At 54.7% G+C, this 110,927-nt stretch carries 118 protein-coding genes, 5 tRNA genes and 1 pseudogene (2 of these 124 cut by a window edge); 70 read left to right on the top strand and 54 right to left on the bottom strand.

Going from position 1 to position 110,927, the window contains the following annotated elements; translation table 11 throughout:
- Positions 1-464: the final stretch of a DNA helicase IV gene (gene helD / locus EPE01S_RS06720; RefSeq protein ID WP_062743831.1), read on the top strand. 1,591 nt of this gene lie to the left of the window's left edge; the window shows 464 of its 2,055 coding nt (coding positions 1,592-2,055); its start codon lies beyond the left edge, outside the window; it ends in the stop codon at positions 462-464.
- Between the two features lie 20 nt (positions 465-484).
- Here the strand turns inward: helD and EPE01S_RS06715 are convergent, their stop codons facing one another.
- Positions 485-943: a methylglyoxal synthase gene (locus EPE01S_RS06715; RefSeq protein ID WP_062743830.1), complete on the bottom strand. Its 459-nt coding sequence runs from the start codon at positions 941-943 to the stop codon at positions 485-487.
- A gap of 79 nt (positions 944-1,022) precedes the next feature.
- Positions 1,023-1,664, bottom strand: coding sequence for a DUF2057 family protein (locus EPE01S_RS06710; RefSeq protein WP_062743829.1), 642 nt, complete (start codon positions 1,662-1,664; stop codon positions 1,023-1,025).
- A gap of 187 nt (positions 1,665-1,851) precedes the next feature.
- Here EPE01S_RS06710 and EPE01S_RS06705 point away from each other — a divergent pair, with 187 nt between their 5' ends.
- Entirely contained in the window at positions 1,852-2,268 is a 417-nt protein-coding gene (locus EPE01S_RS06705) for a CoA-binding protein (protein WP_062743828.1), read from the top strand.
- Between the two features lie 25 nt (positions 2,269-2,293).
- Here the strand turns inward: EPE01S_RS06705 and hspQ are convergent, their stop codons facing one another.
- On the bottom strand, positions 2,294-2,611 hold the full coding sequence (gene hspQ, locus EPE01S_RS06700) for a heat shock protein HspQ (protein WP_062743827.1): 318 nt from the start codon (positions 2,609-2,611) through the stop codon (positions 2,294-2,296).
- Positions 2,612-2,672: 61 nt separating this feature from the next.
- Complete coding sequence (gene rlmI, locus EPE01S_RS06695) at positions 2,673-3,863, bottom strand: 23S rRNA (cytosine(1962)-C(5))-methyltransferase RlmI (RefSeq protein WP_062743826.1); 1,191 nt, start codon at positions 3,861-3,863, stop codon at positions 2,673-2,675.
- 88 nt (positions 3,864-3,951) lie between these two features.
- On the opposite strand from rlmI, the gene yccX reads away from it, so the two are divergent.
- Positions 3,952-4,230 carry an acylphosphatase gene (yccX, locus tag EPE01S_RS06690; protein ID WP_062743825.1) on the top strand — a complete coding sequence of 93 codons (279 nt, stop codon included), beginning with the start codon at positions 3,952-3,954 and terminating at the stop codon, positions 4,228-4,230.
- Between the two features lie 2 nt (positions 4,231-4,232).
- Here the strand turns inward: yccX and tusE are convergent, their stop codons facing one another.
- Both tusE and yccA read right to left on the bottom strand, forming a co-directional pair.
- Positions 4,233-4,559 (bottom strand): sulfurtransferase TusE, encoded by a 327-nt coding sequence (gene tusE, locus EPE01S_RS06685; protein WP_062743824.1) that lies wholly within the window; start codon positions 4,557-4,559, stop codon positions 4,233-4,235.
- Between the two features lie 103 nt (positions 4,560-4,662).
- Entirely contained in the window at positions 4,663-5,319 is a 657-nt protein-coding gene (gene yccA / locus EPE01S_RS06680; RefSeq protein ID WP_062743823.1) for an FtsH protease modulator YccA, read from the bottom strand.
- 228 nt (positions 5,320-5,547) lie between these two features.
- Between yccA and EPE01S_RS06675 the strand changes: the two genes are divergently transcribed.
- Positions 5,548-5,635, top strand: a tRNA-Ser gene (locus EPE01S_RS06675).
- 256 nt (positions 5,636-5,891) lie between these two features.
- Positions 5,892-5,979, top strand: a tRNA-Ser gene (locus tag EPE01S_RS06670).
- 42 nt (positions 5,980-6,021) lie between these two features.
- On the opposite strand, the gene EPE01S_RS06665 is transcribed toward EPE01S_RS06670, so the two are convergent.
- The gene (locus EPE01S_RS06665; protein ID WP_062743822.1) at positions 6,022-6,873 is read right to left on the bottom strand and encodes a hypothetical protein; all 852 of its coding nucleotides are present in this window, start codon (positions 6,871-6,873) and stop codon (positions 6,022-6,024) included.
- 400 nt (positions 6,874-7,273) lie between these two features.
- Between EPE01S_RS06665 and EPE01S_RS06660 the strand changes: the two genes are divergently transcribed.
- The 7 genes from EPE01S_RS06660 (at position 7,274) to agp (ending at position 15,166) form a co-directional block, all read left to right on the top strand.
- Positions 7,274-7,801: a fimbrial protein gene (locus EPE01S_RS06660; RefSeq protein WP_062743821.1), complete on the top strand. Its 528-nt coding sequence runs from the start codon at positions 7,274-7,276 to the stop codon at positions 7,799-7,801.
- An 87-nt stretch (positions 7,802-7,888) separates the two neighbouring features.
- A complete protein-coding gene (locus EPE01S_RS06655) occupies positions 7,889-10,414 on the top strand; it encodes an outer membrane usher protein (RefSeq protein ID WP_062743820.1) in 2,526 nt (841 codons plus the stop codon).
- A 16-nt stretch (positions 10,415-10,430) separates the two neighbouring features.
- Entirely contained in the window at positions 10,431-11,183 is a 753-nt protein-coding gene (locus EPE01S_RS06650; protein WP_157075997.1) for a fimbria/pilus periplasmic chaperone, read from the top strand.
- Positions 11,180-12,115, top strand: coding sequence for a fimbrial protein (locus tag EPE01S_RS06645; protein WP_062743819.1), 936 nt, complete (start codon positions 11,180-11,182; stop codon positions 12,113-12,115). Before EPE01S_RS06650 ends, EPE01S_RS06645 begins: the two co-directional genes overlap by 4 nt.
- A gap of 34 nt (positions 12,116-12,149) precedes the next feature.
- On the top strand, positions 12,150-12,755 hold the full coding sequence (locus EPE01S_RS06640; RefSeq protein ID WP_062743818.1) for a helix-turn-helix transcriptional regulator: 606 nt from the start codon (positions 12,150-12,152) through the stop codon (positions 12,753-12,755).
- Entirely contained in the window at positions 12,752-13,255 is a 504-nt protein-coding gene (locus tag EPE01S_RS06635; RefSeq protein WP_062743817.1) for a fimbrial protein, read from the top strand. The genes EPE01S_RS06640 and EPE01S_RS06635 overlap by 4 nt, the downstream gene beginning before the upstream one ends.
- A gap of 315 nt (positions 13,256-13,570) precedes the next feature.
- On the top strand, positions 13,571-15,166 hold the full coding sequence (gene agp / locus EPE01S_RS06630; RefSeq protein WP_062743816.1) for a bifunctional glucose-1-phosphatase/inositol phosphatase: 1,596 nt from the start codon (positions 13,571-13,573) through the stop codon (positions 15,164-15,166).
- A 129-nt stretch (positions 15,167-15,295) separates the two neighbouring features.
- On the opposite strand, the gene EPE01S_RS06625 is transcribed toward agp, so the two are convergent.
- Together EPE01S_RS06625 and EPE01S_RS06620 are read right to left on the bottom strand one after the other, a co-directional pair.
- Positions 15,296-16,669 carry an NAD-dependent succinate-semialdehyde dehydrogenase gene (locus tag EPE01S_RS06625; protein ID WP_062743815.1) on the bottom strand — a complete coding sequence of 458 codons (1,374 nt, stop codon included), beginning with the start codon at positions 16,667-16,669 and terminating at the stop codon, positions 15,296-15,298.
- 156 nt (positions 16,670-16,825) lie between these two features.
- Entirely contained in the window at positions 16,826-17,056 is a 231-nt protein-coding gene (locus tag EPE01S_RS06620) for a YccJ family protein (RefSeq protein WP_062743814.1), read from the bottom strand.
- A gap of 332 nt (positions 17,057-17,388) precedes the next feature.
- Between EPE01S_RS06620 and EPE01S_RS06615 the strand changes: the two genes are divergently transcribed.
- Both EPE01S_RS06615 and EPE01S_RS06610 read left to right on the top strand, forming a co-directional pair.
- Entirely contained in the window at positions 17,389-17,577 is a 189-nt protein-coding gene (locus EPE01S_RS06615; RefSeq protein ID WP_062743813.1) for a con-10 family general stress protein, read from the top strand.
- Positions 17,578-17,694: 117 nt separating this feature from the next.
- The gene (locus EPE01S_RS06610) at positions 17,695-18,606 is read left to right on the top strand and encodes a DMT family transporter (protein ID WP_062743812.1); all 912 of its coding nucleotides are present in this window, start codon (positions 17,695-17,697) and stop codon (positions 18,604-18,606) included.
- 36 nt (positions 18,607-18,642) lie between these two features.
- On the opposite strand, the gene rutG is transcribed toward EPE01S_RS06610, so the two are convergent.
- The 7 genes from rutG to rutA are packed head-to-tail and all read right to left on the bottom strand — an operon-like array spanning position 18,643 to position 24,201.
- Positions 18,643-19,971: a pyrimidine utilization transport protein G gene (gene rutG / locus EPE01S_RS06605; RefSeq protein ID WP_062743811.1), complete on the bottom strand. Its 1,329-nt coding sequence runs from the start codon at positions 19,969-19,971 to the stop codon at positions 18,643-18,645.
- A 34-nt stretch (positions 19,972-20,005) separates the two neighbouring features.
- Positions 20,006-20,530 carry an NADH-dependent FMN reductase RutF gene (gene rutF, locus EPE01S_RS06600; protein ID WP_062743810.1) on the bottom strand — a complete coding sequence of 175 codons (525 nt, stop codon included), beginning with the start codon at positions 20,528-20,530 and terminating at the stop codon, positions 20,006-20,008.
- Positions 20,531-20,539: 9 nt separating this feature from the next.
- Positions 20,540-21,130, bottom strand: coding sequence for a malonic semialdehyde reductase (locus EPE01S_RS06595; RefSeq protein WP_062743809.1), 591 nt, complete (start codon positions 21,128-21,130; stop codon positions 20,540-20,542).
- Entirely contained in the window at positions 21,115-21,939 is an 825-nt protein-coding gene (gene rutD, locus EPE01S_RS06590) for a pyrimidine utilization protein D (protein ID WP_062743808.1), read from the bottom strand. Before rutD ends, EPE01S_RS06595 begins: the two co-directional genes overlap by 16 nt.
- A 10-nt stretch (positions 21,940-21,949) precedes the next feature.
- Positions 21,950-22,336, bottom strand: a complete 387-nt coding sequence (gene rutC / locus EPE01S_RS06585) for a pyrimidine utilization protein C (protein WP_062743807.1) — start codon at positions 22,334-22,336, stop codon at positions 21,950-21,952.
- Between the two features lie 27 nt (positions 22,337-22,363).
- Positions 22,364-23,110 (bottom strand): pyrimidine utilization protein B, encoded by a 747-nt coding sequence (gene rutB / locus EPE01S_RS06580; protein WP_062743806.1) that lies wholly within the window; start codon positions 23,108-23,110, stop codon positions 22,364-22,366.
- A complete protein-coding gene (gene rutA / locus EPE01S_RS06575; RefSeq protein ID WP_062743805.1) occupies positions 23,110-24,201 on the bottom strand; it encodes a pyrimidine utilization protein A in 1,092 nt (363 codons plus the stop codon). The genes rutB and rutA overlap by 1 nt, the downstream gene beginning before the upstream one ends.
- A gap of 286 nt (positions 24,202-24,487) precedes the next feature.
- Between rutA and rutR the strand changes: the two genes are divergently transcribed.
- Both rutR and EPE01S_RS06565 read left to right on the top strand, forming a co-directional pair.
- Entirely contained in the window at positions 24,488-25,153 is a 666-nt protein-coding gene (gene rutR, locus EPE01S_RS06570) for an HTH-type transcriptional regulator RutR (protein WP_062743804.1), read from the top strand.
- Between the two features lie 25 nt (positions 25,154-25,178).
- Positions 25,179-26,159: a metal-dependent hydrolase gene (locus tag EPE01S_RS06565; RefSeq protein WP_062743803.1), complete on the top strand. Its 981-nt coding sequence runs from the start codon at positions 25,179-25,181 to the stop codon at positions 26,157-26,159.
- Positions 26,160-26,198: 39 nt separating this feature from the next.
- Here the strand turns inward: EPE01S_RS06565 and cycA are convergent, their stop codons facing one another.
- On the bottom strand, positions 26,199-27,593 hold the full coding sequence (gene cycA / locus EPE01S_RS06560; protein WP_062743802.1) for a D-serine/D-alanine/glycine transporter: 1,395 nt from the start codon (positions 27,591-27,593) through the stop codon (positions 26,199-26,201).
- 199 nt (positions 27,594-27,792) lie between these two features.
- On the opposite strand from cycA, the gene EPE01S_RS06555 reads away from it, so the two are divergent.
- The 3 genes from EPE01S_RS06555 (at position 27,793) to EPE01S_RS06545 (ending at position 30,890) form a co-directional block, all read left to right on the top strand.
- Positions 27,793-28,491, top strand: a complete 699-nt coding sequence (locus EPE01S_RS06555; protein WP_062743801.1) for an extensin-like domain-containing protein — start codon at positions 27,793-27,795, stop codon at positions 28,489-28,491.
- A 920-nt stretch (positions 28,492-29,411) separates the two neighbouring features.
- Positions 29,412-30,134: an autoinducer binding domain-containing protein gene (locus EPE01S_RS06550; RefSeq protein ID WP_062743800.1), complete on the top strand. Its 723-nt coding sequence runs from the start codon at positions 29,412-29,414 to the stop codon at positions 30,132-30,134.
- Between the two features lie 129 nt (positions 30,135-30,263).
- Positions 30,264-30,890 carry an acyl-homoserine-lactone synthase gene (locus tag EPE01S_RS06545; RefSeq protein ID WP_062743799.1) on the top strand — a complete coding sequence of 209 codons (627 nt, stop codon included), beginning with the start codon at positions 30,264-30,266 and terminating at the stop codon, positions 30,888-30,890.
- Here EPE01S_RS06545 and EPE01S_RS06540 read toward each other — a convergent pair.
- Together EPE01S_RS06540 and EPE01S_RS06535 are read right to left on the bottom strand one after the other, a co-directional pair.
- Positions 30,887-31,225 (bottom strand): GlpM family protein, encoded by a 339-nt coding sequence (locus tag EPE01S_RS06540; RefSeq protein ID WP_062743798.1) that lies wholly within the window; start codon positions 31,223-31,225, stop codon positions 30,887-30,889. The two genes, EPE01S_RS06545 and EPE01S_RS06540, sit on opposite strands and share 4 nt — an antisense overlap.
- A gap of 95 nt (positions 31,226-31,320) precedes the next feature.
- Entirely contained in the window at positions 31,321-31,545 is a 225-nt protein-coding gene (locus EPE01S_RS06535; RefSeq protein WP_062743797.1) for a DUF2594 family protein, read from the bottom strand.
- Positions 31,546-32,037: 492 nt separating this feature from the next.
- Between EPE01S_RS06535 and uvrY the strand changes: the two genes are divergently transcribed.
- From uvrY to EPE01S_RS06505, 6 genes are all read left to right on the top strand, one after another.
- Complete coding sequence (gene uvrY, locus EPE01S_RS06530) at positions 32,038-32,697, top strand: UvrY/SirA/GacA family response regulator transcription factor (protein ID WP_062743796.1); 660 nt, start codon at positions 32,038-32,040, stop codon at positions 32,695-32,697.
- Positions 32,690-34,522 carry an excinuclease ABC subunit UvrC gene (uvrC, locus tag EPE01S_RS06525; protein ID WP_062743795.1) on the top strand — a complete coding sequence of 611 codons (1,833 nt, stop codon included), beginning with the start codon at positions 32,690-32,692 and terminating at the stop codon, positions 34,520-34,522. Before uvrY ends, uvrC begins: the two co-directional genes overlap by 8 nt.
- Positions 34,523-34,593: 71 nt before the next feature.
- On the top strand, positions 34,594-35,142 hold the full coding sequence (pgsA, locus tag EPE01S_RS06520; RefSeq protein WP_062743794.1) for a CDP-diacylglycerol--glycerol-3-phosphate 3-phosphatidyltransferase: 549 nt from the start codon (positions 34,594-34,596) through the stop codon (positions 35,140-35,142).
- 174 nt (positions 35,143-35,316) lie between these two features.
- Positions 35,317-35,392: transfer RNA gene (locus EPE01S_RS06515), tRNA-Gly, on the top strand.
- Between the two features lie 46 nt (positions 35,393-35,438).
- A tRNA-Cys gene (locus EPE01S_RS06510) sits at positions 35,439-35,512 on the top strand.
- 12 nt (positions 35,513-35,524) lie between these two features.
- A tRNA-Leu gene (locus EPE01S_RS06505) sits at positions 35,525-35,610 on the top strand.
- A gap of 127 nt (positions 35,611-35,737) precedes the next feature.
- Here the strand turns inward: EPE01S_RS06505 and EPE01S_RS06500 are convergent.
- The 8 genes from EPE01S_RS06500 to EPE01S_RS06465 all read right to left on the bottom strand — a co-directional run bounded on the left by EPE01S_RS06500 (position 35,738) and on the right by EPE01S_RS06465 (position 41,428).
- On the bottom strand, positions 35,738-36,700 hold the full coding sequence (locus EPE01S_RS06500; protein WP_062743793.1) for a KpsF/GutQ family sugar-phosphate isomerase: 963 nt from the start codon (positions 36,698-36,700) through the stop codon (positions 35,738-35,740).
- 4 nt (positions 36,701-36,704) lie between these two features.
- A complete protein-coding gene (gene srlR / locus EPE01S_RS06495; protein WP_062743792.1) occupies positions 36,705-37,472 on the bottom strand; it encodes a glucitol operon DNA-binding transcriptional repressor SrlR in 768 nt (255 codons plus the stop codon).
- A gap of 90 nt (positions 37,473-37,562) precedes the next feature.
- Complete coding sequence (locus tag EPE01S_RS06490; protein WP_062743791.1) at positions 37,563-37,925, bottom strand: transcriptional regulator GutM; 363 nt, start codon at positions 37,923-37,925, stop codon at positions 37,563-37,565.
- Positions 37,926-37,972: 47 nt separating this feature from the next.
- The gene (gene srlD / locus EPE01S_RS06485) at positions 37,973-38,752 is read right to left on the bottom strand and encodes a sorbitol-6-phosphate dehydrogenase (RefSeq protein WP_062743790.1); all 780 of its coding nucleotides are present in this window, start codon (positions 38,750-38,752) and stop codon (positions 37,973-37,975) included.
- Between the two features lie 12 nt (positions 38,753-38,764).
- A complete protein-coding gene (locus EPE01S_RS06480) occupies positions 38,765-39,133 on the bottom strand; it encodes a PTS glucitol/sorbitol transporter subunit IIA (protein ID WP_062743789.1) in 369 nt (122 codons plus the stop codon).
- A gap of 14 nt (positions 39,134-39,147) precedes the next feature.
- Positions 39,148-40,140, bottom strand: a complete 993-nt coding sequence (srlE, locus tag EPE01S_RS06475; RefSeq protein ID WP_062743788.1) for a PTS glucitol/sorbitol transporter subunit IIB — start codon at positions 40,138-40,140, stop codon at positions 39,148-39,150.
- Positions 40,141-40,154: 14 nt separating this feature from the next.
- Positions 40,155-40,703 carry a PTS glucitol/sorbitol transporter subunit IIC gene (gene srlA / locus EPE01S_RS06470; RefSeq protein WP_062743787.1) on the bottom strand — a complete coding sequence of 183 codons (549 nt, stop codon included), beginning with the start codon at positions 40,701-40,703 and terminating at the stop codon, positions 40,155-40,157.
- 251 nt (positions 40,704-40,954) lie between these two features.
- Positions 40,955-41,428 (bottom strand): GNAT family N-acetyltransferase, encoded by a 474-nt coding sequence (locus EPE01S_RS06465; protein ID WP_062743786.1) that lies wholly within the window; start codon positions 41,426-41,428, stop codon positions 40,955-40,957.
- 146 nt (positions 41,429-41,574) lie between these two features.
- On the opposite strand from EPE01S_RS06465, the gene EPE01S_RS06460 reads away from it, so the two are divergent.
- From EPE01S_RS06460 to EPE01S_RS06445, 4 genes are all read left to right on the top strand, one after another.
- Positions 41,575-42,006 (top strand): MarR family winged helix-turn-helix transcriptional regulator, encoded by a 432-nt coding sequence (locus tag EPE01S_RS06460; protein WP_062743785.1) that lies wholly within the window; start codon positions 41,575-41,577, stop codon positions 42,004-42,006.
- Positions 42,007-42,067: 61 nt separating this feature from the next.
- Positions 42,068-43,699 (top strand): MFS transporter, encoded by a 1,632-nt coding sequence (locus EPE01S_RS06455; RefSeq protein WP_199771393.1) that lies wholly within the window; start codon positions 42,068-42,070, stop codon positions 43,697-43,699.
- 59 nt (positions 43,700-43,758) lie between these two features.
- Positions 43,759-44,850, top strand: a complete 1,092-nt coding sequence (locus tag EPE01S_RS06450) for an HlyD family secretion protein (RefSeq protein WP_062743783.1) — start codon at positions 43,759-43,761, stop codon at positions 44,848-44,850.
- Entirely contained in the window at positions 44,847-46,229 is a 1,383-nt protein-coding gene (locus EPE01S_RS06445; RefSeq protein WP_062743782.1) for an efflux transporter outer membrane subunit, read from the top strand. The genes EPE01S_RS06450 and EPE01S_RS06445 overlap by 4 nt, the downstream gene beginning before the upstream one ends.
- A 26-nt stretch (positions 46,230-46,255) precedes the next feature.
- Here the strand turns inward: EPE01S_RS06445 and EPE01S_RS06440 are convergent, their stop codons facing one another.
- Complete coding sequence (locus EPE01S_RS06440) at positions 46,256-46,663, bottom strand: DUF2000 domain-containing protein (RefSeq protein WP_062743781.1); 408 nt, start codon at positions 46,661-46,663, stop codon at positions 46,256-46,258.
- 51 nt (positions 46,664-46,714) lie between these two features.
- Positions 46,715-47,551 carry an AraC family transcriptional regulator gene (locus tag EPE01S_RS06435; RefSeq protein WP_062743780.1) on the bottom strand — a complete coding sequence of 279 codons (837 nt, stop codon included), beginning with the start codon at positions 47,549-47,551 and terminating at the stop codon, positions 46,715-46,717.
- A gap of 422 nt (positions 47,552-47,973) precedes the next feature.
- Between EPE01S_RS06435 and EPE01S_RS23605 the strand changes: the two genes are divergently transcribed.
- Entirely contained in the window at positions 47,974-48,114 is a 141-nt protein-coding gene (locus EPE01S_RS23605; RefSeq protein WP_162900974.1) for a hypothetical protein, read from the top strand.
- On the opposite strand, the gene EPE01S_RS06430 is transcribed toward EPE01S_RS23605, so the two are convergent.
- Positions 48,095-49,267 (bottom strand): beta-glucosidase, encoded by a 1,173-nt coding sequence (locus EPE01S_RS06430; RefSeq protein WP_373279664.1) that lies wholly within the window; start codon positions 49,265-49,267, stop codon positions 48,095-48,097. The genes EPE01S_RS23605 and EPE01S_RS06430 overlap by 20 nt on opposite strands.
- A gap of 126 nt (positions 49,268-49,393) precedes the next feature.
- Here EPE01S_RS06430 and EPE01S_RS06425 point away from each other — a divergent pair, with 126 nt between their 5' ends.
- On the top strand, positions 49,394-50,863 hold the full coding sequence (locus EPE01S_RS06425; RefSeq protein WP_062743778.1) for a phospholipase D family protein: 1,470 nt from the start codon (positions 49,394-49,396) through the stop codon (positions 50,861-50,863).
- Between the two features lie 32 nt (positions 50,864-50,895).
- Here the strand turns inward: EPE01S_RS06425 and mdoC are convergent, their stop codons facing one another.
- Positions 50,896-52,023, bottom strand: a complete 1,128-nt coding sequence (gene mdoC, locus EPE01S_RS06420) for a glucans biosynthesis protein MdoC (RefSeq protein ID WP_062743777.1) — start codon at positions 52,021-52,023, stop codon at positions 50,896-50,898.
- Positions 52,024-52,293: 270 nt separating this feature from the next.
- Here mdoC and EPE01S_RS06415 point away from each other — a divergent pair, with 270 nt between their 5' ends.
- From EPE01S_RS06415 to EPE01S_RS06405, 3 genes are all read left to right on the top strand, one after another.
- Positions 52,294-53,829, top strand: coding sequence for a glucan biosynthesis protein G (locus EPE01S_RS06415; protein ID WP_174522412.1), 1,536 nt, complete (start codon positions 52,294-52,296; stop codon positions 53,827-53,829).
- Positions 53,822-56,401 (top strand): glucans biosynthesis glucosyltransferase MdoH, encoded by a 2,580-nt coding sequence (gene mdoH, locus EPE01S_RS06410; RefSeq protein WP_062743776.1) that lies wholly within the window; start codon positions 53,822-53,824, stop codon positions 56,399-56,401. Before EPE01S_RS06415 ends, mdoH begins: the two co-directional genes overlap by 8 nt.
- 199 nt (positions 56,402-56,600) lie before the next feature.
- Complete coding sequence (locus EPE01S_RS06405; RefSeq protein ID WP_062743893.1) at positions 56,601-56,834, top strand: YceK/YidQ family lipoprotein; 234 nt, start codon at positions 56,601-56,603, stop codon at positions 56,832-56,834.
- 19 nt (positions 56,835-56,853) lie between these two features.
- Here the strand turns inward: EPE01S_RS06405 and EPE01S_RS06400 are convergent, their stop codons facing one another.
- Positions 56,854-57,252 (bottom strand): MysB family protein, encoded by a 399-nt coding sequence (locus EPE01S_RS06400; RefSeq protein ID WP_062743775.1) that lies wholly within the window; start codon positions 57,250-57,252, stop codon positions 56,854-56,856.
- Positions 57,253-57,610: 358 nt separating this feature from the next.
- On the opposite strand from EPE01S_RS06400, the gene EPE01S_RS23895 reads away from it, so the two are divergent.
- Both EPE01S_RS23895 and EPE01S_RS23890 read left to right on the top strand, forming a co-directional pair.
- Positions 57,611-57,742: a hypothetical protein gene (locus EPE01S_RS23895; RefSeq protein WP_255210135.1), complete on the top strand. Its 132-nt coding sequence runs from the start codon at positions 57,611-57,613 to the stop codon at positions 57,740-57,742.
- Positions 57,743-57,748: 6 nt separating this feature from the next.
- Positions 57,749-57,877 (top strand): annotated as a pseudogene (locus EPE01S_RS23890) (YrhB domain-containing protein); the annotation flags it as partial.
- A gap of 434 nt (positions 57,878-58,311) precedes the next feature.
- Here EPE01S_RS23890 and EPE01S_RS06385 read toward each other — a convergent pair.
- Positions 58,312-58,854 carry an RNA 2'-phosphotransferase gene (locus tag EPE01S_RS06385; protein WP_062743772.1) on the bottom strand — a complete coding sequence of 181 codons (543 nt, stop codon included), beginning with the start codon at positions 58,852-58,854 and terminating at the stop codon, positions 58,312-58,314.
- Positions 58,855-59,222: 368 nt separating this feature from the next.
- Between EPE01S_RS06385 and EPE01S_RS06380 the strand changes: the two genes are divergently transcribed.
- Entirely contained in the window at positions 59,223-60,554 is a 1,332-nt protein-coding gene (locus EPE01S_RS06380) for a carbohydrate porin (RefSeq protein ID WP_062743771.1), read from the top strand.
- 30 nt (positions 60,555-60,584) lie between these two features.
- On the opposite strand, the gene EPE01S_RS06375 is transcribed toward EPE01S_RS06380, so the two are convergent.
- Together EPE01S_RS06375 and EPE01S_RS06370 are read right to left on the bottom strand one after the other, a co-directional pair.
- Positions 60,585-60,947, bottom strand: a complete 363-nt coding sequence (locus EPE01S_RS06375) for an NUDIX hydrolase (RefSeq protein WP_062743770.1) — start codon at positions 60,945-60,947, stop codon at positions 60,585-60,587.
- Positions 60,944-61,540 (bottom strand): NUDIX hydrolase, encoded by a 597-nt coding sequence (locus EPE01S_RS06370; RefSeq protein WP_062743769.1) that lies wholly within the window; start codon positions 61,538-61,540, stop codon positions 60,944-60,946. Before EPE01S_RS06370 ends, EPE01S_RS06375 begins: the two co-directional genes overlap by 4 nt.
- Positions 61,541-61,623: 83 nt before the next feature.
- Here EPE01S_RS06370 and EPE01S_RS06365 point away from each other — a divergent pair, with 83 nt between their 5' ends.
- Positions 61,624-62,373 carry a DeoR/GlpR family DNA-binding transcription regulator gene (locus EPE01S_RS06365; protein ID WP_062743768.1) on the top strand — a complete coding sequence of 250 codons (750 nt, stop codon included), beginning with the start codon at positions 61,624-61,626 and terminating at the stop codon, positions 62,371-62,373.
- 5 nt (positions 62,374-62,378) lie between these two features.
- On the opposite strand, the gene mdtG is transcribed toward EPE01S_RS06365, so the two are convergent.
- Complete coding sequence (mdtG, locus tag EPE01S_RS06360; protein ID WP_062743767.1) at positions 62,379-63,614, bottom strand: multidrug efflux MFS transporter MdtG; 1,236 nt, start codon at positions 63,612-63,614, stop codon at positions 62,379-62,381.
- Between the two features lie 136 nt (positions 63,615-63,750).
- The gene (locus tag EPE01S_RS06355) at positions 63,751-64,671 is read right to left on the bottom strand and encodes a Kdo(2)-lipid IV(A) acyltransferase (RefSeq protein ID WP_062743766.1); all 921 of its coding nucleotides are present in this window, start codon (positions 64,669-64,671) and stop codon (positions 63,751-63,753) included.
- A gap of 206 nt (positions 64,672-64,877) precedes the next feature.
- Between EPE01S_RS06355 and trhO the strand changes: the two genes are divergently transcribed.
- Positions 64,878-65,930 (top strand): oxygen-dependent tRNA uridine(34) hydroxylase TrhO, encoded by a 1,053-nt coding sequence (trhO, locus tag EPE01S_RS06350; RefSeq protein ID WP_062743765.1) that lies wholly within the window; start codon positions 64,878-64,880, stop codon positions 65,928-65,930.
- 45 nt (positions 65,931-65,975) lie between these two features.
- Here the strand turns inward: trhO and EPE01S_RS06345 are convergent, their stop codons facing one another.
- Both EPE01S_RS06345 and EPE01S_RS06340 read right to left on the bottom strand, forming a co-directional pair.
- Positions 65,976-66,551, bottom strand: a complete 576-nt coding sequence (locus tag EPE01S_RS06345; protein ID WP_062743892.1) for a YceI family protein — start codon at positions 66,549-66,551, stop codon at positions 65,976-65,978.
- A gap of 20 nt (positions 66,552-66,571) precedes the next feature.
- Positions 66,572-67,126 carry a cytochrome b gene (locus EPE01S_RS06340; RefSeq protein WP_062743764.1) on the bottom strand — a complete coding sequence of 185 codons (555 nt, stop codon included), beginning with the start codon at positions 67,124-67,126 and terminating at the stop codon, positions 66,572-66,574.
- Between the two features lie 598 nt (positions 67,127-67,724).
- On the opposite strand from EPE01S_RS06340, the gene proP reads away from it, so the two are divergent.
- Entirely contained in the window at positions 67,725-69,203 is a 1,479-nt protein-coding gene (proP, locus tag EPE01S_RS06335; protein WP_062743763.1) for a glycine betaine/L-proline transporter ProP, read from the top strand.
- Between the two features lie 60 nt (positions 69,204-69,263).
- On the opposite strand, the gene solA is transcribed toward proP, so the two are convergent.
- From solA to grxB, 7 genes are all read right to left on the bottom strand, one after another.
- Positions 69,264-70,379 (bottom strand): N-methyl-L-tryptophan oxidase, encoded by a 1,116-nt coding sequence (gene solA, locus EPE01S_RS06330; protein ID WP_062743762.1) that lies wholly within the window; start codon positions 70,377-70,379, stop codon positions 69,264-69,266.
- 107 nt (positions 70,380-70,486) lie between these two features.
- A complete protein-coding gene (gene bssS / locus EPE01S_RS06325) occupies positions 70,487-70,741 on the bottom strand; it encodes a biofilm formation regulator BssS (RefSeq protein ID WP_062743761.1) in 255 nt (84 codons plus the stop codon).
- Between the two features lie 231 nt (positions 70,742-70,972).
- Positions 70,973-71,260: a hypothetical protein gene (locus tag EPE01S_RS06320; RefSeq protein WP_062743760.1), complete on the bottom strand. Its 288-nt coding sequence runs from the start codon at positions 71,258-71,260 to the stop codon at positions 70,973-70,975.
- A gap of 197 nt (positions 71,261-71,457) precedes the next feature.
- A complete protein-coding gene (gene dinI / locus EPE01S_RS06315; RefSeq protein WP_062743759.1) occupies positions 71,458-71,700 on the bottom strand; it encodes a DNA damage-inducible protein I in 243 nt (80 codons plus the stop codon).
- Between the two features lie 128 nt (positions 71,701-71,828).
- Positions 71,829-72,881 carry a dihydroorotase gene (gene pyrC / locus EPE01S_RS06310; protein WP_062743758.1) on the bottom strand — a complete coding sequence of 351 codons (1,053 nt, stop codon included), beginning with the start codon at positions 72,879-72,881 and terminating at the stop codon, positions 71,829-71,831.
- Between the two features lie 136 nt (positions 72,882-73,017).
- Entirely contained in the window at positions 73,018-73,581 is a 564-nt protein-coding gene (locus EPE01S_RS06305; RefSeq protein WP_062743757.1) for a lipoprotein, read from the bottom strand.
- Between the two features lie 152 nt (positions 73,582-73,733).
- A complete protein-coding gene (gene grxB, locus EPE01S_RS06300) occupies positions 73,734-74,381 on the bottom strand; it encodes a glutaredoxin 2 (protein ID WP_062743756.1) in 648 nt (215 codons plus the stop codon).
- A gap of 262 nt (positions 74,382-74,643) precedes the next feature.
- Between grxB and rimJ the strand changes: the two genes are divergently transcribed.
- The 4 genes from rimJ to murJ all read left to right on the top strand — a co-directional run bounded on the left by rimJ (position 74,644) and on the right by murJ (position 78,619).
- Entirely contained in the window at positions 74,644-75,237 is a 594-nt protein-coding gene (gene rimJ / locus EPE01S_RS06295; RefSeq protein WP_062743755.1) for a ribosomal protein S5-alanine N-acetyltransferase, read from the top strand.
- Positions 75,238-75,245: 8 nt separating this feature from the next.
- Positions 75,246-75,896: a DUF480 domain-containing protein gene (locus EPE01S_RS06290; protein WP_174522411.1), complete on the top strand. Its 651-nt coding sequence runs from the start codon at positions 75,246-75,248 to the stop codon at positions 75,894-75,896.
- Complete coding sequence (locus tag EPE01S_RS06285) at positions 75,893-76,816, top strand: Gfo/Idh/MocA family protein (RefSeq protein ID WP_062743753.1); 924 nt, start codon at positions 75,893-75,895, stop codon at positions 76,814-76,816. The genes EPE01S_RS06290 and EPE01S_RS06285 overlap by 4 nt, the downstream gene beginning before the upstream one ends.
- 264 nt (positions 76,817-77,080) lie before the next feature.
- Positions 77,081-78,619, top strand: a complete 1,539-nt coding sequence (murJ, locus tag EPE01S_RS06280; RefSeq protein ID WP_062743752.1) for a murein biosynthesis integral membrane protein MurJ — start codon at positions 77,081-77,083, stop codon at positions 78,617-78,619.
- A gap of 61 nt (positions 78,620-78,680) precedes the next feature.
- On the opposite strand, the gene flgN is transcribed toward murJ, so the two are convergent.
- From flgN to flgA, 3 genes are all read right to left on the bottom strand, one after another.
- Complete coding sequence (gene flgN, locus EPE01S_RS06275; RefSeq protein ID WP_062743751.1) at positions 78,681-79,112, bottom strand: flagellar export chaperone FlgN; 432 nt, start codon at positions 79,110-79,112, stop codon at positions 78,681-78,683.
- Between the two features lie 3 nt (positions 79,113-79,115).
- Entirely contained in the window at positions 79,116-79,418 is a 303-nt protein-coding gene (gene flgM, locus EPE01S_RS06270; RefSeq protein ID WP_062743750.1) for a flagellar biosynthesis anti-sigma factor FlgM, read from the bottom strand.
- Between the two features lie 104 nt (positions 79,419-79,522).
- Positions 79,523-80,191 (bottom strand): flagellar basal body P-ring formation chaperone FlgA, encoded by a 669-nt coding sequence (flgA, locus tag EPE01S_RS06265; protein ID WP_062743749.1) that lies wholly within the window; start codon positions 80,189-80,191, stop codon positions 79,523-79,525.
- A 156-nt stretch (positions 80,192-80,347) separates the two neighbouring features.
- On the opposite strand from flgA, the gene flgB reads away from it, so the two are divergent.
- The 11 genes from flgB to flgL all read left to right on the top strand — a co-directional run bounded on the left by flgB (position 80,348) and on the right by flgL (position 90,275).
- Positions 80,348-80,761 carry a flagellar basal body rod protein FlgB gene (flgB, locus tag EPE01S_RS06260; protein WP_062743748.1) on the top strand — a complete coding sequence of 138 codons (414 nt, stop codon included), beginning with the start codon at positions 80,348-80,350 and terminating at the stop codon, positions 80,759-80,761.
- A 3-nt stretch (positions 80,762-80,764) separates the two neighbouring features.
- On the top strand, positions 80,765-81,169 hold the full coding sequence (gene flgC / locus EPE01S_RS06255) for a flagellar basal body rod protein FlgC (protein ID WP_062743747.1): 405 nt from the start codon (positions 80,765-80,767) through the stop codon (positions 81,167-81,169).
- A gap of 11 nt (positions 81,170-81,180) precedes the next feature.
- Positions 81,181-81,852 (top strand): flagellar hook assembly protein FlgD, encoded by a 672-nt coding sequence (gene flgD, locus EPE01S_RS06250; RefSeq protein WP_062743746.1) that lies wholly within the window; start codon positions 81,181-81,183, stop codon positions 81,850-81,852.
- Positions 81,853-81,882: 30 nt separating this feature from the next.
- On the top strand, positions 81,883-83,091 hold the full coding sequence (gene flgE / locus EPE01S_RS06245; RefSeq protein ID WP_062743745.1) for a flagellar hook protein FlgE: 1,209 nt from the start codon (positions 81,883-81,885) through the stop codon (positions 83,089-83,091).
- A gap of 21 nt (positions 83,092-83,112) precedes the next feature.
- Positions 83,113-83,868, top strand: coding sequence for a flagellar basal body rod protein FlgF (locus EPE01S_RS06240; RefSeq protein WP_062743744.1), 756 nt, complete (start codon positions 83,113-83,115; stop codon positions 83,866-83,868).
- A 15-nt stretch (positions 83,869-83,883) separates the two neighbouring features.
- Positions 83,884-84,666, top strand: coding sequence for a flagellar basal-body rod protein FlgG (flgG, locus tag EPE01S_RS06235; RefSeq protein WP_062743743.1), 783 nt, complete (start codon positions 83,884-83,886; stop codon positions 84,664-84,666).
- Between the two features lie 86 nt (positions 84,667-84,752).
- Positions 84,753-85,454: a flagellar basal body L-ring protein FlgH gene (locus tag EPE01S_RS06230; protein WP_062743742.1), complete on the top strand. Its 702-nt coding sequence runs from the start codon at positions 84,753-84,755 to the stop codon at positions 85,452-85,454.
- A gap of 9 nt (positions 85,455-85,463) precedes the next feature.
- Positions 85,464-86,570 (top strand): flagellar basal body P-ring protein FlgI, encoded by a 1,107-nt coding sequence (locus EPE01S_RS06225; RefSeq protein WP_062743741.1) that lies wholly within the window; start codon positions 85,464-85,466, stop codon positions 86,568-86,570.
- Positions 86,570-87,511 carry a flagellar assembly peptidoglycan hydrolase FlgJ gene (flgJ, locus tag EPE01S_RS06220; RefSeq protein ID WP_062743740.1) on the top strand — a complete coding sequence of 314 codons (942 nt, stop codon included), beginning with the start codon at positions 86,570-86,572 and terminating at the stop codon, positions 87,509-87,511. Before EPE01S_RS06225 ends, flgJ begins: the two co-directional genes overlap by 1 nt.
- 130 nt (positions 87,512-87,641) lie before the next feature.
- On the top strand, positions 87,642-89,285 hold the full coding sequence (flgK, locus tag EPE01S_RS06215) for a flagellar hook-associated protein FlgK (RefSeq protein ID WP_062743739.1): 1,644 nt from the start codon (positions 87,642-87,644) through the stop codon (positions 89,283-89,285).
- A 24-nt stretch (positions 89,286-89,309) separates the two neighbouring features.
- Positions 89,310-90,275, top strand: a complete 966-nt coding sequence (flgL, locus tag EPE01S_RS06210) for a flagellar hook-associated protein FlgL (protein WP_062743738.1) — start codon at positions 89,310-89,312, stop codon at positions 90,273-90,275.
- 97 nt (positions 90,276-90,372) lie between these two features.
- On the opposite strand, the gene EPE01S_RS06205 is transcribed toward flgL, so the two are convergent.
- Both EPE01S_RS06205 and rne read right to left on the bottom strand, forming a co-directional pair.
- Positions 90,373-91,122 (bottom strand): NAD-dependent epimerase/dehydratase family protein, encoded by a 750-nt coding sequence (locus EPE01S_RS06205; protein ID WP_062743737.1) that lies wholly within the window; start codon positions 91,120-91,122, stop codon positions 90,373-90,375.
- Positions 91,123-91,267: 145 nt separating this feature from the next.
- On the bottom strand, positions 91,268-94,855 hold the full coding sequence (gene rne, locus EPE01S_RS06200) for a ribonuclease E (protein ID WP_062743736.1): 3,588 nt from the start codon (positions 94,853-94,855) through the stop codon (positions 91,268-91,270).
- Positions 94,856-95,544: 689 nt separating this feature from the next.
- On the opposite strand from rne, the gene rluC reads away from it, so the two are divergent.
- Entirely contained in the window at positions 95,545-96,507 is a 963-nt protein-coding gene (rluC, locus tag EPE01S_RS06195; RefSeq protein WP_062743735.1) for a 23S rRNA pseudouridine(955/2504/2580) synthase RluC, read from the top strand.
- Between the two features lie 41 nt (positions 96,508-96,548).
- Here the strand turns inward: rluC and EPE01S_RS06190 are convergent, their stop codons facing one another.
- On the bottom strand, positions 96,549-97,136 hold the full coding sequence (locus tag EPE01S_RS06190) for a Maf family protein (RefSeq protein WP_084344167.1): 588 nt from the start codon (positions 97,134-97,136) through the stop codon (positions 96,549-96,551).
- Positions 97,137-97,278: 142 nt separating this feature from the next.
- Between EPE01S_RS06190 and yceD the strand changes: the two genes are divergently transcribed.
- The 14 genes from yceD to ptsG all read left to right on the top strand — a co-directional run bounded on the left by yceD (position 97,279) and on the right by ptsG (position 109,545).
- On the top strand, positions 97,279-97,800 hold the full coding sequence (yceD, locus tag EPE01S_RS06185) for a 23S rRNA accumulation protein YceD (protein WP_062743733.1): 522 nt from the start codon (positions 97,279-97,281) through the stop codon (positions 97,798-97,800).
- A 14-nt stretch (positions 97,801-97,814) separates the two neighbouring features.
- Positions 97,815-97,985, top strand: coding sequence for a 50S ribosomal protein L32 (gene rpmF, locus EPE01S_RS06180; protein WP_003849870.1), 171 nt, complete (start codon positions 97,815-97,817; stop codon positions 97,983-97,985).
- Positions 97,986-98,007: 22 nt separating this feature from the next.
- The gene (plsX, locus tag EPE01S_RS06175) at positions 98,008-99,042 is read left to right on the top strand and encodes a phosphate acyltransferase PlsX (protein ID WP_062743732.1); all 1,035 of its coding nucleotides are present in this window, start codon (positions 98,008-98,010) and stop codon (positions 99,040-99,042) included.
- Between the two features lie 6 nt (positions 99,043-99,048).
- The gene (locus tag EPE01S_RS06170) at positions 99,049-100,002 is read left to right on the top strand and encodes a beta-ketoacyl-ACP synthase III (protein WP_062743731.1); all 954 of its coding nucleotides are present in this window, start codon (positions 99,049-99,051) and stop codon (positions 100,000-100,002) included.
- 16 nt (positions 100,003-100,018) lie between these two features.
- The gene (fabD, locus tag EPE01S_RS06165) at positions 100,019-100,948 is read left to right on the top strand and encodes an ACP S-malonyltransferase (protein WP_062743730.1); all 930 of its coding nucleotides are present in this window, start codon (positions 100,019-100,021) and stop codon (positions 100,946-100,948) included.
- Between the two features lie 13 nt (positions 100,949-100,961).
- Positions 100,962-101,696, top strand: coding sequence for a 3-oxoacyl-ACP reductase FabG (fabG, locus tag EPE01S_RS06160; protein WP_062743729.1), 735 nt, complete (start codon positions 100,962-100,964; stop codon positions 101,694-101,696).
- A gap of 154 nt (positions 101,697-101,850) precedes the next feature.
- The gene (acpP, locus tag EPE01S_RS06155; protein ID WP_004157115.1) at positions 101,851-102,087 is read left to right on the top strand and encodes an acyl carrier protein; all 237 of its coding nucleotides are present in this window, start codon (positions 101,851-101,853) and stop codon (positions 102,085-102,087) included.
- Between the two features lie 88 nt (positions 102,088-102,175).
- The gene (gene fabF, locus EPE01S_RS06150; protein WP_062743728.1) at positions 102,176-103,417 is read left to right on the top strand and encodes a beta-ketoacyl-ACP synthase II; all 1,242 of its coding nucleotides are present in this window, start codon (positions 102,176-102,178) and stop codon (positions 103,415-103,417) included.
- 130 nt (positions 103,418-103,547) lie between these two features.
- Complete coding sequence (pabC, locus tag EPE01S_RS06145; RefSeq protein ID WP_062743727.1) at positions 103,548-104,366, top strand: aminodeoxychorismate lyase; 819 nt, start codon at positions 103,548-103,550, stop codon at positions 104,364-104,366.
- A complete protein-coding gene (gene yceG / locus EPE01S_RS06140; RefSeq protein WP_062743726.1) occupies positions 104,363-105,388 on the top strand; it encodes a cell division protein YceG in 1,026 nt (341 codons plus the stop codon). The genes pabC and yceG overlap by 4 nt, the downstream gene beginning before the upstream one ends.
- Positions 105,378-106,010, top strand: a complete 633-nt coding sequence (gene tmk, locus EPE01S_RS06135) for a dTMP kinase (RefSeq protein WP_062743725.1) — start codon at positions 105,378-105,380, stop codon at positions 106,008-106,010. Before yceG ends, tmk begins: the two co-directional genes overlap by 11 nt.
- A complete protein-coding gene (gene holB / locus EPE01S_RS06130) occupies positions 106,007-107,005 on the top strand; it encodes a DNA polymerase III subunit delta' (RefSeq protein ID WP_062743724.1) in 999 nt (332 codons plus the stop codon). The genes tmk and holB overlap by 4 nt, the downstream gene beginning before the upstream one ends.
- Before the next feature lie 10 nt (positions 107,006-107,015).
- Complete coding sequence (locus EPE01S_RS06125; protein WP_062743723.1) at positions 107,016-107,807, top strand: metal-dependent hydrolase; 792 nt, start codon at positions 107,016-107,018, stop codon at positions 107,805-107,807.
- A 304-nt stretch (positions 107,808-108,111) separates the two neighbouring features.
- Positions 108,112-109,545: a PTS glucose transporter subunit IIBC gene (gene ptsG, locus EPE01S_RS06120; RefSeq protein ID WP_062743722.1), complete on the top strand. Its 1,434-nt coding sequence runs from the start codon at positions 108,112-108,114 to the stop codon at positions 109,543-109,545.
- A 57-nt stretch (positions 109,546-109,602) separates the two neighbouring features.
- Here the strand turns inward: ptsG and bglB are convergent, their stop codons facing one another.
- Positions 109,603-110,742 carry a beta-galactosidase BglB gene (bglB, locus tag EPE01S_RS06115; protein ID WP_062743721.1) on the bottom strand — a complete coding sequence of 380 codons (1,140 nt, stop codon included), beginning with the start codon at positions 110,740-110,742 and terminating at the stop codon, positions 109,603-109,605.
- Positions 110,723-110,927, bottom strand: partial view of an MFS transporter gene (locus EPE01S_RS06110; RefSeq protein WP_062743720.1) — the 3' portion only. It continues 1,406 nt past the right edge of the window; 205 of the gene's 1,611 nt are visible here — the last part of the coding sequence; its start codon lies off the right edge, out of view — the gene reads right to left on this strand; it ends in the stop codon at positions 110,723-110,725. The genes bglB and EPE01S_RS06110 overlap by 20 nt, the downstream gene beginning before the upstream one ends.

Below are 110,927 nucleotides of genomic sequence, written 5' to 3'. Positions count from 1 at the left end.
GCAACGGGAATAAAAAATCGATCTCACTGCTGCCTGAAGATCAGCTCGAACCGCTCTTCAATAAACTCAGTGGTTATGTGGCGACCGGCGAACGGATTATGGTGCTGGCCAGGTATCATCATCTGCGTCCGGATGTGCTGGACAAAGCCGCAACGCGCTGGCCGAAGCTGAGTATTGATTTTATGACCATTCATGCCAGTAAAGGACAGCAGGCTGATTACGTGATCTTACTGGGCCTGGCCGAGGGAAAAGAGGGGTTCCCTGCCGCTGCCCGTGAGTCGGTCATGGAGGATGCGCTGTTACCTGTACCGGAAGATTTCCCGGATGCCGAGGAGCGAAGACTGGCTTATGTTGCCATGACGCGAGCAAAGCAGCAGGTGTGGCTGCTTTACGATCGTGCAAATCCATCGGTGTTTGTTGCGGAGTTCAGGCGTCAGGGCGTACCGGTATTACGTAAGCCCTGACCGGGCAACAGCAACTGAGGTTATTTCAGGCGTTGTTGCAGATAGCGTTCGTAATCGGGGATTTGAATCTCAACCTGATGATCGAACAACGGTGACTGGATGATAAAATCAGCGGTGGCGCGATTGGTGGCCACCGGGATATTCCATACAGTTGCCAGGCGTAGCAGGGCTTTCACGTCGGGATCGTGCGGCACGGCATTCAGGGGATCCCAGAAAAAAATCAGTACATCAATTTTCCCTTCCGAAATCAGCGCTCCGACCTGCTGATCACCGCCCATCGGGCCACTGAGCATGGCGGTGACGGGCAGGCCCGTGGCTCGCTGCACGAGGTTTCCGGTAGTGCCTGTCGCGTATAGCGTGTGATGCAGTAACTGCTCTTTATTAATTTCTACCCATTGCATTAACGCATTTTTGCAGTGGTCGTGAGCCACCAGGGCAATATGTTTCTGGGGTTTTATCGTACGGGTTGTCTGATCCATTCAGTATCCTGGTTTGTTAGGGCGGGCAAAATGAACAAGCAAACGGAGGAGTGAGTTTAGCGCCGGATCTCAGCCTGTATCAACTGGTATGCAGGGCGTTCATTAACATAACAAAGCGCTGGCGGGTGGCCGAATCAACTTGCAGATACCATAAGCGCAGCATGCGCTCCGCTGGATGCTGGCTGGTGGCCATATCCTGCAGAACGTTGCCCGCCTGGGCAGAGCGGCGCATCGGCTGCGCAAAACGCGGCACGGACGCTACTTTATTATCAAGATTATACTGCACCATCGCCTGCTCCAGATCGACCTGTGCCTGCGGACGGAGCGCATCACGTTTGCTGTCCACTTCCAAACCGCGCTCATCCACCAGGATGAACTGAGGGTTTTTATCGAAATGTTTGCCATCACGCAGCGTCTGTAACGCGGGGAGACGAATAACGACGGACTGAGTACGGGTAGAGAACGTGACGATCTGTGGCTGTGAAACCCAGTTTACAGCGGTCTGAGCATTGCGACTTACTGCCCGTTCCACGCGGAACAGCAGCTGATGTTCACCCTGTTCCAGCTCCAGACCATCGGCCCCTTTGAGCAGAGAGCCTGAAATTTTATGCCCGTCTAACACCAGCAGGTCAATGTCAGTAGAGAGTTTCAGCGTTGTCGCCTGCGCGAGGGTGGCAATCAGCATCACCAGCATCCCGGCGATGACCATACTCAGCTTCATTGTTTCTCCAGCAGGGCAAAGGGTAAAACGGATTGAATGTATCAAAGTCTTTCAGTATGGCAGCATATTAACATTTAAAAATACTTAATCGTGCTATATATCGAGAATCGCACAGGTTGAATTTTTTGATGCGTTAAACAAGCCACACTTAACGGCATAAGAGCCAGTAAGGCAAATGGAGGCAATCATGAATGATCAAACTATCGCGGATGTGTTGACGACCACAAAAACAATTGCGCTGGTCGGGGCCAGCGACAATCCGGCACGGCCGAGCTATGGTGTCATGGCTTATCTGCTTTCTCAGGGGTATCAGGTGACGCCGGTCAGCCCGAAACTGGCAGGACAGACGCTACTCGGACAGACGGTGTATGCCAGTCTGAGTGATATTCCCCATCCCATCGATATGGTGGATGTTTTTCGCAATGCAGATGCGGCCTGGGGCGTTGCGCAGGAAGCGATAGCGGTAGGAGCAAAAACGCTGTGGCTACAAATAGGGGTCATTAACGAGCAGGCCGCTGTTCTGGCGGCTGAAGCGGGGCTGAAAGTCGTTATGGATCGCTGTCCAAAAATTGAAATCCCCCGGCTTGGGCTGACGACGTCATAAAAAACCCCGCGAAAGCGGGGTTTTTTTAGTGTCTCAGACGGGGAGCCTGGAGCTGTTGCCGGATTGACGCTGCCAGCTCATCCAGTGAAGGCTGTTCGGGGTGTTCGCCGGGTAACTCCCACGCGATCTGGGCCTCTGCCAGATAAGTCTGGACGGTATGGCCGTCCTCATCTTCCATCACCACGTGGTACCATGGCGCGGCGCGCAGTGCTTCGCCCCCGTCGACCTCATCAATTGCCGGGTCAGTTAAAGAGTATTCCGGGTCAACATCTACAATAACGCCAAGAAAACCGAGAAGCTGATGGCGTACCTGTTGTCCGATTCCGTATTTGCTGGCAATCATCATAACCTCCTGAGAAACTTTGCCCTGTTCACTATATGGAGGCAGACATCCCTTTTTCAAGTCACAACACGCGGCAGGCAAACCCTTTCAGATACATTCCTTCCGGATAGCTGGCGATCACCGGGTGATCGGCTGCCTGACGGAACTGTTCAATAAACTGGACGTCACGCTGTGCATCAATAGCTGCGTCGGCAATGATTTTCTGGAACAGGTCGGTGGGCATCAGGCCGGAGCACGAGAAGGTCATTAGCATTCCGCCCGGATTGAGCAACTGCATGGCCAGCATATTGATATCTTTATAGCCGCGACAGGCTCCCATCAGCTGATTTTTATTTTCTACGAATTTCGGCGGATCCATAATTATCAGATCGAATTTTTCGCCCTCTTCACGATAGCGACGCAGTAGCTTGAAGACGTCATCGCGCAGGAATGTCGCTTTGCTGACATCAAGACCGTTCAGTTCCACATTCTGGCGAGCTACATCCAGCGCCGCCTGCGACGTGTCCACACTGACGACTTCAGTACAATTGCCCATCAGTGCCGATACCGCAAAGCCGCCAGTGTAGGAGAAGCAGTTCAGAACGCGACGACCTTCTGCATAGCGGCGGGTAGCCAGACGGCTGTCACGCTGATCCAGGTAGTAACCCGTTTTATGCCCTGTCTGAATATCCACCAGCAGTTTCATGCCGTGTTCGGTAATCGGCAGCAGCGCGGGTGGCGTTTCACCGAGCACCACGCCCTGGGTCAGTTCCAGACCCTCTTTTTTACGGACGCTCACATCAGAACGGTCATAAATAGCACAGTCAGGGTAGCAGATTTGCAGGGCGGTAATCAGCGGAGCACGCTGATACTCGGCACCGGCAGAAAGCAACTGTAAGACCAGAAAATTTCCGAACCGGTCAATAGTCACGCCAGGCAAACCGTCAGACTCACCAGCAATGATGCGGTAACTGTCAAGGTTATCGCGCTGAGCCAGCCAGTCGCGAAGCTGCTGGGCAGCGCGCAGGCGGCGAACGAAAAAGTCGATATCAATCGACTCATCCTGCTGCCAGCTCCACACGCGGGCACGGATTTGTGACTCAGGCGACCAGGCGGCACGCGCCAGCCACTTACCGTGGCTGTCACAGACATCAATAGTTTCACCCGACTGGGCTTTGCCTTCCATGCGGGCAACAGCCCCGGAAAACACCCACGGATGGCGACGAAGTAAGGACTTTTCACGTCCTTTGGCAAGAATCAATCGAACAGTCATATTTTGCTATGCTTACACTCAGAGAATCAGGCGATATTGTCCGGTGCGGACTGCGAAAATGCAAACGGTGTTAGTCTCAGGAGGAAAAATGGCCATCATCTGTATTCGTGCGTGGGTTCATGGGCTCGTTCAGGGCGTTGGCTTTCGCTTCAGTACGCAGCGCGAGGCGAGAGAATTGGGGATTAAGGGTTACGCCAAAAACCTTGAGGACGGTAGCGTGGAAGTACTGGCCTGTGGCGAGGCCCGGCAGGTGGAGGCGCTGCTGGCGTGGTTAAAAGCAGGAGGGCCACGTAGCGCCCGGGTCGATAAGGTGCTGGCGGAGCCCCATCACCCCGCTCATCTTCCACAGGGTTTCACTACGGTATAGCGTCAGAGGCACTTTGCCGGTTTGGGCAGACCGGCGATTTTCGTGGCCTGCTTGGCCGGGCCTTTCGGGAACAGCCGGAACAGATAGCGACTGTTGCCTTTCTCTTCACCGTATTTTTGTGCCATGGCTTTTACCAGCATCCTGACGGCAGGAGAGGTGTTGAACTCCAGATAAAATGCCCGCACAAAGTGAACAACCTCCCAGTGGGCTTCGCTCAGTACAATCTCTTCTTCTGCTGCCAGCAGCACGGCCAGCTCCTCACTCCACGCGGCAGGGGATTTCAGGTATCCCTGCGCATCGCGCGCAATCTCTTTGCCTTCAAACTGCACTTTATTGCCTCGTCATATCAAACCGGCAGCCAGTTTATCAAACTTTTGCGCCAGCAAAAATAAAGCCCCGCAGGGCGGGGCTTAGTTAATACCTACTGTGAGATTAATTGCTGCGGGACATGCCCAGCAGGCTCAACAGGCTGACAAAGATATTGTAGAGAGAAACATACAGGCTGACGGTGGCGCGGATGTAATTGGTTTCTCCGCCGTGGATGATGTTGCTGGTTTCCCACAGGATGGCCCCGGTAGAGAACAGCACAAACAGCACGCTAATCGCCATATGCAGGGCCGGGATGTTCAGGAAAATATTCGCCACCACGGCAATCAGCAGCACCACGAAGCCCGCCATCAGCATGCCTGACAGGAACGACATATCTTTACGGGTGGTCAGCACATACGCCGAACAGCAGAAGAACACCAGCGCGGTTCCACCCAGCGCCAGAGCAATGACATCACCCATACCGGCAGACATGAAGCTGTTAAGGATGGGCCCCAGGCAGTAACCGAGGAAGCCGGTAAAGGCAAACGCCGCCAGAATACCGGCCGGACTGTTAGCCAGGCGATAGGTCAGAAACATCAGACCATAAAAGCCGACCAGCATCAGAATCAGACCGGGCGCCGGCAGCGCGTACAGGGTGCTCAACGTGGCGGTCAGCGCAGAAAACGCCAGGGTCAGGCCCAGCAGGAAATAGGTATTACGCAATACCCGGTGTGTGCTCAGTAATGAGCTTTCGCGCGTGGATGAAACGATGCGATCCATAAATCACCTCTTTGGGTCATTAGAATAATAAGCAGTCTGCCACGGAGCATAGGCAGGGCAGCGCAACGGGGAAAGGCGTTTTACCCTTCTTTACGCGCTATTCCGCTGATTTCGTACGCGGGCTGGCGATAATATCGGCAGTCGCACGCCATTGGGCTCTTTTTTACCGACATAATACAAAACTCACTTTACAAGGCGTACGGGGATGTTTATAGTGCGCCCCATTGTGGAAGCGTGGCCGAGTGGCTGAAGGCACCGGTCTTGAAAACCGGCGACGGGAAACCGTTCTAGAGTTCGAATCTCTACGCTTCCACCATCAAATCCAACGGGTCAGCGTAAAGCTGGCCCGTTTTGCTTTGGGCCGAATACAGACACAATAAAAGCAAATCCCCTCTTGCAACGCTGTTCAGTTTCGTTTTTTCCTGTCCACTGCCTGTTTTTACAGCAATCGATCACAAATGCTCACAAAATCAACAAACTAGCGAAAAATCTTCTTGGCAAAGCAAAAAACATCTCCTATACTTCGCTCCATCAGTTAGCGCAAGTCTTCTTAAGCAAGCTGATAACCGTGTGGAAGCGTGGCCGAGTGGCTGAAGGCACCGGTCTTGAAAACCGGCGACGGGAAACCGTTCTAGAGTTCGAATCTCTACGCTTCCACCATCAATTCTGACCCCGGGCTTGTAAAAGCCCGGTGTTTTTTGTTTATTTTATGCCTGATAATCCATGAACCGTACTGGCCAGATAAAGGCAAAAATAGTCCTTAACCATGTCCAAAAATCCCTGACTCAGCGTCAGCTGGTGAAGCTCATCTTCAATGGTCAGCAGACCAATCTGCCCCGCAGCCTGCAGGCTGCGACGGATATGTGACCGCGATACCGCACAGCAAAACGCCGCTTTCAGAATATTGTATTTAATGACCCGCGATTTCTGTTTAATGCTCTCCAGGTAGAGATAAAACATAATCATGTGCCCCCCATCGCGGCTCAGAAATTCCCCGCTTCCCGGCACCATGTCATGCAGGAAAATGCGATTAAGAGTGACTTCCGAATAAGCCGTAAAAAACGCGGGCACAAAGTTTTTATGCGTCTGGTAAAACGTCAGATCAACATTATCCGACAGCATGGAGTAGGGGATCAGCATGGTATTAATCATGCGCCGCGTTTCTTCAAGTGCTTTGGGTGTCGGTTTATAGTTAAATTTTCGCTTATCCTGATGATCGCGATAGACTTCAAGTCGTCCCCCAACCCGTAAAAATAACAAAAATGAATCCAGCGAATTGCTACTGAACAAATCGTTACCGATACAGAATCGTTTAATGTCTTTAAAGGTGCTCCCTGGTCGTGTGTAGTAAATACCTAAAATCGCCGATCCAACAATAAAGCGGTTGGCTTTGAATAATGTTTTAAAATAAAGAGGATTGGTTAGATACTGTTTAAGTAGAAGGTCGTAATGGCATTTAATTGCCTCATCAATGTTCTCCTTTTCCCTGAAGTTCCTGGCGAGATCTCGTAGTTTTTTTTCGAGCGCTAACTTTTTCCTGCTAATGAAAGGCATAAGTCTATTTCTTTGTTTCTGAATTATATGTTGTTAGGAATTATCTTATTTACCGAAAGCAGTGATGTCAACACGCTGAGATATTCATTGTGTTATTTTCTTTAGATTGCGAGTTACGTTTTAAATAAAAATCATATTTTACATATATTTAGCAATTAAGAATTTATTTATAGCTTAATAATTGCCCGTGGCTGGTGTGTGGTTTTGTTTTAACTTTATGTTTTATAAGGTTTTTAAATTAACAACAAAAATGGACAGTGACTGAGATTTTAATCTCTTTAGGATGGCGTGGCTTCACTAAGGAATACCTGCAATGGGCCTGGCGATCGTTTGAAAAATGATTGGTGGGACGTCGTGGTAAACACGCATTCGGTAAAAAGATAAAATCAAGGACTTCTAAATGGAAATTAAAAAAATTGCTATTGTTTCACTTTTTGCTTTTTCTGCCTCCGGCGTAGCTAATGCCGCGGACGAAGGGAGCGGAAAAGTCACTTTTTATGGTTCCATCGTTAATGCCCCTTGTTCTATTGCACCTAACGTTGACGATCAAAAAATACCGCTGGGTCAGGTATCAAATACTCTGCTGGCCAACGGCGGAGAGCAAACAGCCGTTCCATTTACTATTGACTTACAGAACTGTGATAACAGTACGAAGAAAACGGTTACGGCGACATTTACCGGGAAAGCGGGTGTGGATGGTCGGCTGGGGATAACGGGAGAGGCAACCGGAGCCAGTATTTTGTTGCGGGATGGTAGCGGTAAAAAAATCGAGCTGGGTACGGCGACCGCCGCGCAAAATATCAATGCTGGCAGCAATACGCTGCAATTTACTGCGGCATTGAAAGGGGATGGTACGACCGATGATCCGGTTGCTGTGGGTACCGGTGCATTCACAGCGGTCACTAACTTTACCCTTGCCTATCCATAATGAGCGATCAGGCCGGGACGGTTGTCCCGGCCTGTATAAGGGCTTGATGCCTTCACGCCAAAACATACGTCGCTCCGGTAATGGATTATGGAAAAATTAACCTCAAAAATAAAATGGTCAGGGATAGTGGCCGTTTCCATTTTTCTTTCTCTGGATATGGCAGAACAGACAGCCCGGGCCGATCGCGTTCAGTTTAATACCGACCTGTTTGATGTCGATGACCGGCAGAATATCGATATCTCTCGTTTTACGCAGAAGGGTTACATCATGCCGGGCCGCTATCCGATGAACATCCGGCTGAATAATGAGCCGCTTTCCGCTCGCACGGTGGATTTTTTTGTACCGGAGGCACGGCCTGACAGCAGCGAACCCTGTCTCAACGCGCAGCTGGTCTCTGAGCTGGGCCTGCGACCGGCGCGGGCGGAGGATTTAAGGTGGTGGCATGACGGCCAGTGCCTCGATATTCGCAGTCTGAAAGGGATGCAGGCAAGCGGATCGCTATCGGACTCGACGCTGACGCTCAGCGTGCCACAGGCCTTTCTGGAGTACCAGTCAGCCACCTGGGATCCGCCGTCACGCTGGGATGAAGGGATCCCGGGCGTGTTATTTGATTACAATCTGACCAGTCAGGCGCGGTTTACCCAACAGGCAGGTGAACAGCGTAGTCTGAGCGGTACGGGGGTGACCGGAGCCAATCTGGGGCCATGGCGTCTGCGTGCCAGCTGGCAGGGGCGTCGTGACTCACTGGATGGCACCACCCGCAGTCGCTTTGACTGGACGCGTTATTACGCCGGGCGCGCGCTTCCTCATCTTGGTGCCCGGCTGGTGGTGGGTGAGGACTATCTGACCTCCGATATTTTTGACAGCTTCCGCTTTGCGGGGGCCAGCGTGATTACCGATGACAATATGCTGCCGCCTAATCTGCGAGGCTATGCGCCGGAAATTACCGGTGTGGCACGGACGAATGCCCGTGTGGTGGTAATGCACCAGGGACGGGTGCTTTATCAGACCCAGGTGGCTGCAGGGCCGTTTCGTATCCAGGACATCGATGACGCGGTACTGGGTGAACTCAACATTCGCGTGGAGGAGCAGGATGGAACCGTCCAGACCTTTACGCTGAATACCGCCTCGGTGCCTTATCTTACGCGTCCGGGCCAGGTGCGTTACAAAATGGCACTGGGGCGGCCTGTTAACTGGCAGCATCGTACCAACGGGCCCGAATTCATCAGCGGTGAATTTTCGTGGGGAGTCAATAACGGCTGGTCACTGTACGGCGGGGCTATCGCCAGTGAGCACTATCAGTCGTTGGCCAGTGGCGTGGGTCGAGACCTGTTGGTACTGGGGGCAATGTCATTCGACGTTACCCATTCCGTCGCCCGTTTACCCTGGGGAGAAAACCGGCAGGGGAATGCCTACCGGCTGAGTTATTCAAAACGCTTCGATGATTACGGAAGCCAGGTCACGTTTGCCGGTTACCGCTTCTCAGAGCGGCAGTTTATGACGATGGAAGAGTACCTTGACGCCGGAAACGCGGGTGACAGACAGAGCCACAGTAACAGTCGTGAAATGTACACCATCACGCTGGCACAGGATCTGCCGGCGCTGGCTGCCAGTGCGCAGTTCAGCTACAACCGACAGACTTACTGGGACAGGCCTGAAAGTGAACGCTATAGCCTGGCCCTGTCACGCTATCTCGATGTCATGCAGTGGAAAAATATCAGTCTCTCACTCTCAGGCTGGTCCAACCGTTATAACCAGGTCCGTGACCGGGGTGTGTATCTGTCTCTGTCTCTGCCGTTTGGCAATCGCAGTACGGTCAGCTATAGCGGGTCGGGCGGGCGAAACAATCGCAGTCAGCAGCTCAACTACTACCAGACGCTGGAGAATAACGACAGTTACAGCCTGAGCGCTGGAACCACAAATGACCATCAGGTTCTGTCGGGATATTACCTGCATGACGGCAATAGCGGGCAGCTCACCGGCAGCCTTAACGTTCAGCAGGATCATTATCAGGCGATTGGCGCAACGCTGAAGGGCGGAATAACGGCCACACGTAAAGGCATCGCGCTGCACCGGCAAAACACGCCGGGAGGAACACGCTTGCTTGTTGATACCGACGGCGTGGCGGGTATTCCCATCAGAGCCAGCGGGGGAGTGGTTTACAGCAATGGTCGTGGCACAGCGGTTATTTCCGATATCAGCAGTTATTACCGTAACCAGATCGGTATTGATATTAACCGACTTCCGGATAACGCCGAAGTGACCTCATCTATTGTCAGCGCCACGCTGACCGACGGGGCGATTGGCTATCGCCAGTTTTCCGTGGTGGCGGGCGTGAAAGCCATGGCGATGATCCGCCTTGAAAACGGCACCTCGCCGCCGTTCGGCGCACAGGTACTAAATGCGCGGCAGCAGGATGTCGGGTTGGTGGCCGACAACGGGGCTGTGTATCTGAGTGGGATGGCGTCAGGAGAATCGATGACGGTTCACTGGGGCGGAAAACCGCAGTGTCAGATTGTCATACCGGCGCTGAACGATCGTGCGTTGTCCGCTTTGCTGCTGCCCTGCGTGCGCCAGCCTGCACCGGCGGCAGAAGGCGTGTTACATCAATAATCAGAGAGTTAAAATCATGAAACTTATCTCCATCTCAGCGGCAGTGACGTTTTCCACGGCGGCCATTGTTGTCCTTTGCTCGTTATCCGCTACGGCGGCTGTTTCACTCGATCGTACGCGCATTATTGTGGAGGCGAAAACTCCGTCCGTCAGTCTGACGATAGCGAATGAAAGTCATCAACTGCCCTATCTGGCCCAGGGGTGGATTGAAGATCAACAGGGCAGAAAGATAAATTCCCCTTTCACTGTTTTGCCGCCGGTGCAGCGAATTGAAGCCGGTGACAAAAGTCAGATAAAAATTCAGTCCTTGCCGCCGGTGAATTTACTGGCTCAGGACAGAGAATCACTGTTTTATTTTAATCTGCGGGAAATTCCGCCGCGATCTGACCAGCCCAATACGCTGCAAATTGCGCTGCAGACCAAAATAAAATTATTTTACCGGCCTGCGACGTTACAGCGTTCATCCAATGAGCTCACGACCCTGATCCAGCAGCAGGTGACGCTGGCGCGGAAAGGCGACCACTACCAGGTGTACAACCCGACCGGCTACTTCATTACCCTTATTGATGCCCGACGGCATCAGGCAGAAGAGACGATAAGCGGTTTTGAGCCGGTGATGGTGGCACCATTCAGCAACGCCACGCTCGGGGGAAGTGCAGCCGCACTGGGGGATGAACCGATGCTGCAATATGTCAATGACTTCGGCGGACGCTCAACGCTGGCCTTCCACTGTCGGGGAGCGGTCTGTGCGGCCGCTGAACAGCCATGAGACGGCTGCTGTTCTGGCTGGTTGTCCTGCTGCTGCCCGCGAAAGCACTGGCTTTTTCCTGTATTGATAAGCGTGACGGTAAAGCCTTCGACGCCGTTGGTCAGCGCAATATTGACGTCACGGTCAATCTGTCACCGGAAATTATGATTGGCGACGTGGTGGTGTTCGACCTGGCGCAGTATTTCACCTGCCGGAATACGGACCCCTCCATTTACGTCGATTATATGCGGCTGAATGCGGGAACCTATAACACGGCGCTGGATGCCTCTTTTAACAGCGGTGTTGAGGTTAACGGCCAGCGCTACCTGAATCCGATCGGTCCGGCAATAACGGTGTATACGCTTCGCGATGGTGGCTGGCACGATCTACAACTGAAAGCCTTTTATCAGCTAAAAGATAACCCGGGGCGAGGCGTACTGATCAAGGCCGGCACGGTCGTGGCCAGTATGCAGCTATATAAATGGAGTACGCCAGCCGGGGGCGTTTTTACCGCAAACTGGCGCGTCATCGCTGCGAATGATGCGTACTACACGTCTGGCACCTGCGCGATTAATCAGGGGCAGGATATCAATGTGGACTTTGGTTATGTCGCACGCAATGAAATCGCCCAGAGTGCCAGCGTCACGCCGTTTCGCCGTGACGTGCATATTCCCTATCAGTGTAAAGACACCCGCAGTTGGGCAATAAAAATGACGCTCTCTGCAGAGGCCAGCTCTTTTTCCGCTAATGCCATTAAAACCACTAACCCTGACCTGGGGGTGGAAATTTACCATCAGGGAAAACGAATACGTCCCTTCGAGAGTATTAACAGCCAGATCATCAATGGGATCGGGGGGGACGATTTCACCTTCGCTCTGGTGAGGTCGAATCGCGAAGACGTCGCCACAGGGCCTTTCAGCGCCACAGCGGTGCTGGTTATGAGCCTGCTGTAAGCGCGTATCATTCTCCCGGATTAAGGAAAATACGATGTCTGATCCCCGCAGTCTGACGCTGATGATGTTTGACCACGACCGCTATTTTGCGGATGGCGTCCTGCGTTTTCTGCAATCTCACTATTCTCAGGTCATCATCAGGCTGTCTGTCCGACAGGTGAAAAAAATTGATCTTCTGATGACCGGAATGGACGCCGTCTCGCTTTGTGCCTCGCAACAGTATGCGCGGCGATTAACCACAAAAAGCCAGCTGCTGGTGGTTCATGACTCCGGTGAACGGGGCTTTCGAACGCTGCCAGAAAGTCTGCAGGGCTACCCGGTAACACATCTCCATCGGCGGCTGCCACTGGCACGCCTCGCCAGCGTGTTGCAGCAGTTGATCCCGGAGAAGGACAGTCTGATCACGGTTATCGATCCGCGATCACTCAAAGAAGACCGCCTGACACCGCAGGAAAAAACGTTTATCGCACATATGCGCGTTCACTTAACGCCGCATCAGATTGCCAGCAGTATGGCGCTGCACCCAAAAACCATCAGCACCTACAAACGTTCGGTCATGCTCAAGCTGGGAATGCAAAAGAATCTGGAGCTTTATCACTGGTTATTTTATTCGTCACCTTCGGACAGGGAGAGATCATGAAGTACGCGGCTATCTTCGCAGGGCTATTCGTGCTGGCGTTAAGCAGCCAGGCGGCAGAGAACGGTTACGGAAAAATAACCCTGTCCGGCGTGGTCGTGGATGCTCCCTGTTCTCTGGCGCCGGGTGCCGGGAGCATTGAGGTCAATTTCGGTGATATCAGTTCTGCGGCGTTGCAAAACGGCCATCCGTCACCAGTGAGGGAATTTTATCTGGCGCTGGCCCGGTGCCACACATTGCAGAAGAACCAGGTACGGGTGATTTTTCAGGGGACATCATATGCGGACGGGCTGTTTTCTGTGGGGGAGGGGAACACGACGGTGGGCATTGAACTGCGCGATCGAAACGGTCAACCGGTACGTAATAATCAGCCCGTGGCCTGGCAGCGGCTTAATGAAGGGGATAATCAGCTCCATTTTACGACGGTGCTGAAAGCACGTTCGCCGGTGGTCAGCACCGGGCGCTTTCAGGCGCAGGTGTTATTTACGGTGGAGTATTTATAACGCCGGTGAAAGGCAGGACGATTATCATTCTTATCCTTCAGTTTTCGCTCCTTTCCTGCTATTTTCTGGCAGAACGGGTGATTAGAGCATTCCTAAAAACATCTTGTTTCTTTTCAATCGCCTGAAGCCACTAAACCGTCGGGGTCAGAGTCTGCTATATTCTCATGAATGATTGACTGCCTGTTCTGACGTCAGGCAATGCGCTGACGTTGCACTCTGAGTGGGGTTGTGGTGAGTCAGCGTTGATGCACGGCACGCTCTTGCGCTGCATACTATGCCCGGTACGTTCACCCCTTGAATCAATGGAATATACATATGATCAAAAAGTTTAGTCTCTGTGCGCTGGCCGTTTGCTCCGCACTTTCCGGGGTTCCTGCCTGGGCCGCTGATGGTGATTATCAGCTTGAGCAAGTCCTGATGATGAGCCGCCATAACCTGCGTGCTCCGTTAGCTGACAATGGCAGCGTACTGGCACAGGCGACTAAAAAGGCCTGGCCTAAGTGGGACGTACCCGGCGGGCAGTTGACCACCAAAGGGGGCGTACTGGAAGTTTACATGGGCCGTTATACCCGTGAATGGCTGGCACAGCAGGGGCTGGTAAAAGACGGAGAGTGTCCGGCACCGGATGACATCTATGCCTACGCCAACAGCCTGCAACGGACGGTGGCGACCGCGCAGTTCTTTATCACGGGCGCATTCCCCGGCTGTGATATCGCCGTTTCTCACCAGGACGAGATGGGCACCATGGATCCGGTCTTTAATCCGGTGATCACCAACGACAGCGAAGACTTCAATAAACAGGCGCTGACCGCCATCAACGGCGAAGGCGAAAAGCTGGCGTTGAAACCGGCTTTCCAGCGTCTGGAAAAAATCATTGATTATAAAAATTCGCCAGCCTGTGATGGCAAAAAACAGTGTGACCTGAGCTCTAACCAGAACAAATTCAGTGCTGATAATGGCAAAGAGCCAAACGTCTCCGGCCCGTTAAAAGTCGGTAATTCGCTGGTCGATGCTTTTACGCTGCAGTATTACGAAGGGTTCCCGATGGAACAGGTCGCCTGGGGACAAATTAAAACCCCTGAACAGTGGAAAGAGCTGGCGGCGATTAAAAACGGTTATCAGGACACGCTGTTTACTTCTCCGGTCGTAGCCCGTGAGGTCGCGGCGCCATTGGTGGATTATATCCGAAGCCTGCTCGTCGATCAGGATAAAGCCAGCGCGCCGAAAGTGACACTGATGGTGGGGCATGATTCGAATATCGCTTCGCTGCTGACGGCGCTGGATTTCAAACCTTACGATCTGCCGGGACAAAATGAGCAGACGCCGATTGGCGGTATGATCCAGTTCCAGCGCTGGCACGACAAGAAAAACGATCGCGAACTGGTTAAGGTTGAATATGTCTATCAGACTTCAAGCCAGCTGCGTGATGCGGAAGTGCTGTCGCTGGACAACCCACCAAAGCGTGTAACGCTGCAAATGGCCGGCTGCCCGACCGATGCTAACGGTTTCTGTTCATGGGATCAGTTCACGCAGGTGCTGAATAAGTCCCTGCAGGGTACGCCACTGCAGGTGGCAGAGCAGGCACCAGCGGCCGCAGCCACACCGGCAGCGAAACCCGCTGACGAAAAAGCGGTTGTCAATAAAACGCTGGCTGATAAAGCCGCCGCAGACCAGGCCGCAGCGGACAAAGCCGCTCAGGCAAAAGCTTCTGCCGAGAAAGCCGCCGCCGATAAGGCTGCAGCCGATAAAGCAGCGAAGGATAAAGCGGCAGCGGATAAGGCCGCGGCTGAGCAGGAGGCAAAGGATAAAGCCGCCGCAGAGAAAGCCAGTGCAGAGAAAGCGAAGGCCGATAAGGCCGCCGCTGGCAGTGCGGCACCGGCCAAACCGGCGGCGCAGCCTGCGACAAACTAAGGGATCGGGGCCGCCGTTGATGGCGGTTCTGCATTCAAATCGAAAAAGGGGTGACCGGTTAACCGGTCACCCCTTTTTTTGTCAGCACGTTAAGCCACCGGGCGATCCCCGGGGCTACCCGCCATGCGCTTAATCCTTACTGACCACCACCAGCTTCTGGTTCACGAACTCTTTGATGCCCAGATCCGAAAGCTCACGGCCGTAGCCTGAACGTTTCACACCGCCGAACGGCAGTTCTGCGGCCGTATTGGTCGCGGAATTGATATACACCATTCCGGTTTCAATACGTGAAGCCAGGGCTTTACCGCGGTTGATATCACGAGTAAAGACCGCACCGCCCAGCCCATAGTGCGAATCGTTGGCCAGTTTCACCACTTCATCATCGTCTTTCACGATGTAGATCTGTGCAACGGGGCCAAAGAACTCCTCGAAGTAGGCAGGATTATCGCGCGTGATCCCGGTCAGGATGGTTGGCTGATAGAAACAGCCGTCGCCCGGAACCGGCGCGCCGCCCAACAGCACTTTCGCGCCTTTCTCCTTCGCCTGCTCAACCTGTTTGTGCAGGCTGTCACGTGCCTCTGCCGACGACAGCGGGCCAAGGGTGGTGCTGGCATCCAGCGGGTCACCGATTTTTGCGGCTTTGAACGTTTCGGTCATTTTTTCGATAAAGCGATCGGCCACTTTTTCGTGAACGAGGAAACGCTTGGCGGCCGTACAGACCTGACCGCAGTTACTCAGACGCGCCCCTGCACCTGCTTTAACGGCTTTATCCAGGTCGCAGTCGTCCAGCACCACAAACACGTCATTACCGCCCAGCTCAAGGGTGGTTTTTTTCAGGTATTTGCCCGCCTGCTGTGCAACGGCGCTGCCCGCACGTTCGGAGCCGGTCAATGCCGCCCCCTGCACACGGTCATCGGCAATCAGTGTGGCGACCTGATCATTACTGGCAAAGAGATTTGTCCATGCCCCCTGAGGAGCCCCGGCTTCCGTCACCAGTGATTCAAACAGGGTGGCGCAGTGCGGAACGTTCTGCGCATGCTTCGCCAGAACCGGATTACCGGCGGCGAGGTTCGGTGCCAGTACGCGCATCAGCTGGTAGAAAGGGAAATTCCACGGCTCAACGGCAACCAGTACACCAATGGGGTGATTCTCAACCCACGCCTCGCCCAGCTCTGTGGGGTAGGGGGTTGGTGCAAGAAAACGCTCTGCGTTTTCGGCATAGTAGCGGGCGATCTGAGCGCACAGCTGCACTTCACCCCGGCTCTGTTCAATGAGTTTGCCCATCTCAACGCTGGCGGCTTCAGCCAGTTCGTCAACACGGCTGTCAATCAGGTCTGCCAGCTTTTTCAGCACCTGCAGACGGGGCTGCATGGCCCCCTTTGACCACTCAGAGTGATACAGTGCGTCAGCCGTGGCCAGTGCCTGTTCAATCTGGCTGTCGCTGTGGTCTGGCCAGGATTTGATCAGCTTATTACTTGCGGGATTAATCGTCTGGTACGGCATGATGCCTCCTTTAGATAGTGTCAGTAATCAGCCGGGTTCTGGCTGTCATCTGTTAACCCGATACTAAGGGTAGTCGACAGAATGCGGGGCGTTTCGGTTCTCGGACGAGTCTCACCGGGCTGAATTACAGGGCGGGCCTTGCTGCCCGCCGTTGTGTCAGACGTTCTTACGTTCAACCACCTTATTGTCCCATGTCAGGACATCGGCATCGGTTTTTTCAAAGGCACGTAACAGCACCTCGTCACTCCCCTGCTGCACCCAGATCTCTTCAGCCAGTCGCTCGTCGTAGTCTGCGACCTCAAAAATGGCTTCGGCAATTTCGGGGGAGGTGTTGCGAAGACTGGCCCATTCGCCAACGTGATGCGCTTTCGATTGTTGTGTCGCCATAATGCTCTCCTGGGGTTGATGTCGTCCGTTATTTAAGTGATTTATCAGTATAGAAGAGTGGGAGGGAACTGTCCGTGGTGAGCGCGGCATTTGCCTGAGAAATCACCAGTTACCCCATTTTTTGCCACAATCCATTAATAAAAATTAAGCGGTAAAATCAGCATGTTCCTCTCTCCTCTGCACAGGGATCGGGCTGCAAGAGCACATCCCCTGCGGGATACACTACGCTTAATCAGGTGGCAGACGGCAGCGTGTGCTGCCATCGTGCCCGGTTCATCACCGCGTGAACGGGCACCATGCAGAATGATGTCTTAACTATTCGGAGGTAGGAAATGGCAGAACATCGTGGTGGATCTGGAAATTTCGCTGAAGACCGTCAAAGAGCATCAGAAGCGGGGCGCAAAGGCGGGAAGGTCAGCGGGGGGAATTTTAAAAATGACCCTAAGCGCGCCTCCGTCGCCGGGGAAAAAGGCGGCCGAAACAGTCGTGGCAGTAAAGGTAAAACGGAAGACGGGGAATAACCCGGCAGGCTGCCCACCGCCGGGTTTTCCGGCGGTGCAGACTGAACCCACTCACAGCGCTTGACCCTCCGCAGCTAACCCAGCACACTGACGCCAAATTTTCAGCAGAGTGCTCTGATGTCAGGTTTTTTCTCACGTTATAAGTTTGCAGTGAATCCCCAGGAGGGGGTGCTGATCTTCATTACGATGGTCTGGGGCGGGACCTTCCTGGCCGTCCATCATGCCATGACCGTCAGTGGGCCCTTCTTTTTTATCGGTGTACGCTTTGCCACCGCTGCGCTGCTGCTGGGCGTCATCTCCTGGCGCGTGTTGCGCGGCGTGACCTGGTACGAGATCAAAGCCGGTACGCTGATAGGGCTGGCGATTGGCCTCGGCTACGGGCTGCAGACCTACGGCATGCAAACCATTTCCAGCAGTAAATCGGCGTTTATTACGGCGCTGTATGTGCCGCTGGTGCCCATTTTACAGTGGGTTTTCCTTGGCCGGATGCCGGGTCTGATGTCATGGGTCGGGATCGTGCTGGCATTCGGCGGCCTGCTGCTGCTGGCTGGCCCGGAAAGTGGTGAGCTGGCGCTCAACGCAGGCGAAATCGCCACCCTGCTGAGCACGCTGGCGATTGCGGCGGAAATTATTCTGATTGGGGCCAGCGCCGGGAAAGTCAATGTCCAGCGTGTCACGGTGATCCAGCTGGCGGCGGCGTCAGTATTTGGTTTTATCATGATGGCCCCTAACGGTGAGACGGTGCCGTCGTTCAGCCCCTATCTGCTCTACAGCGCCGTGGGCCTCGGGATGGCCAGCGCACTCATTCAGGTGACAATGAACTGGGCGCAACGCAGCGTTTCACCGACGCGCGCAACGGTGATTTATGCGGGTGAACCCGTGTGGGCGGGTATCGTCGGCCGTATCGCCGGGGAAAGGCTGCCTGCTATCGCCCTGCTTGGCGGGGCGCTGATCGTCGTGGGGGTGCTGATCAGTGAAATGAAGCTGAAGCGGAAAAAAACGGCGGCGGAAAAGTCTTCTCAGGCCTAGATGCAGGGGCCTGGCCGGCCCCTGACACAAAACAGTTCAGCTATTCTCACGTACCGGGCTCTGTTCGGTTAATGGCCTGATGCGTTTATAGCTGAGCAGCATATTGAGTAAAATCGCGCCGAAGGTCGCCGTACCAATCCCGCCGAGGGTGAAGCTACCGATTTTCAGCGCAAAATCCCCTGCACCCAGCACCAGCGTAACGGCCACCATAATCAGGTTTCCATTCAGGCTAAGATCGACATGGTTCTGAACCCAGATGCGCGCCCCGGCGACTGCAATCAGGCCGAAAACGACAATCGAGGCCCCGCCAATGACCGGGCCGGGAATGGTGTGAATTAATGCACCAAACTTCGGCGAGAAGCCCAGCACCATGGCAATGACCGCCGCTGCGACAAACACCAGCGTAGAATAGACTTTGGTCACCGCCATCACGCCGATATTCTCCGCGTATGTGGTGACGCCGCTACCGCCTACGCTGCCGGAGAGCATGGTCGCCACTCCGTCACCGACAAACGCCCGGCCCATATACGGGTCGAGACTGCGCCCGGTCATACCGGCAACCGCTTTAATGTGCCCCAGATTTTCCGCGACCAGAATCACTGCGACCGGAGCAATCATCACCATCGCCTGGCTACTGAAGGTGGGGGAGGTGATTTGCGGCATACCCCACCAGGGGACGCTGGCCAGCAGGCTAAAATCAACGGGTTTACCCAGACCAAGGCCATTAGTCAGCAGGGCATAAATGGCCCAGGCGGCAATCAGCCCGACCAGGATCAGCAGGCGCTGCACCATGCCCCGGGTAAACACTGCCACAACGCCTATACACAGCACCGTCATCACTGCCATCCAGCTGTCGAACATGGAGGCGGAGACGCCACGAACGGCAATGGGGGCCAGATTGAGGCCAATGGCCATCACGACGGCACCGGTCACTACCGGCGGCATCAGCTTTTCAATCCAGCGCGTACCTGCTTTCATCACCACAAAACCGATCAGTGTGTAAACCAGGCCGCAGGCGATAATTCCGCCGAGGGCGACGCTGAGATGAGGGTTCAGACCCTGGCCGTTAAAACCGGTGACGGCAATCACCACCCCGACAAACGCTGCACTGGAGCCCAGATAGCTTGGCACGCGTCCTCCTGTGATCAGAAAGAACAGCAGCGTACCCACACCCGACATCAGGATCGACAGGTTCGGATCCAGGCCCATCAGCAGGGGCATCAGCACCGTAGCGCCAAACATTGCTACCGCATGCTGCAAGCCCATGACGATCGTTTGCCCTGCGGGCAGTGTTTCATCAGGTGCGACGATACCTGTTGCGGATGCCGTCGTTTTCGACCATTTCGGGAACCAGGACGTTGCCATCGATATCTCCAGAGTGTGAGCACTACATGAAAAATCAGAAACTGCGTTGGGTTAACGGATGGTAACTGCGATCGAACCAAATCAGACCATGACTGCTGTCGTTGAAAACCAGTGCCTGTGCTTCGCAGATCAGAATGTCGTGGGTGCCTACACTCATCACTTGAGTGACAACACAGTCAAATGACGCCAGCGCATCGCTTAATATCGGGGAACCGGTGGCCAGCGTTGACCAGCTGGCCGCGGCAAAACGTTGATCCATGGGGGTTTTACCCCCGAACAGTGTGGATAACGCTTCATGCCCGGCTGCCAGCGTATTCACACAGAGCTGCCTGTTTTCCAGGAAGATGTCATACACTGATGCAGAACGATTCAGGCACACCAGCAGGGTGGGAGGCGTGTCGGTCACACTGCATACCGCCGAGGCGGTAAACCCGGCCCGTCCGGCTGGGCCGTCAGTGGTGATGATATTGACGGCAGCCCCCAGGCGCGCCATGGCATCACGGAACAGCGGTTTCTCTACACCACTAACCGGAGTAGCAGGAGGGATGGCAAGTGTCATAGGTGCTCCTTATTCAATCACGCAGGCAGTGGAAAAATTAAGGCGTGGCAGGCGGGTATATACCTTCGTCCGGTCGCCGTAGCCGATGTTGACTAACAGATTGCTTTTCCAGCCGAGGCCGGCAAAAAAGGCAGCATCGACCGCTGACCGGTCAAAGCCAGACAGCGGGCCGGTATCGAGCCCGAGTGCGCGACAGGCCGCAATGAGATAAGCCGCCTGCATGGAACTGTTGCGAAAAGCGGTTTCTTCCGCCAGCGCAGGACTGCTGGTGAACCACGCGCGTGCATCGGCATGGGGGAACAGTTCTGGCAGCCTGTCGTAAAACTGCGGGTCCCAGGCAACGATCGCCGTTACCGGCGCCGTCATGGTTTTCTCAAGGTTTCCGCTGGAAAGCGTGGGCTTAAGACGGGCTTTGGCCTCTGCGCTGCGGACAAAAAAGAATCGTGCCGGGCTGCAGTTTGCTGATGTAGGTGCCATGCGCACCAGGTCATAAATCTCCTGCAGCTGCATGTCAGTCACGGTACGATCCTGCCAGCCGTTGTAAGTCCGCGCCTGAGTAAAGAGCGTGTCGAGGGCGGAAGTGTTCAGCGCGTCTGCCATAGTGGCTCCCTGTCAGTGGTGTGGGCGACGAGACGGCTGCCCTGCAGCCAGCTCATCAGTAGGGGGTTAAATGTGGCACTGTCGGTGACGCTCATGGCGTGCCCACCCCAGCTCATGCGGTGAAGGGTGGCATCAGGCAGCGCGGCCAGGAGCCGCTCAGAACAAGTCCAGGGCACCAGCAGGTCATCACCAGAACAGAGCAGCAGCACCGGCTGGGTGATGTGGCCGGCACGATCGCTGAAGTCACAGGCCATCAGCGCGTGGAGTCGCTTCAGGAGATTATCCATCCCCTGAAAGTGCGCGGCGTGCAGGGTGTCTTCCGCTTCAATGCGTGCCTGATTTTCTGACAGCCAGTCTGCAGGGTAGAGAAACAGAGGCTGGGCGCGGACAAATGCCTCAACCCCGACATTCATCAGCAGATCCTGCCGCACGCGAAAGCAACGACGTGTATGGGCATCCAGTTTTAGCCAGCTGTTCACCAGCACCAGTCGCGTTACGCGTTGCGGATAGTCCAGCGCCAGTTGCAGGGCAATCATGCCACCGAGCGCATGGCCAATAATATCGAACTGATGAATATGGTGCTGTTCCAGCAGTGAGGCCAGCTCAGCGGCCATGTCCCGCATACTGTAGCCTTCCGGCAGGACATCCGGGCTGCGGCCGGTGCCGCGTTGGTCATAAACCACCACGCGAAACGCCCGGCGCAGTTCATTCATCTGCGGCAGCCAGAAGCTTCCCAGTCCACCGAGTCCGGCAGCTAGCACGACGGTTCTTGCTCCGGGATCCTCCCGGCCTGACAGCTCAATATGCATAGTGAACGCCTTATTTTCCGATATGGGCTACGCTGGCAATTTCAATCAGCGCATCGGGTTTCACCAGACCGCACTGAATGCAGAAACGGGCCGGTTTTTCCCCCGGAAAATAGTCGGCATAGACCGCATTCACCGCTGCGTAGTGCTGCCAGTCGGTAATAAAAATGGAATTGAAGGTGACGTCTTCCATTTTGCCGCCTGCCGTTTCAATGACGCTTTTGATGGTTTCCAGCACGTGACGGGTCTGCGCGGCAGCATCGCCGACGTGAACCACGTTATTATCTTTATCGAATGGCAGGGTACCGGACACGTACACCACGCCGTCCGCCAGCGTGCCGGGAACAAAGGGGGCAATCGGGATGCCCGTGCCCGGCGGGGTGATAATGGTTTTTGGCATAACTGTTCTCCGTTAAATCAGCCAGGGTTAAGCTGTCTGGGGGATGGCTGCGTGTTCGGTTTGCAGTGCGTGACAGAAGCTAGCGACGTCAGAGACCCAGCCAAAGAAGGTTTCGATATTGAATATCGCTGCCTGCTGGACAAATTGCGGGCCAGCCTGGTAAGTCGCATCCTCCAGGACAATGCCGAAATACTCCAGGAAGAAGCCATCCCGCAGCGTTGATTCGACACAGACATTGGTCGCAATTCCGGTAAAGACCAGATGCCGGATGCCCCGGCTACGTAACATGCTGTCCAGCGCGGTATTGAAGAAGCCGCTATAGCGCGGTTTTGGCAGCACAATATCACCCGGCTGTGGCGTTAGCTGATCCACCAGTTCATAGTCCCAGCCGCCTTTTGCCAGCAGCGTGCCCTGAAGTTCCGGATTCTGGCGCATGGTTTTCAGGGCATTTGACTTATGCCAGTTCGGTGAGCCGGGGCCTCCCGCCTCAACGTACTGATCGTCCCAGCCATTCTGGAACCAGATCACCTGAATACCGGCGGCGCGTGCGGCGTTCACTGCCACGTTAATCCGATCGATCACCGGGCGGGTCGCCGACACGTCAAAGCCGGCCAGATCAAGGTAGCCACCGGGTGTGGCATAGGCGTTTTGCATGTCAACGACAATCAGGGCCGTCTGTTCCGGTGGGAAGACAATGGCCTCCGGACGAGCGGGCAGGGTGAGGGTGTGATGTGTTGAGGTGGTAGAGCAGACCACGGCCGGTTTATGAGTCATTACGCCACCTCCCGCGCAGCTTCAATAATTCCTGCGCGACACTGCATCAGCGGCTGAATGCGCTCACCAAAGTTTTCAATACCCTGCAGGAAGTCATCAAAGGTCAGCAGCACGCCCTGCGTCCCCTCCACCGTGGCCACGTCGTCCAGCATGCGCGCAACGTTCGCATAAGAACCGACAAGAGTGCCCATATTGATGTTGACGGCGGACGTCGGGTCGGCCATCTGGCGTACGTTGGTATCACTGCCGGAGCGTTTATCCTGTTGACTCTGTGTGGTCAGCCACGACAGAGCATCTTCATCGGCACCTGCCTTGTAGTGTTCCCATTTCGCCCGTGCGGCCTCGTCGGTTTCATCAGCGATGATCATAAACAGAACATAGGAACCGACATCGCGCCCCTGCGCATCTGCCGCAGTCTTCATGCGTGCCGCTGTCGGAGCGAATGCCGTCGGGGTATTCACGCCCTTGCCAAAGCAGAAGTTATAGTCGGCGTGTTTTGCTGAAAATTCCATGCCCGCGTCGCTCTGGCCGGCGCAGATCACCTTCATCGGCTTCTGTGGCTGCGGACTGAGGCGGCAGTCGTTCATGGTGAAGAATTCACCTTTGAGGTCGGATTTACCGTTGCCCCATAAATCGCGCAGTACGCTGACGTATTCAGTGAGGTAGTCGTAGCGACGCGAGAAATATTCATCGCCGGGCCACAGGCCCATCTGATCATATTCCGGTTTCTGCCAGCCAGTGACCAGGTTGACGCCGAAGCGGCCGCCGGAGATGGAATCGATGGTGGATGCCATGCGGGCTACAATCGCTGGCGGCAGCGTCAGGGTGGCGGCCGTCGCATAAATTTCAATGCGCGAGGTGACGGCGGCCAGCCCGGCCATCAGCGTGAAGGATTCCAGGTTATGATCCCAGAACTCCGTTTTGCCACCGAAGCCACGCAGCTTGATCATCGACAGCGCGAAGTCGAAATGATAGTGCTCGGCTTTCTGTACGATGGCTTTGTTGAGTTCAAAGGTCGGCATGTACTGCGGCGCATTGTTGGAGATCAGCCAGCCGTTGTTACCGATAGGGATAAAAACACCAATTTTCATAAGTCATCCTCTGCGTAAGTGAAAGTGCAAACCCCGGCGCTGCCGTGCTTCCCGCACTTTCCATTGAAGCGGCGCTACAGATTGGATTGCAAACGCTGTGCCACTTTAAAAAATGCAATAAATACAGTAGGTTGGTTTTTTATTATTGATTCAGGCTGGACTGAAGGGTCCATTTCAGACCAGTTGGTAAAAAAGGTGCACGGAAAGCAGGCAGGGATGGTCAATAAAAGTGCATGCGCGTGATTAGGTATGCGCCAGGTGATTTGTTATCATCCCCGCACCCCACATGGATCATGGAGTCACGGTGAAGTCAGCTGATAAATTACCGGCTAAAACCCCGACGCGGCGTTCGCGTGCGGTGGCAGCAAAGCGTTCCGCTATTCTTTCTGCGGCCCTGGAATATTTTTCGCAGTTTGGCATTCACGGCACCAGCCTGGATAAAGTGGCTGAGCGTGCTGATGTGTCCAAAACCAATCTGCTTTATTACTTCCCCTCAAAAGAAGAGCTCTATATCGCGGTACTGAAAGACCTGCTGGACGTCTGGCTGGCTCCGCTGCGCGCTCTGCGCCATGACCAGCATCCGCTTGAAGCGATACGTGACTATATCCGTCTGAAGCTGGAAGTGTCCCGCGATCATCCTCAGGCTTCACGCCTGTTTTGCATGGAGATGCTGCAGGGGGCTCCGTTGCTGAAAGCTGAACTTGCCGGCGATTTACGTCATCTGGTTGAAGATAAGGCGACGGTGATCGAAACCTGGGTGCAGGAGGGCAAACTGGCCGCTGTGCAGCCGAACCATCTTATTTTTATGCTGTGGGCAACCACTCAGCACTATGCGGATTTTGCTACCCAGGTGGAGGCGATCACCGGACAGACCCTGAACGATGAGTCTTTCTTTAACCAGACGGTCGACAATGTCCAGCGCATGGTGATTGAAGGTATCCGCGTACGCTAACGCCAGTGACACACAGGAAAGGATGATGGATTCTGTTTCACAACTTTTACTTGGAGCCTCAGTGGCCGTCGCGGTCATGGGACGCAAGGTTCCGGTATGGCAGGCCGTTACCGTCGGGGCCGTGTGTGGCACGCTCCCCGACCTTGATGTCTTTATTGATCATGGCGATGCCATCCGTAATATGACTCTGCACCGGACCGAGAGTCATGCACTCTTCTGGCTGACGCTGGTTTCCCCCGCTCTGGGCTGGCTGGTGTCGCGCCTGTGCCGTCAGCCACAAATGTTTCCCCGATGGTGGGGGGCAGTATGGCTGGCGTTGATCACCCATCCGTTACTTGACCTGACAACCGTATATGGTACCCAGCTAGCGCTGCCTTTTACCGATAGGCCTTTTGCTATCGGCAGTATGTTTATTATCGACCCTCTGTATACGCTGCCCCTGTTGGTCGGGGTGATTGCCGCCCTCGTTTGGCGACAAACCCGTGGCTACCGCTGGAACAGTCTGGGACTGGGGCTGAGTAGCCTCTATCTGCTGTGGAGCATGGTGGCGCAGGGGTGGGTGACGCATCAGATTGAGCAACAGCTGGCCCAGCGGGAAGAACGCGTGTTGCGGTTGCTGGTGACACCCACTGCCTTTAATACACTCCAGTGGCGTGTCGTGGTGATGACCGCCGATCATTATCAGGAGGGGTTTTATTCCCTGCTCAATGCCGATCACCCCCTGGCGTTGACGAAGCACGATAATGGTCGGGCTTTGTACCAGCAGTTCAGCACTAACTGGTATGTGCAGCGCGTGGCGTGGTTCAGCCGGGGTTTTTATGCCATGAAGCGGGTGGGTGAGCATATTACCATTACTGATTTGAGGATGGGGGAAGAACCGAATTACAGTTTTACGTTTGATCTGGGGCCGGAACCGTTAAAAAACGGGCCGTTTAAACCGGAGAGAGTCAGTGTACAGCGCCCGCCGTTAGGGCAGGCGTTGCATAAGCTGTGGTCGCGTTTTTAAAAAACGATGCGGGCCAGGAGGGAATCTGACCCGTTTTGATTAGGCGGTTTTACGTTTGCGCAGGAACCAGCCCACAGCCAGCAGGATAAACCACAGTGGGGTGACCATCAGTGCCTGACGGGTATCCTCCTCCAGCGTTAAGAGCACCAGCACGAAGGCAAAGAAGGCCATACAAACCCAGCACATAAACTTGCCCAGCGGCATCTTATAGGCTGACTCACCATGACGTTCCGGATGCTTCTTACGGTAGGCAAGATAGGAACAGAGAATAATCGTCCAGACAAACATAAACAGGATCGCTGATACCGTGGTGACCAGGGTGAATACGGTCATCACGTTAGGGATCAGGTAAATCAGCGCGACGCCACCCAACAGACAAAGGCAGGAGAAGAACAGGCCCGTAGTCGGCACCGCACGGCGTGATAGCAGACCAAAGCGACGATGCGCGACGCCCTGTTGCGCCAGGCCATAGAGCATACGGCTGGTGGAGAAGATACCGCTGTTGGCGGATGAGGCTGCTGATGTCAGCACCACGAAGTTAACGATACTGGCCGCTGCCGGTAAACCAATCAATACGAACATTTCAACAAACGGGCTGCGATCCGCTACGACCTGATCCCACGGCGTGACAGCCATGATCACCATCAGCGACAGGACGTAAAACATAATAATACGCAGTGGAATGGCATTAATCGCACGCGGCAGTACGGTTCTCGGATTATGTGTTTCCGCCGCGGCGGTACCCACCAGTTCAATGCCGACAAAAGCAAACACCGCAATCTGGAAGCCAGCAAAGAAGCCGCTTAACCCTTTCGGAAACATGCCGCCGTGATCCCAGATATTACTGAGCGATGCCGTACCGCCACCTGGTGAAGGGTAGTGCATCGCTACCAGCACAATGCCAGTGGCGATCAGCGCCACGATGGCGACGATTTTAATAATCGCGAACCAGAACTCCATCTCTCCGAACAGTTTTACCGTGGCGATGTTCAGCGTCAGGAACACGACGATACAGAGCAGGGCGCTCATCCATATCGAGAAGTCCGGGAACCAGAGTTGAAAATAGGAGCTGATGGCAACAACGTCGGCAATGCCGGTGACCACCCAGCAGAACCAGTAGGTCCAGCCGGTGAAATAACCTGCCCAGGGACCCAGTAGATCGGCCGCAAAGTCGCTGAACGATTTATATTCCAGATTGGAAAGCAGTAGCTCACCCATCGCCCGCATCACGAAGAACAGCATAAAACCGATGATCATATAGACGAAGATGATTGACGGTCCGGCGAGGCTAATGGTTTTTCCAGATCCCATAAACAGACCCGTACCGATAGCCCCGCCGATGGCGATAAGCTGAATATGACGATTATGCAAATTACGCTGGAGCGATACCGGCTCGTCTGCGGAGGCAACGGCCTCTTTTGATTGATCAACCATTACGGATTTCCTGTCGTGTGTTGATGAGACGAAAGCTCTGATGGCTTTTCTGATGTCTGATGTTGTTGAGGTTAGTACGATCAAGAGCTTAACGTAAAAAACGGGCTGAGAAAGCAAAATTGCAGCTAAACTGCGTTTAGTGTGCATTGCTTGCTTAAAAACCCGGCTGCGCTTGTTGGTTTAATCAATGGAGGGGGAGATGAAGCGATTAATCTTGCTGGGGATCGTGCTTCTGCTCTGTTGGGGAGGGGTAAAAGTCATCCTGCCTGAATTACCCCCGCAGTGGGATCCCTTTAGGCCGCTGTCCGTGACCGATGCGCCGACGCTGGTGACGCGCTATAAGCTAAAGCAGTTGGCCACCGATCCTGACGCCTGCCTGGCGGTGCTGCAGCAGGCCCAGGCGAAAGGCTACATCAGTTTTACCCGCCCGGGTTCGCAGAGTGGCCAGTGCCCCCTCGTCGACCCGGTCAGAATCACGCGCTTTGGCGATGTGACGCTTAGCGGCTCCTTTCTCAGCAGTTGTGCGCTGGCCGTCAGCAGCACCATGATGGTTACACAGACGCTGAAACCGCTCGCTGCCAGCGAACTGGGCTCACCGCTGGTGCGTATCGATCATTTCGGCAGCTTCGCCTGCCGGAATATTTACCATCGCGCCCAGGGAAGGTTAAGTGAACATGCCACGGCGGAAGCCTGGGATATCAGTGGGTTTCGTTTGCAAAACGGCAGGCGTATCAGCGTGCTCAATCACTGGTCAGAAGAGAGCGACCGTGGCCGCTGGCTGCACGCTGTCTTTGCCAGCAGCTGCCCGCTGTTTGGCACCGCACTGGGGCCGGATTATAACGCGGCCCATGCTAACCATTTCCATTTTGGTATGCGTAGCTTCGGCCTCTGCCGTTGAGGGCTGGCTGCGCACGTTTTCTTCCTGGCAAAATGTCATGCAGGACTGAATAAAATACATCCCCGCCAGGAGACGCCGGGCGCTGCTGAATAAAGGCGCTTTCCTGTGTACCTGCCTGCCGGGTTGAAAAGGATCGCGGTACTCCCTATATAAGAGTTCAATCATGGCATCAATAAAACGCGTGGGTTTCTCACGACGTTGCTGAAAAAAATGAGCAGAAAACCGGAGCCTGACGTTCGAAATAATAACATCAGGGCCGCGTTCAGCCCTGTATATCATCAATGAGATGTGCTTCTGTGTGCCCGCGCCTTTTGCTCATGTTGATGCCCAGCCAGGCTGTTCCGCCGACAGTTGAAAAGGGGACTACGGACGCAGGAAAAGCCAGCGCAATCCCTTGCAAAGATTGTGGAGTTGTCTGATGTTCATTCATGCAGATTAATCTATGCTAGGAAACTCAAACGGCAAAGATTCGCAGGCATTTTCTATTAGTATCAGTGCATTTCGGCTGTCGATGTCACCCCGGTGTGCAGATTGAACAGCGTTTTGTAGGGTAATAGTGAAGAAATATTATATGTATTACTAAGGACATTTAAGTCAAAATTATTGAATGTTTATAGGAAAAATCCTATTCTAGGCGGGTGTGGTGAGGGTTGTGTTAAATCGATGTATCTTGTTGACAGTGCTGAAACACAAAGATAATTAATGGGGCGAAGAGTCTGTGTCGTTTTTCCAGGCTTATTTTGCTCATTCTTTTCTGACTTCACAGTCAGTGACCGAAAACGTTAAAAATTGTGTTTCTGGAATAAGTATCAGACTAGTCAATGAGATATTTTGCGGTTTTATTCATTTGTATGCGACCGAAATCACCATAACAATGATAATCAGGCGAGGTGTACCCGCCTTGCCCGGTTGAGGCGTTAATGACACCTGAAAGCTATTTCAGCTGGCGCTCCGAAATGCAATTTTCTTTTTGCAAAGGAAGCAATGTTGCTCATATTACCAGGATAATTGAACAACAGGCGAACGAGCTGGAATTCGATTTTTATGCACTTTTTATTCGACATCCGGTGCCTTTTACCCGGCCGAAAACTTTTTTTTACTGTAATTACCCGCAGAAGTGGGTTGAATATTATTTGCAGGAAAACTTTGCTCAGTCAGACCCGGTGTTGAAAAAATGTGGCTCACCAGGGGTAGTATGGCAGTGGACTGACGATGCGGCGGACAGCGGGCAGCAGGTTTTTGACGCGGCCAGGGAGCACGGTATTTATCAGGGCATTTCCTGCTCAGTGCTGGCAAAAAACAGAGCCATAGGAATATTATCGCTGTCTTCGGCGGATCCATCTAAAAATATGGCATTAACAACGGAAATGGAACTTAAACTCCAGTATATTTCGGAGCTGGCGATGGCAGCGCTCATCAAAGTGAATGATATTTCGATGTCGATCGCCAGCTTAGAATTAAGTGAAAGAGAACTTGAAATTCTTAAATGGACTGCAGAGGGAAAAACATCGGCTGAAATATCACTCATCCTTTCAATTTCTGAGAATACGGTTAATTTTCACCAAAAAAACATGCAAAAACGATTTAATGCACCGAACAAAACGCAAGTTGCCTCTTATGCAGCCGCAATCGGTTTAATCTGATAGCAGTTGCAACTACCAGATTTGGTAGTTTCGAATAACTAACTGGTTGTCTACCCTGCGCCCAGGGTAACAACCCTGCCCGAACCGTCAGGAGCGGCGCTCACGAGGGAATGCGACAGGGGATCAAAAATGAAGATTATCCAGACCAAGCTGAAGGACATGCCATCTTCGTTGTTGGCAGAATTAGGAAGTTACCGTTACAGCGTCTTCGCCAGAGGCGAAGGATGGTCGATTCCGTCACGCCTGAGCACACCGGGTCAGGAGTATGACCGCTACGATCGTTCAGATGTCATCTGGCTTATTGCCTGGACAGCACAGCACGGGATTTGTGGGTGTGCGCGGCTCATGGCCTGGCAGGATCCTGATAACAGCCGACTGGCGGCAGGCGGCGATCATCCCCGCATCGACAGTCACGTTGTCTGGGAGATGTCACGCTTTTCTGCTCGCCTGGAAATTGATGCCGAGCTGCCGCTTAATATTTTATGGCATGCGGTGCAGTTGGCGGAGCAGTCCGGCATCCAGTATCTTTTCAGCGCAGCAACGCCCATGCTTGAACAGATGTTTGAACATCATCAGGTCAATTATGACCTGCTGACACCGGGAATAATTCAGTCAGAAGATAATCTGTTTGCCGTCAAAATACCGGTAAAACAGCAGAATCTTGCGAATAAATTCCATGGTGCGCGCCGTTTCAGACCGGAAGAGGTTCTGCCAACATTGGGCGTCTCAGTGAGTTGGGGGCCGCGGGAACGTTAACCCTGCCATTTTGACCACAGCGCGATCAGCACCCACGCTGCCATGCTCCAACATAATACGGCTGCCAGCAGCGCCAGTGGCAGCCGCATTATGGTAATAAAATACCAGAGACTCAGCAGATAGATAAAATAGGGCAGGATCGCCCACATGCCGAAGATAATGGTGGTGCGCAGTGCTTCCATTCCCCGTTCGCTGCCTACGATATAATGAGCGATAAGAGCAAATGTGGGAAAAAGCGGGAGCAATCCGGCGAGATAGTAGTGACGCGTTTTTGACAGAATGCCAATCAGCACCACAATCAGCGCCCCTAATACTGCTTTGAAAAGTAAGGCCATTGTTTTTTTCTGTCAGTTAAAAACACTACGTTGTGTTAAAACCTCAAAAAATGCAATGGCCCTTTTTAACTGCGCAGGATCACCTCAGCCTGTGGCTACTGGCGATAAGCATGTTTGATCTGCTTCACCGTGTTGGTGAACACTTCTGCCTGTTTTTCGTCTTCCAGTCCGGCAATATAACGTTCCAGATTAATGATAACTTTACCTGCATCCGCCTGACCCATTCCTTTCAGCATCAGTGTGACCAGGGCTTTCATACAGGTCACTTCGTTGGCCAGTGCCTGCGCTTCTTCGCTGGTTGAAAAGTCGATCTCACTCATGATATCTCCCGTTGGTCTTTGAAAAACAGTGCTTGCGTTGCAAGCACCGATCACTAAAAAGTTGTCAGAAGTATATCATATCACGCCATCAGGAAATCACTGTTCTGCCAGGTGTTTCGGCTTAAGAAAAGTCTGTTTCATAACACAAAAATGCTGGCCAGAGCGTGAGGGAGAGAGTGTATTTTTACTATAAGTAAGGCGGTGGCAGCACGGGTATTACTAATGCGGGAAGTGAATGGCCTCAGGTTTTTTCATATTGTGCTGCCAGTTCTACTCATTATGTAAATATATATTGCCATAAGACGTTATTTCGGACGCCACCATTAGGTAGCAAATCGGGGCAATTTTATTCATATTTTACCCTATCAGTTGATAAAGGATACGGGTAAAGTTACCTATTATTTCTATTCTAACAGCTGTCAAAAAGTAGTAACATCACTGGCCTGCCGATATCACTTTCGTCACCTGCATTAGCCACTTAGGGAGCATCGTTTGATAAGCGTTTTTCTTGTTGATGACCACGAGCTGGTTCGCGCAGGTATTCGTCGTATCCTGGAAGATATTAAAGGGATCCAGGTCGTTGGTGAGGCGAACTGCGGCGAAGAGGCGGTTAAATGGTGTCGCGCTCACTGTGCGGATGTCGTACTGATGGATATGAATATGCCCGGTATTGGCGGCCTTGAAGCGACGCGCAAGATCATCCGTTATACGCCTGACTGCAAAATTATTATGTTAACCATCCACACTGAAAATCCCCTGCCAGCGAAAGTTATGCAGGCCGGCGCTTCTGGCTATCTCAGCAAAGGTGCCGCACCGCAGGAAGTGATCAGTGCAATTCGTTCGGTTAACGCGGGACAGCGCTATATCGCTTCTGATATTGCTCAGCAGATGGCACTCAGTCAGATTGAACCGCAAAAGACGGAATCGCCGTTTAGCTGTTTGTCGGAACGCGAATTGCAGATTATGCTGATGATAACAAAGGGGCAGAAAGTGACGGAAATTTCCGAACAGCTTAACCTGAGCCCTAAAACTGTTAATAGTTATCGCTATCGCATGTTCAGCAAACTGAATATTAGCGGTGATGTAGAGTTAACGCATTTGGCCATTCGTCATGGCCTGTTCAGCGCGGAGTCGTTAATCAGTAGTGAATGATCTGTTTGATGCAAAGAATTTCCTGAAAACCGTCACCAGCCAGCCGGGCGTTTACCGGATGTATGACGCTGGAGGGACGGTCATCTACGTTGGCAAAGCCAAAGACCTTAAAAAACGACTTTCCAGTTATTTTCGTGGAAACCTGGCCAGCCGTAAGACAGAGGCTCTGGTGGCCCTGATCTGCCATATCGATGTCACGGTTACCCATACGGAAACCGAAGCGCTGCTGCTGGAACATAACTATATTAAGCTCTACCAGCCTCGTTATAACGTGCTGCTGCGTGATGATAAGTCCTATCCCTATATTTTCCTCAGCGCAGACACGCATCCGCGTCTGGCCAGCCACCGCGGCGCTAAACACGCCAAAGGCGAGTATTTCGGGCCTTTCCCCAATGGCTATGCCGTGCGGGAAACCTTGTCCCTGCTGCAGAAAGTTTTCCCGGTACGTCAGTGTGAAAATAGTGTCTACCGCAACCGTTCGCGTCCGTGCCTCCAGTACCAGATTGGTCGCTGTCTTGGCCCTTGCGTAAAGGGGCTGGTGTCCGAAGAAGAGTATGCCCGCCAGATTGACTACGTCAGACTGTTCCTTTCTGGCAAAGATGATCAGGTGCTGAACCAGCTGGTTGGCCGCATGGAGCAGGCCAGCAAAGAGATGCGCTTTGAAGAGGCCGCCCGCCTGCGCGATCAGATCCAGGCCGTACGCCGCGTGACGGAAAAACAGTTTGTCTCCAATCAGGGCGACGATCTGGATGTCATCGGCGTGGCCTTCGACTCCGGAATGGCCTGTCTGCACGTTCTCTTTATTCGTCAGGGCAAGGTGCTGGGCAGCCGGAGCTACTTCCCGAAGGTGCCGGGCGGCACTGAGCTGGCAGAAGTGGTACAGACATTTGTCGGACAGTTCTATTTGCAGGGCAGCCAGGCGCGCACACTCCCCGCCGATATTCTTCTGGATTTCACCCTGCCCGAAAAAGATCTGCTGGCGGAGTCGCTGACCGAGCTGGCCGGACGGCGAATTGCCATCCAAAGCAAGCCGCGTGGCGATCGTGCCCGCTACCTGAAGCTGGCGCGCACCAATGCGGCTACCGCGCTGGTGACCCGGCTGGCACAGCACTCTACCATTCACCAGCGCCTGTCGGCGCTGGCCGACACGCTGAAGCTACCGGCTATCCGCCGTATGGAATGTTTTGATATCAGCCATACCATGGGTGAGCAGACAGTGGCTTCCTGTGTGGTGTTTGATGCCAACGGACCACTGCGCAGCGAATATCGCCGCTACAATATCACCGGTATTACCCCTGGCGATGACTATGCGGCGATGAACCAGGTGTTGCGCCGCCGTTATGGCAAGGCGCTGGAAGAGAATAAAATTCCTGACGTGATCCTCATCGACGGCGGCAAAGGCCAGCTGTCACAGGCGAAAGAGGTTTTTGCCGGCCTGGATGTTCCCTGGGATAAGCATCATCCTCTGTTACTGGGTGTAGCAAAAGGCACCGACCGTAAGGCCGGACTGGAAACGCTGTTCCTCGAACCGGAAGGGGAGGGGTTTTCCCTGCCGCCTGACTCACCGGCACTGCATGTTATCCAGCATATTCGTGACGACTCTCACAATCATGCAATTACAGGCCATCGTAATAAACGGGCTAAAGTGAAGAATACCAGCGCGCTGGAAACTATCGAAGGCATAGGCCCAAAACGTCGTCAGATGCTGCTGAAGTACATGGGGGGCCTGCAACCGCTGATGAATGCCTCGGTGGATGAAATTGCCAGCGTGCCGGGGATCTCGCACGGACTGGCGGAAAAAATCTTCCACGCGCTGAAACACTAAGCATTGCAACACCCGGGGCAATGTAGGAACATAGGGACAAATTCTACTCTGTCCAGACAGTTAGCGTAATTATGCCATTTAATATTCCGACCCTACTTACCCTGTTTCGCGTAGTCTTAATCCCGTTCTTTGTCCTGGCTTTTTACCTGCCATTTCAATGGGCTCCGCTGGCCTGTGGGCTGATTTTCATCTTCGCGGCAATTACCGACTGGTTTGATGGTTACCTTGCCCGTCGCTGGAAACAGACGACACAGTTTGGTGCGTTCCTCGATCCGGTGGCGGATAAAGTGATGGTGGCGATGGCGCTGGTGCTGGTGGCGGAGTACTTCCACTCCTGGTGGATCACGCTGCCGGCGGCGACGATGATCGCCCGTGAGATTATTATCTCTGCACTGCGCGAATGGATGGCAGAAATTGGCAAACGTAACAGCGTGGCCGTCTCCTGGATTGGTAAAGTCAAAACGACGGCGCAGATGCTGGCGCTGTTCGCGCTGCTATGGCACCCGAATCATCTTGTTGAAGGGATCGGCGTGGTGGCGTTATACATTGCCGCCGTGCTCACTTTCTGGTCAATGTTCCAGTATTTGAGCGCTGCACGCGGCGATTTGCTCGAACGGTGATCGAAGCGATTTAAAAAGCAGCAAACGGATGCGTTGTGAGGATAATTTGGTTGACTCATTCCTCCAGAACAGTAGAATGCAACGCATCGAAAGGCAGCTCAGACAGCCAGAAGATAAAGCAAATCAGCAAGTTCTGTCAGTATCATCTCAAACAGAATAAAACCTGATGGCAATGCGGGAATAGCTCAGTTGGTAGAGCACGACCTTGCCAAGGTCGGGGTCGCGAGTTCGAGTCTCGTTTCCCGCTCCAGATTACGTGATCAGAGATGACTCTCTGATGACAAAAAAGAATTAAAGGCGCGTTGGCAGAGTGGCCATGCTACGGATTGCAAATCCGTCTACCTCGGTTCGACTCCGGGACGCGCCTCCAATTAACACCCAAGCCCGGGTGGTGAAATCGGTAGACACAAGGGATTTAAAATCCCTCGGCTTATGGCTGTGTGGGTTCAAGTCCCACCCCGGGCACCATTTTAGAACTACCGATTAAAACGAATAAAAACAAGCAGTATGCAGTAATGTCGTAACCGCCCAAGGGCGGTTTTTTTGTGTCTGAATTTTTTTCCTGAGACATCATTTAAAGATGTCCTGGTTGGGCTTAGAGCCCCGCATCATGGATATCGTGCATTGCCAGGGCACCGACCACCCGGTTATCCTCCGACAGCACTGGTGCGGCAGAAATTTTCCTTTCATGGAACGCAGCCAGCGCTTCAGAGGCCAGTTGCGAAGGGGAAAGGCTGAAGCCCATGGGGGTCATTGCATCGACTATCGCCGCGGAAATCTGGCCACCTTTCAGCAGCCAGCGACGTAAATCACCATCACTGAATACGCCGCGCAGCCTACGGCCCCGGTCCGTTACCGCCACCAGACCCAGCCCTGTGCGCGTCAGTTCAAACAGAGCATCACTTATCAATGCGTCCTCCTGTACCTGGGCTATTTTCCCGCCATTGCGCATAATATCGCCGACCCGACAGAGCAGACGCGCGCCGAGACTGCCGGCTGGATGGGTACGCGCATAGTCATTCTCATCAAAATTACGTGCCTTCATCAGGGCGATGGCTATCGCATCCCCCATCATCAGGGTACAGACAGCAGAAGAGGTAGGGGCCAGGCCAAGCGGGCAGGCCTCACGTGACACTTCTACGTTAATCACGTGGTCAGCCTCCTGCGCCAGCGGTGAATCGGCATTGCCAGTAAAGGCAATGATCCCCACTGGCAGGGCGCGTAACAGTGGTATCATGCGGCGAAATTCGGCAGCGTGACCTGAGTAAGAGATCAGCACTACCACGTCGCCTGCGGCAATCATACCAAGATCACCATGCAGGGCTTCGGCGGGATGCACATAAAATGCAGGGGTTCCGGTGCTGGCCAGTGTAGCAGCGATTTTTTTTCCAATGTGGCCTGATTTACCCATGCCACTGACGATCACTTTTCCGCGGCAGGCTAGCATCATTGTGCAGGCATCCGCGAAAGCGTTACCAAGCCTGTCAGGCAGACTGACGATCTGATCGATCTCCGTCTGCAGCGTCTCTCGGGCTGCTTCGATCAATATTTCACGCATCAGGTTATTTATCTCCCGCGATAATCACATCAATGCCGCGATCACGCAGTTGTGCCGCCACATCATCAGCAATCCCGCTGTCTGTGATCAGTACATCTACCGAGTCGAGAGTGCATACCACATTTGGACTTTTGCGGCCAAATTTGGACGAGTCAACCAGCAGGATAATTTTTTGTGCCGCACGGCACATAGCCTGGCTGACACCGAACACTTCATTAAACGTCGTGACTCCGGCATTAAGGTCAACGCCGTCCGCTCCAATAAACAACTTGTCGAAGCTGAAATGGCTGAATGCGGCTTCCGCCAGACTACCGTGGAATGAAGCGGACGTGCCGCGATAGGTACCGCCTGGCATTAGAATCACCTGATCGTTATTGAGCTCAACCAGCTCGTTAACGATGGTCAGGCTGTTCGTCATCACAGTGATATTATTAAATTTAGCAAGGTGGGGGACCATCTGCTGCACGGTGCTGCCGGCGTCAAAAATAAGCGAATCACCTTCAGAAACCCACTGGGCTGCACGTGAGGCAATCTGTTTTTTCTTATCCGAGTTAATAAAGGTTTTCCTGTCGATAGGCTGGTCGCCATCGTCCCGGTTCAGCATAACGCCACCGTAAGTGCGGATCACTGCACCCTGCTGCTGGAGCAGAGAAAGGTCTTTGCGGATGGTGGTGCCTGTGGTGTCAAAGTAGGCACTCAGTTCTTCAACCGTAGTACGGCCTTTGCCCTGGAGGTATTCAAGTATCAGTGCTTGCCGCTGTATTGGTTTCATCCTGGTTTCCCTGTCGTAGGCCAATAGATTCCTTTCGTATTCGCACAAACAAAGCAAACAAGGAAGGGAAATCTTTCAAAATGAAAGATATCACCGTTTGTTTGTTATGGCCAATTCCAACGCCGTGCGCATGGCTTTATTGTGGGGATAAATGTGAGCTGGCACCAGGTTCTGAATATTCAGTCCGTTAAGGGCATCATCTGGGATGGGCTGAGAGAAGACGGTCAGCCCACGCATGACAAAGTTTCCCGTAATAATGTGGCGGCTGTCAACGCAGATAACCAGTACCGCCCGCGGTTTAAAGCGACCTGAAGAACGGCCAATCCCGATACGGCCCTCTGATGGAAGCTGCGTCAGGGCATGATTAAAACGTGACATCTGTAACCAGCCCAGGGCAATTTGTCCCAGCCAGGCGAAGCCTGCTACGCAGATAAACATATTCACTGAACTCATCGTGTTCTCCATTAAAAAACCGGCAGCGTTGTGCTGCCGGGAAGGTCTTAAAACATCACCTGGCCGCCGGTGATATTGATGGATTGCCCGGTACAATAGGCGGCTTTATCACTGGTATAAAACAGCAGAACGTTGAGCACATCCTGATAGTCACAGCCCCGCTTTAGCGGGACTTTATCGATGTAATATTGCTCCACGTCGTCCGGTTCAATCCCCAGTTTCTCGGCGTATTGTGGCAGCAGCGACTGGAACATCGGTGACTTAAGCAGATTGCCCAGCATCAGCGAATGAACGGTAATGCCGTACTCCGCCAGGTCAAGGGCCAGCGATTGTGTCAGGCCCACGCCGCCGAATTTAGCGGCGCTGTAGCCTGCATTATGTTTACTGCCCACTTTCCCCGATTTAGAGTTTATCTGGATAATCCTGCCGCCTGCACCGTCGCGGATCATCAGTCTGGCGAACTCCCTGGCACACAAGAAATAGCCCACCAGGTTGACCTGTAAAGACAAATCAAAATCGTTGAGCATAAACTGGGTGATCGGGGCTGCCCGCGCCACCCCGGCGCTGTAAACCAGCACATCGGCACGACCAAATGCCTCATCCACGGCACGAGCAAGCTCTGCCACACTTTCTTCTCCGGTGGCATCGACCTGAAAACCTGTCGCCACATTTTTTCCCTGCGCGCGATTAATTTCAGCCGCGATGGCTTGCGCATTACTGATATTGAGGTCCGCAACGGCAACTTTATAACCGTTTTCAGCAAGACCCTTACACAGGTAAGCACCCAGTGTCTGACCACCACCGATAACTACAGCAACCTGATCCATTGATTTCTCCTGTTAATGACTTAAAACACGAAACTTCTGACCCGGTTTAATGCCGGCTGGCACTCGGCCTGCAACATGCACTGTGCCAGGGGATTCGGCTGTGGTCGCACCATCAAACTTCACCGTGATATGGCCCAGTTCACGCAGATTGATATCGGCGACATCACCGACCGCTGTCACCGACCAGCTCTGTTCGCCGATGCTGAGCACACCACCTGCGACAATCGGAGTGTCGCCACGTTGTTCAGGTCGGTGGATAAAACAGTACTCCGCAACATCACTGGGGGCGCCTTCACCGAAGGTGATCAGGAAGTGGTCTTCAAGCGCTTCGATGGCACAGTCGCCAACGGCAATAAAGGTGGATTCATAGACAGTTTTCATCATCACTCCCTCAGTTACTGATAGATCAAGCCGGACACGGCCCATGCAAGCAGAACAGCCGGTGCACCGGTCAGGAAACGCCCGACCAGAACGGAAGGAACGCCAACACGCACGGTTTCCTGGCGCGCTTCCGCCAGTGAAAGTCCTACCGGGATAAAGTCACAGGCGGCCTGCGAATTGATGGCAAATAGCGCGGGCAGAGCCAGATGTGGTGGGATAGTGCCCTGGCCAATCTGTACGCCCACCAGCACGCCGATCACTTGTGCGATCACCGCACCAGGGCCGAGAAATGGCGACAGAAGAGGAAAGGAGCAGATCAGCGCCAGTGTGACGAGTCCAACCGGGCTGTTCGCCAGTGGCGTCAGGCCATGGGCGATAAAATCGCCGAGGCCGGACGCTATAATGATGCCGATCAGCGCTGATACGAAGGCCATAAAGGGCAGGATGGTTTTCAGAACCGTATCAATGGTTTCGCGCCCCGCCTGGAAAAAGACGGCGACGACAGACCCCATCCCCATGCCGACTTTCGCCAGCAGGCCATCACTTTGCTCAGTGATTTTCTTGCTGGTGTCATAGTCGGTGTGTTGAGTTAGCATCGGTTTTTCCTGTGGAAGGGAAACCTTTGGCGCGTCGCTGTTTTCCTCGGATGTGCGGATGTCACCAGGGCGTACACCGGACACATAGATATCTTCGGTAATAAACTGCGCCAGAGGGCCCGATTTACCGGTGGCATGAATATTGATGGTGGGGATACGTCGCTTTGGATACAGACCACAGCGCAGGGTGCCACCACAGTCAATGACTGCCACGCCGATCTCTTCAGCCGGTGGTTCGCCCTCTTTAAAGGCATCCACCGTCTCCCAGCCAGTCAGTTTGTGCAGGCGGTCAACGATGGCCGGACGAGTGCCAGCGGTGACGTAAACGATTTTTTTGCCCGGTGCTGGCACTAAAAATAAGGGACCACCCCAGCCGCTTTCGCCTTTATGAATTTCAATAATCTTAGCCATGATTCTCTCCGCTCTTATAAACGAACGTGACGGTCAAGTTGGATGTGCATTTTTCTTTCGAAAATGGAGGTGGTGAGATCGGTCACCCAGCCGCGGAAGAAGTTCATCACCATCCCGACCAGCAGATAGCTCACCGCCAGCGGGCCAAGTGGTAAGTTCAGGGTGGTCAGGCCGTTAGCAATACCGAGGTAAACGAAGAGCTCTCCTGGGTTGATATGAGGAAAAAGGCCGTTCATTGAGTGGCAGCTGTACGATGCAGAGGCGTAATAGCTCGGCTTGTACTTCTCAGGCATGAACCTGCCGAGGCTCAGTGTCATCGGGTTGCAGAAAACAAAGGTGCCAATCACTGGCAGCAGCAGATAGCGTGATACCGGGTTACCTGCGCAGCGCTGAGCCAGTTTCTCGATCCTTTTCTGACCCACAAAGACAATTAACGCATTCATTATCACTAGCAGGCTGATCAGCAGGGGGAGGATCCCTGTCACCATGCCGACAAAAACGTCCCCTCCTTTCTGGAAGAGCCCGATAAACCATTCGGCTCCGTGCGTAATGCTTTCAATCATGATGAAACCTCTTTACGTGGATAACAGTGGATATTGTTATTTTCTGTGAAAGCTAATCTAGCCCCTGAGGGGTTTATAAAAAACCACACTGATCACAAAATGAATGAATTATCTTTCAAATAAAAAGAAAAGATGAAAGATTTAGCCTTTCGTTTGTTCTTTTTTGCCGGCGGAACTGGCCGCCAGGCGAAAGGAGGAAAGAGAAAAGAGAAAGGAGGGAGATTCAATAGGCTAAAACCGGAGCAGGGGGGTTACGGTTCCTGTGTCAGCCAGCGCACCATCACCGTCACCCACTCTTCTGAAATCCAACGCTGTTCTACATCCTGCCAGCCAAGGCGCCGATAGAGGGCCTGCTGATCTGGCGTATACAGCCACAGCGCTTCCATCTGCTGGTCGGCAGCGCGGGCGATGCAGGCGTTAACCAGCGCCGATCCGACACCTTTACCGCGCCACTCGCGCGGGGTAAACACTTCTCCCAGCCAGAAACGGCGCTCCGGCCGGTCGTCCAGCTCGTACTCAATCACGCTGGCAGTGCCGGTCAGCGTCCCTTCGGCCGTTAAGGACACGAACGTGAAACTGCCGCTTTCATTTTGGTTACGCTCCAGCAGGCGTTGTTCAATCACAGGCAGCGAGGACCAGGCAGGAAAGTCTGACCATTCACTGTGCAGCAGACGGGCAATTTCACGGTGGCATTCAGGCTGCTGGCATAGCGGAAAAATGTGCATCAATCGGTTCCTCAGTGGGGCGTTGCCTGGCAGGGCGATAAAGAATTATCTACACTCTTTGGCAGCTGTCTTCCTTTCTTTATCTTGTCGTGGCTATAATTGCCATATCGTTTAGTTAGAGCTCTAATTATCAGGTATCTTACCTATTGAACATTCAGGAACTTAATTTCTCCCGCTTGCTGCATCTGACTGCCCACGCATGGCGTCAGGCTATTGACCGGCGCATGAAAGATAATGGGCTTAGCATGAGCAGCTGGATGGCGGTGGCGACGATCGCTATTCAGGATCAGCCTATGAGTCAGAAAGAGCTGGCACAGGCACTGGGGCTGGAAGATGCCAGCGTGGTTCCCCTGATTGACCGGCTGGTAAAACAGAATCTGGTTGAACGATTTCAGCCTCCGCAAGATCGCCGTAAGCGGCTGCTACACGTTACACCCAAAGGTGAGCTGCTCTATCAGCGTCTGAAAACTGAGGCGGATGCTTTGCGTAACGAACTGCTCTCCGGGGTGAACGCGGATGAGCTGGCAGTGACACAGCGTGTTCTGCAGCAATTGCTGGTGGCGACAGAGGTGAAGTAAGGTGTCACGCGATAAAGCCAACCCCTACGCACCGCGAGAGTGGGCGCCCGGCGAAAAGCCCATGCTGCCCGGGTCTCCTTCCACGCCGCTGCACCCGACACATAAACGTATTGCCTTTGGCATCGTTGGCCTGCTGATTTGTATCACCGGGGCGCTGAGTAATGCGCTGGTGACCGCCAATCTGACCAACCTGCAGGGGGTATTTGGTGCGTATAACAACGAAATCGCCTGGCTCCCGGCGGTTTACGTCATGGGCAATATCTCGATTAACCTGCTGCTGGTGAAGTTTCGTCAGCAGTTTGGCCTGCGGGTGTTTACAGAGGCCTTTCTGGTGTTGTACGTGCTGGTGGCCTTTTTCCACCTGCTGGCCAATGACCTGAGCTCGGCGATTATCGTGCGTGCGGCGCATGGGATGGTCGGGGCAGCCCTCAGTTCCCTCGGTATCTATTATCAGGTTCAGGCCTGGCCGGCGAAACACCGTCTGAAGGCGCTGGCCATTGGACTGGGCGCTTCGCAGCTGGCCATCCCGCTGGCCCGGCTCTTCTCGACAGAACTGTTACAGCTGGATGAGTGGCGCGGACTGTATCTGTTTGAACTGGGTCTGGCGCTGATGGCGCTGGGTGCGGTGCTGATCCTCAAGCTCCCGCCGGGCGAGCGCACCAAAGTGTTCGAGAAAAAAGATTTTCTTACCTTCTTCCTGTTGGCTCCCGGTATGGCACTGTTTTGTGCCGTGCTGTCGCTGGGCCGCATCGAATGGTGGACCAGCACGCCCTGGCTCGGCGTCTGCCTGGCGCTGGGTCTGGTGCTGGTGACGGCCGCCGTGCTGGTGGAGCATAATCGCAGTAATCCGCTGATCAACACGCGCTGGCTGGGCAGTGGGGCGATTTTCCGCCTGGGTATTGTGATGATCCTGCTGCGTATCATGCTTGCCGAACAGAACACCGGGGCGATCGGCTATCTGCAACAGCTGGGATTGCAGAACGATCAGATGCAGGGGCTGGCGCTGGCGATCCTCGCCGGCGTGGCGGCGGGTATTGTCTGTAGTGCGCTGACCATTAATCCCAAACATCTGAGCTGGCCGATCGTGCTGTCGCTGATTATTGTGATGGTGGCCTCACTGATGGATGCGCAATCCAGCCCGCTGACTCGCGGCAATAATATGTATTTCAGCCAGTTCCTGCTGGGATTCAGTACTTCCTTCTTTATCGCCCCGGCCATGCTGCTGGGCGTGGGCAGCGTGGTGACTCAGCCGAAGAACCTGGTGAGCTTTGTTGTGCTGTTTGGTATGAGCCAGAACCTCGGCGGCCTGATGGGGTCGGCGCTGCTCGGTACCTTCCAGACCTGGCGTGAAAAGTACCACTCCAGCCTGCTGGGCGACCAGCTTTCGCTGCTTGATCCTAACGTGACGGAACGCCTGGCGCAGTACAACGCCCTGTTCAGCAGCCTGATTGGTGACAGCACCCTGCAGGGCGCACAGGGGACGACACAGCTTCAGACCGTTGCCACCCTGCAGGCGAATGTGCTGGCCTACAACGATGTCTATATTCTGACCGCCTGTATGGCAGGGGTCACATTACTCTGGGTGCTGTGGCGTCTCTCGCGTCTGCGCTATCTCAACTGGCAGCAGGCAAAACGCGAAGCGGAAGCGGAACAGCGTGCCATGCAAAATATTAACAAGACGATTATCCGGTAACACCAGCAGGCGGAGCAACACCTCTGCGTGCAGTGCAACAAACGGAACACGGGGAAATTATGAGTCAACAGGAACAGCAGCAGCTCACGGAGCGTCTGAGAAATAATAAGCTGCGCATTATATCAATAGCCCTCGGGTCAGGCATTGCGCTGGTCGGCGTACTGGTGATCCTTTATGCCTGGCAGCTCCCGCCCTTTACCAGCCAGACGCAGTCGACGGAAAATGCCTACGTGCGCGGCCAGGTGACGTTTATCAGTCCGCAGGTGAGCGGCTATATCACCCAGGTTAACGTACTGGACTTCCAGCCCGTGCACCAGGGCGATTTAATGATGACCATTGACGATCGGATTTATCGTCAGCGCGTCCACCAGGCGGTGGCGCAGCTGGAGATGAAAAAGGCGGTACTGGCCAATAATATTCAGCAGCGGCGCAGTGCAGAAGCGGTGATCAAACGCAATGAGGCCGCGCTGCAAAATGCGAAAGCGCAGGCGGTGAAAGGCGGGCTTGACCTGAAACGCGTCGAAAATCTGGTTTCCGACGGCTCACTGTCGCTGCGTGAACGCGATGCCGCGCGCGCCAGCAACAGTCAGACGCTGGCCGACGTGCAGCAGGCGCAGGCAACGCTGGAAGTCTCGCGTCAGGATCTGCAAACGGCGATAGTCAACCGCGCCTCGCTGGAGGCCGACGTGGCCAGTGCACAGGCCGCACTTGAGCTGGCGCAGATTGACCTCGATAACACTAAAATTATCGCCCCCCGCGATGGACAGCTGGGCCAGATTGCCGTACGGCAGGGGGCCTACGTGACGGCGGGAACCCGGCTGACGTCACTGGTGCCGGAGCAGAAGTGGGTGATCGCCAATATGAAAGAAACCCAGATGGCGCATATCAGACCTGGCCTGCCGGTCAGCTTCCGTGTTGATGCACTGAACGGTGAACGCTTTAGCGGAGAGGTAGAATATATCTCCCCGGCGGCAGGGTCTGAGTTCAGCGCGATCTCCCCGGATAACGCGACGGGGAACTTCGTTAAAATCGCCCAGCGTATTCCGGTACGCATTAAGATCACCAGTGACAATACCCGACATCTGCGTCCGGGCATGTCGGTGGAGGTGAATATTGATACGGCAGCGGCACCGTCGGGAGAGAAAAAATGATCCCTGCGCCAAAGACGCTGTTCGTGATGATGCTGTCGGCCACGCTGGCCGGATGCGCAACCGAGGTCGAACAGGCCCCGTCATCGCTGCCGATCCCTACGCAGTGGCGTAATCAGGTCGGGCCGGGGGCGGCTGTGGAAGCGAGCTGGTGGCGGGCGTTTAATGACCCGTCGCTGAATCAGCTGGTGGATCAGGCGCTGCGCAATAACCCGGATATTCTCACTGCCCGCTCCCGGGTCGATCAGTACCGTGCTCAACTGCGCGGTGCGCAGGGCGATAATTTCCCGACGCTGGATGCGGGCGTGTCAGCCACGCGTGCGCGCTCCCTGTCAGCTGCTACCGGGCAGCCGGCTGAGTCGGCGGTGTTCCAGGGGCTGTTGCAGGCCAGTTACAACGTTGATTTGTGGGGGGAACGCAGCAGCAGCATTGACGCCGCGAAAGCCTCTCTGGCAGCACAGCAGGCGGCCGCCAGTGCGGCCGAACTGACGATTGCCAGCTCGGTGGCCTCGGGGTATATGACGCTGGTATCACTCGATGAGCAGCTGCGGGTGACCAGGGCCACGCTGGCCAGCCGCGCAGACTCCTTAACGCTGGCACAGCGCCAGTTTGAATCCGGTTATACCTCCCGGCTGGAATGGGTGCAGTCACGATCGGAATACCAGACGGCGAAGGCGCAGGTTCCCGTCTTGCAGCATCAGATTGCCCAGCAGGAAAACGCACTGAGTATTCTGGTCGGGATGAACCCGCGTCAGATCGCGCGGCAGAACCACTTTGACCATGTTGTTCCGCAAACCCTGCCCGCGGTGATGCCTTCACAGCTGCTGCAACGCCGGCCGGATATCGTGCAGGCCGAACGGCAGCTGCTGGCCGCTGATGCCTCACTTCAGTCGTCGCGCGCCAGCCTGCTGCCCTCGCTGAACCTGACCGCCAGCGGTACGATGCAGAGTTCCGTGCTGCATGAACTGGTAGAAAATCCTTTCCGTCTGTGGAGCATCGGCGGGAGCGTGCTGGCCCCGCTGCTGAACCGCGAAGCACTGATGGCACAGGTCGATGTTTCGATGGCCACGCGCAATCAGGCTCTGTACAACTACGAAAAAGTGGTGCGCAGTGCATTCAGCGAGGTCAATGACGATCTGGATGCCATTACCCGCTATCAGGAGCAGCTGGCCGAACTGCAGGAGCAGGAAACGGTGGTGCAGGAGGCGCTGCGCATTGCCCGCAACCGTTACCAGAATGGTTATGCCTCTTATCTGGATGAGCTGGATGCCCAGCGTTCGCTGTTCAGCATCCAGCTCAGCGTGGTACAGGCGAAAAACAACCTGCTGCTGGCACAGATTGACCTTTATCGTGCCCTGGGTGGCGGCTGGCAGTCGTCATAACAGGGCCGGTGAAAATGGGCCGACCGTCAGCCAAACAGCTTAAGGCTGGCCGTCAGCTTGCGCAGGGCTTTCTTATCCCCGGTAATCCCCAGACCCAAATGCTGCAGATCCCCGGTGGCCACTTCGCTGACTGCCACCGCAAACGCCGCGTAATCAACCGTCATCTGGCCCTCGCGGGGAAAGAGAACGACATCAAGCTGCTGCTCTCTGCAGCGTGCGAGCAGCGCGCGCAGCTGCGTATTATCAGCTGACAGTATGGGGATCCCTACCGGGATCAGGCCAGGATACTGCTGGCCGTGCGCGTCTGACAGCGTATGACCCACCAGGCCGGGATGGCGCTGACCCAGTGTCAGCGCGATCACCGCTGCCGCATTCGCCGCCTTGCCACTGGCTAAATCCTGGTTCAGCACCACCACACAACGAACATCACTCATCACTTTTACCTTCTGACGGAGAAAACACGCAGCGTAAATCAGTGCGGCGGCTCAGTCTGGAAGATTTGTGCAGTATTGCTGATAACGGGCGGGGGTTAACTGACTGGTGCGCCTGAACCAGCGACCTAAATGGCTTTGATCGGCAAAACCCAGCTGTGCCGCCACCTGGACAGGCGGCAGCCCCACGGCGAGCAGGCGACGTGCTTCGCTCAGACGCAGCTGGATCAGCCACGCGTGCGGGGGCAGGCCGAAGTGGGCATGAAATTCGCGCGACAGGCGAAAACGGTCAACGTCCAGCGCCGCAGCGATATCGCTCAGACCAATATCGTCATAGCGGCGATCCAGCATAAAATCCCGCGCCCGCTGCGCGAGGGTTTTCTCATGCGCCGGAATATGGATTGGTCTGCGCCAGTGCAGGTGGCGCGTCAGCGTGGCAAACAGACGCTGCAGTGCGCTCTCTTTGACGATTTTCAACTCCCCCTGATGCAGCGCCTGAAAAGCATCAAACGTTGCCCGGGCCAGTTGGCGGTCGCCACTGAGCGTGCGGGCAAAATTCAGCTCGAAATGGTCGGGAATATCACTGAACTGGCTGGCCAACTGTCCGCGCATGGTCAGCGGATCGATGTACAGCATCCGGTAGGTAAACCCGCTGTCGTCAATGGCATCGCCGTCGTGCAATTCACCGGGCTCCAGAAGGAACACCGTGCCGGGACGGCTGCGGTGCTGCTGACGGCGGGTATGAAACTGCTGCACACCCTGTTCCGTTACGCCGACAAGATAGCTGTCGTGCCAGTGCGGATCGTAGGCGTGTCCGGTAAAATGCGCGCGCAGCGTCTCTATGGATGACAGTCCGTCGCGTGCGAAGTCTACCCAGCCTGACTGCTTCATTTTTTCTCCCCTGGTTTACGGCGGTCTCTCAAAACCGCGGATTTTCCGGCGTCGGCCTCTGAACTCCGGGTGCTGAAACCGGGCGGAGCGAGCTGACGGAATGATGAAAATATTAGTTAAGGTTGATAATTATTTTGTCTGACTGTTCAAGTTGTGAAGCAATCGGACTCGCTGATTTTCAATAAAAAAGTATAAGTTATTCCGTTTTCAGCTGTCTTTAATCAATTTATTACGTTAATACATGGGCATCTCGTGCTATTATTCCGCGCGATTATTTGAGGGTAACTGACGCTTTCTGGCGTGATTCGCGCCTGCAGCAGGCTGCAATTGCGTTAGTAATACTTACTTTTGGTGAAAGGGACGTCTTTCATTCTTTATCGGCACCCCAACAGGAATGTTTTGCCGGTGCGCTGTGGCTGAACATGAAAAACAGTTCCAAACCTGAGTCTGAAAAAGAACCCCGTGTCCCGTTAGATGATGCGCAGTTTGCCATAGTGGTGCTTGCCGTTACCTCGTTCACGCTGATTATCTTTGTGCTGGGCATCACGCTGTGGATGTCCTGATCGATCCCTGACTGAGCTTGATCTGCTGGCTGCGCAGCGTCAGCGCCATCGCCTCATTGACGGTACGATTACCGTTGGCATCCGGTAAGCCAAACAGACCCGCAGGATAACGGCGATCGTCATCCCATGCCGGATAATCCACTGCCGGATAGAGCGAAATGCCTTCCAGCTGAACACCGGCATTCAGTGCCAGCTCACCTTCATGAATCACACGATTAAGCCAGTCCTGACTGCGGCCCGCTTCCGCACCGGTTTCCGCAATCAGCAGCGGCCGCTGGTAGCGCTGCCACACGTCCTGTAACAGCAGGTTCAGCGGACGATAATCAGGGTGATGGGGCTCCAGCGGATCGCCGTTATGGAACCACTGATTATCCGGATACCAGGTCAGCCCGATAATATCCAGCAGATCCTCCGACCCTCCAAGCTCCGGCTCGCTTCTTCCCGCCAGCCAGTCCCAGACTTCAAACTGCGCCTGATGTTGTCGCTCTGCCTCCTCCCGGGCGGCGGCGGAATAACCCGAGGCGGCCACATGAACCAGCGGATCGGTGATGATAAAGCGCACGCCGGGCAGCTCTTCACGCATGGCGTGCATGGCGGCAATGCTGGCGCGGGCCAGCTGACGCTTAAGCTCGCGCCCCCGCCCGGTGACAAAGGGGTTAAACCAGGCAATTTCCGCTCCGGCCCAGGACCAGAAAGAGATTTGATTCATCGGGGTGATAAACGGGTGGGTATGGCCTTCGTCCCGCAGCAGGCGGGCAAAGTCCCGGGCGTAAGCGCTGAAACGATCAACAAATTCATCCCCCCAGATATCCAGCCCGTCCGGCCAGCCAAAATGGGCCAGCTCCCAGATCATCTCAATCCCGTGTTTTTCTGCAGCTTTTAGCTGCGGCAAAAAGCTGTCCCAGTGGTATTCTCCTGGTTGCTTCTCAATTAAGTACCAGCGGGCGCCGTCGCGCGCCGTGAGGATCTGGTGACTGGCCAGCAGGGCGTAATCTTTTTCAAGCAGTGTATCGTGACCGCTACTGATCATTAAATCTGCACGCTTACCGGGGGTGCGGCAGGCGGTTGAACAGGCAAAACTGCCCTGGAAAAAACGCGCGAAGAGGGCTGGCTGGTGACGGCGTGTGACCGCCGTGCTGTCATCATGCATGATGTTCTCCCGGGGCAATAAACGCAGGCGATGGACTAAGTCTAGACTATATGTCTGCCACACTGATCCCGGCGAAAAACAGAGGAAGAATAACTGGATGAATAACAGCATTACCGCTAAGGATCGCTGATGACCGACACGTTCCACTCACCGCAGGCAGACAGCGCGGCTGCCGGGACACGCCTGAAACAGGCGATTACGCCGCTGATTGCACAGCATCCTGAGCACAGCGGGGTCTATCCGTTGTCTGAAGGGCTGGATGCCTTCGCTGCGCGTTATCAGCTGATCACCCTGGCGGAAAAGACGCTGGATATACAGTATTACATCTGGCAGAACGATCTGTCCGGCAGGCTGCTGTTTAGCGCGCTGCTGGCGGCCGCAGAGCGTGGGGTGAAGGTGCGCCTGTTGCTGGACGACAATAACACGCTGGGACTGGATCGCACGCTGAGTCAGCTGAACCGTCACCCGCTGATTGAGGTGCGTCTGTTTAATCCGTTTACCTTCCGCACGCTGCGGGCGCTGGGTTATCTGACCGATTTTGCTCGTCTCAACCGACGGATGCATAACAAAAGTTTTACCGTGGACAATGCGGCCACCATCGTCGGCGGCAGAAATGTCGGCGACGAATATTTTGGCGTCGGTGATGAACCGCTGTTTTCCGATCTGGATGTGCTGGCGATCGGCCCGGTGGTAAATGAGGTCGCGCAGGACTTTGAGCGCTACTGGCAGAGCCGACCAGTGGCACCACTGCGTCGGGTGGTGGATGAGGAAGAGAATGCCACCTCAGCCGTCACCCTGCCGGAAGCCTGGCGCGACAGTCCGCAGGTGGCGCGCTATCTGCGTCAGGTCGATGAGTCGACCTTTGTGACCGGTTTAGACAACCGATCGCTGCCCTTCACCTGGGCGAAAACCCGTCTGCTCAGTGACGATCCGCGCAAAGGCCTGGGCCGGGCGAGAACCAGCACGCTGCTGCCGCAGCGTCTGCTGGAGGTGATCGGCAGGCCTCAGCAACAGCTGGACATTATCTCCGCCTATTTTGTGCCGACGCGCACCGGCGTCGCGCAACTGCTGGCACTGGTGCGTAAAGGCGTGAAGATTTCCATTCTCACCAACTCGCTGGCGGCGAATGACGTATCAATCGTCCATGCCGGATACGCCAAATGGCGTAAAAAACTGCTGCGCCATGGCATTCGCTTATACGAACTGAAACCACACAGTGACGTGCGGGAACCAAGCCATGATCGGGGCCTGACCGGGAACTCAGGATCCAGTCTGCATGCCAAAACATTCAGCGTGGATAACCAGACGGTATTTATCGGTTCATTTAACTTCGACCCCCGTTCCGCGGTGCTGAACACGGAAATGGGGCTGGTGATTGAGAATGAGGCGCTGGCTACGCAAATCCACCAGCGCTTTATCAGCAGCATGCGCGACCGCGCATGGACGCTCAGACTGGATAAATGGGGGCGGGTAAACTGGGTGGAGTACCCGGGGGAAGGCGCGAACGAAGTGGTGCATAAACGTGAGCCGCGCACCCGGCTGATACAGCGTCTGCTGGTCCGTCTGGTATGGCGGCTGCCCATTGAGTGGTTATTGTAGGGGCGACCTGTTGCCTGGTCGCCCCCTGTCTGCTATTTACGCTGCGGTTTACCGGAAAACAGGAAGCGCAGCAGCGGAATACGCAGGTGGATTTCGTACAGCAGGAAGGCAATGCCAAAGACGAAAACCAGCCCGGCGAAAAAGCCCAGGGTATTACTGTCGATCTTTTTGACAAACAGAATACCGTAAAGAATGGTCAACGGGTGATGCACCAGGTAGATGAACAGGGATGCATTGACCAGATAAGTGACGCGCGGCGAATGAGAGTTAAGCATCCGGTGGCCGAAGGTGAATACCACATTGACCATCCACAGGCCCATCAGCATCGACACCACTGCATCAATCTCATACAGCCAGCCTTCGCCTTTACTCCAGGTCTGGTTAGCCACATAGGCGGCAAAAGCCAGTGCGGAACCGATAAACGTCCAGGGAACCGGGCGGACGAACAGGGCTTTAATCGCCGGGTATTTCCACGCCATGGCGCCCAGAATAAAGAAGGGCAGATAAAGCAGCGTCTGCATTACCGCCATATTAAACAGCGCATCGCTAAGAATTTGCGGTGCAAAAATGAACAGCATACGACGAAAAGCGATCCAGACCAGGCTGCAAAGCAGAATAAAACACGTTAAACGGGTCCAGGTGAGGTCAGAATAGTCTGTTTTTTGTCGTGTGCCATCGCGCAGAAAACGGAACAGCCAGAAGCCCGCCACTGTCAGTACAATCAGCACCAGAAGGAACCAAAGGTGCGAAATCAGATCCCAGACCAGGGTGTTATATTTTTCGTACAGTGTCTTACTGCTCCAGTCACCGATCTTACTGGTCCACTCTTTCAGCATAAAAAACTGCGGCAGCGTGATTAGCGGGATTGCCGTCAGCATCGGGATGCCAACCCGCTCCACGCGCACCTTCAGCCAGTCCGACGGGGTATAGCGCAGAAACAGCATATAAGAAAAATAACCTGAAATAACAAAGAATACCTGCATGCGGAAGGCATGGATAAAATCGTTCAGCAGCGTCAGCCATTCAGAGGGGGCGGGGCTGTTAACCGACCAGTTTTGTGTGGAATAAATCAGCGATACATGAAAAGGCACCCCTAACAGCATTAGCCAGGCGCGAATCGAATCCAGAAAATATTCTCGTTGTGGTGTTTTATTAGTCATATATATCCAATATTCAACACGTTATTAATCTGGCTCACCCTGAACCAGCCTAAAGCTTACTGCTTACTTTAATTGCGCAAACACGCGTATACTATCAGCCGAATCTGTTTCCGCTAAACGCTTGAGAATAGGGCTGTTAGCCGCGGAGAGAGGGCAGAACAAAATTGGGGTCAGGCTGTCGGAATGCCGAATTATCCTTTAAGATGGATCCATTGATTTACGTACCCGAAAGGGGGGGATGTGCGGATTAACATGAACAATAAACCAAAACTGATGAAATTGCGCTGGGTTAGCGCAGCAGTTTTGCTTTCAATGTATGCCAATACAGGCTGGGCTTTTAACATTGACGATGTGGCAAAACAGGCGAAAGACTTAGCGGGTAAAGGCTTTGAAGCGCCGAAGAGCAATCTGCCGTCACAACTGCGTGATATGAAGTATGCCGACTATCAGCAGATCCAGTTCAATCATGAAAAAGCGTACTGGAACAAACTGAAGACCCCCTTCAAGCTTGAGTTTTACCATCAGGGGATGTACTTCGATACCCCGGTACGTTTGAACGAGGTCACAGCAACCAGCGTTCGCGAGATAAAATACTCTCCTGAGTATTTCAACTTCGGTAACGTCAAGCACGATCCTGATACGGTAAAAAACCTTGGGTTTGCCGGTTTCAAAGTGCTGTACCCGCTTAACAGTAAAGATAAGAAAGACGAGATCGCCAGCTTCCTGGGCGCCAGTTATTTCCGCGTCATCGGTCAGGGCCAGGTCTATGGCCTGTCTGCACGTGGCCTGGCAATTGACACCGCGCTGCCGTCTGGTGAAGAGTTCCCGCGCTTTAAAGAGTTCTGGATCGAACGCCCTAAGCCGCAGGATAAGCATCTGGTGATTTATGCGCTGCTCGATTCGCCGCGTGCCACCGGTGCCTATCGTTTCACCCTGACACCGGGTAAAGACAGCACCGTTGACGTGCAGTCGAAGGTCTATCTGCGCGATAACGTCGGTAAACTGGGCGTAGCACCGCTCACCAGCATGTATCTGTTTGGTGCGAATCAGCCGTCACAGGCGGCGAACTTCCGTCCGGCACTGCACGACTCCAACGGGCTGTCGATTCATGCCGGTAACGGCGAATGGATCTGGCGTCCGCTGAATAATCCGAAACATCTGGCCGTCAGCACCTTTACCGTGGAAAACCCGCGTGGTTTCGGTCTGCTGCAGCGTGGCCGCGATTTTGATAAGTATCAGGATCTGGACGATCGCTACGATCTGCGTCCGAGTGGCTGGGTTGAGCCAAAAGGGGACTGGGGCAAAGGCCGTGTTGAGCTGGTAGAAATCCCGACAACCGACGAAACCAACGATAATATCGTGGCCTTCTGGACGCCGGAAACCCTGCCAGAGCCGGGCAAAGAGATGAAGTTTGCCTATCGCCTGCACTTTACGCGTGACGAAAACCAGCTGCACTCCCCTGAAACGGCGTATGTGAAAAGCACGCTGCGTTCACCGGGTGATGTGAAACAGTCTAACCTGGTGCGTCAGCCGGACGGCACGGTGGCGTTTATCGTCGACTTTGTTGGACCGGAGATGAGCAAGCTGCCGGAAAACACCCCGGTAACGCCGCAGGTGAGCGTGGGTAATAACGCAGAGCTGGTCGAAAACAGCGTCCGTTATAATCCGGTCACCAAGGGCTGGCGTCTGGTGTTACGTATTCGTGTTAAAGACAATAAACAGCCGACCGAGATGCGTGCTGCACTGGTTAACGGTGACAAAACGCTGACGGAAACCTGGAGCAATCAGTTGCCTGCCAATGAATAAGTCAACCGTAATTCCCGACGAATATATTGACGCGCTGCCCCTTCCCCCTGAGCGGAAAGGGGCGCTGCGTGAAGCGTTGCCCGCAGAGCCGGAAGAGGCATTCAGTCAGTTGCATTATCAGCTGGCCGAAGAGGGCCCGGTCGAAACGCGTCCCGATGATGCTCCGCAGGAGTCGGTAAAAGCGCGCGTAGAGATGAGCTGGCCTGACTCTGTTGATGGTGGCCGTCAGTTTGATAAAGACGCGCTGGACCGTACCACGCTGAAAGCGATGCCGAAACACACCCGTTCTTCCATGTATCCGGAAGAGTGGCGGACTAACCCGGTGGCGCGCGCGTGGGATTCCCTGCGCGGGCGTAAAAGCACGCCGCGTTTCGACAGCCGCGAAGAGCAGAAAAATGAGGACAAATGGCGCCATGTTGGCTCCATTCGTCGTTATATTCTGCTGTTCCTCTCCGTTTTCCAGACGGTGGTGGCGACCTGGTATATGAAAACCATCCTGCCTTATCAGGGATGGGCGCTGATCGATCCTATGGATATGATCAACCAGAACTGGCAGCAGTCGGTATTGCAGATCCTGCCTTATGTGTTGCAGACCGGAATTCTGGTGCTGTTTGCCATTCTGTTCCTGTGGGTTTCCGCCGGGTTCTGGACGGCCCTGATGGGCTTCCTGCAGCTGATGATCGGTAAAGACAAATACAGTATCTCGTATCTGACCAACGGCGACGAAGCCATTAACCCGGAGCACCGTACCGCGCTGATCATGCCCATCTGTAATGAAGATGTTGAGCGTGTCTTTGCCGGTCTGCGTGCCACCTGGGAGTCGGTGGTGCGTACCGGTGAGCAGGCGAACTACGATGTCTATATCCTGAGCGACAGCTACAACCCGGATATTGCCATGGCGGAACAGAAGGCCTGGATGGAGCTGGTGCGTGACGTGGGTGGGGAAGGGCGTATTTTCTATCGCCGTCGTCGTCGCCGCGTAAAACGCAAATCCGGTAACATCGATGACTTCTGCCGCCGCTGGGGCAGCCAGTACAGCTATATGGTGGTACTGGACGCCGACAGCGTGATGAGCGGTGACTGCCTGAATGGCCTCGTGCGTATGATGGAAGCCAACCCGAAAGCGGGTATCATCCAGTCTTCCCCGAAGGCCTCCGGCATGGATACGCTGTATGCACGCTGTCAGCAGTTTGCTACCCGCGTGTACGGTCCACTGTTTACCGCCGGTCTGCACTTCTGGCAGCTGGGTGAGTCGCACTACTGGGGCCATAACGCGATTATCCGCGTGAAGCCGTTTATCGAACACTGTGCGCTGGCACCGCTACCGGGCGAAGGCTCATTTGCCGGTTCGATCCTGTCCCACGACTTTGTGGAAGCGGCGCTGATGCGCCGTGCAGGCTGGGGCGTGTGGATTGCTTATGATCTGCCGGGTTCTTATGAAGAGCTGCCGCCAAACCTGCTGGATGAACTGAAACGTGACCGCCGCTGGTGCCACGGCAACCTGATGAACTTCCGTCTGTTCCTGGTTAAAGGGATGCACCCGGTTCACCGTGCTGTGTTCCTGACGGGCGTGATGTCCTATCTGTCAGCGCCGTTGTGGTTTATGTTCCTGGCGCTGTCTACCGCCCTGCAGGTCGTTCACACGCTCATGGAGCCACAGTACTTCCTGCAACCAAGGCAGCTGTTCCCTGTATGGCCGCAATGGCGTCCGGAGCTGGCCATTGCGCTGTTCTCCACCACGCTGGTCTTACTGTTCCTGCCGAAGCTGTTGAGTATCGTGCTGGTGTGGTGCAAGGGGGCGAAGCCATACGGCGGTGCGTTACGCGTGCTGGCGTCGCTGTTCCTGGAGATGCTGTTCTCCGTGCTGCTGGCACCGGTGCGTATGCTGTTCCACACCGTGTTTGTGGTCAGCGCATTCCTTGGCTGGGAAGTGGTGTGGAACTCGCCGCAGCGTGACGATGATGCCACGCCGTGGAGTGAAGCCTTTAAGCGTCACGGTTCGCAGATGTTACTGGGCCTGGTCTGGGCAGGTGGCATGGGCTGGCTGGATCTGAACTTCCTGTGGTGGCTGTCACCGATTGTCTTCTCGCTGATCCTGTCACCGTTTGTGTCGGTGTGGTCCAGCCGTCGTACGCTCGGTCAGGCGTCCAAGCGCGGCAAGCTGTTCCTGATCCCGGAAGAGTTCAGTCCACCGCAGGAGCTGCTGGATACCGATCGTTACGTGGAGCTGAACCGTGAGCGCGCCCTGGATGATGGCTTTATGCATGCCATGTTCCATCCGTCGTTTAACGCGCTCGCCAGCGCCATGGCAACGTCGCGCCACCTGAAGAGCGATATTCTCGACTTTGCCCGTGACCGCCGCGTTGAGCAGGCCCTCAGCGAATCGCCGGCAAAACTGGATCGTGACCAGCGCCTGGCGCTGCTCAGTGACCCGGTGACGCTGTCGCGGATGCACTACCGCCTGTGGCAGAACGCGGACAAGTATCACGACTGGTTAGATCACTACCATACGTTGACGCTTAACCCGCTGGCGCTGAATAACGCGAAACAGGACGTGGTGCGGGCGGAATAAAAGGACGCCCATGCATGAAATGAAAACTCTGCTTTGCAGGCGCTGACCTTCTTTTCGAGTCAGCCCGTCAGGCGGGACGATAAAAAGCCGGAACTCACGTTCCGGCTTTTTTTACGTATTATTTTGCCTTCAGTGCTATTGTGCAGAGATGAGCAGGAGTAAAAGAGTGTGTTTTTTAATCGGGGTTAACGTGGTGACCATGTTTTTACGCGGTGTGATCGTAGCAGTCAGCTTACTGGTACTGAGCGGGTGCGGCAGTATTATCAGTAGAACCGTGCCCGGACAGGGGCACGGCAATCAGTATTACCCGGGCGTACAGTGGGATGTGCGGGATTCGGCATGGCGCTTTATCACCATTATCGACCTGCCGCTGTCGCTGATACTGGACACTCTGCTGGTGCCGGTCGATGCCAGCCACGGCCCTTATGAGTAATCACTTCCCGCACTGATCCTCAGGCACGATTATCGGCGTCGGTATTATTATCTTCCCACTCTTCCGCTGCCGCATCGGCTTCTTCGCTGCCTGCGGCAGGTTCAAGCTGGAATTCTCCCTCATCCCATTCATGCAGGGTATTTTCCGGCAGCCATTCGTTACGTAATTCAATCTCATCGAAGTCGCCGTCAAAAATAGCCTGTGCGGCTTCCCCGCTCAGCGCCGGCAGGAGCTCCCCCTCATCACCGTCGTCGGTGAGGAACTCGGCCTGCCACATGATGTCGCCGTCCTGCATAACATATTTTTGCAGGTTGAACTGGTTGACGGAGGCGTCTTCCTCATCGACTTCCGGATTGGCGGCAAGGTACTCTTCACGAGCCATATCAATGGCTTCTTCCAGCGTGGCATACAGTGTCATCGTTATCTCCCTGGTTATCATGATAAAGAGTAATTGTTGCCGCTATGGGCAAAGATGCAAGGCGTGTGAAGAAAAAATTTGTGTCCGATGGTGGGCCTGACACAGGCAAAGATTGTTACTGTGATTGTTTAAACGACGATATCATGCGCAGAAAAATTTCACTTAAATACATTATTAGTAAAGAGATGGAATTATTTATCATTTTCTCTATTTTAATTAAAATAGCGCCAGATAGTGACTTAAAGTAAATGTCAGCGATAACACGTCAAACCGTATAAATTAAGTTTATTCTTATTTCTCATTATGTAATCTGTGCGCATTCCATTCTCGCCCTGTTTACATTTATTGCGCTCATATCATGACGATGTTATTTCCAGTAAGGACACTGACAGCCCTGTTGCTGACGGTTAGTATCGCCAGTGCGTCGGCTGCGCCGCTCAGTCCGGCCGGTCGTGATGCGGTGCGCCAGCAGCAGCAACCCGATTTTTGATAAAGAGAAAGAGCAGAATACCTTGAAACTGGGGAGTTTTCTGCGCAGCTCGCAGGTAATTCGCCATTTATAGTTGATAAGGATACGGGTGAAGTACATGAACCTGGAACTGCTTATCCTATTGAAAAGTATTGACAAGATTATGAAGAAAAGAAAAATGCGCTGAGTTAGAAGAGTCCCAACATATTTAGACTGCACCCCAAACATGTGGACTCCTGACTATATAAGGTGCTGTCCGGTGACGTAGTCGGCGACAGGAGCAATGTGTTAACCAGCCGCAAGCGGGATGAATGATTTCCAGGTGGCCGATGGACAACAAAGTTATGCCGGTGAGATTTCGCAAATCGTCGGTTGTAATCGGCCATAAACTCATCAGTTGCTGACCTGCTCCGTAGTTAAGAACGAAGCGGGGGAGACGGATATGACGTATGGTGGATTGAGTGCGGGGATACTTACAGTGGCATCTGATCTAAAAGATCTGGAGGACGAGAAACCACGCATCAAACAGACCTTTTCCGACCTTGGTTTTAAGAACCGGGCATTCAAAAATGTTATCGAAATTTAAAATTTCACTGAATAATAAACGTGCTGGCTACCGCTTTCGTCAGCCAGACCCCGTTATCAGCCTGATAAAATTTCATACCCTGCTTATGCATTGCCAGCGCATCGATTTTCAGCACAGTGGGCTTCCCGTGTCGTTGTCCGACGCTGTTGGCGGTCGCTTCATCCGCAGATAAATGTACATACTGGCGCGATCCAGAGATTAATCCCTGGATCAGTATCGACTCAAGAAACCGTGTGGCCGTGCCGTGGTATAAAACGTCAGGAGGCGTGCTTTCCTGATAATTGATATCAACCTGCTGTGATGAATGTCCCTGCACGGCTCGGATCTTCAATCCATCTTCTGAGAGTGAAAATCGTTTCTTATCACTGCTTTCAACAATGGACAGAATAGTCTCTCGAGCGAGGCTTTTACTGTCATTTTTTGCACAGGCAATCAGCGTATCGATATCTGCCCAGCCTTCGCTGTCTAAAGTTAAGCCAATGGCTTCAGGCTGGTGGCGTAATACGTAGCTCAAAAATTTACTGACGTCTGAAAGAGACTGACTCATAAACCTTAATCCCAATAAGCAAATAACGTTCTGAAGCGGATTTTGCCTGCGGAACGCTCCCGATGCCAGAAAAGATATTCGGGGGATATTAACCGGTGCTGACAGAACGATAAGCGTGCGGGGATCTGTATGAGTGAATGCGGGGAGATTGCATCAATGAAAATAACAAACCCGCTAACAGTGTCCCCTCTCATATCGTTACCCGCTTTCACCGGCGTGCTATAGCGGTATCTTTCGCACGTTTTCAGTAAGGCTGCATTTCAGGAATATGGTTAATTAGCGCCGGGCAAATGATCTGCCCCAGCGCCGGCCACGGCCGGGCTGTTCACCCCCTGTTTCAGGATCAGTGATAAGGAAAAATAAGACAGATGCGCAAACCCTCTTTCAGAACGAGCGTTACCGGGCTTTCTTTCAGCATCCTTATGCTGGCAGCCCCGGCATTCGCCAGCGTGGCCCCGTTTGACCCCGACTCCCCCTGGCTGCTGGGTGACTGGGCGGGCTATCGCAAACATCTTGCTGACGAAGGCGTTGACTTCCAGGTGGGCTACACCACGCAGTCGGCGGCCAATCTCGCGGGCGGCTACCGTACCAGTACCACCATGCGTTACGCTGACCAGTGGACGTTTGGCAGCAAGCTGGATCTGGAAAAATTACTGAACTGGCAGGGCGGTCAGTTCCAGGTCACCCTGACCAACCGTAACGGTCAGGACCTCACGCCCTATATCAACGATCCCCGCACGGGGGGCCTGTCGAACGTGCAGGGCATTTCGGCACGCGGTGACTATCTGCGCCTCACCCAGTTCTGGTTAAACCAGAAGCTGCTGAATAACTGGCTGGAGGTCAAACTGGGCCGGGTAACGACCAATGAAGATTTCGATACCGCCCGCGTCGGGATGTTCCAGAACTGGGCGATGGGTAATGGCCAGCCGGGCCACTGGCGCAACGACCGCTGGTTTAACGCCCCGATTTCTCAGTGGGGCGGCAGGGTAAAGCTGAATCTGCCTGATGACGTCTATTTCCAGGTCGGCGTGTATAACCAGAACAAGGCGAACGACACCAAAGCGAACGGTTTCCGCTTTGATATGGGCCACGGCGAAGGGAATCTGGTTCCGGTAGAGCTGGGCTGGACGCCACAGCTGGGCCAGCAGAAACTGCCCGGTAACTACCGGCTGGGCATGTTTTACAGCTCAACCAAAGGCGGCGACTTTCACACCTGGCATGATGGCGGCTATGGTAAAACCAGAAAGGCTTACGGCGGCTATCTGCTGGCCGAGCAGCAGCTTTTTGCCATGGCCGGGGACAAAAGCCGGGGGCTTAGCGTCAGCTTCCAGTATGTGATGAACGACCATCGTACTGCGCGCATGGACAATTATCAGTCGCTGGCGCTGGCGTGGAAAGGGCCGTTTGATGCTCGCCCGGGCGATGAAGTGGGTGTCGGCATGGCGCGTATTCACGTCAACAACGACTACACCAAAATGCGCAATCAGCAGAATGAGGACCGGGGCGTCAGCGACTACAACGACCCGGCTTACCTGCCGTTGCAGCAGGGATCAGAGTGGAACTATGAGGTCTATTATAATGTGAAGGCTACCCGCTGGCTGAACGTGCGGCCAAACTTACAGGTGATCACTAAACCGGGCGGCGTACGCCAGGTGAATGATGCCCTGGTCGGCGGTATCGCGGCAGATATCAGCTTCTGATGACAGGGGGCCATCCGGCCCCGCTTCAGGTCAGCACTGAGGCACCTCATCCAGATGCTGATAAATCGTCAGCCCCAGTTCACGGCCAATGCGCACATCGTTATCTGCTCCGCGCGACTCGCCCGGTAAACGCAGAATGGCGTCACAGTGGCCGATTAAACGGTGTGCGACCGGATATAAATACGCTTCACTGATCGCATCGCCAATTTTCTGCGACCCGGCAATCCGCGCCAGTGGAAACGCCAGCCACTCGCCAATCAGTGGAATATGCCCTTTCTGGTAAAGGGCTAACGCTGTCTGTTCCATGCGTTCAAGGTTGGCATGGATCAAGTCTTCCCGATCACCGGTGCCGCTGCGAACCGGACCTGCCACTAAAATTTGCAATGATTTCATGGTATCTCCTGAAAAACACGACTGAGAGCAAGATGCTGGATCAGCATGATAGTTTTGGCATCCATAATTTCGCCGTCACGTATTGCCTGCAGCGCGCGTTCGAATGGCCACTCCAGTACCTCAATATCCTCGCCTTCCTCTGCCACGCCACCGCCGGTGCCCTGACGATCGTCGTCGGAATATTCAGCAATAAAGAAAAAGAGTTTTTCTGTCACTGAACCGGGGCTCATATAGGATTCGAAGACTTTTTCAATCTGCGTGATGCGAAAGCCGGTTTCTTCTTCGGCCTCGGCAATAATGCGTGCCTCCGGTGAGGCGTTATCCAGTAGTCCCGCCGTGGCCTCAATCAGGAAACCGCTGTGGCCATTCACGAAAACGGGGAAGCGGAACTGGCGGGTCAGTACCACGGTTTTGCGGGCTTTATGGTACAACAGCACCACGGCACCGTTACCGCGATCGTAAGCTTCCCGGTTCTGTTCCTGCCAGCTGCCGTCGCGGCGCAGCAGTTCAAAGGTGTATTTTTTCAGGGTGAACCAGTTATCCGACAGCAGCTGCTCTCGGATGTTGCGTACGCGTTCCTGCATGTTTTGCATGTTTGTGCCCTTAATGAAGTGACAGACAACACGCTAGCATGCATAATCGTGCAATATCAAGATCAATCGTGAAGGGGGTAAGGGTGCTTTCCAGCCAGCGCAAACAGCAGATTCTGGCCATGCTCGACCGTGAGAAGCAGGTGCTTTCGCGGGAACTGAGCCTGCATTTTGCCGTATCAGAAGACTCTATCCGTCGGGATTTAAGGGAGTTAGCCGCCGAGGGGTTACTGCAACGGGTTCATGGCGGTGCGCTGCCGGTTTCGGCCGCCATCGCACCGTTTGAAACACGCAAAAGCGTGCAGATGGACTCTAAACGGCGCGTCGCGGAGAAAGCCGTCGGGCTGATCCAGCCGGGTCAGGTGGTGATGATTGACGGCGGCACCACCACAGCAGAGATGATCCGGCGGCTGCCTACCGATTTTGCTTTTACGGTCGTGACGCACAGTCCGGGCGTGGCGGTGGGGCTGGTGGACTATCCGCTGATCGAGGTGATTATTATCGGCGGTCAGCTGTATAAGCATTCTGTGGTGACCACCGGAGCGGCGATGATCGAGGGGATCCGCCGTATCAATGCCGATCTGTTCTTTATGGGGGTGACCGGGGTACACCGAAGCGCCGGGCTGACCACCGGCAACTATGAGGAAGCGTGCGTCAAACGGGCGCTGGCAGAACGGGCAGCAGAGACGGTGGTGCTGGTGTCGCAGGAAAAGCTTAACTCCGCCTCGGCGTTCGCCATTGGCGACCTGTCGCTGGCCAGCACGCTGGTGGTCGATGAGTGGCCCGATGAAGAGATGTGCCAGCGGCTGCATCAGTTGCAGATCGGTCTGGTCTGACCGGGCTATTCCTCGCGTACCACCATGCGTTCACTGCGCCGGCGCAGCGTAATCCAGGTGTACAGCACGTTAAACAGGACGATGCAGGCTGTGACGATAAACACCGCTCGGAAGCCAAAATGTGCTGACACGGCGGCCCCCATCAGCGGGCCGGTCACGTTACCGATATCGCGGAACGACTGGTTATAGCTGAAAACGCGGCCGGCAACCTGATTGCTGGCGTTATACAGCAGCAGGGACTGCACTGCCGGCAGCAGCGCACCGTCGGCCGCCCCGAGCAGGAAGCGCAGCATGCCCAGTTGCCAGGTGTTCTGCACAAAGGCCATCGGGATCAGCAACAGCACGGAGAGCATCAGCATAGTGATCAGAATGCGCTCCGGCCCGATCCGGTCGCCCAGTCTGCCGAGGCGCGGCGCACTCATCAGAGCTGCCACTCCCGGTACTGAGGCGATCATCCCGCTGATAAATGCCAGATTAGCGACGTTGCCCGCCAGCTCGCGGACGTAAAGCGTCAGGATCGGTGCAATAGATCCGGTGGCGACCTGAATAATCAGCGTAGTGACAAACAGCGCCAGTACCAGACGGGGATTTTTCAGCGAGGTCAGCACCTCGCGGGCGTGCAGCATGTCTTTTTTCTGCACCGGGATAAAACTCTCACGCACGCAAAACAGCGTCATCAGAAAACAGGTAAACAGCACTGCAGCGGTAATAAAGAATACCGGACGCAGGCCAAAGCTGTCGGCCAGCAGGCCGCCGATCAGCGGGCCAATCAGCGCGCCGCTAACGGCCCCGGTGGAGAGCCAGCCCAGCGCCCAGCCGGTCTTACCGCGCGGAACCTGTGTGGCGATCAGGGCATTGGCATTGGGGACAAATCCGCCGAGCAGACCGAGCAGGGCGCGTAACGCCAGAAACTGCCAGATCGAGGTCGCCATGCCCATCAGCATCATCACGATAGCCATGCCCAGTGCCGAGCGCAGCAGCATGATTTTTCGTCCCTTACGATCCGCCAGTCCCCCCCAGAAGGGTGAGGCAATAGCCGAAAAAAGGAACGTGATGCTGAACACCAGACCCGACCAGAGATTCAGGGCCTGCGGGTCGGTGATGCCCAGTTGCTCAACGTAAAGCGGCAGAAAGGGCATAACCAGACTGAAGCCTGCGCCGGTCAGAAAACACCCTATCCAGGTGACGAACAGATTTCGTTGCCAGTGGATGGCGATAGCGGGGACATCGGGGGTAGACATAAAGTAAACAGTAACCTTATCAGCAATCAGCTAAACCAGTATACGCTGATATCAGGCGACTGAACGGCGGGCGATCAAAAAAATGAAAAACCGTTTCAATTAATGAAACAGGCCGATGGTCCGGCCTGGCAGGGCGTTAATAGAGAGAGGGCTGCCCCTCAGGGCGGGTTTTAAAGCGGCGGTGCAGCCACATATACTGATCGGGTGCCATTAAGATGCCGTGTTCAATTATTTTATTCATATGTGCTGCCGTGGCGATTTCACTGTCCAGTGGAATGCCGGTCTGCTCAGGGAGGATCACCATCTCATACCCTTTACCCGATGGCAGGCGGCGCGGCACGAAAGGGATAACCGCCGGGTTACCGCTGCGGATCAGAAGGTAACTGCCTTTGGTGGTCGCCGCCTGTTCAACGGCAAACAGCGGCACGAAGACGCTGCTTTTTGGGCCGTAGTCGTGGTCCGGGGCGTACCAGATAATATCGCCCTTTTTCAGGGCGCGGATCATACCTTTCAGATCTTTGCGGTCGAGCATACTTTTATTGGAACGCATACGTCCCCAGGTCTGCAGCCAGTCGAGCAGGGCATTATCATTGGGACGGTATACGCCAATGCCGGGATTATGAATACCGAAGATGCGTGCACCCAGCTCCAGGGTGAGAAAATGGATACCAATCAACAGCACTCCTTTCCCGTCTGCCGCCGCCTGGCTGATATGCTCCAGCCCGCTGACACTGAACCATTTTTTAATCCGCCAGTCAGGCCAGAACCAGGCCATGCCGGTTTCAATCAGCCCCATACCCAGCGATTCGAAGTTGCGCCTGACCAGCGCCTCACGCTCGGCGGCAGGCATCTGAGGGAAACAGAGCGCCAGGTTACGCCGGGCAATGGTGACGCGGCTGCGCAGGAAACGCATGGATAATCTTCCGAGGCCGCAGCCGATATAATAAAGCACCGGGTAGGGCAGCAGCACCAGCAGGTAAAGCAGGATAATACCGAGCCAGGTAAACCAATAACGGGGATGCAACAATGCACGATTGAACTGAGGCAGCTGGGTCATGAGTTTCCAGATCGTAAAAAAAGGGGGCTATTATGAAGAAGTTTAAAGTTTATTTATGGCCTATTGTGCCATTTTTCTTAGTGTAGTCGAAGTTTTCGGCGGCAGACGTGGGAAGAAAACTTTTTTCGGCTAAGGACAAGGTGTGGCGGCTCGGGTATGATAGCGCCGAAAATTTTTTCCTCTCCTTGAATACAGGAACGTACACCATGCCAGTGTTACATAACCTTGTCTCCAATGAAGAGCTGAAGGCGCGCATGATGGCCGAAACCGAGCCGCGAACTACAGTCTCTTTTTATAAGTACTTCACTATTGACGATCCCCGCGCGTTTCGCGACGCCCTGTATATTGCCCTGACCCGGCTGAAAGTCTTCGGTCGCGTTTATGTGGCGGCAGAGGGCATTAACGCCCAGGTCAGTGTCCCGGCCAGCCAGTACGAGACCATGAAAGCTGCGCTGTATGCCTTCCATCCTGCGCTGGATAACCTGCGTATGAACATTGCGCTGGACGACGACGGTAAATCCTTCTGGGTACTGCGTCTGAAAGTGCGCGACCGCATTGTCGCTGACGGCATTACGGATGACAGCTTCGATGCCAGCGATGTCGGGGCCTATCTGAAGGCGGCGGAAGTGAACGCCATGCTGGATGATCCGCAGGCGGTCTTTGTGGATATGCGTAACCACTATGAGTACGAAGTGGGGCATTTTGATAATGCGCTGGAGATCCCGGCGGACACGTTCCGCGATCAGCTGCCCATGGCCGTCGATATGCTGCAGCAGGATAAAGATAAAAAAATCGTCATGTACTGTACCGGGGGGATCCGCTGTGAAAAAGCCAGCGCCTGGATGCGGCATAACGGTTACGAGAACGTGTACCATATTGAAGGTGGCATCATTGAGTACGCCCGTCGCGCCCGTGAACAGGGATTACCGGTGCGGTTTAAAGGCAAAAACTTTGTCTTTGATGAGCGGATGGGGGAGCGTATTTCTGAGGATGTTATCGCCAACTGCCATCAGTGCGGCGAGCCCTGCGATACTCACGTTAACTGCCTGAACGACGGCTGTCACCTGCTGTTTATTCAGTGCCCGAGCTGCGCCAGCAAATTTAACCACTGCTGTAGCCCGATCTGCATGGAAGAGCTGGCGTTACCGCCCGAAGAGCAGCGCGCCCGACGTGCGGGGCGTGAGAATGGCAATAAGATTTTTAACAAATCCCGTGGGCTGTTGAGCACCACCATGCACATCCCTTCGCCGGAAGAGTAACGGTGCAGGCGTCATCATCGTGGACGATGATGACGCCACATTCATTTACTGACGCACACCTTCAACAGAAATCATCAGTTCGACTTCCTGTGAGGCCGGGCCTAAATCAGACTTAATATTAAAGTCTTTCAGTGCGAGGTTACCTGTGGCTTCAAAGCCTGCACGGTAGCCACCCCACGGATCTTTCCCTTCGCCGGTCAGCTTAGCCGCCAGCTTCACCGGTTTGGTCACGCCATTCAGCGTCAGATTACCGTTAACGGTCAGTCCGTCACCCTGCTTTTCCACGCCGGTAGAGACGAAGGTCGCCTGCGGGAATTTGCTGGCATTCAGGAAGTCCGCGCTGCGCAGGTGTTTGTCACGCTCGGCATGGTTGGTATCCACGCTGCCGGTTTTGATGGTGACATTCACTTTATCTTTAGCCGGATCGGCTTCGTCAAAGGTGAATGCGCCATCGAAATCTTTAAAGGTACCGTACAGCCAGCTGTAGCCCAGATGCTTGATACGGAACTGGACAAACGCGTGCTGCCCTTCTTTATCAATTTTATAGTCAGCGGCAGAGGCGGTGCCGGCGGTCATTAACAGTGCGGCAGTAGTCAAACCCAGAATACTTTTCTTCAGCATGGTGTTCTCCATTTCTGTGATTAATCGATGCGGTGACCCAGCATCCTTTTTAACGTGATATCGCGATCGATAAAGTGGTGTTTCAGTGCAGCCAGCCCATGGATCACGGAAAGGATCACCACGCTCCAGGCCAGCCAGAGATGAATATCGCCGGCCAGATCTGCCTGCTCACCCAGCCCGGCAAATACCGCCGGAACCGGCAGTACGCCAAAGACATCGATCGGCTTACCTTCCGCCGTCGAGATCAGATAGCCGCTGATTAAAATCGCAAACAGGATGCCGTAAAGCAGAAGGTGGGCAGCGACGGCGCTGTAGCGTACCAGTGGCGTATAGCTGGCGAGTGGCTTCGGCGGAGGGGAGACAAATCGCCACACCACGCGCACCAGCATGACGGCAAACAGCACCATCCCAATGCTTTTATGCAGCTCCGGGGCTTTGTGGTACCAGGTGTCGTAATAGCCCTGCGTGACCATCCACAGACCAAGCGCAAACATGCCATAAACGGTTGCCGCCACCAGCCAGTGCATAAGGATGCTCACTGAGCCATAACGAGAGGCGCTATTTTTCAACTGCATAGGAAAATCCGCTTGTGAGAATTTTCAGTAAGACTGACCGGGTACCTGAGCAAAATCAACAAATAATTTTACTGATTATAGAATTCATTCATCGCATGAAATATTTTGAATGATATAAGCAGTTATCGACAGTTAATCAGAAGGCTAAGTCGGATTTGTGACAGCATGAGACGGGCATATCAATGATTATTTCGTTGGAGGGATAAATATCATGTTCTGATTTTTTGCTGTTATTCTCGTCGAACGTCAGTTTATTGTCACGTTATGTCAATATCACGCTGACGATAATTGTTATATAAATTTATGCATTGCGGGGCCGGGTGGCCGATGAGGGCAGTGTGCCGTCTGGCATTAAATCATAATGACAACGTGTAAAGCGGGGGTTGTGCGACAAAGCAGCGAATGCTGCGCTTAACTTGAAGTTTTTTGGAATATTGTCTACTGTAAAGGAGTGTAAGTCACAGACGTTATAAGATTTACCGTTCATGACCATTCTGACTTTGCTGCGTTATAGCTTTCTTCCCCTTTGTTTTTCCCTTCTCTGTCAGGCGACGAAAGCTATGAGGCTGCTCACTTACTGCAACACCGGGAGCGCTCAATGGGTACAACATCAGAGGGGCAACAGCCTCATAAAAAGCATTTCTGGAATAAAGATAAATCCGCCAGGCCGGAACTCAGCGTTGACGATATCACTATCGTGGATAAATCCATGCTCAAGCGGGCCGTCGGCGCGGCCGCCCTCGGCAACGCCATGGAGTGGTTTGACTTTGGGGTTTACAGTTTTCTTGCGGTAACCATCGGTAAGGTGTTTTTCCCCGGCGGCAGTCCGGCAGCACAGCTGCTGGCCACCTTCGGTGCCTTTGCTGCTGCGTTCCTCGTGCGTCCGCTGGGTGGGCTGGTATTTGGCCCGCTGGGCGACCGTATCGGCCGCCAGAAGGTGCTGGCACTGACGATGATCATGATGTCGATCGGCACGTTCTGCATCGGGTTGATACCCGCCTATTCCACTATCGGTATCATGGCGCCCGTGCTGCTGCTGCTGGCGCGCCTGCTGCAGGGGTTTTCCACCGGCGGTGAGTACGGCGGGGCGGCTACCTTTATCGCCGAATACTCTACCGATAAGCGCCGTGGCTTTATGGGCAGCTGGCTGGAGTTCGGTACGCTCGGCGGTTATCTGCTGGGGGCCGGCCTGGTGACCGGGCTCACCGCTGCGATGCCGGAGTCCACGCTGCTCGACTGGGGCTGGCGTATTCCTTTCTTTATCGCCGCGCCATTAGGGCTGTTTGGGCTGTATATCCGTCTGAAGCTGGAAGAAACGCCGGCCTTCCAGAAGCATATGGAAAAGCAGGAGGAGCTGGAACACAATAAGCCGCGCCTGACCCTGTGGCAGATGCTGAAAAAGTACCGTGCTGCGATGTTGAAGTGCATTGGCCTGGTGCTGCTGTTCAACGTCTCTAACTATATGATGACCTCCTATATGCCGAGCTACCTGACGGGTATTCTGGGGCTGAGCGAGCTGAGTTCACTGCTGCTGATTATGGTGGTGATGTTTGTGATGATGCCGCTGACGCTGTTCTGGGGCCACTGGAACGACCGGCTGGGTCGCCGTCCGGTGATCTGGGGCGGGGCCATCGCGCTGATCCTGCTGGCGGTACCGTGCATGTTGCTGATCGGTACCGGCAACCTGTGGCTGGTATTCCTCGGCCTGATTATCCTTGGCGCTATCCATACCTGTTTCAGCGGCTCCATGCCGGCGACGCTGCCCGCCCTGTTTTCCACCGATATCCGTTACAGCGCACTGGCGATTGGTTTTAACCTGTCAGTTTCACTGTTTGGCGGCACGACGCCGCTGATTACGACCTGGCTGGTGGCGAAAACGGGTAACCTGCTGATGCCCGCCTACTACCTGATGGGGGCCGGGGTGATTGGGGTAATAACCGTCTTTACCCTGCGTGAAACAGCACGTAAGCCCCTGCGCGGTTCAGCCCCGTCGGTAGGCAGCCGTGCTGAAGCACAGCGACTGGTTGATAAGCTGCGTCTGCGCGGTAGAAAGCCCCGTCCTGCTGACGGGAAATAATCGTCAGGCAGAAAAGCAAAAGGGCTCCCGGTGGGAGCCCTTTTTTAATCCTGTCTGCGGCTACTGAAAGCGTGACAGTGAGAAGGGGGTTAAATCAAACTCGCTGCTTTTCCCCTGAGCAAACTGCGCGGCAATCTCGCCCAGCACGCTGGCGAATTTGAATCCGTGACCGCTCAGCCCGGTGATCAGCATCCGGTCAGGTTCACCGGGGAAGGTATCAATAATGAAGTCTTCGTCCGGCGAATTGTCATAGGTACAGGCCTCACCGCGCAGGCAGACGCCAACGCCGGGCAGGAAAGTCCGCATAAAGTTAAACAGCTCACTGCCGTCTTCTGCCATGCTGCCAAAGGGTTTACGTCCTTCCGGCGAGTCAATCGGCTGTCCGCCTTCATGCCGGCCGATTTTGATGGCGTTATTATCAGCGGGGAATCCGTAATAATGGATCCCGTCCTGCATCTCAACGGTAAATGCCGGGAATTGATTATTCTCGCTGTAGCGTCCGTCAGCCTGATGCCAGGCAAAGACTTTACGCACCGGGGTGACCGGCAGCGCAGGATAGAGGCTTTTCACCCAGGTTCCGGCGCTGATCAGCAGCCGGCGCGCACGATAAACACCGTCCGGTGTGGTGACCGCCTGCAGTCCCTCTACCGTGTCAATCTGCGTCACGCCACAGTTGAACAGCTGCGCGCAACCCGCCTCTTTTGCCAGGCGGATCCAGCTTTTCACGGCAATCTCTGATTTCAGGTAACCCGATTGCGGTTCAAATACGCCAATATAGCCTTCAGGAACGCTTATCTGCGGCCAGCGCTGGTGGATTTCTGCTTCGTTAAGGATCTGCACGTTCAGCGCAAACTGCTCTGCACTCTGGATGACGTTTTGAATAAATTCTGAAGCATGCGGTGCCAGATTCAGTACCCCGCTTCGCTGCATCACGCGCTCGCCGCTTTGCTGCTCCAGCTGATCCCACAGCTGCTGGGCACGAAGCACCATCGGCACGTAGCGCGCCCCTTCGCCGTAAGCATGGCGGATCAGCCGGCTTTCACCGTGGTGACTGCCTTCGCGGTGCGGAGGATGGTGGCGATCGATCATCAGGACCTTAAGACCCGCCTGTGTCGCATACCATCCGGCGGCGGCGCCGACGGAACCACTGCCCACCACAATTAAATCGTAAACCATCGGATCAGCCTCAGTTAATCAAGCAATTGCGGAAGGATAACAAATTATGGCGGGCATGAAAAAGGCACCCTGTGGGGTGCCTCTGAGAAACATCGTTCAGTCACAGATTAGTGCTTTTTGTAATCACGATCCTGGTATTCAGTCGCTTCTATCTTGGCAATGCCAGCTTCAAGGATGGAGATAAATTGCCTTGCCACATCGGTAGTCAGCCAGTAGGTCTGCCCGACTTCTGCATCTTCCGCCTGTTGCTGGTCAGAAGAGAGCGAGTGTAAACGGATCATCATGGCATCATAGCTGTCTACGGTACTGATATCCCATCCGATGAGGGGATGTGTCTGGATGACCTCTTTGTTTCTGTCCATTATAACCCCCTTATTACTCGTGAATGATGGCAACGAAGTGATTTATCGAGGTTCAATGCGTTTTTTTTCTTAGAGCGTCCTAATTATAACAGGAGTTTTTTTGTTCGTTGACTTAAATCTCGCCCGGGTTAAAAAACAGCCGCTATTCGACCGGGCAATTATACATGGGCAGGGCGAAAAATAATCACCCTGCGGGGATGCGGCACGATTAATTAGGGTGTGATAATGCACTCATATTTCTGGTGAAGAGAGTACATCCGGAGAAGACGGCAACACCCCTGAACGTTTTTCCAGTTCCCCGGCCAGACGGATGAAATGTTTTTGCAACTGTTCATCCCGATTCTGGTTTTGCCCCTCCAGCTTTAAACTGTGAATTAACAGTTGATTAGCTTTATCATCAAGGCAAAAGGAGAGGGTGGAAAAGGCATTCTCTAATACTGTCAGACGGCGTTGCTGTTCGCCAATCATCGTCAGTAGCTCACCAAACGTCATCGCCTCTTCTGGATTATCGGCAGCCATAAGAAAAACCTCAGTAATTAATGTCAGGCTCAGAATAAGATATTCTACCCGTTGCGTCTATCGGTGTTCTTCGGCAAAAGAAGGCATAAAAAAGCCGGATAGCGTATCCGGCAAAAATGGCACAATCGTTATTTATCCATTCTGCTTCAGGCCGCAGAGGGAGTGGCCATACACGCAGCGGCAACAGCCTGGATTATTCAGGAGATAAACCAGTCATCAGCGCTTTCCCAGGTTTCCTGCAGAATATCACTAATCTGATCTTTCGCTTCTTTTCCGCCGCCCATCACCGTCAGGTTGTTGGCACCGGCATAGCGTACAGAAATGGTATTGCTGCCGTCAGGGAACTGTTTGTCGATTCTTTTGCTGAGTTCCTGCGTGAGTGCATCAATGGCACCCGCAGGCAAAGAGGTGGTTTTTGCTACAGTGACTTCAATACGCATGATAGCCTCCGGTTGAATTACTGTAAATATATACAGTAATTCAGTGCGGCGCAACCTTTTTGCTGCGGACATTGGGGGGAGCCGAAAACGCGGATCCCCCACCGTGACCGGCCTCGGGGTGGCAAAACTTACACCACAACCTGCCAGTTCAGCGTTTCCCCCGCCAGGAACGGCACCAGCGTATGGCCGTCATCACCGACCGGAACAGATTCCGCTACCGTCCAGGGTTGGCGTACCAGCGTCACGGTACCTTCATTCAGCGGCAACCCGTAGAAGCGCGGCCCGTTTTCAGCGCAGAACGCCTCAAAGTGGGCAAGGGCACCAATCTCTTCAAAGACGGTGGCATAAGCGGCCAGCATCGACGGAGCGTTAAACACACCGGCACAGCCGCAGCTGGTTTCTTTTCGGTCGCGGGTGTGGGGGGCGGTATCCGTGCCGAGGAAGAAGCGTTCATGCCCGCTGGCGACCGCATCGCGCAGCGCCTGCTGGTGGATGTTACGTTTCAGGATCGGCAGGCAGTAGAGGTGCGGGCGAATTCCACCGACCAGCATGTGATTACGGTTGAACATCAGATGCTGCGGTGTGATGGTCGCGCCAAGGAAACGATTGCCTTCCAGTACATAAGCGGCCGCTTCTTTGGTGGTGATATGCTCGCAGACCACTTTCAGCTCCGGGAACTGCAGGCGTAGCGGATGCAGAACCGTCTCAATAAAACGGGCTTCACGGTCAAAGATATCAATGTGTGCATCGGTCACTTCACCGTGGATCAGCAGCGGCATGCCGATTTTCTGCATGCGCTCCAGTACCGGGGCAATGGACGCAATGCTGGTGACACCGTGGGCGGAGTTGGTGGTGGCATGGGCGGGGTAAAGCTTCGCGGCGGTAAACACCCCTTCAGTGAAGCCGGTCTCAATTTCGTCCGGATCAAGACCGTCGGTCAGATAGCAGGTCATCAGAGGGGTAAAATGATGGCCGGCCGGGACGGCAGCCTGAATGCGTTCGCGGTACGCGCGGGCGGCGGCCACGCTACTGACCGGCGGCACCAGGTTGGGCATCACGATGGCGCGGCCACAGACCTCACTGGTAAAGGGCACAACCGCCTCCAGCATCTCTCCGTCACGCAGATGGATGTGCCAGTCGTCAGGGCGGCGAATAATCAATTGCTGAGGTTGTGTGGTCATGCGATGTGCTCCGGCAGAAAGGGAAAAGGCAGGTTTTGGCCGGGTACTAAGGATAGGGATAAAGCGCGGGGAATGCACCCGGTTTATGCGCGCTAGGTGAAAAAACGGTACGGGCCTGCCCGTACCGTTTTATCGGTCAGTCGGTGAAAGGGATCACCAGTTCGCCAGGCTTCACTTCCAGCCCTTTGGCAAAGCGTTTCGCCAGCGACTCCGCCTTGCTGCGGTCAGTGCTCAGGACATAGGCCGGTTTTTGATTAAAGTAGTTTTTCAGCGACTCATTAAGGTACGGGGTCAGCGTTTTCAGTACGCCTTCCATCTTCTCCGGCTGCACCGTGACATCCACCAGCTCCATGTCTTTCAGATAGATGGCCCCTTCCTGCTGGTTGAAGACCGGCTGCGCTTTCATTTTCAGCGTCATCTGCGCCTGCTGCGGCCCAAACAGGGAGCTGATATTCACGTCTGCTTTCCCGGTCAGCGTGATTTTATTCGGCTCTTCACGGCCTATCTGGCTGGCGAGATCCTTCAGCGTAATGTGCGCGTCGGCGAGACCGGCGACGCCAATATTTTTCTCATAATTATTATGCTTAACCAGCGCCTGGTTAATTTCCTGTTCGCTGATGCTGTACTGGGCGATTTGATTGCAGCCGCTGACCAAACCCGCTAACAGTAAAGCGCCAAGGCCAAAAAGTGTTTTTTTCATGTTGTTCCTCTGTTTTTAATCACCGGACGTTCCCGCCGGAGCAGGGGACTAGCATGCACCACTCACGCCGGTTCGTCACCAGGACAACGCCGAGAGAAACCGCAGGAAATGACAACGGAATGTGTCGGGCCGCCGTGCGGCGGCCCGAGCGGTCAGGAGGCAGAGGAGGAAAGCAGCGTAACCTGAGTCTGTTTCGCCATATTGTCACGGTAATCAGCCACGCGGCTTGGATACTCCACGCCCGCAACCAGCGTCAGTGAGCGCAGCAGCGGGAAGAGATGTATATCGTCCAGTGACAGTTCACCACTCACCGCATTCGGCTTAACAATCAGCTTGTCGAGCTTACGCAGGTCGTCATTGATGTTTTTGATCCAGCCTGCGGAGTGTTCACGCAGTTCGGCAAAATCACCGGCGACTGCCTGCTTCTTGTTTTTAAAGTAGGTACGCGCCTCCGGAGTGGAGAACTCGGCAAACGGCGCTTCGGCCACACGCGGGTACAGCAGCTTGTTGACGTAGCCGTGCACATGACGCAACCAGTCAGTGATAGCCGGATTGGTTTTCCCGGTCAGCAGCGGCTCACCATCCAGCCGATCAATGTACTGCACGATATCCATGCTTTCCGGCATACAGCTGCCGTCGTCTTTCATCAGGATCGGAGCCATTTTTTGACCGATCAGGCGGTTCGGCGTTGCCTCATCATCATTCATCATCACGATGAGCTCCACCGGCAGGTTTTTCAGGCCGAAGATCATGCGCGCTTTAACGCAGAATGGGCAGTGATCGTAGATATAGAGTTTCAATCGGTTCCCCTTAATCGCGACAGCGATGAAAATACCATCAATTGTCTGAATGTATTGAAGAAGTATGGAAGAGAACCCTGCATAGGGCAAATTCACTCGGGATTTTCATCGTTTTTTCGTCAATTTTGCGATTTTTTACCCGGCACTATTTTACCCGGCTTCGTGATGGCGGTTATAGTAAAGCAACAGGCATTCCGTGCAGTTTTCCGCCGGTGGCTCCCGTTGAAGAATGTTGTTTTGGCCAGAGATTTCAGGAGATAAGATGTTTGGCTACCGTACTGCCGTGCCGAAAGTGCACCTGACTACCGACCGTCTGGTGGTTCGTCTGGTCAATGAGCGTGATGCCTGGAGACTGGCCGATTACTATGCTGAAAACCGCGCCTTCCTTAAACCCTGGGAGCCGGTGCGTGACGAAAGTCATTGCTATCCCTCCGGCTGGCAGGCGCGGCTGGGGTTAATTACAGAAATGCAGAAACAGGGCAGTGCCTTTTACTTTGCCGTCATGGACCCGGATGAGAACGAAATCCGCGGTGTGGCGAACTTCAGCAACGTGCTGCGCGGTTCCTTTCACGCCTGCTATCTCGGCTATTCGCTGGGTGAGAAATGGCAGGGGCAGGGCATGATGTTCGAAGCGCTGCAAAGTGCCATCCGCTATATGCAGCGCCAGCAGCGAATGCACCGTATTATGGCCAATTATATGCCGCACAATCAGCGCAGCGGCGGGTTACTGGCCCGCCTCGGCTTTGAAAAAGAAGGCTATGCCAAAGATTACCTGATGATTGACGGCCGCTGGCAGGATCACGTCCTGACGGCGCTGACCTCCCACGAATGGACGCCTGAACGGCGTGGAGTGTAACCCTGATGATCAAAACGCCCTTAACCGCCACTGAAGCGCGGGTGATCGGCTGCCTGCTGGAAAAACAGGTCACCACGCCGGACCAGTATCCCATGTCGCTGAATGCCGTAGTCACCGCCTGTAATCAGAAGTCGAATCGCGAACCGGTCATGTCCCTGAGCGAAAGTGAAGTGCAGAATACCCTCGACCTGCTGGTCAAAAAGCATCAGCTGACGGCCCTCAACGGCTTCGGAAGCCGGGTGGTGAAATATGAGCAACGCTTCTGTAATTCTGAATTCGGTCAGCTGAAATTTTCTCCGGCGCAGGTCGCGGTGATTGCCACCCTGCTGCTGCGTGGGGCCCAGACGCCGGGTGAGCTGCGTACCCGCAGTACGCGGATGCATGACTTTGCCGATGTGGGGGAAGTGGAACAGGTGCTGGAGCATCTGGCGCAGCGCGAAGAGGGGCCGCTGGTGGTCAGACTGGCTCGTGAACCGGGTAAGCGCGAGAGCCGCTACAGGCATCTGTTCAGCGGTGACGTGGAGGCGCAGACGCTTCCGGTCAGTGCCGGCAGCGAAACAGAGGGGGGGCTGGAGGCGCGTGTCAGCGCCCTTGAGCATCAGGTGGCGTCCTTACAGCAGCAGATTGACCGGTTGCTGAACGTACAGGGGGCGGAATGAGCGGACTGAAAGTCGGTATCGTCGGGCTGGGCGGGATAGCACAGAAGGCCTGGCTGCCGGTGCTGACCTGCACCGACGGCTGGCAAATCGCGGGGGCTTTTTCACCGAATCAGGAAAAGGCGCGGCCAATCTGCGACAGCTATCGTATTCCGTTGCTGGCTACCCTCGACGATCTGGCTGCTGCCAGCGACGCGGTATTTGTTCACAGCTCCACCGCCAGCCACTATGCCATTGTGGATCGCCTGCTGCGTGCCGGTGTGGATGTCTGCGTGGACAAACCGCTTGCGGCCACCCTGAGCGAGGCCGAGCGTCTGGTGGAACTGGCTGACAGGCGTGGGCGTAAGCTGATGGTGGCGTTTAACCGCCGCTTTGCACCGCGCTACCTCCAACTGAAAGAGGCACTGGTGCAGCCCGCCGCGATCCGCATGGATAAGCACCGCAGCGACAGCGTCGGCCCACAGGATCTTTTTTTCACGCTGCTGGATGATTATCTGCACGTGGTCGACAGCGCACTGTGGCTGGCGGGTGGGGAGGGGCGGCTCCTGAGCGGTACGCTGCAGACGAATGACAGCGGGCAGATGCTGTATGCCGAACACCATTTTAACGCCGGTAACATCCAGGTGACCACCAGTATGCATCGCCGTGCAGGGAGCCAGACCGAGCGGGTAATGGCAATCGATGACGGTGCCGTCTATCAGGTTAGTGAGATGCGCGACTGGCAGCAGGAGAAAGCGGGGAAGATCAGCGTGGATCCGACCCCCGGCTGGCAGACCACGCTGGAACAGCGCGGTTTTGTCGGTGCCGCCCACCATTTTATCCGCTGTGTGGAAAATCAGACAATGCCGCAAACCAGTGGAGAACAGGCGTTAATTGCCCAACGCATGGTCGAGAAGCTGTGGCGTGACGCCGAACGGGAGTAGGCGGCTGGCGGGGCTGACCGCCTTATCCGGCCAGCCTGTCATACCCCCCGCAGGGCCAAAGCGTGATGGCAGGGGCTGACCTTCTTTTTGGGTCAGCCCTTTTTCATCACCACGCACACCGCGCAGACAGGATAAAACCCGTAACAATCCGCAGTGGTTATTTGCTTTTACTTCAGTAGACTATCCACACCTTAAACGGACCGGTTTTCACCGGATCTCTCTTGTTGCAAGCCGGTCTTCCCGGATACCTGAATCAGGATATACATGAACCTGTTGAAATCACTGGCAGCGGTCAGCTCTATGACCCTGTTTTCACGCGTGCTGGGTTTTGCGCGTGATGCCATCGTGGCGCGCGTCTTCGGCGCAGGCATGGCGACAGATGCCTTTTTTATTGCGTTTAAGCTGCCCAACCTGCTGCGGCGTATCTTCGCTGAGGGAGCCTTTTCCCAGGCCTTTGTGCCGATCCTTGCAGAGTACAAAAGTAAGCAGGGTGAAGAGGCAACAAAAGTCTTTGTCGCCTATGTGTCCGGGCTACTGACGCTGGTTCTGGCTGCGGTCACCGTACTGGGGATGTTTGCTGCTCCCTGGGTGATCCTGATCACTGCACCGGGCTTCGCGGACACCCCCGACAAGTTTGCCCTGACCTCCTCGCTGCTGCGCGTGACGTTCCCCTACATTTTGCTGATTTCGCTGGCATCGCTGGCGGGGGCGATCCTCAATACCTGGAATCGCTTCTCCGTGCCGGCCTTTGCCCCGACGCTGCTTAACGTCAGCATGATAGGTTTTGCCGTCTTTGCCGCACCGTATTTCCATCCCCCCATCATGGCGCTGGCCTGGGCGGTGGTCGCGGGCGGGGTGCTGCAGCTGGGCTATCAGCTCCCGCATCTGAAGAAAATCGGCATGCTGGTGCTGCCGCGTCTGAACCTGAAGGATGCCGGCGTATGGCGCGTGATGCGTCAGATGGGCCCGGCGATCCTCGGCGTGTCGGTCAGTCAGATCTCGCTGATCATTAACACGATCTTTGCTTCTTTCCTGGTGTCGGGTTCCGTCTCCTGGATGTACTACGCCGACCGCCTGATGGAGTTTCCGTCCGGGGTACTGGGCGTCGCTCTGGGCACCATTCTGCTGCCGTCGCTGGCAAAAAGCTTTGCCAGCGGGAATCAGGATGAGTATTCCCGGCTGATGGACTGGGGACTGCGGCTCTGCTTCCTGCTGGCGCTGCCCAGTGCCGTCGCGCTGGGGATCCTGGCTAAGCCGCTGACCGTGTCGCTGTTTCAGTACGGCAAATTCAGCGCGTTCGATGCGGCAATGACCCAGCGTGCGCTGGTCGCCTATTCGGTCGGGCTGATGGGGCTGATTGTGGTGAAAGTGCTGGCACCCGGCTTCTATTCGCGTCAGAACATTAAAACGCCGGTAAAAATTGCGCTGTTCACGCTGGCCGCCACCCAACTGATGAACCTTGCCTTTATTGGCCCGCTCAAACATGCGGGACTGTCGTTATCGATCGGCCTGGCCGCCTGTCTGAATGCTGCACTTCTTTACTGGCAGCTTCGCAAGCAGGATATTTTTCAGCCGCAGCCGGGCTGGTTCAGCTTTCTCGTCCGTCTGGTGATTGCCGTGGTAGTGATGGCAGCGGCGTTGGTGGGCATGATGATGCTGATGCCGGACTGGGCGACCGGCAATATGCTGTCACGCCTGCTGCGGCTGGCGGCAGTCTGCGCGGTGGGCGGGGGCGTCTATTTTATTGTGCTGGGGCTACTGGGTTTCCGTCCGGCACACTTCTCACGCCGTTCGGCAGTATGAACAGAAAAACCCCGCGGCGCGCAAGCGCAGCGGGGTAAAGTCTGACAATGGATGACGGAAATCAGGCTTTGCGGCTCACCGGAGCGCTGGCGACCGCATGACCGTCAGGGCCATAAAATTTTTGTGACTGATAAGGCTTCAGTACCTGCAACGCATGCTCGTTATGACTGATTTGATGATTGAGCAGCATACCGTTATGTAAATTGGTATCACGCAGTTTTACCGTCTGATCCTGAATAGATGACCAGCGACGCGCCAGTTCCGGATGCCGGCTGTAGGGCACATGAGTCCCGCTGGCTTTTTCCGCATCACGACGCATCTCTTCCAGGAAATTGAGGGTTGCCAGTAAAGAGCTCTTATCCTCAGTAATTCGCTGTAATAAGCTGCTATTGACCTGACCTGCTGAGAGCTGTTGTTGCTCTGCATTCATGACATCGGCCAGCGACGAAAGAACTTCAAGCATTTTATCAAGGGCGTTTTGCAGCTTATCCATGGGTTAATTACCTTGCAGTGAGTCTTTGGCTTCCTGAATCAGCGCGTCGGCAATTTTGCCGGTGTCCATCTTCAGTTCGCCGTTGCGAATCGCGTTCTTCAGCTCTTCAACACGCACTGTGTTGATGTCCTGAGCGCTGGCTTTGGTCAGCTGTGACTGTGCGCCGCTGAGCACAACCTGAGTACCGTTTGGGGTTGCCGTCGTTTTACCTTCTGCCGCACGGGCTTTAGGCTGGGCAACATCATTGGTGTCACGTTGCTGAACGGTACTTGCTGGTTTCAGTGGCTGGGTTCTGTCGATGCTCATATGCGCTCCTGTTAACTCAGACATTCGGGTCTGATGTTCAATATTCTAATAGTAAAATGGCCGTTATTAACACTATCGGCAGAACTGAGGCCTACTTTAGTGGTTTATAGCGTTATCAGAATATTCCCATTAGCGTCGACCTTACCCATCACAATCTGTCCTGAATTCATTCGTACTCTGACCGTCTGCAGGGCGGCGGCATTGTTCATCGCCTTACCCTCGCTGCTGATGTTAAAACCGTCACCGCTGGCGGTGATGGTGACCGTCTGACCGGCCTTCACCCGCCATGGCTGCCGCATCATCATCAGGGTCACGGGCTGTCCTGGCGTGATGTCACGCAGGGCGATGGCTCCGACTGCCTCCTCCGCTTTCATTACCGTACGGGCGGGGAGGGTATCCAGCCGGCCCTGTTCCAGGCGCATATCATCCGCGTTGATGGTGGCGCCCCGTAAGACCTGGCGGGTGGCGACCAGATAAGTACCGGTGACCTGAACCTGGACCTGGATATAACGGCGATTCTGTTCACAGTTGGCCGCGACGCTGATATTGCCCCACATACGGCTATTGCCGGGCAGGGAGAACTGCGGTTGTTCACAGGCGGGCCACATCCGCTGTGGCGTTTTCACCACTACGGTCATGTTATCGGCAGCCTGTCCGCTTTGCCCATAGCGGTTTTTGAAAAATTCATTGAGCTGTGCGTTAAGGTCAGCAGCACTGGCAGAGGCGCTTATCAGAACCAGTAAAACGGCCAGCAGTCTTGTCATTCCTCGCATCAGGGGCTTCCTCTTAATCAACCTGGCACTGATTCTACCCTTCCGTACATATTGTCAAGGCGCAAATTAGCGACGCTTTTTAGCGCTATTCAAACGATAGCCCTTTCCCCCCGGCGATTATGCTGTCAGCTCTAAATTCTCACTTGCGGAGGACGCATGCTCGACAAACTGGACGCAGCACTACGGTTTAATACCGAAGCCCTGAACCTGCGTGCACAGCGACAGGAAATCCTGGCATCCAATATCGCCAACGCTGACACGCCGGGCTATCAGGCACGCGATATCGATTTCGCCAGCCAGATGAACAAAGTGCTGGAACAGGGGCGGGCGCAGGGTTCCGGTCTGTCGCTGGCGGTGACGTCGGCACGCCATATTCCTGCAGAAAATCTTCAACCGCCTTCGATGGATCTGATGTACCGCATTCCTGACCAGCCTGCGCTGGACGGTAACACGGTAGATATGGACCGCGAACGCACAGAGTTTGCCGATAACAGTCTGAAATATCAGACGGATTTGATGGCTATCAGCAGTCAGATTAAGGGCATGATGTCTGTGCTACAGGGGCAATAACGCATGGCACTTTTGAATATTTTTAATATTGCCGGTTCGGCAATGGCTGCACAGTCACAGCGTCTTAACGTCAGCGCCAGTAACCTGGCCAACGCCGACAGCGTCACCGGGCCGGATGGTCAGCCTTATGTGGCGAAGCAGGTCGTGTTTCAAACCGACGCGGCACCGGGTTCGCCTACCGGTGGCGTCAAAGTGGCTCAGGTGATCGACGATCCGGCCCCGGCACGTCTGGTCTATGAACCCGGTAACCCGATGGCAGATGCCAAAGGCTACGTAAAAATGCCCAATGTGGATGTTGTGGGTGAAACGGTGAACACCATGTCGGCCTCGAGAAGTTATCAGGCCAATGTCGAGGTTTTAAACACCGTTAAACAAATGATGTTGAAAACCTTAACCATGGGTCAATAAGGAGCTTCCCGATGAGTATTGCTGTTGGTGTAAATGAGAAGCAGGCTACCACCACGCTGCAGTCTTCTTCGTCTTCTTCTGATACGTCAGCGGCGGACTTACAGAGTAACTTCCTGACGCTGCTGGTAACCCAGCTGCAGAACCAGGACCCGACGAACCCGATGGACAACAGCCAGCTGACCTCGCAGCTGGCGCAGATCAACACCCTGAGCGGGATTGAGAAGCTGAACACTACCCTCGGTTCGATCTCCGGTCAGATTACTTCCGGCCAGTCTTTACAGGCGTCAACGCTGATCGGTCACGGTGTGATGGTCAACGGGTCACAAATTCTGGTCGGTAAAACCACCACCACGCCATTTGGTGTGGAACTGGGGCAGGCCTCGACCTCGACGACCGCCACCATTAAAGATGCTGGCGGTGCCGTGATCCAGACCATTGACCTCGGCGCACAGACCGCTGGCGTACATACCTTCCAGTGGGATGGTAAAGCCGCGGATGGCACCGCCGCCGCCGACGGCAAATATACCGTTTCCATCAGCGCCAGCAATGCTACTGGCCAGCTGGTGGCACAGCCGCTGAACTATGCATTGGTGAGCGGCGTCAGTAGCGGCTCAAAAGGCGCAGTACTTGACCTTGGCACCATGGGTACGACCACCCTGGACAACATACGTCAGATTATTTAATCCACTAATTTATGCTTCAGGAGTGACAACATGGGCTTTTCACAGGCAGTCAGCGGCTTAAACGCGGCATCGAGCAACCTCGACGTTATTGGTAACAACATCTCCAACTCCGCGACAGCGGGTTTTAAATCCAGCACCGTCGCGTTTGCCGATATGTTTGCCGGATCAAAAGTCGGTCTGGGTACCAAGGTTGCGGCCGTGGTGCAGGACTTTAACGACGGTACCACCACCACCACCAGCCGTGGACTTGATGTGGCGATCAGCCAGCAGGGCTTCTTCCGCATGTCGGATGCCAGCGGTGCGGTGTACTACAGCCGTAACGGCCAGTTCACCCTCGACGCCGATCGTAATATCGTCAACATGCAGGGTCTGCAGCTGACCGGCTATCCGGCCACCGGCACACCGCCGACTATCCAGACCGGTGCTAACCCGGTAGGCCTGAGTGTACCCACCGGCGGCATGTCGGCTAAAGCCACCACAACGACCTCAATGACGGCTAACCTGAACTCTACGGACACCATTAAGCCTGTTGCTGATTTGAAAATTGCCGATCCTACGACATATAACGCCAAGTCAGCGATGACCACGTTTGACTCGCTGGGTAACTCACACATTATCAACCTGTACTTTAACAAGACGGCTGATAATAACTGGACCGTTACCCCAGTAGATGCGTCAACCGGAACCACGGGCACGGCGACCAATCTGGAGTTTGATACCAGCGGTAACCTGACTACCCCGGCAAGCGGTCTGGTCGGCTTCACCATGGGCTCCCTGAACGGTTCAGCAGGCCCGACCAATCTGACTGTGGATATCACCGGCAGCCTGCAGCAGAACAACGGCACCACCACCTTTGGTAACCCGGTTCAGAATGGCTATAAGCCTGGCGAACTGACCAGCTATCAGATCAATGATGATGGCACGCTGGTCGGGACCTATTCCAACGAACAGACTCAGGTGCTGGGTCAGATCGTGCTGGCTAACTTCGCTAACCCGGAAGGCCTGAAGTCTGAAGGTGACAACGTGTGGTCTGCTTCCGCCTCATCTGGTCAGGCGCTGACCGGCATCGCCGGTACCGGTAACCTCGGTACGCTGACCGCCGGTGCGCTGGAGTCTTCGAACGTCGACCTGAGCAAAGAGCTGGTCAACATGATCGTCGCGCAGCGTAACTATCAGTCAAACGCGCAGACCATCAAAACTCAGGACCAGATCCTTAACACGCTGGTCAACCTGCGTTAATTCGGTTAACAGGGGAGTCCAATGGATCACGCAATCTATACCGCAATGGGGGCTGCCAGTCAGACCCTCGATCAGCAGGCAGTGACAGCGGCCAACCTGGCCAACGCCGCCACGCCGGGATTCCGGGCGCAGCTTAGTGCGGCGCGTGCAGTTCCGGTTGAGGGGCTGTCACTACCGACCCGTACGCTGGTCACGGCATCGACGCCGGGAGCCGATATGACGCAGGGCGCGCTGGACTATACCGAGCGTGCGCTGGACGTGGCGATGCAGGGTGACGGCTGGCTGGCAGTGCAGACTGCCGACGGCACCGAAGCCTACACCCGCAACGGCAATATGGAAGTCAGCCCGGCCGGACAGCTGACCGTACAGGGCAATGTGGTGATGGGCGATGGCGGGCCGATTGCTGTCCCGCAGGGTGCGGAACTCACCATCGCGGCTGACGGTTCGATTACCGCGCTGAATCCGGGCGATGCACCGAATGCGACAGTCCAGTTGGGCCGCCTCAAACTGGTACAGGCCACCGGCAGTGAGCTGACGCGCGGCGATGACGGCATGTTCCGCGTCTCTGCCAGCGCCGTGGCGCAGCGCGGTGCCACCCTGCCGCTTGACCCGACCATGAAAGTGATGCCGGGCGTGCTGGAAGGCAGTAACGTCAGCACCACACAGACCATGGTCGATATGATTGCCAATGCGCGTCGTTTCGAGATGCAGATGAAAGTGATTTCCAGCGTCGATGAAAACGAACAAAGAGCTAACCAGCTGCTGTCAATGAGCTGACCAGAGGAATAACACATGATCCGTTCTTTATGGATTGCCAAAACCGGCCTTGACGCCCAGCAGACCAATATGGACGTTATTGCCAACAACCTGGCAAACGTCAGCACCAACGGTTTTAAACGTCAGCGCGCGGTGTTCGAAGACCTGATGTACCAGACCCTGCGTCAGCCGGGGGCTCAGTCGTCAGAACAGACAACGCTGCCTTCAGGTTTACAGATTGGTACGGGTGTCCGTCCGGTCGCCACTGAGCGTCTGCATAATCAGGGAAACCTGTCGCAGACCGATTCATCGAAAGATGTTGCCATCAGCGGGCAGGGGTTCTTCTCAGTGCAGATGCCTGATGGCACCACAGCCTATACCCGTGATGGCTCATTCCAGACCGATCAGAATGGCCAGCTGGTCACTAACGGGGGCTTCCCGGTGCAGCCTGCCATCACGATCCCCCCGAATGCGCTGAGCATGACGGTGAGCCGTGACGGTGTGGTGAGCGTCACGCAGCAGGGGCAGACCAACCCGGTACAGGTAGGTCAGCTGACGCTGAGCACCTTTATCAATGACGCCGGTCTGGAAAGTATGGGTGAGAACCTGTACCAGGAAACGCAGGCGTCCGGTGCACCTACGGAAAGTAACCCGGGTAACAACGGCGCGGGTACGCTGTATCAGGGATACGTTGAAACGTCGAACGTTAACGTAGCGGAAGAGCTGGTCAGCATGATCCAGACTCAGCGCGCTTACGAAATTAACAGTAAGGCGGTCAGTACGTCTGACCAGATGCTGGCGAAGCTGACTCAGCTGTAAGTGTAAAACGGCCTGTCTGACCGTTACAGGTGCCGGGCTTGCCCGGCCCGTTAATAAAATATTCTCGTAATGAAAGGTTTATATCCATGGCGCAGCAGATCTCATTGCCTGGACGTTTGTTAGTGGCCACGCTGCTGCTAACGCTTAACGGTTGTGCGTTAGTTCCCCGTAAGCCACTGGTGGAAGGTTCGACAACGGCCCAGCCGATGCCTGCTTCGCCTGCGTTGGTCAACGGCTCTATTTTTCAGGGCGTGATGCCGATGAACTACGGCTATCAGCCGCTGTTTGAGGATCGCCGCCCGCGTAATATTGGCGACACGTTAACCATCACGCTGCAGGAAAATGTCAGCGCGAGTAAGAGTTCTTCAGCCAATGCCGGACGTGATGGCAGCAGCAGCTTTGGGCTGTCTGCCACACCGCGTGCCCTGGTCGGACTGCTGGGCGGCGATAAAGCCACCTTCGCCGGGGAAGGCAAAAATGATTTTTCTGGCAAAGGGGGCGCTTCGGCGAACAACACCTTTACCGGCACCATCACCGTTACCGTTAATCAGGTCCTGCCGAACGGCAACCTGAATGTGGTCGGTGAGAAACAGATTGAGATTAATCAGGGAACTGAATTTATCCGCTTCTCCGGCGTGGTTAACCCCCGCACGATTAGCGCCAGCAACAGCGTTGTTTCCACCCAGGTGGCCGATGCCCGCATTGAATACGTCGGTAACGGCTATATCAATGAAGCGCAGAACATGGGCTGGCTGCAGCGGTTCTTCCTGAACATATCACCGATGTAAGAGGTTTTAATGCGTAATGTACTGATTCGATTTGCCCTGCTGCTGATGGTGGGGTTCAGCACCCTGGCTCAGGCCGATCGTATTCGCGATCTCACGACGGTGGGCGGCGTGCGCGATAACTCCCTTATCGGCTACGGCCTGGTGGTGGGGCTGGATGGCACCGGTGACCAGACGACGCAGACGCCGTTTACCACACAGAGCCTGAGCAACATGCTTTCGCAACTGGGGATCACCGTGCCGACGGGCACCAATATGCAGTTGAAAAACGTGGCGGCGGTGATGGTCACTGCCAAGCTGCCGGCGTTTGGCCGTCAGGGTCAGGTGCTGGACGTCGTGGTGTCTTCCATGGGGAACGCTAAAAGCCTGCGCGGCGGTACGCTGCTGATGACGCCGCTGAAAGGGGTGGATAACCAGGTATATGCGCTGGCACAGGGTAACATTTTGATTGGCGGAGCCAGCGCGGCGGCCGGCGGCAGCAGCGTACAGGTGAACCAGGTTAATGGCGGGCGGATCACCGGCGGTGCCACCATTGAGCGTGAGCTGCCGAATAACTTCGGTACCAGCAACGTGGTCAGCCTCTACCTCAACCAGGAAGACTTCAGCATGGCACAGCGCATCAGCGATGCCATTAACAGCCGGGGCGGTTACGGCATGGCCCAGGCCGTTGACGGCCGCACCGTGCAAATCCGCTCGTCAGCGAACAGCACTTCTCAGGTGCGCCTGCTGGCAGACATTCAGAACATTGACGTCTCGGTACCCATTCAGGATGCCAAAGTTATTATCAACTCACGTACCGGCTCGGTGGTTATGAACCGTGAAGTGATGCTGACACAGTGCGCCATCGCGCAGGGCAGCCTGTCGGTCACCGTGAACCAGACGCAAAACGTCAGCCAGCCGGACACGCCGTTTGGCGGCGGTCAGACGGTGGTGACACCACAGACTCAGATCGATCTGCGTCAGAGCGGTGGGGCGTTACAGACGGTTAATGCCAGCGCCAACCTGAACAGCGTAGTGCGGGCGCTTAACGCGCTGGGCGCAACGCCTATCGACCTGATGTCGATTCTGCAGTCCATGGAAAGCGCAGGCTGTCTGCACGCAAAACTGGAAATTATCTGATGACCGACCATAGCCAGTCTCTGACCAGTGCGGCGTATGACAGCCGCTCGCTAAACAACCTGAAACGCCTGGCGGGCAACGATCCGAAAGCCCATGCGCGGGAAGTGGCCAAACAGGTCGAAGGGATGTTTGTACAGATGATGTTGAAAAGTATGCGCCAGGCGCTGCCTCAGGATGGTCTGATGAGCAGCGAGCAGACGCGGCTTTATACCTCCATGTACGATCAGCAGATTGGCCAGCAGATCGGGGCGAAAGGCCTCGGTCTGGCGGATCTTATTGTTAAACAGATGGAAGGCCAGAAGCCGCTGAATGAAAAAGCGGGTACGGTGCCGATGCCGCTGGATAAGAGCTTTATTAACACGTTACCGCCGATTGCAATGGAGCAGATTGTCCGCAAGGCAGTGCCGCGTTTCTCTTCCCATGAGATGCCGCTGTCGGGCGATAATGGTGACTTTATCGCCATGCTGTCGAAACCGGCGCAGGCAGCGAGTGAGCAAAGCGGTATTCCTCATCACCTGATCCTCGCGCAGGCCGCGCTGGAATCCGGCTGGGGTCAGCGTCAGATCCTCACCCGCGACGGTAAGCCGAGCTATAACGTCTTCGGCATTAAAGCCACGGGCAGCTGGCAGGGCAAGACCACCGATATCATGACCACCGAATTCGAAAACGGTGAGGCGAAGAAGGTGAAGCAGAAATTCCGCGTTTATGACTCCTATTTCGATGCCCTGAATGACTACGTCAAACTGTTGAGTAACAACCCGCGCTACGCCGCAGTGACCACGGCATCTTCGCCTGAGCAGGGCGCACAGGCGTTGCAGGCGGCGGGCTATGCCACCGATCCCAAGTATGCGCAAAAGCTGGTCGGTATGATCCAGCAGTTCAAAAGCATGGGTGAAAAAGTGGTCAAAGCCTATAGCCAGGATATTGGCGATTTGTTTTAAAAATTTGGGGGGAAGGCTCAAGTTTACCCCCATTTAACCGATAACCTGTTCAGGCCGGATGGGGTTGACCCGCCTCCGGCAAACGATTCGTCAATGCTGGCTCGCAGTTGCCGGTTAACAAGGAACCGAAATGGCAAACTTAATTAATACCGCGATGAGCGGGTTAAGCGCCGCATCTGCCGCGCTGAATACCACCAGTAACAACATCACTAACTATGCCGTTACCGGTTATTCACGTCAGACCACCGTGCTGGCTCAGGCGAACAGTACCCTGAGCGGTAACAATTATTACGGCAACGGGGCGAATGTCTCGACAGTCTATCGCGAATACGATCAGTTCATCACCAACCAGCTGCGTGCGGCCAGCGCACAGTCCAGTGCGATCACCACCCAGTACGGTCAGGTTTCCAGTCTTGATGACATCTTTTCCAGCACCACGAATACCCTGTCGACCAATATGCAGGACTTTTTCAGTTCGTTGCAGACGCTGTCCAGTAATGCCAGTGACTCCTCTGCACGCCAGGCCGTGATCGGCAAAGCGCAGGGACTGGTGAATCAGTTCCAGGTGACAGATACCTATTTATCGAATCTCGACAGCAGCGTGAACACCTCGGTGAAGTCAACCGTCGACCAGATTAATAACTACGCCAAACAGATCGCTAACGTCAATCAGCAGATCACCAAGCTGAAGGGCGCCGGTGCTGGCAGTGAGCCGAATAATTTACTGGATCAGCGCGATCAGCTGGTCAGTGAACTGAATAAGCTGGTGGGTGTCAGTGTCAATCAGCAGAACGGCGGCAGCTACAACATCTCCATCGGCAACGGTATCTCGCTGGTGCAGGGTGACACCTACAGCCAGCTGGCGGCAGTGCCGTCCAGCGCCGATCCGGCGCGTACCACACTCGCGACCGTCGATCCGGCTACAGGGCAAAAAACGCAGTTCTCTGAAAAACTGATCACCACCGGTTCACTGGGTGGACTGCTGGCCTTCCGCAGCGATCTTGATGGCGCACGTAATCAGGTTGGCCAGCTGGCGATGGCGCTGGGCAGCAGCTTTAATGCCCAGCATATGCAGGGTAAAGATAGTGACGGCGATGCCGGCGGGGCTTTCTTTAGTCTTGGCACGCCTTCTGTACTGGCTAACACCAACAATACCGGTGGTGCGTCCCTGACGGCCACGTGGAGTGATACGACCAGGGTGCAGGCGTCTGACTACTCTGTCAGCTACGATGGCACGAACTGGACGGCAACCCGTCTGTCGGATAACACCAAGTCGACGGTAACTGTTGATGCAACGGCGAAGACGCTGTCATTTGACGGTCTTTCCGTTGCGTATGACCAGCTGCCCGCCAGTAAAGACAGCTTTACCATCAAGCCTGTTTCCAGTGTAGTCAGTGGCATGAGCGTGCTGGTGACCGAGGAGTCTAAACTGGCTGCGGCCAGTTCGACGGGGGGGGCCAGTAACAATGAGAACGTGCAGAAGCTGCTGGGCCTGCAGACCGCGAACGTCATTAACGGTAAAAGCACCCTGACGCAGGGTTATGCCAGTCTGGTGGCTCAGGTGGGTAATAAGGCCAGTACGCTGGAAACCACCAGTAAAACCCAGACGGCCGTGGTGACGCAGCTGACGAATCAGCAGCAGTCGGTTTCCGGGGTTAACCTCGACGAAGAGTATTCGAACCTTACGCGCTATCAGCAGTACTACATGGCCAACGCCCAGGTATTGCAGACCGCATCTACCATTTTTCAGTCACTGATTGGTGCTGTCAGCTAATTTTTTTGCAGAGGAATTAATACTATGCGACTCAGTACCGGCATGATCTATGACCAGCAGATGCGCGGCATTCAGACTTCGCAGGCGAGCTGGCTGAAAGTGGGTGAACAGCTTGCTACCGGCAACCGCGTTAACCGACCGTCGGATGACCCGGTGGCCGCCGCGCAGGCGGTGGTTGTGTCCCAGGCGCAGGCTGAAACCGCTCAGTACAAGACGGCGCGCGTATTTGCCACGCAGAATCAGTCGACGGAAGATACCACGCTGAAACAGGCCGTTGACGTGATCATCAGTGCGCAGACTACTGTGGTCGCGGCCTCTAACGGTATCTTATCTGACACAGACCGCGCCTCTTATGCGACGCAGTTAGAAGGGATTCGTGCACAGATGCTGAACCTGGCTAACAGCACCGACGGCAATGGCCGCTATGTGTTTGCCGGCTATGAAAGTGATACGCCACCGTTTGTGACGGATGCGAATGGAAACACCACTTATCAGGGCGGGGATACTCCCATTTCCCAGAAGGTGGATGCCAGCCGTACGCTGATCATCAACCACACCGGTGCGCAGATATTCGACTCACTGACCAGCAGTGCGGTGAAAGAGCCTGACGGTACGGCCAGTGAAAGTAATATCTTTGCCATTCTGGATACGGCGATCAAATCGCTGAAGGTCCCGCTGGAAAATGCCGACCAGGCGGCGGTGGATGCCGAGGCCCTCAATATGGGCAAAGCTAACCGCGGTCTGCGAAATGCGCAGGAAAACGTGTCAGCGGTTCGTGCACAGATTGGTACCAATCTTGATGAACTGGGGAAACTGGATGCGAAAGGGGATGACACCACGCTGAGTCTGAAAAATAAGGTCAGCGGACTGATCGGCGCAGATACTACCGAAACCATTTCCAGTTACACCATGCAGCAGGCCGCCCTGCAGGCGTCCTATACCGTGTTCCAGCAGATGTCCAAGCTGTCACTGTTTAGTCTGAATCGATAATCTGACATCAGGAATTTGAACGTGCTTTAACCGGGTACGTTCAGTTTGTCCCGCTGCCGACAGCTCTCTGTTGGCAGCGGGTTTTTTTTGGCCGCCGTTAAAAGAGCGGCTGTTCCGGGACAAATTCGCTGAAAGCATTATCCCGGGGCTGATAGCCCAGCACCTCGCGAGTCTGACTCAGATCAAATCGTTTAAACCGGTTATCTGAAATTCCATAGCCAATAAAGAACGTAATATTTTCTGCCGTTACCGCTGCGGTCAGCAGCCTGACGCCATCTTCCGGACTGAGCCAGGCGCTGTAGTCTCTGGCGTTTTTCAGGTTGGCGGCGCAGCGGGTTTCAAATGCCCCTATCCGCAGTGCCACGCAGCTTATGCCGCGCTGAGTAGCGTAAAAGGAGCAGAGTGCTTCCCCGTAGCATTTCGTCACGCCGTATAAATTGGCCGGAGCCACCGCCATCCCCGGGTGGATCTGCACGTCTTCAGGATACCCTTCGATGGTCTGTGCGCTGCTGGCAAAAATAAAGCGCGGGCAGGGGGTATGCGACACGGCTTTAAGCAGATAAGTCGTAGATAAAATATTGGCGGGCAGCAGGTCTTCGAAAGCCGCACCCGCATCGGGAATGCCGGCCAGATGAATCACCGCATCAAACGTCTCTCCACGCAACAGCTCGGCAGCCACCCCCGGCAGCGAGAGGTCAGCAGGAATAAACCGGTGCGGAGAAGGCACGTCGTAAGCCGGCAGACTAAGGTCGGTCAGCACGAAGCGCCAGCTCTCGTTCATGGCATTGAAAAAGGTGCGCCCGATGCGCCCACTGGCCCCGGTAAGGAGAATATTTTTAACGGTCACGCTGTCAGCCTTTGGGTTGAAAACAGGACAGCCACTCTGCCACAGCCCGGGGGAGGGTGAAACAGACAAAAAGGGATTCAGTGAAGTGAAGGCATAAAAAAAGCCCTGACCAGAGGTCAGGGCCTGATTGACGCATTATCCGGTATTAAGGACGTGTGGCCGGAGCCGTCGCCTGGTGGGTAGCCGCGTGGCCGCCAGCCGATCCCTTACCTTCAAAGTTAAACTCCGGACGCACCCAGTCGCTCTGACGTGGGGCCTCTGGCTGGTAAGCCGGAGCCGGTGCTTTAGTCATCGGTGCAGTAGCATGCAGCTTGAAGTGACTCTGAGCCGGTTGTGCAGCGGGCACGGTTTCAGCCGGAGCCGTTTCAGTGACAACCGGTGCGTTAACGACAGGTTCAGCCGCGACAGGTGCCTCTGCTTCAGCGACAGGTTCATCTCGGGCAGGGACAGGCGCATGCGGTTCCTGAGCAACTACGGGCTCTGCGGTCACTTCTGGTGCATGAAGCACTTCAGCAACCTGCTGCTCAAGCGCGTCGCTGACTTCAACCGGCGCGGCGTGAGCAATCTCTGCTGCCTGTTGCTGAGGTTCAGCCTGCTTGGCTTCTTCAACAATTTCAGCCACGGCATCAACGGCAACGAATGGCGGCTCTGGCTGAACGTCTTCTGCTTCTGCCGGAATCGCTGCGGCTGCGGTCTCTTCTGCAACGGTTTCGTCAGCAGCAGAAATAACAGCCGGCTCTTCGTTGACAGGGGCATCAATGGCGGCCGTCTCTTCTGCGATCACCGGGGTGATTTCGGGCAGATTTTCAGGCTGCGGCTCCGCGTGCTGTACAGGGGCTGCCTGTTCTGCTGCCGGAGCTTCAATTGCAGGCGTTTCTGCAACCGGAGCGACAACTGCAGGTTCATGGCTTTCATCCGTCGCGCTGCTGATGCTGTCTGCGGCTGCTACGGCTGCAGCAGCGTGTGGCGCATCAACGTCAGCGTGGCCGTAAGCAGGTACCAGGGAGTGACCCGGTTCTTCATGCGTTTCGTGATCGCTACCCTGTGCTACCGGATATGTGATCCACACCTTGCCAGACGCCATTTCTGGTGATGAAGCGGCATTAGCCAACGGCATCGGTGACTGTGTTGGATAACGCTCGTCACGGTAACGACGACGACGCTGACCACTTACGCGCAGATGGCGTGGTGACCGGCGTGAACGGCGCGGCATATTATTGCTGTCGCGATCGTCAGTATCGGGGGTTTCTGTCACCGTTTCGCTGGCGCCAGGTTGTTCTGCCGTAACAGTATCTTCCGTGTCAAACGAGCGTGCTGCAGTCTGTTCAGCGGTTTCGATACGGACTTTCTGGTTCAGCTGGCGCGGCTTACGGCGCGGCATAACCTGTACATTATCTTCCTGCTCTTCCAGATTCTCAGCGGTTTCGATCAGCGGCTCAACGATCTTCTCTTCCTGCACAACCGGGCGTTTTTCTTCCTGGTTCTGACCTGGACGACGACGCTGGCGTTCCTGACGCGGTGGACGAGCCTGCGTTGTTTCACTGCGTTCAAATTCGTCAGGCACCATGCGCTCGCTGCGGGCATCAACCTGAGAACCGTTGCGCTTATTACCGTTATTACGACGGTCTTCACGCCCTTCCCGTGATTCGTTATTACGCTCACGCGGTGCGCGCTCAGTACGCTCTGCACTACGGTCGTTGCGTTCACCACTACGGTCGTTACGTTCGCTGTTGCGGTCGTTACGTTCACCATTACGGTCATTGCGCTCGCCGTTGCGGTCGTTACGTTCACCATTACGGTCATTGCGCTCGCCGTTACGGTCATTGCGTTCACCGTTACGATCGTTGCGGTCACCGTTGCGGTCGCGACGATTGTTGTTCTGGCGACGGTTATTACGACGTTCGCCACGCGGCGCAGCTGGAGTTTCAGGTGCTTTTTCTTCCACGACCTGTGGCTGCGGCTGTTCGGCAGGTTTCTCTTCACCAGCAAACAGTTTCTTCAGTCCACTGAAGAAGCGGCTCACCAGACCTGGCTGCTCGGCAGCCGCAGGGGCTTTAACCTGAGGCTGTTCAACTGGCTGGGTGACGGCCACTTCTGCGGATTCTTCCAGGGGTGCTGGAGGAGCATCTGGCATAACGAAGGCGGCAAGGGCAGGTTGCTCAGGACGCTTACGCTCGGCATGCTCTTCTTCAGAAGGCAGTGCCATTTCGGCTTCGTGTAGTTTAGGCAGATGATAACTCAGCGTCTGAGTCTCTTCACCACTGCGAACGCGGAGCACTGAGTAGTGTGGTGTCTGCATGTTATCGTTTGGCACGATAATCGCTTTAACGCCACCCTGACGTTTTTCGATCGCGCTGACGGCTTCACGCTTTTCATTCAGCAGATAAGAAGCGACCTGGACTGGAACGATAGCATGCACTTCTTTGGTATTTTCTTTCAGCGCTTCTTCTTCAATCAGACGCAGAATGGAAAGTGCCAGGGATTCGTTATCACGGATTGTACCGGTACCGCTACAGCGCGGGCAGACGTGATGGCTGGATTCGCCCAGCGATGGGCTGAGACGCTGACGCGACATTTCCAGCAGGCCAAAACGTGAAATATGGCTAATCTGAATACGTGCACGATCCTGACGCACGGCTTCACGCAGACGGTTTTCAACCGCACGCTGATGGCGAACTGGCGTCATATCGATAAAATCGATAACGATCAGGCCACCCAGGTCACGCAGGCGCAGCTGGCGGGCAATTTCGTCAGCGGCTTCAAGGTTGGTGTTAAACGCCGTTTCTTCAATGTCGCCGCCGCGCGTGGCGCGTGCAGAGTTGATGTCAATGGCGGTCAGCGCTTCGGTGGAGTCGATAACAATCGAGCCGCCGGAAGGAAGACGCACTTCGCGCTGGAAGGCAGATTCAATCTGCGACTCGATCTGATAGTGGCTGAACAGCGGAATTTCACCGGTGTACAGTTTGATTTTGCTGCTGAAATCCGGACGGCCCAGCGCGGCAATATGCTGACGAGCCAGCTCCAGCACTTTCGGGTTGTCGATCAGAATTTCGCCGATGTCCTGGCGCAGATAATCACGGAAAGCACGAACGATAACGTTACTTTCCTGATGGATAAGGAAAGGTGCCGGACGGCTTTCCGCCGCCTTTTTAATCGCTTCCCAGTGCTTCATACGGAAGCTGAGATCCCACTGAAGTGCCTCAGCTGATTTACCCACACCCGCGGTGCGAACGATCAGGCCCATACCGTCTGGCAGTTCCAGGGCGGAAAGCGCCTCTTTCAGTTCGGTGCGGTCATCGCCTTCGATTCGGCGCGAAATGCCGCCAGCACGGGGGTTGTTTGGCATCAGAACCAGGTAACTTCCTGCCAGACTGATAAAGGAAGTCAAAGCAGCGCCTTTATTGCCGCGTTCTTCTTTATCGATCTGTACAATGACTTCCTGACCTTCACGCAGGACATCCTTAATGTTCGGACGGCCATGGGCGTTGTAGTTGGCAGGGAAGTATTCGCGGGAAATTTCTTTCAGAGGTAGGAAACCGTGCCGTTCAGCGCCGTAGTCAACAAATGCGGCTTCAAGGCTGGGTTCAATGCGGGTAATCTTGCCTTTATAGATGTTGGCTTTTTTCTGTTCGTGTCCAGGGCTTTCAATATCCAGATCGTACAGACGTTGTCCGTCAACGAGGGCGACACGCAACTCTTCTTGTTGAGTTGCGTTTATCAACATTCTTTTCATCGTAACTTACTCATTATTCTTACATTAGTGACAAAGCTGCGGGCAAAGTAACGCTGGACGTCAGAAACCGATGACCCCGTGTCTCATCGCAAAGCCGTCAACCTCCCGGTTGTCAGCAGCTAAAGGGGCGCAAATACTCGGTAGCCTGTTTTACATATGGAAAAACAGCGCATTTGTGGGGGGAACCGCCAGTAGAATACCAGGTGAACCAATCCCGTTTTATCGTCCAGGCTGCAACCCGCAGCCCGCTAAATGCCTGATTGCACAATACGTCTTACGCCATTGCTGCGTGTATGCGCTATCCTGCAAAATTTCTCACCCTTAATCTTTCGAGCCACAGCCCAGTTGGCTGCTCTTCTTCACCCCTGGAAACGATCTTTGATCGCTCACGGGGATTCTTTCGCTTGCCGCCTCGCTGCAACACGAAATCAATTGGGTGTACGCTATCTATTCCCTTGCATTCACAAGTCTTAGCGCCAAAAGCGGAGATATTATTCCATTGCTAAGGCGGTGATCGCAAGGTGACTTTATCCGAGGTGAGAAGTTTCTCTCAGCTTTTAGAACGTATTGCAGCGCTTTTCAGCATATTGTCTAAAAACCGATCATAACTTCCAACGGTACCGTCTCTGTCAGTTAAGCACAGAAAAAGAAGTGGCGCTATCACAGCGCACTATTTAGAATCGCCAACTATGAAAACCAATACTCCAGCCGTACATTTTGTTGCCATTTCTGCCGATGAGGCAGGACAACGTATCGATAACTTTTTGCGTACCCATCTCAAAGGGGTGCCGAAAAGTATGATTTATCGCATTTTGCGTAAAGGCGAAGTGCGCGTAAATAAAAAACGCATCAAACCTGAATATAAACTGGAAGCCGGGGATGAGCTGCGTATCCCTCCCGTGCGTGTCGCGGAACGTGAAGATGATAATGTTTCACCCAAGCTGGCGAAGGTGGCGGCGCTGGAACATGCCATCATTTATGAAGACGAGCATATTCTGGTGATGAACAAACCTTCCGGCACCGCCGTTCACGGAGGGAGTGGCCTGAGCTTTGGCGTCATCGAAGGATTACGTGCCCTGCGCCCTGATGCCCGCTTCCTGGAGTTGGTACATCGTCTTGACCGTGATACATCCGGCATTCTTCTGGTGGCCAAGAAACGCTCTGCGCTGCGATCGCTGCACGAACAATTGCGTGAAAAGGGTATGCAGAAAGATTACCTCGCGCTGGTTCGCGGACAGTGGCCATCGCATGTTAAGGCGGTACGTGCACCCTTACTGAAAAATATTCTGCAAAGTGGCGAGCGTATCGTCAAAGTGAACAGTGAGGGTAAACCGTCAGAAACGCTGTTTAAGGTGGAAGAACGTTATGCGGTGGCGACGCTGGTAAAAGCCAGTCCGGTGACAGGCCGTACGCATCAGATCCGCGTACATACGCTCCATGCCGGGCATCCTATCGCTTTTGACGATCGCTATGGTGAAGAGGAGTTTAATCAGCAACTGAAAGGTACTGGCCTTAAACGCCTGTTCCTCCATGCCGCTGCGCTGCGTTTCACTCACCCCAGCACCGGGGAAATCATGCGCGTTGAAGCGCCGCTGGATGATGAGCTCCGTCACTGTCTGGCAGTATTACGCAAAACCACGCTCCCGACGTGATGCCATAGGGACGGCGATAGCCGTCCTCATCCATTGCTTCCTTATACTGTCATCAGCGGATTGACGCCTGCAGTTCTCAGCATATCGCACAGGGCGATCAGGGGCAGTCCTACCAGTGTATTGGGATCGCGCCCTGACAGACGGTCGAAGAGCGTGATGCCCAGTCCCTCACTTTTAAAGCTCCCGGCACAGTCCAGCGGCTGCTCCTTGCTTACATAGGCAGCAATCTCACTCTCTGTCAGGGTGCGGAAATCCACGCTGAAGGGCTCACACAGCACCTGCAATGAACCGTCGCGACTATCAAAAAGCGCCAGCCCGGTGTAAAACACCACGCTGTGACCGCTGGCGGCGCGCAACTGCTCCCGGGCACGGGCTTCGGTGTGTGGCTTCCCGCAAATTTTTCCGGCTACCACGCAGACCTGATCGGAACCGATGATCAGGTGGTCAGGATAGCGCTGTGCCAGCGCCTGTGCTTTAGCAGAGGCCAGTCTGACCACTAACTGCGTGGCATCTTCATCTGCCAGCGGGGTTTCATCGACCCCGGGGGCGGCGGTAATAAAGGGCAGTTCCAGCCTGGCTAATAAAGCTTTTCGGTAATCCGACGTAGAGGCTAATACCAGTTGTCGCATTATTTTTTCCATAATAGATAGCGAATCAGTGACAGGCATTTTAAACTATGCGCCGCACTGGATGCGAATCATGGGTGAAAGATGCCGTAATGCGGCCTTTTTCTTTGACTCTATGTCGTTACAAAGTTAATATGCGCGCCCTATGCAAAAGGTAAAATTACCCCTGACTCTCGATGCGGCTCGTACCGCTCAAAAACGCCTGGACTACCAGGGTGTTTACACCCCTGAACAGGTTGAGCGGATTGCTGAGTCGGTAGTGAGTGTGGACAGTGATGTAGAATGTGTCATGTCGTTCGCGATTGACGAACAGCGTCTGGCAGTACTGAAAGGTACGGCCGAAGTCTCTGTGACGCTGTGCTGCCAACGCTGCAATAAGACATTTCCACAGCACGTCCACGTATCGTACTGTTTCAGCCCGGTCGTCACTGACGAACAGGCCGAAGCACTGCCGGAAGCGTACGAGCCGATCAACGTCAACGAGTTTGGCGAAACCGATCTGCTGGCAATGGTAGAGGATGAAATCATTCTCGCCCTGCCTGTCGTTCCGGTGCATGATTCTGAACACTGTGAAGTGTCCGAGGCGGACATGGTCTTTGGCAAGTTGCCTGCAGAGGCAGAAAAGCCAAACCCATTTGCCGTATTAGCCAGTTTAAAGCGTAAGTAATAGGAGTAAGGTCCATGGCCGTACAACAGAATAAACCAACCCGTTCCAAACGTGGCATGCGTCGTTCACACGATGCGCTGACCACAGCAGCACTTTCCGTAGATAAAGTTTCTGGCGAAACGCATCTGCGTCACCACATCACTGCGGATGGTTACTACCGCGGTCGCAAGGTCATCGTTAAGTAATTCCGCGGTTCGCGGCGCTACTTTGACACGGTTGACCCTGGCGATAGATGCCATGGGCGGGGATTTCGGTCCCTGCGTGACAGTGCCTGCATCACTGCAGGCACTGGAATCTAATCCGCATCTGCATCTCCTTCTGGTCGGCGATCCCGACACCATCACGTCATTACTCGCCAAAGCTGATTCAACCCTCCGGGCGCGTCTGCAGATTATTGCTGCCGAATCGGTTATTGCCAGTGATGCCAGGCCCTCACAGGCCATTCGCGCCAGTCGCGGAACCTCCATGCGAATTGCGCTGGAGCAGGTGAAAGAAGGGCAGGCACAGGCGTGCATCAGCGCAGGCAATACCGGCGCGCTGATGGGGCTGGCTAAATTATTATTAAAACCGCTGGACGGCATCGATCGCCCGGCGTTAATGACCGTGTTGCCTCATCAGCAGCAGGGGAGAACGGTGGTTCTGGATTTAGGGGCTAACGTCGATTCAGACAGTGCCATGCTGGTGCAGTTTGCCGTTATGGGCGCCGTTATGGCTGAAGAAGTTTTAGCCATTGAGCGGCCCAGAGTGGCATTGCTGAATATTGGTCAGGAAGAGACTAAAGGGTTAAGTTCGATCCGTGATGCCGCGGCTATCCTGCGCGCAACGCCAGAACTTAACTATATTGGATACCTTGAAGGCAACGATCTTCTTACCGGTAAGACAGACGTGCTGGTTTGCGATGGTTTTGTCGGCAACGTCACGCTGAAAACGATGGAAGGCGTGGTAAGAATGTTTCTTTCGCTGTTGAAATCACAGGGCGAAGGTAAAAAGAAGGCCTGGTGGTTGAGGTTACTGGGGCGCTGGATCCAGAAGCGCCTGACAAAGAAATTCGGCCACCTTAACCCCGACCAGTACAATGGCGCCTGTCTGTTAGGATTGCGCGGCACCGTGATTAAGAGCCACGGTGCGGCAAATCAACGCGCATTTACCGTGGCGATCCAACAGGCAGAGCAGGCGGTGCGGCGGCAAGTTCCCGAGCGGATTGCTGCCCGCCTTCAAGCTGTATTACCTAAGAGTGACTGAGCGTACATGTATACGAAGATTATCGGTACGGGCAGCTATTTGCCCGAGCAGGTGCGGACTAACGCCGATCTGGAAAAAATGGTTGAAACGTCAGACGAGTGGATTGTCACCCGCACTGGCATTCGTGAACGTCGTATTGCCGGCCCGGATGAAACCGTGGCGACCATGGGTTTCCATGCCGCTGAGCGTGCGCTGGAAATGGCCGGTATCGATAAAAATGATATTGGCCTGATTGTGGTGGCAACAACGTCCTCAAGCCATGCTTTCCCCAGTTCAGCCTGCATGATCCAGCAGATGCTGGAGATCGAAGATGCCGCGGCCTTTGACCTTGCGGCCGCCTGTGCAGGTTTTACCTATGCACTGAGCGTGGCCGATCAATACATCAAGAACGGCGCAGTGAAACACGCGCTGGTGATTGGGGCGGATGTTCTGGCTCGTATGCTCGATCCGAACGATCGTGGCACGATCATTCTGTTTGGTGATGGCGCAGGGGCTGTGGTGCTGGGGGCAAGCGAAGAGCAGGGGATTATCTCCACGCATCTCCACGCCGATGGTCGCTATGGCCAGCTGCTGACGCTGCCGAATCAGGATCGTGCTAATCAGGACACCCCGGCTTACGTCACCATGGCAGGTAACGAAGTGTTTAAAGTGGCGGTCACTGAGCTCGCGCACATCGTTGATGAGACGCTGGAAGCTAATAAGCTCGATCGTTCATCGATCGACTGGCTTGTTCCGCATCAGGCCAATCTGCGTATTATCAGCGCCACTGCCCGTAAACTGGGCATGGACATGGATAAAGTGGTCGTGACGCTCGATCGTCACGGCAACACGTCGGCAGCTTCCGTGCCGACCGCCCTTGATGAAGCGGTACGTGATGGCCGTATTCAGCGTGGTCAGTTAATTCTGTTGGAAGCTTTTGGTGGTGGGTTCACCTGGGGTTCCGCACTGGTTCGCTTTTAATTAACAGGAAATCACAATGACGCAATTTGCAATGGTTTTCCCGGGGCAGGGTTCGCAAACCGTGGGGATGTTGGCCGATCTGGCAGCCGCCAACCCGATTGTGGAAAAAACCTTCCGGGAAGCTTCAGACGTACTGGGTTACGATCTCTGGCAGCTGGTGCAACAAGGCCCTGCTGAAGAACTGAACAAAACCTGGCAGACACAGCCTGCTTTATTGGCTGCATCTGTTGCCATTTTCCGCGTTTGGCAGGAAAAAGGCGGAAAAGCGCCGTCAATGCTTGCAGGGCACAGCCTGGGTGAGTACAGTGCGCTGGTTTGTGCAGGTGTCATTGCGTTTGCAGATGCGATTAAACTGGTTGAACTGCGTGGCAAACTCATGCAGGAAGCGGTTCCGGAAGGGACAGGGGCCATGCAGGCCATTATTGGCCTGGACGATGCTTCCATCGCCAAAGCCTGTGAAGAGTCTGCTCAAGGGCAGGTGGTGTCTCCGGTGAACTTCAATTCACCAGGCCAGGTGGTGATTGCCGGCAATAAAGAAGCCGTTGAGCGTGCCGGTGCTGCCTGTAAGGCCGCCGGCGCGAAGCGCGCACTGCCACTGCCTGTCAGCGTACCGTCACACTGTGCCCTGATGAAGCCTGCCGCAGATAAATTAGCCGCAGCGCTGGATGCACTGACCTTCAATGCACCGGCCTTCCCGGTGGTCAATAACGTTGATGTGAAGTGCGAGACATCAGCGGACGCTATCCGCAGTGCGCTGGTGCGTCAGTTGTATAATCCGGTACGCTGGACCGGCTGTGTCGAATTTATGGCCGGGCAGGGCGTTACGTCGCTGCTGGAAGTGGGTCCGGGGAAAGTATTGACCGGGTTGACGAAACGTATTGTTGACACCCTGACAGCGACGGCGGTAAACGACCCGGCCAGCTTGTCAGCGGCGCTAGAACAATAACACGGAGATAAACATGAACTTCGAAGGTAAAATCGCGCTGGTCACCGGTGCAAGCCGTGGGATCGGCCGTGCGATTGCAGAAACCCTGGTGGCACGCGGTGCCAAAGTGGTGGGAACTGCAACCAGCCAAAGCGGTGCCGACGCTATCAGTACCTATCTGGGTGATAACGGTAAAGGCCTGCTGTTGAATGTGACCGATTCTGCTTCGATTGAGAGCGTCTTGGAAAATATTCGCGCCGAATTTGGCGAAGTGGACATTTTAGTCAATAATGCAGGCATCACGCGTGATAATCTTCTGATGCGCATGAAGGATGACGAGTGGCAGGATATCCTGGACACGAACCTGACTTCAGTATTCCGTCTGTCAAAAGCGGTAATGCGTGCCATGATGAAAAAACGTGCGGGTCGAATTATTACCATTGGCTCCGTTGTCGGAACAATGGGTAATGCGGGTCAGGCAAATTACGCGGCAGCAAAAGCGGGTTTGATTGGCTTTAGCAAGTCACTGGCGCGTGAAATCGCGTCACGTGGCATTACTGTTAACGTCGTGGCACCTGGTTTTATTGAAACCGACATGACGCGTGCACTGAGCGAAGATCAGCGTGCGGGCATTCTGGCGGAAGTTCCTGCAGGTCGCCTCGGCGGCGCGCAGGAAATCGCCAATGCCGTTGCATTTTTAGCCTCTGACGAGGCAGCGTACATCACTGGTGAGACGCTGCACGTCAATGGCGGAATGTACATGGTCTGAAAATCACGAAAAATATTTGCGTTATTTGGGGTTAAGGCCGCAAAATAGCGTAAAATCGTGGTTGGACCAGCCGGGATTTAGTTGCATCTTTTTCAACATTTTATACACTACGAAAACCATCGCGAAAGCGAGTTTTGATAGGAAATTTAATAGTATGAGCACTATCGAAGAACGCGTTAAGAAAATCATTGGCGAGCAGCTGGGCGTTAAGCAGGAAGAAGTTGTTAATACTGCCTCTTTTGTAGAAGATCTGGGCGCTGATTCTCTTGATACCGTTGAGCTGGTAATGGCTCTGGAAGAAGAGTTCGACACCGAGATTCCGGACGAAGAAGCTGAGAAAATCACTACCGTTCAGGCTGCTATTGATTACATCAATGGTCACCAGGCATAAGTGAGCATCTCCAGGCGGTCATTCGACCGCCTGAGTTTTTTCTGAACGTCCCACACAGTGTCAACTTTTCCCTCCCTGGAGGACGAACGTGTCTAAGCGTCGTGTAGTTGTGACTGGTCTTGGCATGTTGTCTCCTGTCGGCAATACCGTAGAGTCCACCTGGAATGCTCTTGTTGCCGGTCAGAGTGGCATCAGCCTCATCGACCATTTTGATACTAGTGCCTACGCAACGCGTTTTGCTGGCTTAGTAAAAGATTTTGATTGTGATGAATTCATCTCGCGCAAAGATCAGCGCAAGATGGACGCGTTCATCCAATATGGGATTGTCGCTGGCATTCAGGCCATGCAGGATTCCGGCCTGGAAATCACCGAAGAGAACGCCGATCGTATTGGCGCTGCTATTGGCTCCGGCATTGGCGGTCTTGGACTGATCGAAGAAAACCACACCTCACTGGTGAATGGTGGCCCACGTAAAATCAGCCCGTTCTTTGTTCCGTCGACCATTGTTAACATGATTGCAGGTCACCTGACGATCATGTTTGGCATGAAAGGCCCAAGTATCTCCATCGCGACTGCCTGTACTTCTGGCGTGCATAACATTGGTCATGCTGCGCGTATCATTGCGTATAACGATGCCGATGTCATGCTGGCTGGTGGTGCTGAAAAAGCCAGTACCCCGCTGGGTGTGGGTGGTTTTGGTGCGGCACGTGCGCTTTCAACCCGCAACGATAACCCGCAGGCGGCAAGCCGTCCGTGGGATAAAGATCGTGACGGCTTTGTACTGGGTGACGGTGCAGGCCTGGTGGTGCTGGAAGAGTATGAGCATGCGAAAAAACGCGGTGCAAAAATCTACGCGGAAATCGTTGGTTTTGGCATGAGCAGCGATGCTTACCACATGACCTCGCCGCCGGAAAACGGTGCGGGCGCGGCCCTCGCGATGGTGAACGCGCTGAAAGATGCGCAACTCTCCCCGGAGCAAATCGGCTATATCAACGCGCACGGCACCTCAACGCCGGCCGGTGATAAAGCTGAGACCCAGGCCGTGAAATCGGTCTTTGGTGCCAGCGCTAACAGCGTGATGGTCAGCTCGACGAAATCCATGACCGGTCACCTGTTAGGGGCGGCGGGCGCGATAGAGTCGATCTTCTCCATTCTTGCTCTGCGTGACCAGGTGGTCCCACCTACCATCAACCTGGATAATCCGGATGAAGGCTGTGACCTGGATTTCGTTCCGCATACAGCACGTCAGACCTCAGGTCTGGAGTACACGCTGTGTAACTCCTTCGGCTTCGGCGGCACCAACGGGTCGCTGATTTTCCGTAAGATTTAAGTTTTCTCTGACTGACTGAAAGGCCCGCACAGTGCGGGCCTTTTTTTTCAGGTGGTTTGGGTGAGACAATCAGATGATTCTGGCGGGGTTGGCAGGTAATCTGGGCAGAGGATGATAACGGAGACTGATCATGGTTTGGGTCAATGGTGTGCCGGGAGACAGTATTGACGCCCGCGACCGCGCAGTGCAGTTCGGAGATGGCTGTTTTACGACGGCTCGCATCCACCAGGGGAAAATAGTACAGACTGAGGCACATCTGACGCGTTTGCAGCAGGCCTGTGAACGTCTGAAGATCGGCGGCGTTGACTGGCAGCGACTGGAAAGCGAAATGATCGGCGCGGCGGCCACCCGGGATGATGGTGTGCTGAAAGTGATCCTGACGCGCGGCAGCGGGGGACGCGGCTACAGTGCGGCGGGGTGCAGTCAGCCCGCCCGCATTATTTCATTATCAGACTACCCGTCCCGCTATCATTCGCTACGGGAAACCGGTGCGCGACTTGCCCTGAGTAGCATCCGGTTGGGCAAAAATCCGCAGCTTGCCGGCATCAAACATCTTAATCGGCTTGAACAGGTGTTGATCCGTACAGAGCTTGACCAGACTGCTGCCGATGAGGCGCTGGTGCTTGACAGTGACGCTATGCTGGTGGAATGCTGTGCGGCTAATTTATTCTGGCGTACGGGAAATCAGGTGTTTACGCCCGATCTCAGTACCTCCGGGGTGAATGGCATACAGCGCCAGCGTGTCATGCGGCAGGTTGTTCAGCTGGGCTTCAGGTTGAAAGAAGTGCGTGCCGAAATGGATGTACTGGCTACCGCAGAAGAAGTGCTGATCACCAATGCCCTGATGCCAGTGTTGCCGGTTTATCAGGCAGAACAATGGCGTTACGCCTCCCGGCAGCTGTTTAATCTGCTCAACCCCCCTTTTTTGAATGACGCGGGACCGTTATGACTAAAATCCGAAAGAGTATTGTGGTGCTACTGGCAGTTGTCCTGCTGGTGGCGGCATATGGCTACTGGCAGACGCGGCAGTTTGCTGATTCCCGGTTAACGGTGGACAGGGAAACGATATTTACTCTGCCTGCGGGTTCAGGACGCGTAGTGCTGGAGGCACAGCTTGAGTCAAAGCATATTGTACAGCGTGGCCCGTGGTTTGGCATACTGCTGAAACTGGAGCCCGAACTGGCAAAATTTAAAGCCGGAACCTACCGCTTCACCCCCGAGATGACTGTCCGCGAGATGCTGGCCCTGCTGGCGAGTGGAAAGGAGGCGCAGTTCCCACTGCGCTTTGTGGAGGGGACGCGGATGCAGGAGTGGCTGAGCCAACTGCGGCATGCGCCTTATATCAAACATACGTTGCCAGATGATGAACTGAGCAGCGTGGCGTCAGCGCTGAAGCTGGAAGGTGAAGAGGCGGGAGTTGAGGGCTGGTTCTACCCTGATACCTATCTCTACACGGCGAACACCACTGACGTCGCGTTGTTGAAACGTGCCCACGACCGCATGGTCAGTCTGGTGGACAGCGAGTGGCAGGGAAAAATGGATAACCTGCCGTATAAAAGTAAAAATGATATGCTGACCATGGCCTCAATCATTGAAAAAGAGACGGCTGTCAGCGCCGAACGTACCCGGGTCGCCTCGGTATTTATTAACCGGCTGCGCCTCGGAATGCGTCTGCAAACCGATCCGACCGTGATCTATGGCATGGGTGACAGTTACAAGGGCACCCTGACGCGTAAAGATCTGGAAACACCCACGCCGTATAATACCTACACCATTAACGGGCTACCGCCGGGGCCAATCGCCATGCCGGGTAAAGCCTCGCTGGCCGCCGCCGCGCATCCCGATAAGACCAACTTCCTCTATTTTGTGGCCGATGGAAAAGGGGGACATACCTTTACCACTAACCTGGCCAGCCATAATAAAGCCGTGCAGGTCTATCGCCTGGCGATGAAGGAAAAAAATGAACAGTAAATTTATCGTTATTGAAGGCCTGGAAGGCGCAGGGAAAACCACCGCCCGTGATGCAGTGGTCAGCGAACTTCAGCGCCATGGCATTAACGACATTGTTTTCACCCGCGAACCCGGCGGTACACCGCTGGCGGAAAAGCTGCGCGAGCTGATTAAGCAGGGTATCAGTGATGAACCGGTAACCGATCGCGCCGAACTGCTGATGCTGTACGCCGCACGGGTTCAACTGGTGGAGAACGTCATCAAACCTGCTCTGGCACGGGGTGCCTGGGTGGTGGGCGACCGCCACGATCTCTCCTCGCAGGCCTATCAGGGCGGCGGTCGGCAAATGGATACCGGCCTGATGAACAGCCTGAAGCAGGCGGTGTTGGGCGACTTTTCCCCGGACCTGACGCTGTATCTGGATGTGACGCCAGAAATTGGCCTGCAGCGCGCGCGGGCGCGCGGAGCACTCGATCGTATTGAGCAGGAGTCCCTGAATTTCTTCACCCGCACCCGCGATCGCTATCTGGAACTCGCTGCGGCCGACGCCCGCATCAAAACGGTGGATGCCACGCAGCCGCTTGAGCAGGTGACTGCCTCACTGCGGCAGGTGCTTGGCCAGTGGTTACAGGAACAGCAATGAACTGGTATCCGTGGCTGAATCACAGCTATCGTCAAATCCTCAGCCAGCATCAACAGCAGCGGGGTCACCATGCACTGCTGATCCAGGCGCTTGCGGGGATGGGCGATGATGCGTTGGTCTGGGGAATCAGTCGCTGGCTGATGTGCAGGCATCCGCAGGGGCTGAAAAGCTGCGGAGAATGTCACGCCTGTCAGCTGATGCTGGCCGGAACGCACCCTGACTGGTATCGCCTGGAGGCGGAAAAGGGCAAGAGTTCTCTCGGGGTAGATGCTATCCGTGGCGTGACCGAGAAGCTGTATCATCATGCCCAGCAGGGGGGGGCGAAGGTGGTCTGGCTGCCGGATGCCGGGCAACTGACCGAGGCCGCAGCCAACGCCCTTCTGAAAACCCTGGAGGAGCCGCCGAAGAATACCTGGTTTTTACTGAGCAGTCGTGAGCCCTCCCGGCTGTTACCGACGCTGCGCAGCCGCTGTCTGCTGTGGCACCTGGCACCTCCTGACGAAGCCCAGAGTCTGCAATGGTTACAAAAACAGTGCCCTGCCGGGCTGAACGAACGCGCTGCCGCGCTGAGGCTGTCGGGGGGAGCGCCTGCGGCTGCGCTGACGCTGCTGGAAGAAAAAATCTGGCATCAGCGCGATCTGCTTTGTCAGGCGCTGCCTGTGGCCCTGCAGGGGGATATGCTGAGCCTGCTCCCGGTGCTGCACCATGATAATGTTGCGCAGCGTATCGGCTGGCTCTGTTCCTTGCTGGTGGATGCGGTGAAATGGCAGCAGGGCGGCGCCTCTTTTATCACCAACGTCGATCGCCAGAGCGAAGTGATGCATATCGCCGGGATGCTTCCGGCCAGCGCCATAGATGCCAGCCTGCGTCAGTGGATGATTTGCCGTGACCGTTTGTTGACGGTAGTCGCCGTCAATCGCGAACTGCTGCTGACAGAGCAGCTGTTGAGCTGGGAAATGATGATTAAGCCGGCTTCTGCCGCTTTACCGCTTTAGAGAGTACATTATGTTTTTAGTTGATTCCCACTGCCATCTTGATGGCCTGAATTATGAAACCCTGCATCAGGACGTGTCCGATGTGCTGGCAAAAGCCGCCGCACGTGATGTGAAGTTTATGCTGGCGGTCGCCACAACCCTGCCGGGCTACAAGGCGATGGTTGAGCTGATCGGTGAGCGTGAGCGTGTGGCTTATTCCTGCGGCGTGCATCCTCTGAATCAGGAAGAGGAGTATGACTTTGCGGAGCTGCGCGAGCTGGCCGCTCATCCGCGTGTTGTCGCGATGGGGGAAACCGGGCTGGATTATTTCTATCAGAAGGAGACGATGGTTCGCCAGCAGGCATCATTCCGTGAACATATCCGCGTCGGCCGCGATCTGAATAAACCGGTGATTGTTCATACCCGTGATGCGCGTGAGGATACGCTGGCCATCCTGCAGGAGGAGAAGGCGGAAGAGTGCGGCGGTGTATTGCACTGTTTCACGGAGGATCGCCAGACAGCAGAAACGTTGCTGGATATGGGCTTCTATATTTCATTCTCCGGGATTGCCACTTTCCGTAATGCGGAGCAGATCCGTGAAGCGGCACGCTATGTTCCGCTGGATCGTATGCTGGTGGAAACCGACTCACCGTATCTGGCCCCGGTACCGCATCGGGGTAAAGAAAATCAGCCTGCTTATACGCGCGATGTGGCGGAATATATGGCGGTGGTCAAAGGGGTGAGCATTGAGCAGATGGCGCAGGCGACGACGGAAAACTTTTCCCGTCTGTTCCACGTCCCGATGTCACGTTTGTCGGACTGACTCTCCACAGAAGATTTCTTTTAGAGCTCGTAATTAATAACTAAAAGTCGTAAAGTGCAGCGCCATGAAATTGGGCTCTGCATTTTTTTTGAGCTAAAAATGGGCCTTTTTGATCGGCTTATTCTAAAGAAATGACGCGCGTTCAACGAAACGTGATAGCCATCAAACAAATTTGAACGGATTTATTTTACTCTTCGTAATAAATACCGAGGGCATATAAATTGCCCCACCCGTAAGCGGAACCTCCCCCGCTTACAACGCGCTCAGCGCGAAGAAAAGCACTCATACTCAGGAGCTTTACACTATGTTCAAAAATGCATTTGCGAACCTGCAAAAGGTCGGTAAATCGCTGATGTTGCCCGTATCGGTCCTGCCGATCGCGGGGATCCTGCTGGGCGTTGGTTCTGCCAACTTTGACTGGCTGCCAGCGGTCGTTTCACATGTGATGGCGGAAGCCGGTGGGTCGGTCTTTGCTAACATGCCGCTGATTTTCGCGATCGGCGTGGCACTGGGCTTTACCAATAATGACGGTGTATCGGCGCTGGCCGCCGTGGTGGCCTACGGTATCATGGTAAAAACCATGGCCGTTGTGGCACCGCTGGTATTGCATCTGCCGGCCGAAGAAATTGCGGCTAAACACCTGGCAGACACCGGTGTTCTGGGCGGTATTATTGCCGGTTCCATTGCAGCCTATATGTTTAACCGTTTCTACCGTATCAAGCTGCCTGAGTATCTGGGCTTCTTTGCCGGTAAACGCTTTGTCCCTATCATCTCGGGTTTCACGGCCATTTTCCTCGGTGTGGCGCTTTCCTTTGTCTGGCCGCCAATTGGGACCGCGATTCAGGAGTTCTCACAGTGGGCTGCCTATCAGAACCCGGTGGTCGCATTTGGTATCTACGGCGTCGTTGAGCGTTCACTGGTGCCATTTGGTCTGCACCACATCTGGAACGTTCCTTTCCAGATGCAGATTGGTGAGTTCACCAACGCAGCGGGCCAGGTGTTCCATGGTGATATCCCACGTTATATGGCGGGTGACCCGACCGCAGGTAAACTGTCGGGCGGCTTCCTGTTCAAAATGTACGGTCTGCCAGCCGCAGCCATTGCTATCTGGCATTCAGCTAAACCTGAGAACCGTGCCAAAGTTGGCGGCATCATGATCTCCGCTGCCCTGACGTCATTCCTGACCGGTATCACCGAACCCATCGAATTCTCGTTCATGTTCGTGGCACCGATCCTGTATGCGATTCACGCGATTCTGGCAGGCCTGGCTTTCCCTATCTGTATTCTGTTGGGGATGCGCGACGGTACCAGCTTCTCGCATGGTCTGATCGACTTTATCGTACTGAGCGGTAACAGCAGCAAAATCTGGCTGTTCCCGATTGTAGGGATCATCTACGGTCTGGTTTACTACACCATCTTCCGCGTGCTGATTGCCAAACTGGATCTGAAAACCCCGGGCCGTGAAGACGCGACCAGCGAGCAGACGACCGGTAATGCCAGTGAAATGGCGGCTAATCTGGTGACCGCGTTCGGTGGTAAAGAAAACATCACTAACCTGGATGCCTGTATCACTCGTCTGCGCGTCAGCGTGGCGGATGTAAGCAAAGTGGATCAGGCGGGACTGAAGAAACTGGGTGCGGCAGGCGTTGTCGTGGCGGGTTCCGGTGTTCAGGCTATTTTCGGTACCAAGTCCGATAACCTGAAAACCGATATGGATGACTACATGCGTAATGCGTAATGCATAACGAATGAGCATCACGAAGAAGGGGCGCCCAGGCGCCCCTTTTTTTATGCCTCAGAGATAGACCCGCAGATACTCTGTCAGGCACAGCAGCGCCATTGCCTGGCCATAAGGCATGGAAGTCAGCGGTATCTGGCGGTAGTATTCCAGGTCGCTGCCCATGGCGGTGCCGAAAGAAACCTGGGTCAATTCCCCGTCCTCATTGATATGTGCCATCACGCCCTTCAGCGCGTTTTCTGCGACCGGATAATAGTCCCGGGACAGGTAACGCTTACGAACGGCTTTCAGGATGCCATAAGCGAAGCCCGCGGTGGCCGAGGCCTCAAGGTAGGCGTCGCGGTCATCCAGCAGCGTGTGCCATAGCCCGCTCTCGTGCTGGCACCCGGCCAGCGCTTTCACCTGGCTTTCCAGTACCTGCAACAGATAACGACGGGTGGCATGCTGCTCCGGCCAGTTCATCAGTTCAATAAAATCGGGAATGGCAATGGTCAGCCAGCTGTTACCCCGTGCCCAGCGTGCATTAGCGAAGTTATGATGGCCATCAAACGTCCAGCCGTGGAACCACAGCCCGGTCTGACGATCCATCAGATACTGGGTATGCAGCAGGAACTGGTAAGTGGCTTCTTCGACAAATTCCGGCCGGTTAAGCAACTGACCGATTTTTGCCAGCGGCATCACGCTCATCATCAGCGTGTCGTCCCACATCTGCTGATGATTTTCATTGTTATAAACCAGATGCTGAATACCGTTATGCTCGGTGCGCGGCATCTCATACATCACCCACTCCGCCCATCGCTCCAGCACCGGACGCAGAGATGCGTCGCCGGTTTCCTCATAGCGATATGCCAGCGTCAGAAACGGGCAGACCGTATTCACATTTTTGGTCGGCGTTCCCTCCTGCAGTCGCGTGCTGAACCAGTCATCAATACGCTGTAGCGTCAGTCTGTCACCGGTCTGCTGATAATAATGGTACATGCCGTACAGCCCGATACCGTGCGTCCACTCCCATCCCGCCCAGCCTTTAGTATCGATCACCCGGCCATCATCCAGGCGCAGCAGAAACTCACCGCTTTCATCGGTAATACCGACCAGGTTGTCACTGAGGCGGGTAATCAGCTGCTGAAGCGCGGCGCGTGGCAGCAAAAATTCGGGCTGGCGTAGCAGTGCACTGTGCTTAACCGGATAAACTGTCATCTTGGTGCTCCTGAGGTCGGATAACGGGGAAAACGGCGCGAGTCTCGGTGAGTGCAGCCGCCTGAGGTTTGTGACGATTGAGGTAGCCAATATTGTTGTTACCCCAGAGGTTTTCATAAGGCATTCCCGTCAGTGTTTCGACGACGGCACGCGCCTGCGGTGTCAGCTGCTGAGGAACCGTGCCA

The sequence above is a fragment of the Erwinia persicina NBRC 102418 genome (assembly GCF_001571305.1).
Taxonomy (GTDB): Bacteria; Pseudomonadota; Gammaproteobacteria; order Enterobacterales; family Enterobacteriaceae; genus Erwinia; species Erwinia persicina.
Note: the sequence above shows the minus strand (reverse complement) of the source record. Positions and strands in the feature narration are given on the sequence as shown.

Excerpts from the sequence above, each read along its gene's own strand:
- acpP (WP_004157115.1), top strand. The coding sequence starts at position 101,851 with ATGAGCACTATCGAAGAACGCGTTAAGAAAATCATTGGCGAGCAGCTG.
- flgC (WP_062743747.1), top strand. The coding sequence starts at position 80,765 with ATGGCACTTTTGAATATTTTTAATATTGCCGGTTCGGCAATGGCTGCA.
- EPE01S_RS06645 (WP_062743819.1), top strand. The coding sequence starts at position 11,180 with ATGAGACGGCTGCTGTTCTGGCTGGTTGTCCTGCTGCTGCCCGCGAAA.
- EPE01S_RS06190 (WP_084344167.1), bottom strand. The coding sequence starts at position 97,136 with ATGCGACAACTGGTATTAGCCTCTACGTCGGATTACCGAAAAGCTTTA.
- rpmF (WP_003849870.1), top strand. The coding sequence starts at position 97,815 with ATGGCCGTACAACAGAATAAACCAACCCGTTCCAAACGTGGCATGCGT.
- srlR (WP_062743792.1), bottom strand. The coding sequence starts at position 37,472 with ATGAAACCAATACAGCGGCAAGCACTGATACTTGAATACCTCCAGGGC.
- EPE01S_RS06435 (WP_062743780.1), bottom strand. The coding sequence starts at position 47,551 with ATGAAGCAGTCAGGCTGGGTAGACTTCGCACGCGACGGACTGTCATCC.
- EPE01S_RS06550 (WP_062743800.1), top strand. The coding sequence starts at position 29,412 with ATGACACCTGAAAGCTATTTCAGCTGGCGCTCCGAAATGCAATTTTCT.
- EPE01S_RS06285 (WP_062743753.1), top strand. The coding sequence starts at position 75,893 with ATGAGCGGACTGAAAGTCGGTATCGTCGGGCTGGGCGGGATAGCACAG.
- EPE01S_RS06650 (WP_157075997.1), top strand. The coding sequence starts at position 10,431 with ATGAAACTTATCTCCATCTCAGCGGCAGTGACGTTTTCCACGGCGGCC.
- proP (WP_062743763.1), top strand. The coding sequence starts at position 67,725 with ATGGGTACAACATCAGAGGGGCAACAGCCTCATAAAAAGCATTTCTGG.
- EPE01S_RS06660 (WP_062743821.1), top strand. The coding sequence starts at position 7,274 with ATGGAAATTAAAAAAATTGCTATTGTTTCACTTTTTGCTTTTTCTGCC.
- holB (WP_062743724.1), top strand. The coding sequence starts at position 106,007 with ATGAACTGGTATCCGTGGCTGAATCACAGCTATCGTCAAATCCTCAGC.
- mdoC (WP_062743777.1), bottom strand. The coding sequence starts at position 52,023 with ATGACTAATAAAACACCACAACGAGAATATTTTCTGGATTCGATTCGC.
- tmk (WP_062743725.1), top strand. The coding sequence starts at position 105,378 with ATGAACAGTAAATTTATCGTTATTGAAGGCCTGGAAGGCGCAGGGAAA.
- EPE01S_RS06655 (WP_062743820.1), top strand. The coding sequence starts at position 7,889 with ATGGAAAAATTAACCTCAAAAATAAAATGGTCAGGGATAGTGGCCGTT.
- EPE01S_RS06490 (WP_062743791.1), bottom strand. The coding sequence starts at position 37,925 with ATGAGTTCAGTGAATATGTTTATCTGCGTAGCAGGCTTCGCCTGGCTG.
- solA (WP_062743762.1), bottom strand. The coding sequence starts at position 70,379 with ATGGTTTACGATTTAATTGTGGTGGGCAGTGGTTCCGTCGGCGCCGCC.
- bssS (WP_062743761.1), bottom strand. The coding sequence starts at position 70,741 with ATGGACAGAAACAAAGAGGTCATCCAGACACATCCCCTCATCGGATGG.
- yccA (WP_062743823.1), bottom strand. The coding sequence starts at position 5,319 with ATGGATCGCATCGTTTCATCCACGCGCGAAAGCTCATTACTGAGCACA.
- EPE01S_RS06125 (WP_062743723.1), top strand. The coding sequence starts at position 107,016 with ATGTTTTTAGTTGATTCCCACTGCCATCTTGATGGCCTGAATTATGAA.
- EPE01S_RS06615 (WP_062743813.1), top strand. The coding sequence starts at position 17,389 with ATGGCAGAACATCGTGGTGGATCTGGAAATTTCGCTGAAGACCGTCAA.
- EPE01S_RS06450 (WP_062743783.1), top strand. The coding sequence starts at position 43,759 with ATGAGTCAACAGGAACAGCAGCAGCTCACGGAGCGTCTGAGAAATAAT.
- EPE01S_RS06545 (WP_062743799.1), top strand. The coding sequence starts at position 30,264 with ATGAAGATTATCCAGACCAAGCTGAAGGACATGCCATCTTCGTTGTTG.
- ptsG (WP_062743722.1), top strand. The coding sequence starts at position 108,112 with ATGTTCAAAAATGCATTTGCGAACCTGCAAAAGGTCGGTAAATCGCTG.
- flgE (WP_062743745.1), top strand. The coding sequence starts at position 81,883 with ATGGGCTTTTCACAGGCAGTCAGCGGCTTAAACGCGGCATCGAGCAAC.
- flgN (WP_062743751.1), bottom strand. The coding sequence starts at position 79,112 with ATGGATAAGCTGCAAAACGCCCTTGATAAAATGCTTGAAGTTCTTTCG.
- flgB (WP_062743748.1), top strand. The coding sequence starts at position 80,348 with ATGCTCGACAAACTGGACGCAGCACTACGGTTTAATACCGAAGCCCTG.
- EPE01S_RS06375 (WP_062743770.1), bottom strand. The coding sequence starts at position 60,947 with ATGAAATCATTGCAAATTTTAGTGGCAGGTCCGGTTCGCAGCGGCACC.
- yccX (WP_062743825.1), top strand. The coding sequence starts at position 3,952 with ATGGCCATCATCTGTATTCGTGCGTGGGTTCATGGGCTCGTTCAGGGC.
- EPE01S_RS06465 (WP_062743786.1), bottom strand. The coding sequence starts at position 41,428 with ATGCACATTTTTCCGCTATGCCAGCAGCCTGAATGCCACCGTGAAATT.
- EPE01S_RS06710 (WP_062743829.1), bottom strand. The coding sequence starts at position 1,664 with ATGAAGCTGAGTATGGTCATCGCCGGGATGCTGGTGATGCTGATTGCC.
- pyrC (WP_062743758.1), bottom strand. The coding sequence starts at position 72,881 with ATGACCACACAACCTCAGCAATTGATTATTCGCCGCCCTGACGACTGG.
- murJ (WP_062743752.1), top strand. The coding sequence starts at position 77,081 with ATGAACCTGTTGAAATCACTGGCAGCGGTCAGCTCTATGACCCTGTTT.
- flgK (WP_062743739.1), top strand. The coding sequence starts at position 87,642 with ATGGCAAACTTAATTAATACCGCGATGAGCGGGTTAAGCGCCGCATCT.
- EPE01S_RS06705 (WP_062743828.1), top strand. The coding sequence starts at position 1,852 with ATGAATGATCAAACTATCGCGGATGTGTTGACGACCACAAAAACAATT.
- srlE (WP_062743788.1), bottom strand. The coding sequence starts at position 40,140 with ATGGCTAAGATTATTGAAATTCATAAAGGCGAAAGCGGCTGGGGTGGT.
- rutC (WP_062743807.1), bottom strand. The coding sequence starts at position 22,336 with ATGCCAAAAACCATTATCACCCCGCCGGGCACGGGCATCCCGATTGCC.
- rutG (WP_062743811.1), bottom strand. The coding sequence starts at position 19,971 with ATGGCAACGTCCTGGTTCCCGAAATGGTCGAAAACGACGGCATCCGCA.
- EPE01S_RS06555 (WP_062743801.1), top strand. The coding sequence starts at position 27,793 with ATGAAGCGATTAATCTTGCTGGGGATCGTGCTTCTGCTCTGTTGGGGA.
- mdoH (WP_062743776.1), top strand. The coding sequence starts at position 53,822 with ATGAATAAGTCAACCGTAATTCCCGACGAATATATTGACGCGCTGCCC.
- yceG (WP_062743726.1), top strand. The coding sequence starts at position 104,363 with ATGACTAAAATCCGAAAGAGTATTGTGGTGCTACTGGCAGTTGTCCTG.
- EPE01S_RS06355 (WP_062743766.1), bottom strand. The coding sequence starts at position 64,671 with ATGACCCAGCTGCCTCAGTTCAATCGTGCATTGTTGCATCCCCGTTAT.
- EPE01S_RS06640 (WP_062743818.1), top strand. The coding sequence starts at position 12,150 with ATGTCTGATCCCCGCAGTCTGACGCTGATGATGTTTGACCACGACCGC.
- flgA (WP_062743749.1), bottom strand. The coding sequence starts at position 80,191 with ATGCGAGGAATGACAAGACTGCTGGCCGTTTTACTGGTTCTGATAAGC.
- hspQ (WP_062743827.1), bottom strand. The coding sequence starts at position 2,611 with ATGATTGCCAGCAAATACGGAATCGGACAACAGGTACGCCATCAGCTT.
- fabG (WP_062743729.1), top strand. The coding sequence starts at position 100,962 with ATGAACTTCGAAGGTAAAATCGCGCTGGTCACCGGTGCAAGCCGTGGG.
- EPE01S_RS06535 (WP_062743797.1), bottom strand. The coding sequence starts at position 31,545 with ATGAGTGAGATCGACTTTTCAACCAGCGAAGAAGCGCAGGCACTGGCC.
- rluC (WP_062743735.1), top strand. The coding sequence starts at position 95,545 with ATGAAAACCAATACTCCAGCCGTACATTTTGTTGCCATTTCTGCCGAT.
- EPE01S_RS06500 (WP_062743793.1), bottom strand. The coding sequence starts at position 36,700 with ATGCGTGAAATATTGATCGAAGCAGCCCGAGAGACGCTGCAGACGGAG.
- EPE01S_RS06340 (WP_062743764.1), bottom strand. The coding sequence starts at position 67,126 with ATGCAGTTGAAAAATAGCGCCTCTCGTTATGGCTCAGTGAGCATCCTT.
- pabC (WP_062743727.1), top strand. The coding sequence starts at position 103,548 with ATGGTTTGGGTCAATGGTGTGCCGGGAGACAGTATTGACGCCCGCGAC.
- rutR (WP_062743804.1), top strand. The coding sequence starts at position 24,488 with ATGGATCATGGAGTCACGGTGAAGTCAGCTGATAAATTACCGGCTAAA.
- EPE01S_RS06385 (WP_062743772.1), bottom strand. The coding sequence starts at position 58,854 with ATGAGTCAGTCTCTTTCAGACGTCAGTAAATTTTTGAGCTACGTATTA.
- EPE01S_RS06665 (WP_062743822.1), bottom strand. The coding sequence starts at position 6,873 with ATGCCTTTCATTAGCAGGAAAAAGTTAGCGCTCGAAAAAAAACTACGA.
- EPE01S_RS06620 (WP_062743814.1), bottom strand. The coding sequence starts at position 17,056 with ATGGCGACACAACAATCGAAAGCGCATCACGTTGGCGAATGGGCCAGT.
- EPE01S_RS06635 (WP_062743817.1), top strand. The coding sequence starts at position 12,752 with ATGAAGTACGCGGCTATCTTCGCAGGGCTATTCGTGCTGGCGTTAAGC.
- EPE01S_RS06425 (WP_062743778.1), top strand. The coding sequence starts at position 49,394 with ATGACCGACACGTTCCACTCACCGCAGGCAGACAGCGCGGCTGCCGGG.
- EPE01S_RS06480 (WP_062743789.1), bottom strand. The coding sequence starts at position 39,133 with ATGAAAACTGTCTATGAATCCACCTTTATTGCCGTTGGCGACTGTGCC.
- yceD (WP_062743733.1), top strand. The coding sequence starts at position 97,279 with ATGCAAAAGGTAAAATTACCCCTGACTCTCGATGCGGCTCGTACCGCT.
- fabD (WP_062743730.1), top strand. The coding sequence starts at position 100,019 with ATGACGCAATTTGCAATGGTTTTCCCGGGGCAGGGTTCGCAAACCGTG.
- EPE01S_RS23895 (WP_255210135.1), top strand. The coding sequence starts at position 57,611 with ATGACGATGTTATTTCCAGTAAGGACACTGACAGCCCTGTTGCTGACG.
- EPE01S_RS06170 (WP_062743731.1), top strand. The coding sequence starts at position 99,049 with ATGTATACGAAGATTATCGGTACGGGCAGCTATTTGCCCGAGCAGGTG.
- EPE01S_RS06595 (WP_062743809.1), bottom strand. The coding sequence starts at position 21,130 with ATGGCAGACGCGCTGAACACTTCCGCCCTCGACACGCTCTTTACTCAG.
- flgM (WP_062743750.1), bottom strand. The coding sequence starts at position 79,418 with ATGAGCATCGACAGAACCCAGCCACTGAAACCAGCAAGTACCGTTCAG.
- EPE01S_RS06715 (WP_062743830.1), bottom strand. The coding sequence starts at position 943 with ATGGATCAGACAACCCGTACGATAAAACCCCAGAAACATATTGCCCTG.
- EPE01S_RS06240 (WP_062743744.1), top strand. The coding sequence starts at position 83,113 with ATGGATCACGCAATCTATACCGCAATGGGGGCTGCCAGTCAGACCCTC.
- dinI (WP_062743759.1), bottom strand. The coding sequence starts at position 71,700 with ATGCGTATTGAAGTCACTGTAGCAAAAACCACCTCTTTGCCTGCGGGT.
- rutA (WP_062743805.1), bottom strand. The coding sequence starts at position 24,201 with ATGAAAATTGGTGTTTTTATCCCTATCGGTAACAACGGCTGGCTGATC.
- EPE01S_RS06400 (WP_062743775.1), bottom strand. The coding sequence starts at position 57,252 with ATGACACTGTATGCCACGCTGGAAGAAGCCATTGATATGGCTCGTGAA.
- EPE01S_RS06565 (WP_062743803.1), top strand. The coding sequence starts at position 25,179 with ATGGATTCTGTTTCACAACTTTTACTTGGAGCCTCAGTGGCCGTCGCG.
- flgG (WP_062743743.1), top strand. The coding sequence starts at position 83,884 with ATGATCCGTTCTTTATGGATTGCCAAAACCGGCCTTGACGCCCAGCAG.
- EPE01S_RS06445 (WP_062743782.1), top strand. The coding sequence starts at position 44,847 with ATGATCCCTGCGCCAAAGACGCTGTTCGTGATGATGCTGTCGGCCACG.
- rlmI (WP_062743826.1), bottom strand. The coding sequence starts at position 3,863 with ATGACTGTTCGATTGATTCTTGCCAAAGGACGTGAAAAGTCCTTACTT.
- agp (WP_062743816.1), top strand. The coding sequence starts at position 13,571 with ATGATCAAAAAGTTTAGTCTCTGTGCGCTGGCCGTTTGCTCCGCACTT.
- EPE01S_RS06625 (WP_062743815.1), bottom strand. The coding sequence starts at position 16,669 with ATGCCGTACCAGACGATTAATCCCGCAAGTAATAAGCTGATCAAATCC.
- srlD (WP_062743790.1), bottom strand. The coding sequence starts at position 38,752 with ATGGATCAGGTTGCTGTAGTTATCGGTGGTGGTCAGACACTGGGTGCT.
- cycA (WP_062743802.1), bottom strand. The coding sequence starts at position 27,593 with ATGGTTGATCAATCAAAAGAGGCCGTTGCCTCCGCAGACGAGCCGGTA.
- EPE01S_RS06345 (WP_062743892.1), bottom strand. The coding sequence starts at position 66,551 with ATGCTGAAGAAAAGTATTCTGGGTTTGACTACTGCCGCACTGTTAATG.
- bglB (WP_062743721.1), bottom strand. The coding sequence starts at position 110,742 with ATGACAGTTTATCCGGTTAAGCACAGTGCACTGCTACGCCAGCCCGAA.
- flgL (WP_062743738.1), top strand. The coding sequence starts at position 89,310 with ATGCGACTCAGTACCGGCATGATCTATGACCAGCAGATGCGCGGCATT.
- EPE01S_RS06440 (WP_062743781.1), bottom strand. The coding sequence starts at position 46,663 with ATGAGTGATGTTCGTTGTGTGGTGGTGCTGAACCAGGATTTAGCCAGT.
- rutD (WP_062743808.1), bottom strand. The coding sequence starts at position 21,939 with ATGCATATTGAGCTGTCAGGCCGGGAGGATCCCGGAGCAAGAACCGTC.
- EPE01S_RS06305 (WP_062743757.1), bottom strand. The coding sequence starts at position 73,581 with ATGAAAAAAACACTTTTTGGCCTTGGCGCTTTACTGTTAGCGGGTTTG.
- EPE01S_RS06405 (WP_062743893.1), top strand. The coding sequence starts at position 56,601 with ATGTTTTTACGCGGTGTGATCGTAGCAGTCAGCTTACTGGTACTGAGC.
- EPE01S_RS06320 (WP_062743760.1), bottom strand. The coding sequence starts at position 71,260 with ATGGCTGCCGATAATCCAGAAGAGGCGATGACGTTTGGTGAGCTACTG.
- EPE01S_RS06370 (WP_062743769.1), bottom strand. The coding sequence starts at position 61,540 with ATGCAAAACATGCAGGAACGCGTACGCAACATCCGAGAGCAGCTGCTG.
- trhO (WP_062743765.1), top strand. The coding sequence starts at position 64,878 with ATGCCAGTGTTACATAACCTTGTCTCCAATGAAGAGCTGAAGGCGCGC.
- EPE01S_RS06455 (WP_199771393.1), top strand. The coding sequence starts at position 42,068 with ATGCTGCCCGGGTCTCCTTCCACGCCGCTGCACCCGACACATAAACGT.
- EPE01S_RS06225 (WP_062743741.1), top strand. The coding sequence starts at position 85,464 with ATGCGTAATGTACTGATTCGATTTGCCCTGCTGCTGATGGTGGGGTTC.
- pgsA (WP_062743794.1), top strand. The coding sequence starts at position 34,594 with ATGCCATTTAATATTCCGACCCTACTTACCCTGTTTCGCGTAGTCTTA.
- rimJ (WP_062743755.1), top strand. The coding sequence starts at position 74,644 with ATGTTTGGCTACCGTACTGCCGTGCCGAAAGTGCACCTGACTACCGAC.
- flgD (WP_062743746.1), top strand. The coding sequence starts at position 81,181 with ATGAGTATTGCTGTTGGTGTAAATGAGAAGCAGGCTACCACCACGCTG.
- EPE01S_RS06610 (WP_062743812.1), top strand. The coding sequence starts at position 17,695 with ATGTCAGGTTTTTTCTCACGTTATAAGTTTGCAGTGAATCCCCAGGAG.
- EPE01S_RS06380 (WP_062743771.1), top strand. The coding sequence starts at position 59,223 with ATGCGCAAACCCTCTTTCAGAACGAGCGTTACCGGGCTTTCTTTCAGC.
- EPE01S_RS23605 (WP_162900974.1), top strand. The coding sequence starts at position 47,974 with ATGAAAAACAGTTCCAAACCTGAGTCTGAAAAAGAACCCCGTGTCCCG.
- rutF (WP_062743810.1), bottom strand. The coding sequence starts at position 20,530 with ATGACACTTGCCATCCCTCCTGCTACTCCGGTTAGTGGTGTAGAGAAA.
- rutB (WP_062743806.1), bottom strand. The coding sequence starts at position 23,110 with ATGACTCATAAACCGGCCGTGGTCTGCTCTACCACCTCAACACATCAC.
- EPE01S_RS06540 (WP_062743798.1), bottom strand. The coding sequence starts at position 31,225 with ATGGCCTTACTTTTCAAAGCAGTATTAGGGGCGCTGATTGTGGTGCTG.
- flgJ (WP_062743740.1), top strand. The coding sequence starts at position 86,570 with ATGACCGACCATAGCCAGTCTCTGACCAGTGCGGCGTATGACAGCCGC.
- rne (WP_062743736.1), bottom strand. The coding sequence starts at position 94,855 with ATGAAAAGAATGTTGATAAACGCAACTCAACAAGAAGAGTTGCGTGTC.
- EPE01S_RS06230 (WP_062743742.1), top strand. The coding sequence starts at position 84,753 with ATGGCGCAGCAGATCTCATTGCCTGGACGTTTGTTAGTGGCCACGCTG.
- mdtG (WP_062743767.1), bottom strand. The coding sequence starts at position 63,614 with ATGTCTACCCCCGATGTCCCCGCTATCGCCATCCACTGGCAACGAAAT.
- srlA (WP_062743787.1), bottom strand. The coding sequence starts at position 40,703 with ATGATTGAAAGCATTACGCACGGAGCCGAATGGTTTATCGGGCTCTTC.